Annotated in this window: 97 protein-coding genes and 1 pseudogene (1 of these 98 running past the window's edge); 45 read left to right on the top strand and 53 right to left on the bottom strand. The window is 70.2% G+C overall.

Going from position 1 to position 114,692, the window contains the following annotated elements; genetic code table 11:
- The 3 genes from CFK38_RS01760 to CFK38_RS01750 form a co-directional block, all read left to right on the top strand.
- Positions 1-1,136, top strand: the 3' portion of a protein-coding gene (locus CFK38_RS01760) for an LLM class flavin-dependent oxidoreductase (RefSeq protein ID WP_096801529.1). The gene continues 175 nt to the left of window position 1, outside the view; the window shows 1,136 of its 1,311 coding nt (coding positions 176-1,311); its start codon lies beyond the left edge, outside the window; its stop codon occupies positions 1,134-1,136.
- A gap of 107 nt (positions 1,137-1,243) precedes the next feature.
- Entirely contained in the window at positions 1,244-1,837 is a 594-nt protein-coding gene (locus CFK38_RS01755) for a hypothetical protein (RefSeq protein ID WP_096801528.1), read from the top strand.
- Positions 1,834-2,478 carry an RES family NAD+ phosphorylase gene (locus CFK38_RS01750; protein WP_096801527.1) on the top strand — a complete coding sequence of 215 codons (645 nt, stop codon included), beginning with the start codon at positions 1,834-1,836 and terminating at the stop codon, positions 2,476-2,478. Before CFK38_RS01755 ends, CFK38_RS01750 begins: the two co-directional genes overlap by 4 nt.
- Positions 2,479-2,682: 204 nt before the next feature.
- Here CFK38_RS01750 and CFK38_RS01745 read toward each other — a convergent pair whose 3' ends face one another.
- Positions 2,683-3,615, bottom strand: a complete 933-nt coding sequence (locus CFK38_RS01745) for an ATP-grasp domain-containing protein (RefSeq protein WP_096801526.1) — start codon at positions 3,613-3,615, stop codon at positions 2,683-2,685.
- Positions 3,612-4,640: a Gfo/Idh/MocA family protein gene (locus CFK38_RS01740; protein WP_096801525.1), complete on the bottom strand. Its 1,029-nt coding sequence runs from the start codon at positions 4,638-4,640 to the stop codon at positions 3,612-3,614. The genes CFK38_RS01745 and CFK38_RS01740 overlap by 4 nt, the downstream gene beginning before the upstream one ends.
- A gap of 669 nt (positions 4,641-5,309) precedes the next feature.
- Between CFK38_RS01740 and CFK38_RS01735 the strand changes: the two genes are divergently transcribed.
- The 3 genes from CFK38_RS01735 (at position 5,310) to CFK38_RS01725 (ending at position 7,677) form a co-directional block, all read left to right on the top strand.
- A complete protein-coding gene (locus tag CFK38_RS01735; protein WP_218192357.1) occupies positions 5,310-6,959 on the top strand; it encodes a sodium:solute symporter family protein in 1,650 nt (549 codons plus the stop codon).
- A gap of 29 nt (positions 6,960-6,988) precedes the next feature.
- Entirely contained in the window at positions 6,989-7,117 is a 129-nt protein-coding gene (locus CFK38_RS17395) for a putative transporter small subunit (RefSeq protein ID WP_096801524.1), read from the top strand.
- A 206-nt stretch (positions 7,118-7,323) separates the two neighbouring features.
- Positions 7,324-7,677 (top strand): hypothetical protein, encoded by a 354-nt coding sequence (locus tag CFK38_RS01725; RefSeq protein WP_096801523.1) that lies wholly within the window; start codon positions 7,324-7,326, stop codon positions 7,675-7,677.
- Between the two features lie 6 nt (positions 7,678-7,683).
- Here the strand turns inward: CFK38_RS01725 and CFK38_RS01720 are convergent, their stop codons facing one another.
- Positions 7,684-8,619: an aldo/keto reductase gene (locus CFK38_RS01720; RefSeq protein ID WP_096801522.1), complete on the bottom strand. Its 936-nt coding sequence runs from the start codon at positions 8,617-8,619 to the stop codon at positions 7,684-7,686.
- A 154-nt stretch (positions 8,620-8,773) separates the two neighbouring features.
- On the opposite strand from CFK38_RS01720, the gene CFK38_RS01715 reads away from it, so the two are divergent.
- From CFK38_RS01715 to CFK38_RS01695, 5 genes are all read left to right on the top strand, one after another.
- Positions 8,774-10,048, top strand: a complete 1,275-nt coding sequence (locus tag CFK38_RS01715; protein WP_245851181.1) for an MFS transporter — start codon at positions 8,774-8,776, stop codon at positions 10,046-10,048.
- 93 nt (positions 10,049-10,141) lie between these two features.
- Positions 10,142-10,594, top strand: coding sequence for a DUF2871 domain-containing protein (locus CFK38_RS01710; protein ID WP_096801520.1), 453 nt, complete (start codon positions 10,142-10,144; stop codon positions 10,592-10,594).
- Between the two features lie 198 nt (positions 10,595-10,792).
- Positions 10,793-11,779 (top strand): class II fructose-bisphosphatase, encoded by a 987-nt coding sequence (gene glpX / locus CFK38_RS01705; protein ID WP_096801519.1) that lies wholly within the window; start codon positions 10,793-10,795, stop codon positions 11,777-11,779.
- Positions 11,780-12,003: 224 nt separating this feature from the next.
- Positions 12,004-12,693 carry an NUDIX hydrolase gene (locus CFK38_RS01700; protein ID WP_096801518.1) on the top strand — a complete coding sequence of 230 codons (690 nt, stop codon included), beginning with the start codon at positions 12,004-12,006 and terminating at the stop codon, positions 12,691-12,693.
- A gap of 69 nt (positions 12,694-12,762) precedes the next feature.
- Complete coding sequence (locus tag CFK38_RS01695; RefSeq protein WP_096801517.1) at positions 12,763-13,941, top strand: amidohydrolase; 1,179 nt, start codon at positions 12,763-12,765, stop codon at positions 13,939-13,941.
- A gap of 29 nt (positions 13,942-13,970) precedes the next feature.
- On the opposite strand, the gene CFK38_RS01690 is transcribed toward CFK38_RS01695, so the two are convergent.
- The gene (locus CFK38_RS01690) at positions 13,971-14,174 is read right to left on the bottom strand and encodes a hypothetical protein (RefSeq protein ID WP_096801516.1); all 204 of its coding nucleotides are present in this window, start codon (positions 14,172-14,174) and stop codon (positions 13,971-13,973) included.
- Positions 14,171-14,878: a DsbA family oxidoreductase gene (locus CFK38_RS01685; protein ID WP_096801515.1), complete on the bottom strand. Its 708-nt coding sequence runs from the start codon at positions 14,876-14,878 to the stop codon at positions 14,171-14,173. The genes CFK38_RS01690 and CFK38_RS01685 overlap by 4 nt, the downstream gene beginning before the upstream one ends.
- A 468-nt stretch (positions 14,879-15,346) precedes the next feature.
- Here CFK38_RS01685 and CFK38_RS01680 point away from each other — a divergent pair, with 468 nt between their 5' ends.
- From CFK38_RS01680 to CFK38_RS01655, 6 genes are read left to right on the top strand one after another with little or no spacing between them, the layout of a single operon-like run.
- Positions 15,347-16,573 (top strand): glycosyltransferase family protein, encoded by a 1,227-nt coding sequence (locus CFK38_RS01680; protein ID WP_096801514.1) that lies wholly within the window; start codon positions 15,347-15,349, stop codon positions 16,571-16,573.
- Positions 16,563-17,927: a glycosyltransferase family 4 protein gene (locus tag CFK38_RS01675; RefSeq protein ID WP_096801513.1), complete on the top strand. Its 1,365-nt coding sequence runs from the start codon at positions 16,563-16,565 to the stop codon at positions 17,925-17,927. Before CFK38_RS01680 ends, CFK38_RS01675 begins: the two co-directional genes overlap by 11 nt.
- Positions 17,924-19,099 (top strand): glycosyltransferase family 4 protein, encoded by a 1,176-nt coding sequence (locus CFK38_RS01670; RefSeq protein ID WP_096801512.1) that lies wholly within the window; start codon positions 17,924-17,926, stop codon positions 19,097-19,099. The genes CFK38_RS01675 and CFK38_RS01670 overlap by 4 nt, the downstream gene beginning before the upstream one ends.
- Positions 19,099-21,138, top strand: coding sequence for an ABC transporter ATP-binding protein (locus CFK38_RS01665; RefSeq protein ID WP_096801511.1), 2,040 nt, complete (start codon positions 19,099-19,101; stop codon positions 21,136-21,138). Before CFK38_RS01670 ends, CFK38_RS01665 begins: the two co-directional genes overlap by 1 nt.
- Positions 21,135-23,645, top strand: coding sequence for a phosphotransferase (locus CFK38_RS01660; RefSeq protein WP_096801510.1), 2,511 nt, complete (start codon positions 21,135-21,137; stop codon positions 23,643-23,645). Before CFK38_RS01665 ends, CFK38_RS01660 begins: the two co-directional genes overlap by 4 nt.
- A complete protein-coding gene (locus tag CFK38_RS01655; RefSeq protein ID WP_096801509.1) occupies positions 23,642-25,132 on the top strand; it encodes a UDP-glucose dehydrogenase family protein in 1,491 nt (496 codons plus the stop codon). The genes CFK38_RS01660 and CFK38_RS01655 overlap by 4 nt, the downstream gene beginning before the upstream one ends.
- A gap of 198 nt (positions 25,133-25,330) precedes the next feature.
- Here the strand turns inward: CFK38_RS01655 and CFK38_RS01650 are convergent, their stop codons facing one another.
- The 5 genes from CFK38_RS01650 to CFK38_RS01625 all read right to left on the bottom strand — a co-directional run bounded on the left by CFK38_RS01650 (position 25,331) and on the right by CFK38_RS01625 (position 32,408).
- The gene (locus CFK38_RS01650) at positions 25,331-26,176 is read right to left on the bottom strand and encodes a PDDEXK family nuclease (protein ID WP_245851180.1); all 846 of its coding nucleotides are present in this window, start codon (positions 26,174-26,176) and stop codon (positions 25,331-25,333) included.
- Between the two features lie 457 nt (positions 26,177-26,633).
- Positions 26,634-29,786, bottom strand: coding sequence for a YhgE/Pip domain-containing protein (locus tag CFK38_RS01640; RefSeq protein WP_096801508.1), 3,153 nt, complete (start codon positions 29,784-29,786; stop codon positions 26,634-26,636).
- A 112-nt stretch (positions 29,787-29,898) separates the two neighbouring features.
- Complete coding sequence (gene gluQRS, locus CFK38_RS01635; RefSeq protein ID WP_096801507.1) at positions 29,899-30,819, bottom strand: tRNA glutamyl-Q(34) synthetase GluQRS; 921 nt, start codon at positions 30,817-30,819, stop codon at positions 29,899-29,901.
- 10 nt (positions 30,820-30,829) lie between these two features.
- On the bottom strand, positions 30,830-31,579 hold the full coding sequence (locus tag CFK38_RS01630) for a GNAT family N-acetyltransferase (protein WP_096801506.1): 750 nt from the start codon (positions 31,577-31,579) through the stop codon (positions 30,830-30,832).
- A gap of 31 nt (positions 31,580-31,610) precedes the next feature.
- Positions 31,611-32,408, bottom strand: coding sequence for a hypothetical protein (locus CFK38_RS01625; RefSeq protein ID WP_096801505.1), 798 nt, complete (start codon positions 32,406-32,408; stop codon positions 31,611-31,613).
- A gap of 196 nt (positions 32,409-32,604) precedes the next feature.
- Between CFK38_RS01625 and CFK38_RS01620 the strand changes: the two genes are divergently transcribed.
- Positions 32,605-33,141, top strand: a complete 537-nt coding sequence (locus CFK38_RS01620; RefSeq protein WP_157773311.1) for a peptidylprolyl isomerase — start codon at positions 32,605-32,607, stop codon at positions 33,139-33,141.
- A gap of 166 nt (positions 33,142-33,307) precedes the next feature.
- Here CFK38_RS01620 and CFK38_RS01615 read toward each other — a convergent pair whose 3' ends face one another.
- Both CFK38_RS01615 and CFK38_RS01610 read right to left on the bottom strand, forming a co-directional pair.
- Positions 33,308-34,486, bottom strand: a complete 1,179-nt coding sequence (locus CFK38_RS01615) for a hypothetical protein (protein ID WP_096801504.1) — start codon at positions 34,484-34,486, stop codon at positions 33,308-33,310.
- 130 nt (positions 34,487-34,616) lie between these two features.
- Positions 34,617-36,776: an MMPL family transporter gene (locus tag CFK38_RS01610; RefSeq protein ID WP_245851179.1), complete on the bottom strand. Its 2,160-nt coding sequence runs from the start codon at positions 36,774-36,776 to the stop codon at positions 34,617-34,619.
- Positions 36,777-36,924: 148 nt separating this feature from the next.
- Between CFK38_RS01610 and CFK38_RS01605 the strand changes: the two genes are divergently transcribed.
- Positions 36,925-38,079 (top strand): winged helix DNA-binding domain-containing protein, encoded by a 1,155-nt coding sequence (locus CFK38_RS01605; protein WP_096801503.1) that lies wholly within the window; start codon positions 36,925-36,927, stop codon positions 38,077-38,079.
- A gap of 47 nt (positions 38,080-38,126) precedes the next feature.
- Positions 38,127-39,044, top strand: a complete 918-nt coding sequence (locus CFK38_RS01600) for a rhomboid family intramembrane serine protease (protein ID WP_096801502.1) — start codon at positions 38,127-38,129, stop codon at positions 39,042-39,044.
- A 665-nt stretch (positions 39,045-39,709) separates the two neighbouring features.
- Here CFK38_RS01600 and CFK38_RS01595 read toward each other — a convergent pair.
- The 10 genes from CFK38_RS01595 to CFK38_RS01550 form a co-directional block, all read right to left on the bottom strand.
- Complete coding sequence (locus CFK38_RS01595) at positions 39,710-40,333, bottom strand: pyroglutamyl-peptidase I (RefSeq protein ID WP_096801501.1); 624 nt, start codon at positions 40,331-40,333, stop codon at positions 39,710-39,712.
- Between the two features lie 466 nt (positions 40,334-40,799).
- Complete coding sequence (locus CFK38_RS01590) at positions 40,800-42,626, bottom strand: ABC transporter ATP-binding protein (protein ID WP_096801500.1); 1,827 nt, start codon at positions 42,624-42,626, stop codon at positions 40,800-40,802.
- Positions 42,623-44,449 (bottom strand): ABC transporter ATP-binding protein, encoded by a 1,827-nt coding sequence (locus tag CFK38_RS01585; RefSeq protein WP_096801499.1) that lies wholly within the window; start codon positions 44,447-44,449, stop codon positions 42,623-42,625. The genes CFK38_RS01590 and CFK38_RS01585 overlap by 4 nt, the downstream gene beginning before the upstream one ends.
- 214 nt (positions 44,450-44,663) lie before the next feature.
- Entirely contained in the window at positions 44,664-45,017 is a 354-nt protein-coding gene (locus CFK38_RS01580) for a hypothetical protein (RefSeq protein WP_096801498.1), read from the bottom strand.
- 9 nt (positions 45,018-45,026) lie between these two features.
- Positions 45,027-46,214: a Fic family protein gene (locus CFK38_RS01575; protein ID WP_096801497.1), complete on the bottom strand. Its 1,188-nt coding sequence runs from the start codon at positions 46,212-46,214 to the stop codon at positions 45,027-45,029.
- Between the two features lie 145 nt (positions 46,215-46,359).
- Positions 46,360-47,835 (bottom strand): alpha-amylase family glycosyl hydrolase, encoded by a 1,476-nt coding sequence (locus CFK38_RS01570; RefSeq protein WP_096804161.1) that lies wholly within the window; start codon positions 47,833-47,835, stop codon positions 46,360-46,362.
- A 176-nt stretch (positions 47,836-48,011) separates the two neighbouring features.
- On the bottom strand, positions 48,012-48,602 hold the full coding sequence (locus CFK38_RS01565; RefSeq protein ID WP_245851178.1) for an ABC transporter ATP-binding protein: 591 nt from the start codon (positions 48,600-48,602) through the stop codon (positions 48,012-48,014).
- 34 nt (positions 48,603-48,636) lie between these two features.
- Positions 48,637-50,115, bottom strand: coding sequence for a hypothetical protein (locus tag CFK38_RS01560; RefSeq protein WP_096801495.1), 1,479 nt, complete (start codon positions 50,113-50,115; stop codon positions 48,637-48,639).
- Complete coding sequence (locus CFK38_RS01555) at positions 50,112-50,933, bottom strand: hypothetical protein (RefSeq protein ID WP_157773310.1); 822 nt, start codon at positions 50,931-50,933, stop codon at positions 50,112-50,114. Before CFK38_RS01555 ends, CFK38_RS01560 begins: the two co-directional genes overlap by 4 nt.
- Positions 50,918-51,310, bottom strand: a complete 393-nt coding sequence (locus CFK38_RS01550; RefSeq protein WP_218192331.1) for a hypothetical protein — start codon at positions 51,308-51,310, stop codon at positions 50,918-50,920. The genes CFK38_RS01555 and CFK38_RS01550 overlap by 16 nt, the downstream gene beginning before the upstream one ends.
- 214 nt (positions 51,311-51,524) lie before the next feature.
- Here CFK38_RS01550 and CFK38_RS01545 point away from each other — a divergent pair, with 214 nt between their 5' ends.
- Positions 51,525-52,313: an alpha/beta hydrolase gene (locus CFK38_RS01545; RefSeq protein ID WP_096801493.1), complete on the top strand. Its 789-nt coding sequence runs from the start codon at positions 51,525-51,527 to the stop codon at positions 52,311-52,313.
- A gap of 47 nt (positions 52,314-52,360) precedes the next feature.
- On the opposite strand, the gene CFK38_RS01540 is transcribed toward CFK38_RS01545, so the two are convergent.
- From CFK38_RS01540 to CFK38_RS01530, 3 genes are read right to left on the bottom strand one after another with little or no spacing between them, the layout of a single operon-like run.
- Positions 52,361-52,741: a hypothetical protein gene (locus CFK38_RS01540; protein WP_096801492.1), complete on the bottom strand. Its 381-nt coding sequence runs from the start codon at positions 52,739-52,741 to the stop codon at positions 52,361-52,363.
- On the bottom strand, positions 52,738-53,895 hold the full coding sequence (locus tag CFK38_RS01535; protein ID WP_096801491.1) for a serine hydrolase domain-containing protein: 1,158 nt from the start codon (positions 53,893-53,895) through the stop codon (positions 52,738-52,740). Before CFK38_RS01535 ends, CFK38_RS01540 begins: the two co-directional genes overlap by 4 nt.
- Positions 53,896-53,897: 2 nt before the next feature.
- A complete protein-coding gene (locus CFK38_RS01530; protein ID WP_096801490.1) occupies positions 53,898-54,506 on the bottom strand; it encodes a helix-turn-helix domain-containing protein in 609 nt (202 codons plus the stop codon).
- Between the two features lie 190 nt (positions 54,507-54,696).
- Between CFK38_RS01530 and CFK38_RS01525 the strand changes: the two genes are divergently transcribed.
- On the top strand, positions 54,697-54,981 hold the full coding sequence (locus CFK38_RS01525) for a YciI family protein (RefSeq protein WP_096801489.1): 285 nt from the start codon (positions 54,697-54,699) through the stop codon (positions 54,979-54,981).
- A 13-nt stretch (positions 54,982-54,994) separates the two neighbouring features.
- Here the strand turns inward: CFK38_RS01525 and CFK38_RS01520 are convergent, their stop codons facing one another.
- The 8 genes from CFK38_RS01520 to CFK38_RS01485 all read right to left on the bottom strand — a co-directional run bounded on the left by CFK38_RS01520 (position 54,995) and on the right by CFK38_RS01485 (position 62,143).
- A complete protein-coding gene (locus CFK38_RS01520) occupies positions 54,995-55,399 on the bottom strand; it encodes a hypothetical protein (protein ID WP_096801488.1) in 405 nt (134 codons plus the stop codon).
- 86 nt (positions 55,400-55,485) lie between these two features.
- Positions 55,486-56,400: a LysR family transcriptional regulator gene (locus tag CFK38_RS01515; protein ID WP_096801487.1), complete on the bottom strand. Its 915-nt coding sequence runs from the start codon at positions 56,398-56,400 to the stop codon at positions 55,486-55,488.
- 278 nt (positions 56,401-56,678) lie between these two features.
- Positions 56,679-57,107 (bottom strand): VOC family protein, encoded by a 429-nt coding sequence (locus tag CFK38_RS01510; protein WP_096801486.1) that lies wholly within the window; start codon positions 57,105-57,107, stop codon positions 56,679-56,681.
- Positions 57,108-57,289: 182 nt separating this feature from the next.
- On the bottom strand, positions 57,290-58,540 hold the full coding sequence (locus CFK38_RS01505) for a hypothetical protein (RefSeq protein WP_096801485.1): 1,251 nt from the start codon (positions 58,538-58,540) through the stop codon (positions 57,290-57,292).
- Positions 58,541-58,738: 198 nt separating this feature from the next.
- A complete protein-coding gene (locus CFK38_RS01500; RefSeq protein WP_096804159.1) occupies positions 58,739-60,391 on the bottom strand; it encodes a SulP family inorganic anion transporter in 1,653 nt (550 codons plus the stop codon).
- Positions 60,392-60,459: 68 nt separating this feature from the next.
- The gene (locus CFK38_RS01495; RefSeq protein WP_096801484.1) at positions 60,460-60,828 is read right to left on the bottom strand and encodes an ArsR/SmtB family transcription factor; all 369 of its coding nucleotides are present in this window, start codon (positions 60,826-60,828) and stop codon (positions 60,460-60,462) included.
- A gap of 220 nt (positions 60,829-61,048) precedes the next feature.
- Positions 61,049-61,597 carry a GNAT family N-acetyltransferase gene (locus CFK38_RS01490; protein WP_096801483.1) on the bottom strand — a complete coding sequence of 183 codons (549 nt, stop codon included), beginning with the start codon at positions 61,595-61,597 and terminating at the stop codon, positions 61,049-61,051.
- Positions 61,598-61,654: 57 nt separating this feature from the next.
- On the bottom strand, positions 61,655-62,143 hold the full coding sequence (locus CFK38_RS01485; RefSeq protein ID WP_096801482.1) for a DUF4383 domain-containing protein: 489 nt from the start codon (positions 62,141-62,143) through the stop codon (positions 61,655-61,657).
- A 254-nt stretch (positions 62,144-62,397) separates the two neighbouring features.
- Here CFK38_RS01485 and CFK38_RS01480 point away from each other — a divergent pair, with 254 nt between their 5' ends.
- The gene (locus CFK38_RS01480; RefSeq protein WP_157773309.1) at positions 62,398-62,883 is read left to right on the top strand and encodes a DUF805 domain-containing protein; all 486 of its coding nucleotides are present in this window, start codon (positions 62,398-62,400) and stop codon (positions 62,881-62,883) included.
- 4 nt (positions 62,884-62,887) lie between these two features.
- Here the strand turns inward: CFK38_RS01480 and CFK38_RS01475 are convergent, their stop codons facing one another.
- Positions 62,888-63,376 (bottom strand): DUF2087 domain-containing protein, encoded by a 489-nt coding sequence (locus CFK38_RS01475; protein ID WP_096801480.1) that lies wholly within the window; start codon positions 63,374-63,376, stop codon positions 62,888-62,890.
- Positions 63,377-63,852: 476 nt separating this feature from the next.
- Between CFK38_RS01475 and CFK38_RS01470 the strand changes: the two genes are divergently transcribed.
- On the top strand, positions 63,853-64,734 hold the full coding sequence (locus CFK38_RS01470; protein WP_096801479.1) for a sigma-70 family RNA polymerase sigma factor: 882 nt from the start codon (positions 63,853-63,855) through the stop codon (positions 64,732-64,734).
- A gap of 96 nt (positions 64,735-64,830) precedes the next feature.
- On the top strand, positions 64,831-65,067 hold the full coding sequence (locus CFK38_RS01465; RefSeq protein ID WP_096801478.1) for a hypothetical protein: 237 nt from the start codon (positions 64,831-64,833) through the stop codon (positions 65,065-65,067).
- 88 nt (positions 65,068-65,155) lie between these two features.
- On the opposite strand, the gene CFK38_RS01460 is transcribed toward CFK38_RS01465, so the two are convergent.
- Together CFK38_RS01460 and CFK38_RS01455 are read right to left on the bottom strand one after the other, a co-directional pair.
- Positions 65,156-65,902, bottom strand: a complete 747-nt coding sequence (locus CFK38_RS01460) for a response regulator (protein ID WP_096801477.1) — start codon at positions 65,900-65,902, stop codon at positions 65,156-65,158.
- Positions 65,887-67,167 carry a sensor histidine kinase gene (locus tag CFK38_RS01455; RefSeq protein WP_096801476.1) on the bottom strand — a complete coding sequence of 427 codons (1,281 nt, stop codon included), beginning with the start codon at positions 67,165-67,167 and terminating at the stop codon, positions 65,887-65,889. The genes CFK38_RS01460 and CFK38_RS01455 overlap by 16 nt, the downstream gene beginning before the upstream one ends.
- A 142-nt stretch (positions 67,168-67,309) precedes the next feature.
- Between CFK38_RS01455 and CFK38_RS01450 the strand changes: the two genes are divergently transcribed.
- Complete coding sequence (locus CFK38_RS01450; RefSeq protein WP_096801475.1) at positions 67,310-68,302, top strand: CPBP family intramembrane glutamic endopeptidase; 993 nt, start codon at positions 67,310-67,312, stop codon at positions 68,300-68,302.
- Between the two features lie 78 nt (positions 68,303-68,380).
- On the opposite strand, the gene CFK38_RS01445 is transcribed toward CFK38_RS01450, so the two are convergent.
- Entirely contained in the window at positions 68,381-68,791 is a 411-nt protein-coding gene (locus tag CFK38_RS01445) for a VOC family protein (RefSeq protein WP_096801474.1), read from the bottom strand.
- A gap of 165 nt (positions 68,792-68,956) precedes the next feature.
- On the opposite strand from CFK38_RS01445, the gene CFK38_RS01440 reads away from it, so the two are divergent.
- The gene (locus tag CFK38_RS01440) at positions 68,957-70,021 is read left to right on the top strand and encodes a CAAX protease (protein ID WP_096801473.1); all 1,065 of its coding nucleotides are present in this window, start codon (positions 68,957-68,959) and stop codon (positions 70,019-70,021) included.
- A 171-nt stretch (positions 70,022-70,192) separates the two neighbouring features.
- On the opposite strand, the gene CFK38_RS01435 is transcribed toward CFK38_RS01440, so the two are convergent.
- Genes CFK38_RS01435 through CFK38_RS01425 form a run of 3 tightly spaced genes read right to left on the bottom strand, consistent with a single transcriptional unit; the run spans position 70,193 to position 73,226 of the window.
- On the bottom strand, positions 70,193-71,398 hold the full coding sequence (locus CFK38_RS01435; RefSeq protein WP_096801472.1) for an ABC transporter permease: 1,206 nt from the start codon (positions 71,396-71,398) through the stop codon (positions 70,193-70,195).
- Positions 71,395-72,150 carry an ABC transporter ATP-binding protein gene (locus CFK38_RS01430; protein WP_338025017.1) on the bottom strand — a complete coding sequence of 252 codons (756 nt, stop codon included), beginning with the start codon at positions 72,148-72,150 and terminating at the stop codon, positions 71,395-71,397. The genes CFK38_RS01435 and CFK38_RS01430 overlap by 4 nt, the downstream gene beginning before the upstream one ends.
- Complete coding sequence (locus CFK38_RS01425; RefSeq protein WP_096801470.1) at positions 72,147-73,226, bottom strand: efflux RND transporter periplasmic adaptor subunit; 1,080 nt, start codon at positions 73,224-73,226, stop codon at positions 72,147-72,149. The genes CFK38_RS01430 and CFK38_RS01425 overlap by 4 nt, the downstream gene beginning before the upstream one ends.
- A 376-nt stretch (positions 73,227-73,602) precedes the next feature.
- Here CFK38_RS01425 and CFK38_RS01420 point away from each other — a divergent pair, with 376 nt between their 5' ends.
- From CFK38_RS01420 to manA, 5 genes are all read left to right on the top strand, one after another.
- Positions 73,603-74,541, top strand: coding sequence for a serine hydrolase domain-containing protein (locus CFK38_RS01420; RefSeq protein ID WP_096801469.1), 939 nt, complete (start codon positions 73,603-73,605; stop codon positions 74,539-74,541).
- Between the two features lie 66 nt (positions 74,542-74,607).
- Entirely contained in the window at positions 74,608-75,942 is a 1,335-nt protein-coding gene (locus tag CFK38_RS01415; protein ID WP_096801468.1) for a hemolysin family protein, read from the top strand.
- Positions 75,943-76,042: 100 nt separating this feature from the next.
- Positions 76,043-77,791, top strand: coding sequence for a pyruvate dehydrogenase (locus CFK38_RS01410; RefSeq protein WP_096801467.1), 1,749 nt, complete (start codon positions 76,043-76,045; stop codon positions 77,789-77,791).
- A 97-nt stretch (positions 77,792-77,888) separates the two neighbouring features.
- Positions 77,889-78,920, top strand: coding sequence for a hypothetical protein (locus tag CFK38_RS01405; RefSeq protein WP_096801466.1), 1,032 nt, complete (start codon positions 77,889-77,891; stop codon positions 78,918-78,920).
- A gap of 2 nt (positions 78,921-78,922) precedes the next feature.
- Positions 78,923-80,125 carry a mannose-6-phosphate isomerase, class I gene (gene manA / locus CFK38_RS01400; RefSeq protein WP_096804158.1) on the top strand — a complete coding sequence of 401 codons (1,203 nt, stop codon included), beginning with the start codon at positions 78,923-78,925 and terminating at the stop codon, positions 80,123-80,125.
- A 36-nt stretch (positions 80,126-80,161) separates the two neighbouring features.
- Here the strand turns inward: manA and CFK38_RS01395 are convergent, their stop codons facing one another.
- The gene (locus tag CFK38_RS01395) at positions 80,162-81,235 is read right to left on the bottom strand and encodes a MauE/DoxX family redox-associated membrane protein (RefSeq protein WP_096801465.1); all 1,074 of its coding nucleotides are present in this window, start codon (positions 81,233-81,235) and stop codon (positions 80,162-80,164) included.
- A 114-nt stretch (positions 81,236-81,349) separates the two neighbouring features.
- Between CFK38_RS01395 and CFK38_RS01390 the strand changes: the two genes are divergently transcribed.
- From CFK38_RS01390 to CFK38_RS01375, 4 genes are all read left to right on the top strand, one after another.
- Positions 81,350-82,795 carry an aldehyde dehydrogenase family protein gene (locus tag CFK38_RS01390; RefSeq protein ID WP_096801464.1) on the top strand — a complete coding sequence of 482 codons (1,446 nt, stop codon included), beginning with the start codon at positions 81,350-81,352 and terminating at the stop codon, positions 82,793-82,795.
- A 175-nt stretch (positions 82,796-82,970) separates the two neighbouring features.
- Complete coding sequence (locus CFK38_RS01385; RefSeq protein ID WP_096801463.1) at positions 82,971-84,296, top strand: M48 family metalloprotease; 1,326 nt, start codon at positions 82,971-82,973, stop codon at positions 84,294-84,296.
- 75 nt (positions 84,297-84,371) lie between these two features.
- The gene (locus CFK38_RS01380; RefSeq protein ID WP_096801462.1) at positions 84,372-85,802 is read left to right on the top strand and encodes an MFS transporter; all 1,431 of its coding nucleotides are present in this window, start codon (positions 84,372-84,374) and stop codon (positions 85,800-85,802) included.
- A gap of 164 nt (positions 85,803-85,966) precedes the next feature.
- The gene (locus CFK38_RS01375; protein ID WP_157773308.1) at positions 85,967-87,196 is read left to right on the top strand and encodes a hypothetical protein; all 1,230 of its coding nucleotides are present in this window, start codon (positions 85,967-85,969) and stop codon (positions 87,194-87,196) included.
- A 112-nt stretch (positions 87,197-87,308) separates the two neighbouring features.
- Here the strand turns inward: CFK38_RS01375 and CFK38_RS01370 are convergent, their stop codons facing one another.
- Genes CFK38_RS01370 through CFK38_RS17390 form a run of 3 tightly spaced genes read right to left on the bottom strand, consistent with a single transcriptional unit; the run spans position 87,309 to position 90,066 of the window.
- Positions 87,309-88,223 carry an HTTM domain-containing protein gene (locus CFK38_RS01370; RefSeq protein ID WP_245851177.1) on the bottom strand — a complete coding sequence of 305 codons (915 nt, stop codon included), beginning with the start codon at positions 88,221-88,223 and terminating at the stop codon, positions 87,309-87,311.
- The gene (locus tag CFK38_RS01365) at positions 88,220-88,672 is read right to left on the bottom strand and encodes a hypothetical protein (protein ID WP_096801459.1); all 453 of its coding nucleotides are present in this window, start codon (positions 88,670-88,672) and stop codon (positions 88,220-88,222) included. The genes CFK38_RS01370 and CFK38_RS01365 overlap by 4 nt, the downstream gene beginning before the upstream one ends.
- A 29-nt stretch (positions 88,673-88,701) precedes the next feature.
- The gene (locus tag CFK38_RS17390; RefSeq protein WP_218192330.1) at positions 88,702-90,066 is read right to left on the bottom strand and encodes an alpha/beta hydrolase-fold protein; all 1,365 of its coding nucleotides are present in this window, start codon (positions 90,064-90,066) and stop codon (positions 88,702-88,704) included.
- Positions 90,067-90,236: 170 nt separating this feature from the next.
- On the opposite strand from CFK38_RS17390, the gene CFK38_RS01355 reads away from it, so the two are divergent.
- From CFK38_RS01355 to CFK38_RS01335, 5 genes are all read left to right on the top strand, one after another.
- The gene (locus CFK38_RS01355; protein ID WP_096801458.1) at positions 90,237-91,313 is read left to right on the top strand and encodes a transglycosylase family protein; all 1,077 of its coding nucleotides are present in this window, start codon (positions 90,237-90,239) and stop codon (positions 91,311-91,313) included.
- A gap of 274 nt (positions 91,314-91,587) precedes the next feature.
- A complete protein-coding gene (locus CFK38_RS01350) occupies positions 91,588-93,657 on the top strand; it encodes a nucleoside-diphosphate sugar epimerase/dehydratase (protein ID WP_096801457.1) in 2,070 nt (689 codons plus the stop codon).
- A 34-nt stretch (positions 93,658-93,691) separates the two neighbouring features.
- On the top strand, positions 93,692-94,828 hold the full coding sequence (locus CFK38_RS01345) for a DegT/DnrJ/EryC1/StrS family aminotransferase (protein WP_338025016.1): 1,137 nt from the start codon (positions 93,692-93,694) through the stop codon (positions 94,826-94,828).
- A 322-nt stretch (positions 94,829-95,150) separates the two neighbouring features.
- Positions 95,151-96,092, top strand: a complete 942-nt coding sequence (locus CFK38_RS01340) for an iron-containing redox enzyme family protein (protein ID WP_096801455.1) — start codon at positions 95,151-95,153, stop codon at positions 96,090-96,092.
- The gene (locus CFK38_RS01335) at positions 96,089-96,292 is read left to right on the top strand and encodes a CDGSH iron-sulfur domain-containing protein (protein WP_338025015.1); all 204 of its coding nucleotides are present in this window, start codon (positions 96,089-96,091) and stop codon (positions 96,290-96,292) included. Before CFK38_RS01340 ends, CFK38_RS01335 begins: the two co-directional genes overlap by 4 nt.
- A gap of 366 nt (positions 96,293-96,658) precedes the next feature.
- On the opposite strand, the pseudogene CFK38_RS01330 reads toward CFK38_RS01335, so the two are convergent.
- A pseudogene (locus CFK38_RS01330) lies at positions 96,659-96,841 on the bottom strand (transposase); the annotation flags it as partial.
- A 232-nt stretch (positions 96,842-97,073) separates the two neighbouring features.
- Positions 97,074-98,486 (bottom strand): IS1380 family transposase, encoded by a 1,413-nt coding sequence (locus CFK38_RS01325; RefSeq protein ID WP_096801454.1) that lies wholly within the window; start codon positions 98,484-98,486, stop codon positions 97,074-97,076.
- Positions 98,487-99,958: 1,472 nt separating this feature from the next.
- Here CFK38_RS01325 and CFK38_RS01315 point away from each other — a divergent pair.
- Complete coding sequence (locus CFK38_RS01315; RefSeq protein ID WP_157773306.1) at positions 99,959-101,134, top strand: phenylacetate--CoA ligase family protein; 1,176 nt, start codon at positions 99,959-99,961, stop codon at positions 101,132-101,134.
- A gap of 769 nt (positions 101,135-101,903) precedes the next feature.
- Here CFK38_RS01315 and CFK38_RS01310 read toward each other — a convergent pair.
- Positions 101,904-103,217: a phenylacetate--CoA ligase family protein gene (locus CFK38_RS01310; protein ID WP_096801451.1), complete on the bottom strand. Its 1,314-nt coding sequence runs from the start codon at positions 103,215-103,217 to the stop codon at positions 101,904-101,906.
- A gap of 133 nt (positions 103,218-103,350) precedes the next feature.
- Here CFK38_RS01310 and CFK38_RS17710 point away from each other — a divergent pair, with 133 nt between their 5' ends.
- From CFK38_RS17710 to CFK38_RS01295, 3 genes are read left to right on the top strand one after another with little or no spacing between them, the layout of a single operon-like run.
- Complete coding sequence (locus CFK38_RS17710) at positions 103,351-104,346, top strand: sugar transferase (protein ID WP_096801450.1); 996 nt, start codon at positions 103,351-103,353, stop codon at positions 104,344-104,346.
- Positions 104,339-105,418 (top strand): ATP-grasp domain-containing protein, encoded by a 1,080-nt coding sequence (locus CFK38_RS01300; protein WP_157773305.1) that lies wholly within the window; start codon positions 104,339-104,341, stop codon positions 105,416-105,418. Before CFK38_RS17710 ends, CFK38_RS01300 begins: the two co-directional genes overlap by 8 nt.
- A gap of 14 nt (positions 105,419-105,432) precedes the next feature.
- Positions 105,433-106,617, top strand: coding sequence for a glycosyltransferase (locus tag CFK38_RS01295; protein ID WP_172895756.1), 1,185 nt, complete (start codon positions 105,433-105,435; stop codon positions 106,615-106,617).
- A gap of 802 nt (positions 106,618-107,419) precedes the next feature.
- On the opposite strand, the gene CFK38_RS01290 is transcribed toward CFK38_RS01295, so the two are convergent.
- The 6 genes from CFK38_RS01290 to CFK38_RS01265 all read right to left on the bottom strand — a co-directional run bounded on the left by CFK38_RS01290 (position 107,420) and on the right by CFK38_RS01265 (position 114,525).
- Positions 107,420-108,751 (bottom strand): lipopolysaccharide biosynthesis protein, encoded by a 1,332-nt coding sequence (locus tag CFK38_RS01290; RefSeq protein ID WP_157773304.1) that lies wholly within the window; start codon positions 108,749-108,751, stop codon positions 107,420-107,422.
- Positions 108,748-110,064 (bottom strand): O-antigen ligase family protein, encoded by a 1,317-nt coding sequence (locus tag CFK38_RS01285; RefSeq protein WP_096801446.1) that lies wholly within the window; start codon positions 110,062-110,064, stop codon positions 108,748-108,750. Before CFK38_RS01285 ends, CFK38_RS01290 begins: the two co-directional genes overlap by 4 nt.
- 67 nt (positions 110,065-110,131) lie before the next feature.
- On the bottom strand, positions 110,132-111,061 hold the full coding sequence (locus CFK38_RS01280; protein WP_096801445.1) for an NAD-dependent epimerase/dehydratase family protein: 930 nt from the start codon (positions 111,059-111,061) through the stop codon (positions 110,132-110,134).
- 26 nt (positions 111,062-111,087) lie between these two features.
- Complete coding sequence (locus tag CFK38_RS01275; RefSeq protein WP_096801444.1) at positions 111,088-112,368, bottom strand: nucleotide sugar dehydrogenase; 1,281 nt, start codon at positions 112,366-112,368, stop codon at positions 111,088-111,090.
- 49 nt (positions 112,369-112,417) lie between these two features.
- Positions 112,418-112,981, bottom strand: a complete 564-nt coding sequence (locus CFK38_RS01270) for an arsenate reductase/protein-tyrosine-phosphatase family protein (RefSeq protein ID WP_096801443.1) — start codon at positions 112,979-112,981, stop codon at positions 112,418-112,420.
- Positions 112,978-114,525, bottom strand: a complete 1,548-nt coding sequence (locus CFK38_RS01265) for a tyrosine-protein kinase domain-containing protein (protein ID WP_172895755.1) — start codon at positions 114,523-114,525, stop codon at positions 112,978-112,980. Before CFK38_RS01265 ends, CFK38_RS01270 begins: the two co-directional genes overlap by 4 nt.
- Positions 114,526-114,692: the final 167 nt, after the last annotated feature.

The following is a 114,692-nucleotide window of genomic DNA, read 5'->3' as shown; positions in this document are numbered from 1 at the left end:
CCGACGGCCAGTCGATCGCCCCCGCCGGGGCCGAGCGCGGGCCGACGTGGTTCCTGGAGCCGATCACGGTGCTCACGGCGCTGGCGCGTGCCACCGAGCGGATCGGCCTGGTCACCACGGTCTCGAGCACCTTCTGGGATCCGTTCCATGCGGCCCGCCTGCTCGCCAGCCTCGATCACATCTCCCACGGCCGGGCCGGGATCAACGTGGTCACCTCGATGACCGACGCGGAGGCCCGCAACCACGGCATGGCCGCGCTGCCCGCCCATGAGGAGCGGTACGCCACGGCGGAGGAGTTCCTCCGGGTGCTCCACGGCCTGTGGGACTCGTGGCCGCGCGAGAGCATCCGCGCCGATCCGGGCGGCGTCTACGTCGACCCCTCCATGCTCCGTCCGCTGGAGCATCATGGTGACTCCTTCGCGGTCGACGGCCCGCTGAACGTGCCGACGCCGCCGCAGGGGCGCCCGGTGCTGTTCCAGGCCGGGGCCTCGGAGCCGGGGCGCGACCTCGCCGCCCGCTGGGCCGAGGGGATCTACGCGGTGGCCTGGGACCTCGAATCGGCGCACGCCTACCGCACGGACGTCCGTGCCCGCGCCGCCGCGCTGGGCCGTGATCCGGATCTGATCGCGGTCATGCCGGGGCTGGTCACCTACGTCGGCTCGACCGAGGAGGAGGTCCGGCGCCTGCAGGCGGACCTCCATTCCCGCCTCCCCGTCGAGCACTCCCTCCGCCAGCTCGCGTTCTTCGTGGGCCAGGACACCTCGGGGTGGGAGCTGGATGCTCCCGTCCCGCCGCTGCCGCCGCTGGAGGAGTTCACCGGCCCGAAGGGGCGCTACGCCACGGTGCTGCGGATCATCCGCACCGCACGGCCGACGGTGCGCGAGCTGCTGGGCTTCCTCGCAGCCGGCGGGGGACATGCCACGGTCATCGGCACCCCGGAGACGGTGGCCGACGAGATCGAGCGCTGGGTCGATGCGGGCGCGGCCGACGGCTTCAACCTCATGCCGCCCACCCTCCCGGGAGGGATCGAGGACTTCGTCGACCAGGTCGTGCCGGTGCTGCAGGAGCGCGGCAGGTTCCGGCGCGAGTACGCCGGGAGCACCCTGCGCGAACACCTGGGTCTGCCGCGGCCGTAGGCGGGCGCGGCCGGCGCGGAGCATCCTCGATACGCCAGGAGTCCCACCACGAACCGGACCCCTGACGACCATCGCGTTACGGAACGTTACGGTGTAACGTTATGTGCATGAGCGGCGCGACCCACGAGTACACGGCCCGTCTCGAGGGCGCATTGGAGCGGCGCGGCAACCCGCTGACCGTCGATGCGCTCCTGGACATCCTGCGCGAGGCCAGCGAGTCCACCTCCGAGGCGCTCTCCGCGGGGGAGCGATCCTTCCTGCTGGAGACCACGGACCTCACCGAGGAGGATCTCGCTCCGCAGGCCCGCGCGGCGTCTCAGAACCAGGTGGCCCGGGATCGTGCGGCAGCGGAGGAGCAGGCATGGGCCGCGTCGCTGACGACAGCCGAGGTGGCGGAGCGACTGGGCCGCAAGGATGCGAGCATCCGCCGCTCGAAGGCGGTCGGAGACCTCTATGCCCTGCCCTCGGGCGGCGGGCGCACCACCCGTTTCCCTGCTTGGCAGTTCGAGGGAGAGCAGGTGGTCCCGGGGCTCCGAGAGGTCGTGCCCGCCTTCCCCGGACACCTCCACCCGCTGTCGATCCAGCGCTTCATGACGACACCGCACGACGAACTCGACGCGCGCTCCCCGGCGCAATGGTTGCTCCGGGGAGGCCCCGTGGATGTCGTCGTCGCCCTGGTCGACGAACTCGGTTTTGAATGAGCACAGCGTCGGCGAAGAATCCTCGGCGTCCGGCGGTCCCTCTCGCGCTGTTCCCGGACGCCGTCACCCGATACGACGGACCCCTGTGGCGGATCCATACGGTGGCCGGGAGGCATCCGTCGGCGTGGGACGAGCTGCGGTGGAACGGCCCGCTGCGCAGCAAGGGGTGGGACCCGCAGCCGGGCCCGCTCACTGCTCGCTCCACCGCCGGCGTCTCCTATGCGGCGCCTGAGTACACGACCGCCTTCGCCGAGGTCTTCCAGGGCGACCGGGCGATCACGCTCACCGGGGACAGAGCGCTGTCCGGCTGGCGACCCACCCGTCCCCTGGAGCTGTTGAACCTCACCGGCGGGGACGGGAGCGGCGACTGGGCCGTACGGCACGGCGCTTCCGCCTCCCTCGCGCAGGCCCCGAAGAGCACCTGCCGCGCATGGGCCGCAGCCATCCATGAGCAGCTCGGAGAGCAGGTCGACGGACTCCTCGTCCCCTCCACGATCAGCGGGGATCGGAGGGTCGTCCTCTTCGCCCGCTCCGCCGCTGCGTTCCCGACCGCTCCCGACTTCTCGCGCACTCTCGAGCAGGCCGATGTGCTGACCCTGGCCGTGCGGGTCCGGGGACGCCTCGGATGGCCGATTCGCTGAGCGGGGGCCGGGCGGTGGTCCCATCGTCTCCTTGCCGAACAGCGTGGACGGTCAGAGCTCTTCGCGGAACGCCCGATGCTGGAGGGCGGCGAACAGCTCGTCGTCCGTCTCGAGGGCGCGGGCGACGCGGCCGACGCGGCTCTTCAGTTCTCCAGTGATCCCCTGATCGGGTCCACGTGGGGGTAGAGGCCGGTGACGCCAGGGTCAGGCCCGCGCGAGGATCGCCTCGGCGAACACCTCGGTGACTGCGGGCGCGAGCGGCAGATGGAACAGCGGCTCGAACAGCTCGGCCTCGAGCAGCAGCAGGCCGTCCGTCGCGGACTCGACGATGTCGATCCGTGCGTACAGCGGCATCGCCAGCCCGGTGACCGTCGCGGTGGTCGCCAGCACCTGCTCGGCGAAGGCCCGCTCTGCCGCGCTGGCCTCCACCAGCTGCGGGGTCTCCCGGTAGCTGCCGCCGCGCAGCCCGCCGCCGGGTGCCAGCAGCGCCCCTTTCGCGATCGCGTGGGTGAAGCGGCCGTCCACCAGGTACAGCGCCTTCTCCCGCCCGGCGGAGAGCTCGGGCACCTCGGGCTGCAGCATCACCGTGCCGGGCCCGGCGAGGATCTGGCGGCCCAGCGCCGAGGCGGCGGGATCGTCGGGCCGCAGCAGCCCGGTCAGCCGGGCGCCGGCGCCGACGGTGGGTTTGAGCACGACGTGCGCGGGCGTGCCCGCCCCGTCGGCCGGGCCGCCGGATCCGCCGGTCCCGCGCGCCGCCGCCGCCAGCGCGTCCACCAGCGACGACTCCTCCTCGTGATAGCTCGTGGGCACCCCGGGGATGCCGGCGGTCTCGAGCTGGGCGAGGTAGCGCTTGTCCATGTTCCAGCGCACCAGTGCGGGCTCGTTGAGCACGCGGGTGAGGGAGTCGGCCCGCTCCAGCCAGGCATCGAACTCCCTCGGCCGCACCGCGTAGTCCCACGGGCTGCGCAGCACCACCAGGTCGAAGCCGGCCCAGTCGACCTCCGGATCCGCCCAGTCCACTGCCCGGGCCTCGGCCCCGCGGCGGTGCAGCGCCGCCAGCAGCGGGACCGCGTCCCGCATCGTGTCCGCCGCGTCGAAGCGCTGCGGATCGGTGATGACGATCCCGACCTTTGTCATGCCGCCGGTCCCACCCCGCTGAGCCGGTACGCCTCCTTCAGGATCCCCAGCGAGGCCATCGCCTCGCCGGGCCCGATCCAGAAGGGCTCCGGCTCGTCCAGCCGCGCGTAGAAGTCGCGGATCAGCAGCTCGTGGGAGACGCCCCAGTAGGAGCGGCCGCCGGAGGTCACCGAGCGTTCGGCGAGGGTCTCCACCCGGCCGTCGGCCCAGCGGATCGTGAGCCCGCCGTCGGTGCCGCCGCGCAGCGTCACATACGCCCGCTCGCAGTCCAGCTCGAGCTCCACCGGGCGGTGCTGCGGGGCGGTGAGGGTGGCGAAGAACGAGGTGGTGATGCCGCCGGGATGGTGCAGCAGCAGCTCGGCGGTGTCCTCGACCTCGATGACCTCGCCGTACTTGCGGGTCGCCACGTGCCCGTCGGTGCGCTCCACCCCGCCCAGCAGCCACTGCACCAGGTCCAGGGTGTGGATGGCCTGGTTGATCAGGAGCCCGCCGCCGGAGCCGGCCCAGGTGCCGCGCCAGGGCCTGGCCCGGTAGTAGTCGGCGCTGCGGGTCCACACCACGGAGGCCCAGGCCCCGCGCACCGCGCCGAGCTCGCCGGCGCCCAGCATCTCGTGCAGGCGTCGGCTGGCCAGGTTGTAGCGGTTCTGGAAGCAGATCCCCACCTTCGGCGCACCGGGCCGGGCGCCCGCGCTCTCCAGCGCGTCGACCAGGCGCCGGCCCTCCTCGAGGGTGTGCGCGAGCGGCTTCTCCTGCAGCACGTGCACCCCGGCCTCGAGGGCGGTGAGCGAGGGGCCGATGTGCTGGTCATGAGGGGTGGCCACGTGCACGGCGTCCGGGCCGGCGGCGTCGATCAGCTCCTGGGTGTCGGCGAAGCCGGGCACGCCGGTCGCCGCGGCGGCACGGGCTCGTGCCTGCGGGTCGGTGTCCGCCACGCCGACGAGTTCGAGACCCTCGATGTCCCGGATCGCCTCGACGTGGACGACGGAGACGTCCCCGCAGCCGATCAGCCCGATACGCCTGGTCATCCGCGCCCTCCTGGTTCTCGGCCGCTGCGATGCGGCCCTCTCGACGAGCGTCACTGTACGTGGGGCGCGAGCGCGGGTGCCACGCGTTGCCACGTGATGCGGTCGGTGAGGGCAGCGGGTGAGGAGATCGGGCGACGAGCGCGGGCGGCGAGAGTGAGGTGGAGGAGCGAGCGAAAAGATCTGGTCGAGCAGGGGCACTCGGAGCAGTGCATGTTCATGCATGTGTGTCGTAGGTCTACTCGGATTCGGTTTGTCCGACAATCGATTTGCGCGCCCTGACCTGCAATGGTTACCGGGGCGTTACCCGTCAGGTGGCTATGTCGCAGGCAGTGTGCGAGTATCTATGCGGCTCCATGTGCGACCGAGCCGCGGACCGCCCCGGGAGGGGCGACGGGCCGCGGCCGCCGTCCCGTCCCCGGAGCAGGTGCCAGGCACCGCCCGGGTCGACGACGACCGGACGGCATGCCAGGAGTCGTTTGCCGGTCGGCCCGCTGCAGGGCCCCGCCCAGAGCTCAGCGCGCGCTGCGCCGCTCGCGGAGGACCGGACGCTTGTGATCGGTTTGTCCGCGACGAAAGGAAGTACCAGTGCCGCCCGCGCCTTCAGGGGAGATCGTCCAGCTCGGAATCATCGGAGTCATCCTGCTCCTGCTCCTGTTCTACGGGGGCACGATGTGGATGTCGGTCTCGATCTCCCGCAAGCAGGAGAACGCCGACGACTACATGACCGCCGGCAACAAGATCGGCTTCGGCGTCTCCGCCGCCTCGATGACCGCCACCTGGATCTGGGCGTCCTCGATGTACGCCTCGGTGACCGCCGGGTACACCTACGGCGTCTCCGGCCCCATCCACTACGGGCTCTGGGGCGCGCTGATGATCCTGTTCATCTACCCCTTCGGCAAGCGGATCCGCGCCGTCGCCCCCCGCGCCCACACCCTGGCCGAGGTGATGTACGCCCGCCACGGCCGCTCCTCGCAGCTGATGCTCGCCGGCTCCAACGTGCTCGGCTCGGTCATCTCCCTGACCTCGAACTTCATCGCGGGCGGCGCGATCATCGCGATGCTCTCCCCGCTCAACTTCGGCGCCGGCATCCTGATCATCGCCGCCGGCGTGCTGCTGTACACCCTGTGGTCGGGCTTCCGCGCCTCCGTCCTCACCGACTTCGCGCAGGTCGTGGCGATGCTCGGCGCGGCCGTGATCATCATCCCCGCGGTCTTCTTCCTCGCCGGCGGGCCCTCGATGTTCGCCGAGGGCCTCGCCAGCGGCAACGTCACCCCGCAGCAGGAGAGCTTCTTCTCCTCCGACGCGTTCTTCAACCAGGGCGCCCCGTACATCGCCGCGGTGCTCGCCTACGCGATCGGCAACCAGACCATCGCCCAGCGCCTGTTCGCGGTGCGCGAGGACCTCATCAAGCCCACCTTCATCACCGCCACCGTCGGCTACGGCGCGACCGTGATCGGCGTGGGCATGCTCGGCGTGATGGCGCTGTACCTGGGCATCGAGCCCGCCGGCGGCGACATCAACAACCTGATGCCGCAGATGGTCGGCACCTACCTGCCCGTGGCCCTGGTGGCGCTCGCGTTCATCATGATCATCGGCTCGCTGTCCTCGACGGCGGATTCCGACCTCTCGGCGCTCAGCTCGATCGTCATGACCGACATCTACGGCCAGTCCGTGGGGCGCAAGAACGTGAACCCCAAGCTGATGGTGCTGATCGGCCGGATCACGATGATCGTGGCCACCGGACTCGCCCTGTACTTCGCCACCGCGAAGTTCAACATCCTGGACCTGCTGGTGTTCGTCGGCGCGCTGTGGGGCTGCCTGGTGTTCCCGGTCATCGCCTCCTTCTACTGGAAGAAGGTCACGAACCTGGCGTTCTCCGTCTCCGTGATCGCCGCGCTGGTCGTCTTCCTGCCGGTGCGCTTCCAGCTGATCCCGCTGACCGGCGTCTGGGCGCTGGTGGTGGAGCTGCTGGCCATCGTCGGCGTCGGCGTGGTGCTCGGCATCATGGCCTTCGGCTTCTTCGGGCTGCGCCCGGCCGTGATCGTCGGCATCGTCGCGAGCGCCGCCGTGCTGCCCTTCGGGTTCGGCTTCCTGCGCGACTACGAGACCCTCTCCGGCTCGCTGGTCGCCTACGCGGTCTCGTTCCTGGTCTGCTACCTGCTGAGCTTCCGCTCGACGCAGGACTTCGACTTCTCGGTGATCCGCAAGGTCACCGGTGACTTCGACGAGGAGACCCCCACCGCCGACGAGACCGGCGCCGCGGAGGAGAACGGCGAGGACGACGACCGCGCGACCGTCGCCCCCGGCTCCGACCGCTGACCCACTGACCTCCTGAGAGGAGACGCTCCATGACTGCTGTGCTGACCGCCTACGTGCTGATGTGGCCGGTGATCGTGTTCGGTGTGCTGTTCACGATCGTCCGAGGCTTCGCCAAGGACATCAAGAAGTCCCGCGACCAGGGCCACCCGATCATCTGATCGGGGTTCCTCCCGGCAGCCGGCCTGCCGGGCGCCCGAGCCCGCCTCCCCGTGACCCCCGTGATGCGAGGGGTCACGGGGAGTTCTGCGTCCGGGCCCGGGGGAGTTCTCCCCATCGACGGTCCCGGCACGGGCAGTCAGGCTGGAGGTACGACAGACCCGGAGCGGATGATGCCGGGAGAGAACGAGAGCGACCAGGAGCCCGGATGACGAACGCACGGACCACGACGGACCGATCCACGATGAAGCTCGGTGAGGCCCCGAAGACGCTTTGGATCGGCCTGGTCATCGGGCTGATCGCCTTCGTCGTGAACCTCTCGTTCTCCTCCACCAGCTCGGAGAACGGCGTGATGACATCCTGTTCGTACTTCGACATCGCCGCGCTGGGGGCCGCAGTGGCGTGCGTGGTCTGCGGCATCGCCTCCGCGGTGCAGCGCCTCAGGCGCCCCGAGCGGTATCCGTTCACGGCCTGGGTCGTCTATCTGCTCTCGGCGGTGCTGATCGTGCTGAGCGTCATCCACGCGCTGCGCGCCTTCGGCATCCTCGGCGGGCCCTGCTGAGCCGATTCAGGGCACCATCCACCCCGCGGCCCGGAACAGCTCGTACCACTCGGCGCGCGTCAGCGGCACCTCGGAGCCGGCCGCGGAGTCGCTGACCCGCTGCGGGGTGGTGGTGCCGAGCACCACCTGCATCTGCGCGGGATGGCGGGTGATCCAGGCGGTCGCGATCCCCTCGGGCGTGACGTCGTACTTCGCCGCCAGACGGTCGATCACGGCGTTCAACTCGGTGAACTCGGGATGTCCCAGGAACACGCCGTCGAAGAACCTCGCCTGGAACGGGGACCAGGCCTGGACCGTGATGTCGTGCAGCCGGCAGAAGTCGAGGATCCCGCCGCCGTCGCGGACGATCGCCTGATCGGTGCCCTGCATGTTGGCGGTCACGCCCTGGGCGATGAAGGTCGAGTGCGTGATCGACAGCTGCAGCTGATTCGCCACGATCGGCTGGTCCAGATGCTTCTGCAACAGCTCGATCTGGCGCGGGGTGTGGTTGGAGACCCCGAAGTGCTTCACCTTCCCGGCCGCCTGCAGCTCGTCGAACGCGCGAGCCACCTCCTCGGGCTCCACCAGGGCGTCGGGGCGATGCAGCAGCAGGATGTCGAGGTAGTCGGTGCCCAGCGCGCGCAGCGACCCCTCCACCGAGCGGATCAGGTGGTCGTAGGAGAAGTCGAAGTACGGCCCGTCGGTGACGATCCCCGCCTTGGACTGGATCGTGACCTGCTCCCGCTCGGAGGGGGTCAGCTGCATCGCCTCGGCGAAGCGCTCCTCGCAGCGATGGGTGGCGCCGCCGTAGATGTCGGCGTGGTCGACGAAATCGATGCCCGCGTCGCGCGCGGCACGGACCAGGGAGCGGATCTCCTCGTCGGACTTCTCCGCGATGCGCATCAGGCCGAGCACCACGTTCGGCGCGGTGATCTGGGTGTGCGGCATGGTGAACTGCTTCATGAGGACCTCGGATCGCTCGGGGCGGGGTACCGGTCCCGGGCCGAGGGGCACGGGCCGCGATCGCCGCACCGAGGGGTGCGACGCTCACTGACGAGCCTATGCCCGCGCAGGACGGCGCGTGACGAGGATGCTCCGCCTGCCTACAGTGGAGCAGGTGACCTCCCGCCCGCCCAGCTCCCCGTGCGCGTCCCCCTCGGCGCGCCCGCGACGGGCCGGCGCACGCCTCACGATCACCATCGCCTCCCTGGCGATGATCGGGCCGTTCTCGATCGACTCGATCTTCCCGGCCTTCACCCGCATCGGGGCGGAGTTCAGGGCCGACGAGGTGGCCCTGCAGCAGCTGGTCTCCAGCTACCTCGCCGCCTTCGCCGTGATGTCGATCTTCCACGGACCGCTCTCGGACGCTCTGGGCCGCAAGCGGGTGATGGTCGGCGGCCTGGTCATCTATCTGCTCGGCATGTTCGGCAGCATCCTCGCGCCGAGTCTGGGCTCCCTGGTGCTGCTGCGGGTGCTGCAGGGGATGAGCGCCGGGGCCGCCACCATCGTCTCGCGGGTGGTGATCCGCGACCTGTTCGACGGGGCCGAGGCGCAGCGTCTGATGGCGCGGGTGATGATGATCTTCGCCGTGGCCCCGGCGATCGCCCCGATCATCGGCGGCTGGCTGCTGCTGCTGGGGGACTGGCGCTGGGCGTTCGCGGGCGTGGGGCTCTACGGCGCGGTGGTGCTGGCGCTGACCATGACGCTGCCGGAGACCCTGCCGCCCGAAGACCGCACCCCCTTGCGGGTCCGCTCCCTGCTGGGCTCTCTGCTGCACGTGGGACGGTCCCCGGTGATGCTGCGGATCGCCGCGGCCACCGCGTTCGGCTTCGCCGCCCAGTTCCTGTTCATCGCCGGCGCCTCGCTCTACGTGGTGCAGCTGCTGGGGCTGGGGGAGCAGGACTTCTGGGTGCTGTTCGTCCCGCTGATCGCCGGGCTGATGAGCGGCTCCTGGGTGGTGGGCCGCGTCGCGGAGAGGATGCTGCGCAGCCGGCTGATCACCATCGGGTTCCTCGGCATCGTCGTCTCGACGACGGTGAACCTGCTGCTGGTCTCGTTCATGCCGGGGCCTCCCGGGGAGCTGTCCCTCGCCCTGCTCCCGGCGATGATCGGGCCGGTCCTCATCGCCTTCACCGTCGCGCTGGTGTTCGCCCCCATCCAGCTCGAGGTGCTGGATCTGTTCCCGCACCAGCGCGGAGCCGCGGCGTCCCTGGGCACCTTCTTCGCCCTGGTGCTCAACGCCCTGCTGGCAGGGCTGATCGCACCGCTGGTCAGCAGCTCGCTGGTGAGCTTCGCCCTCACCGCGCTCGGCTTCGGCCTGGCGGGCCTGGGGTTCTGGACCTGGCACCTGCGCAGCCGGGCCCGCGCCCTCCACGAGGCGACCGGCCAGTGATGTCCGCGCCGCCGAGCACCGAACCGGCCGGACAGCCACGGATCAACCTTTCGAAGGATCACACGGGCGAAGCGGCTCTCTACCGTTGAAGGCATGAAACGACTGCTCAGCACCGCCTTCGCCTACATGATCCTCGGCCTCGTCTCGGGCCTCTTCTACCGCGAGTACACCAAGGCCACCGACACCGTCGGCGTCGACTCCCAGCTCAGCACCCTGCACACCCACTTCCTGGCGCTGGGAATGCTGGTGTTCCTGATCGTCCTCGCCCTGGACGCGGTCCTCTCCCTCAGCGGCCGCCGCGCCTTCAGCGTCTTCTACTGGACCTACAACATCGGGCTGCTGGTCACCGTGGCGATGCAGGCCGTGCGCGGCATCCTCACCCTGGACGGGCAGGATCCGACCAGCACCTCGGCCGCGATCCCCGGCATCGCGGGACTGGGGCACATCATCCTCACCGTCGGCCTGGTCGCCCTGTTCGTCGCACTGGGAGCAGCGGTCACCGAGCGCAGCAGGGCGCTCGCCGAGGGGACCTCGGTCCCGGCCTGATCCGCGGCGGCCCCCGGCCCGCCGGCTGCGCTGCCCGGCTCGGCGCCCGGTGCGCTCCCGGGCTCGGCGCCCGGCGGGGCGGGGCGGGCGCGCGGCCGGGTACAGTCACAGGTGCACGTCAGGCAACGATCGGCCTGTCGACTCGGCAGGTCCCGGTCCGCGACTCCATCCATGTCCACGCACCGAGGGAGCCCCCATATGACCACCCCTGCCCCCACCGCCCCCGACCGCAACCTCGCGCTCGAACTGGTCCGCGTCACCGAGGCCGCCGCCATCGCCGGCGGCCGCTGGGTGGGCGCCGGTGACAAGAACCGGGCCGACGGCGCCGCGGTCGACGCGATGCGCTCCTTCATGGACACCGTCCGCATGGACGGCACCGTCGTGATCGGCGAGGGCGAGAAGGACGAGGCCCCGATGCTGTTCAACGGCGAGGCGGTGGGCGACGGCAGCGGTCCCGACGTCGACGTCGCCGTGGACCCGATCGACGGCACCCGCCTCACTGCGCTCGGGTACAACAACGCCCTGGCCGTCCTCGCCGTCGCGGAGAAGGGGAGCATGTACGACCCCTCCGCCGTGTTCTACATGGAGAAGATGGTGGTGGGACCCGAGGCCGCGGAGTACGTGGACCTGCGCCTGCCCGTCGAGCAGAACGTCAAGCTGGTCGCCAAGGCGCTGGACAAGCCCGTCAACCAGGTCACGGTGTGCGTGCTCGAGCGTCCGCGCCACGAGCCGCTGGTGGAGGAGATCCGGGCGGCCGGGGCCCGGGTCAAGTTCATCATGGACGGTGACGTGGCCGGGGCGATCGCGGCGGCCCGCGGCGCCGGGGTGGACATGCTGCTGGGCACCGGCGGCACCCCGGAGGGCATCATCGCCGCCTGCGCGGTCAAGGCCACCGGCGGCATGCTCCAGGGCCGGCTCGCCCCGACCGACGATGCCGAGAAGCAGAAGGCGCTGGACGCCGGTCACGACCTCGACCGGGTGCTGACCACGGACGACCTCGTGACCTCCGACAACTGCTACTTCGCGGCCACCGGCATCACCGACGGAGATCTGCTGAAGGGTGTGCGCTACCAGCGCCACCGCATCTTCACGGAGTCCATCGTCATGCGCTCCACCTCGGGAACCGTCCGCATCGTCGAGGCGGAGCACCGCCCGGAGAAGTGGGGCCGCTGGCTCGAGGACTGAGCGACGTGCTGCGAGCTCGCGAGCGGCAGGAGCTCGGTGGATCGGGCAGAGACTGAGCGACGTGCTGCGAGCTCGCGTGCGGTAGGAGCTCGGTGGATCGGGCGGAGACAGAGCGACGTGCTGCGAGGCTGACCCCTCGGGCACCGGAGGCGCAGTGGATGGTTTCCTGTGAGTCGCCTTGCAGATGGAGTCACGCTGACGAGAACTGTGCCTACTCTGGACACATGGCCACCTCCTCATCAGAGATCCACGTCGCTGTCGACCTCACCGTCCTGACCCTCCGGGACGGCGCGCTGAACGTGCTGCTGATCCAGCGCGAGGACGAGCCCCATCGCGGTGCCTGGGCCCTGCCCGGCGGCTTCGTCCAGCTCGGTGAGGATCTGGACGGGGCCGCCTACCGGGTGCTCGCCGATGAGGCCTCGCTGGGCAGCGGCGCCGTCCACCTCGAGCAGGTGCGGACCTTCGGCACCCCCGGCCGCGACCCGCGCGGCCACGTGGTCTCGGTGGCCTTCATGGCGCTCGGCGCGGATCTGCCCGACCCGCGCCGCGGCGAGGACGTGGCCGACGCCCGCTGGTGGTCGCTCCAGGAGCTCGCCGAGGTGACTCTCGCCTTCGACCATGCCACCGTGCTGGAGTGCGCCGTCGAGCGGGCCCGCAGCAAGCTCGAGTACACCACCCTCGCCGCGACCTTCCTGCCCGAGGAGTTCACCATCTCCCAGCTGCGCGGGGTGTACGAGAGCGTGTGGGGCACCACTCTGGACGCGGGCAATTTCCACCGCAAGGCCACCCGCACCGAGGGCTTCCTGGAGGAGCTGGACCGGCATGCCGCGCCCACCGGCGGTCGCCCCGCCCGCCTGTATCGGGCCGCCGGCGGCACCTCGCTGATGCCGCCGCTGCTGCGCTCCGGCGACTGAGCGGACCCGCGCCCGCCGTGGCGCGCTCGCGGCTGCGCGAGGGCGGGCGCACCATGGCAGGATCATGCCGTGACCGATGACGCCGCCCTCCTCGCCGCCTACGCCTCCCACCGCGAGCAGGTGCACGCCCTCGCCCGCGCGATCCACGCCGACCCCGAGACCGCCTTTCAGGAGCAGCGCGCCCACGACCGCTGCGCCGACCTGCTGGAGGGCGCGGGCTTCACGCTCGAGCGGGGGGTCGCCGATCTGCCCACCGCCTTCCGTGCCACCCTCGGCACCGGTTCCCTGGTCGCCTCGCTGTGCGTCGAGTACGACGCCCTGCCCGACATCGGCCACGGCTGCGGGCACAACCTGATCGCCGGCGCCTCGCTCGGCGCGGCCCTCGCGCTCGCCGAGCAGCTCGCCGACCTCGACGTGACGCTCCAGGTCATCGGCACCCCCGCGGAGGAGCACGGCGCCGGCAAGCAGCTGCTCCTGGATCGCGGCGTCTTCGACGGCGTGCACCTGTCGCTGATGAGCCACCCCACCCCGCACACCGGCACCTACGACGTGCTCGGCTCCACCAGCCAGGCGGTCGGCCGCTGGCGCGCCACCTTCACCGGCCGCGGCGCCCATGCCGCCGCCAATCCCGCCGACGGGATCAACGCCAATGACGCCGCCGTGATCGCCCAGGTGGCCGCCGGCCTGCTGCGCCAGCGGATCCGGGACGGCCAGCGCCTCGCACTGGTGCCCCAGCAGTCCGGGGTCACCAACATCGTCCCCGAGACCGCGGTGATCGACCTCGAGTGCCGCGCGCTGACCATGCCGGAGTTCGAGGAGCTGCGCCGGCAGCTTCTCGCCTGCTTCGAGGGCGCGGCCCTCGCCACCGGCACCACCCTCGAGATCACGAGCAGCGAGCCCGTCTACGAGCCGCTGCTGCAGGACGAGGTGCTCGGCGCCGCCTGGAACGCGGCGATGCGTCGGCGCGGCCGGCCGCTGAACGGCTCGCTCGGCATCATGGCGGCCTCCACCGACATGGGCAACGTGTCCCGGCGGGTGCCCTCGCTCCACCCCTTCGTCGGCATCACCGGTGCCGGCGGGGCCCTGCACACGCGCGAGTTCGCCGCGCATGCCGACTCCGCGGAGGGCTACGGCCTGATGGACGACGCCGCGATCGCGATGGCCGGCGTGATCCGGGACGTCGCCGCGACGCCGCTCTCCCGCACCGCGCTCCTCGCCCGCGCGCAGCAGCTCACCGTCGGCCCGTGAGGTGAGGGCGCGTCACTTCTGCGGCGTGCTCAGTCGCAGGTGCCGTCCGCCGCGCAGGTCGCGCCGCCCTCGAAGGAGCCGCCGAGCAGCGTGCTGAGCGAGGTCAGGGGAGCGGGGGCGTCACCGCGCCCTGCCTCGGCGGGCCCGTCGTCCGGCGCCGCCGTGCTCCGTTCCTCGTCCGGCGTGCTCTGCCCCCCGCCTGGCGTGCTCCACTTCTCGCCCGGCGTGCTCATGCCTGGGCCCGCTCGCCCTGCGCCTCGTCGGCGATCTGGCGCAGCGCCTGACGGAACGCCTCCGTCGGCAATGCACCGGGGGCCGTGTACTTGCCGTTGAACAGGAAGAACGGTACCCCGCGAGCGCCCAGGGAGGCGGCCTCGCGCACCTCGGACTCGACCTGCTCGTCATGTGTCTGCCCCGCATGGGCGGCCCGGGCCACCTGCTCGTCCAGACCCGCCCCGACCGCGCGGGCGATGACGGCCTCGGTCTCGAACGGATTCGCGATGCCGGCGAAGTAGCCTCGCTGCAGCTCCATGAAGAACGTGGTGGCGGCGTCGGGCCCGCGCGCCTCGCCGAGCGCCTGCATCACCCGGTGCACGCCGCGGGTGTTCGCCATCGGGCGTCCGATGACGTACTCGCGACCCATCTCCCGTGCCATCTCCTGGAGCTGCGCCTCCATCTCGTGCACCTTCTCCTCCGGCATCCACCCGGAGTCGACCATGAGCGCGACGTTGTCCTTGACGGAGTCGGTCGCAGCGGTGGGGACGAGCTCGAAGGAACGGGCGCGGAGACGGACCTGGTCGGTCAGGCCCTCGGCCTCGATCGCGTCGTGCAGACGGGACTCGCCGATGTAGCACCAGGGGCACACCACATCGGTCCACACGTCGACGGTGATCAGCGGCGACGTCGAATCGTCCGTCGGGACGGATGCCTGGCTCATCGTGCTCCTCTGTGCGGGATCGGTGCCGGCGGCAGCGCCCCCGGTCTCGGTCAGAACCGTACTGTGCCGGGATGTTCGAGCGGGGCACCTTTCGCTCGCGGCGCAGTGGTCACGGGGCCGTCCGCGAGCATGGATTCGAGCGGCTCCTCCCGAGAGCCTGACCGGGAGCCGGCTCCTTCCGAGAGCCTGGTCGGGAACCGGCTCCAGGGCGACAGGTATGCCGATATCGCCGTACCGGTCGCGGTGACGCCAGTACCCGACCATGCTCCGGCCCGGTCGCTCCGGCCCGGTCGCTCCGGCCCGGTCGCTCCGGCGCGGGCGCGGCGCGGGCTCGGCCCCGCGAGAGCTGCGCGTCGGCGCAGTCCACGCGTGTGAGGAGCCGATGAGAGCGTCCTCATCAGCGGTTCATCCTCACCTCATCGTCACTTGCCAGTCTTCTGCGTGTCACCGAACGACCAGGAGAGCCCGATGGACACCACGATCGCGCTGTATTCCCACGACTCCGTGGGGCTGGGGCATTCCCGGCGCAACCGCGCCCTCGCCCACGCGCTGGCCGAGCAGCTGCCGGCACTGACCGGCGGGAGCGTCGGCGGTCTGCTGATCGCCGGCCACCCCGACGCCGGCCGCGACCCCCTCCCCGAGGGATGGGACTGGCTGGTGCTGCCGGGCATGACCCGCACCCGCGGCGGCTATCGCGCGCGCCGCCTCGGCCTCGGCGGCGATGCCCTGCGGGACCTGCGCAGCGCCACCATCGACGCCGCCCTGGCCGTGCTGGAGCCGGATCTGTTCATCGCCGATCGCCACCCCTTCGGCATCGACGGCGAGCTGCGGCCGGTGCTGGCGAACCTCCGCTCCCGCGGCACCGCCACGGTGCTGGGACTGCGCGAGGTGCTCGACACCCCCCGCGCGGCGGCCGCCGAATGGGACGGACTGGGCGGCGCCGAGCTCGTGGCCTCCTACCTCGACGCGGTCTGGGTCTACGGCGACGCGCAGGTCTACGACCCGCGCCGCACGGGGGAGCTTCCGCCGTCGCTGGCACGGAAAGCCACTCTGACCGGCTATCTCTCCAACGGCCGTCCCGCCGCCCGTCCCCTCAGCCCCGCGCGCAGCTCCCTGGCGCCGACCCCGCCGTACGTGCTGACCGTGCTGGGCGGCGGCTCCGACGGGGCGGAGCCGGCCCGTCTCGCCGTGAGCGCCCGACTCCCCGCCGGCCACCGCCACCTGCTGATCACCGGACCCCAGATGCCCGCACAGGACATCGAGGAGATCCGCGAGCTGGCCGAGATCGCGGACCGGGCCGCGGGCACGGAGGGGGCCACCACCGTGCAGCGCAGCGCCCCCGACGTCCCCGAGCTGATCGCCGAGGCTGCCTCCGTGGTCTGCATGGGCGGCTACAACACGATCGCCGAGGTGATGGCCACCGACACCCCCGCCCTGGTGGTGCCCCGGTACCGCCGCCGCCAGGAGCAGCCTCGCCGCGCCCGGGCCCTCGCCGCCGTCGGCGCCCTCGAGACCTGCGATCCCGAGACCCTCACCGCCGCGGATCTCACCGCCTGGTGGAACCGCTCGGTCACCGACCGCACCGACCGCTCCCACATCGATCTCGACGGGCTGGGCGTCGTCCCCCGGCTCGCCGCCGAGCTGCTGCCCGCATCCGTCCCCGCCCACCCGGAGGTGTCCCGCCATGTCGGCTGACCGCACCCATCGCATCGCCTACGTGCTGAAGATGTATCCCCGCTTCTCGGAGACGTTCATCGTCTCGGAGATCCTGGCCCGTGAGGCCGCCGGCGAGGAGATCGTGATCTTCTCCCTGCGACCCCCGGCCGACGCCCGCTTCCACCCCGAGCTCGCCCGGGTGCAGGCTCCCGTGATCCAGGTGGGCCGCTCCTCGAGCCCGCGTCGCCTGTGGGAGACGTGGGGTGCGGCGATGGCCGAGCCGGAGCTCGCCCGCGGCACGGCCGCTCACCTGGAGGAGCTGGTGGGCGCCGGCGTCGATGACGCCGAGCAGGCGCTCGCCGTGGCGCTGCTCGCCCGCGAGCACGGGGTCACGCACCTGCACGCCCACTTCGCCTCGATGGCCACCACCGTCGCCCGGCTCGCAGGCCTGCTCACCGACCTGCCGTACTCCTTCACCGCCCACGCCAAGGACATCTTCCACCACGACGTCCAGCCCGAAGATCTCGCCCGCAAGCTGCGCGACGCCGACCACGCCGTCACCATCAGCGAGTACAACCGCGAGCACCTGCGCTCCCGGTTCGGCACCCACGACACCGCCCACCTGGAGCTGGTGCGCAACGGCCTCGAGCTCGAGCGCTTCCCCTATCGACGCCGCGGCGCACTGCCCGCGGTGCCGGTGCTGCTGGGGGTGGGCCGCCTGGTCGAGAAGAAGGGCTTCGACCAGCTGATCGACGTGGTCCGCGACCTGCGCGAGGAGGGCCGGGAGGTCCGCGCCGAGATCGTCGGCGACGGCCCGCTGCGCGCCCACCTGGCCGCCCGCATCACCGAGCTCGGCCTCGAGCAGCAGGTGCACCTGCTGGGCCCGCGCACCCAGGAGGAGGTGCGCCGCCTCCTGGAGGAGGCCGACCTGTTCGTCGCGCCCTTCGTGATCGGGGCCGACGGCAACGCCGACGGACTGCCCACGGTGCTGCTGGAGGCGATGGCCACCGGCATCCCCTGCGTCGCCGCCTCCGTCACCGCCGTCGGCGAGGTGATCCTCGAGGGCCGCACCGGCTGGCTGGTCCCGAGCGGGGACACCCCGGCGCTGGTCGAGGCGGTCCGTGAGGCGCTCGACCCCGCCACCGACCGGCTCGCCCGGACCGACGCGGCGCGCGAGCTGGTCGTCGCGCACTACGACTCCCGCTCCCAGGCCCGTCGACTGCGCGAGCTGGTCGCCCGCTCCGCGCACCGCAACATCCTCACCCAGCCGCTCGAGGCGGTGCCCGCCGACCCGGCGGCACCGGGCCCGAGCACCACCCCGCAGCTGCTGTCGCCCGCCTCCTCCCCGTCCCTCGCGGAGCCGGCGGCACCCATCGGAAGGAGCCTGTCATGAGGATCGCCTACGCCCTGCTCGACCCCGGCATCGGGGTCTTCGGCACCAAGGGGGCCTCCGTGCACGTCCAGGAGGTGATCCGGGCACTGCGCGCCGAGGGCCACGAGGTCACCGTGTTCTGCACCCGCACCAACCAGGACGTCCCCGCCGATCTCGCCGACCTCGAGGTGCACCGCCACCGCCTCCCCGCGGGCACTCCCGCCGAGCGGGAGCAGGCCGTCGCCGCGGCCTCGGCCGAGATCGCCCGGGAGATCGCCGCCGGCGGCTTCGACCTGGTCTACGAGCGCTATTCGCTGTTCTCCGACACCGCCGCCCGCCTCTCCGCCCCGACGGATCCCGGCAGCCGCGCGATCCCCTCGATCCTCGAGGTCAACGCGCCGCTGATCGCCGAGCAGCGGGAGCACCGCAGCCTCGCCGACGAGGAGGGTGCGCTCGGGGCCACCCGTCGCCAGCTGCACGGCGCGAGCCTCGTCTCCTGCGTGAGCGAGGCCGTCGCGCAGTGGACCCGTGAGATGGGCGCCGCTCCGGAACGGGTGGTCCTGACCCCCAACGGCGTCAACACCACGCGCATCACCCCCGCGCCGCGACCGCTCGCGGTGTCGGCACCGGACGCCCCGGTGACCGTCGGCTTCGTCGGCACCCTCAAGCCCTGGCACGGCACCGACCTGCTGCTGCGCGCGATCGCCCGCACCGAGGAGCGCCTGCGCCTGGACATCTGCGGGACCGGGCCGCAGCAGGGCGAGCTCGAGCGCCTCGCCGCCGAGCTCGGGATCGCCGACCGGGTCCGCTTCCGCGGCGCCGTCGCGCCCGCACAGGTCCCAGGCATCCTCCACGGCCTCGACATCGCCGCCGCCCCGTACCCGGCGGGCGAGCACTACTTCTCCCCGCTGAAGGTCTACGAGTACCTCGCCGCCGGCCTGCCCACGGTCGCCTCCGCGATCGGGACCATCCCGGCGCTGCTCGGCCACGGCACGCTGGGCGTGCTGGTCGAGCCGGGCGATGTGCAGGACCTCGCGACCGCCCTCGACGAGCTGGCCGCCGATCCCGGCCGCCGCGCCCACCTCGCCGTGCGCGCCCGGGACAGCGCGGTGGCCGAGCACGACTGGCGCAGCCGCTGCCGGGAGCTGCTGGGCCGCCTGCGCAGCGGCGCCCCGACCGAGGCGGTGGCCTGATGGTCACGAACATCCTCCGCCGGCGACGGACCCGCAGAGCCGAGCGCGGGACCGGCGCGGAGGGAGCCCAGCAGCCCCGTCGACGCCTCCTTCCGGGTCGCTCGGCGGTGCCGAGGAAGGAACGGCTGGACCCGTCGGCACTGCGCCGCACCCTGCGCATCATCCGCCCGCACCTGCCGCGCCATCTGCTGCTGTGCCTGGTGGGCATGATCGGGCTGCTGCTCGATGTCGCCTTCCGGGTGCTCGAGCCCTGGCCGCTGAAGTACGCGGTCGACGCTGTGACCTCGGCGCTCGGCGCGGACCTGCCCTCGGACGCCTCACCGTTCGGGCTGAACATCGAGCAGACCGTGATCGCGGCCGCCCTCGGGCTCGCCATCATCATCGGCGGCCGTGCCGCCTCGAACTACCTGGCCACCGTGTCCTTCGCGAAGGTCGGTGCGCGGATCGCCACCGAGCTGCGCACCCGCGTCTTCGACCACGTCCAGGCGCTGTCCCTGCGCTACCACTCCCGCGCCTCCATCGGCGACACCTCCCAGCGCCTGGTGGGGGACGTGGGCCGGCTCCAGGACGTCGCGGTCACCGCCGGTCTGCCGTTGATCGGGAACATCTTCACCCTGGCGGTGCTGCTGGTGGTGATGGTGCTCCTGGATCCGTTCCTGTCCGGCATCGTGCTCCTCACGGGCCTGGCCTACCTGCTGCTCTCGCGCCGCTCCTCCCCGAAGATCGTCCATGCCTCCCGCGGCACCCGCAAGGGGGAGGGCTCCCTGGTCGGCGCCGCCGCTGAAGCGCTCGGCGCGATCCGGGTGGTCCAGTCCTATGGCCTGGAGCAGACCGTCGCCCACGAGTTCGCCGGCGGCAACGAGAAGGCCATGAAGGCCGGGATCCGGGCCAAGAAGCTGGCCGCCGGACTCGAGCGCACGACCGACGTGCTGGTGGGCATCTCCCAGGGCGCGGTGCTGGTGGTGGGCAGCCTGCAGGTGCTGCGCGGCGCGATGAGCCCCGGCGACATGGTGCTGTTCCTGACCTACCTGAAGATCGCCATGAAGCCGCTGCGGGACATGGCCAAGTACACCGGTCGCATCGCCCGCGCCTCCGCCTCCGGGGAGCGCATCGCCGACCTCCTGGACGAGGAGATCGAGATCGTCGATCCCCCGATCCCGGTGCAGATGCGGCACGTGCGCGGCACCGTCGAGTTCTCCTCGATCACCTCACCGGACGGTCACGGCCGCCCGCTGTTCGAGGACCTGTCGCTGCACATCCCCGCCGGTCAGCACGTCGGGATCCTCGGCCCCTCCGGGGGTGGGAAGTCCACCCTGGTCTCCTACCTGCTGCGCCTGAACGAGCCGCAGCAGGGCCGGATCCGCGTGGGCGGCTACGACACCCGGTCGGTGAGCCTGGCGGAGCTGCGCCGCCATGTCGCGATCCTCCCGCAGGAGTCGGTGCTGTTCACCGAGTCGGTGCGCGAGAACATCCGCTTCGGCAGGGGGGATGCGAGCATCGCCGAGATCGAGGAGGCCGCGCGCCGCGCCGGCGCCCATGACTTCATCATGGGACTGCCCGAGGGGTACGACACCGTCCTCGGCAACCGCGGCGACACCCTCTCCGGAGGGCAGCGCCAGCGCATCGCGATCGCCCGTGCGATGATCCGCCGCGCACCCGTGGTCGTGCTCGACGAGGCCACCACGGGCCTCGACCCGGCCGCGAAGGCCCAGGTCAACGAGTCGCTGCGGGAGCTGGCCCGCTCCCGCACCACCATCTCGATCACCCATGACGCCACCACCGTGGCCGGGCTCGACCGGGTGCTGTGGCTGGAGGAGGGCCGGATCCTCGAGGACGGCCCCCCCGCCCAGCTCGCCGCCGACCCGGACTCGCGCTACTCGCGCTGGATGATCGAGCAGCGCAGCGACGAGGAGGACACGGGGCCGGCATCGCCCATCACCCCGTCGCCCGTCTCGTCAGCGCCCACCGCCTCGTCGGCACCCTCGGCGCCCACCACCCCCGTGCCGTCCGCCCCGACCTCCCAGGAGGCTCTCCGATGACCGCGACCGTGCCGTCCGTGCACCCCCTCGGCTCCCCGCTGGGGCTGCTGGTGGACCATGCCCGCCTCCCCGGCGCCGAGCAGGTGCTGGATCCCGCCCGGCTCTCGGCGCTGCTGGGCCGGGAGGTCACCCCGGACCGGGTGCGGATCAAGCCGGGCGCCTCGGTGCTGGTCGCTCACCGCGCCGCAGGATCCGCCGAGGAGACGCCCGGCCGGCCGCTAGAGGACGTCGGCTGGGTGCAGCTGCTCGCCTCCGCCGACAAGCGCCACAACCTCCTCTCCCGCGCCGCCCATCACCGTGTCGAGGTGCTCGAGCATCCTGCTGAGCAGGCCGCGGAGCCCGCTGACGGGAACGGCCCGTTCCTGCTCAGCGGCGGGATCGACAGCGACCCCCGGCTGGGCGGCGAGATCGAGCGCGTGCTCCGCCGCCAGAAGAGCGGCACGGCCCCGCGGGTGCTGAGCTACAACCCCGGCCGCCACGCGGTGCTCCTGCTGCCCGGCACCGGCGAGGTGCTCCGCGTGGCCTCCCGCCCGCTGGACGGACTGCTGCAGGTCGTCGGCCACTGGCGCGAGCTGGGCCTGCCCACCCTCGAGCAGCGCCGCTGGCGCGGCCGCTCCACCGTGCTCGTCGGCGAGCGCTGGGGCCACGGGGACCTCGCCGCCCTCGCCCCCCACCCGCTGTCCATGCCCGCGGCCACCCGGCTCGGCGGGATCATCGCCCGCCTCCACGCGGCCGACGTCTCCGGGCGGCCCCTGCCCGCGGCCCGCATCGGCAGCCCGATCCCCGCGACCAGCGCGGACGTCGCCGACCTGCTGCCGCACCGGGCGCAGCAGATCGAGCACCTCGTCGCCCGCCTGCGCTCCGTGCTGCCGACCGACGGCCCGCAGGTGCTGATCCATGGCGATCTCTCGCCCGATCAGGTGCTGCTGTCCGTCGACGAGACCGCAGTGCCCGGACAGGGCCGCCTTCCGCTGCGGGTCGTGGACCTGGACCGCTCGGGCCTCGGCCCGGCCGGTGTCGACCTCGGCTCCTGGCTCGCCTCCTGCCTGCTCGCCGGGGTCGAGGAGCAGGCCGCCGCCTTCCTCGGCGGATACGCCCGCCGCCGCGCCCTGCCCGCCGCGGAGGAGCTCGCGGCCTGGACCGCGCGCGCCCTGCTCGCCGCCGCCCTGGACCCCCTGCGGCGATACGGCGCGGACTGGCTGCCCGCCGTCGAGCGTCGGCTCGCGCTCGCCGAGGCGGTGCTGGAGCGTCCCGAGCGCCTGCCGCTGCCGGCCCCGGACCGCACCGCCGACGCGCCCGCCCCTACCCCCCGCGAGGCGGGCCGGGCCCCGCTGGTCCCTGCCCGGGTCGAGCACGACGGTGCCGTCCTGACGGTGCGCCGCGCCTGGGCGGACGACGGCCGGGGCCTGCCGCTGGAGCTCGTGGAGGAGCACGCGGACGGCGAGAGCGGGCCGCTGCGCGGGGCCCGTCTGGAGGCCGCCACCGGTCGGATCACCGTGTACGAGGCGGGCAGCGATCCCCGCCTGCCGGGCCTGGCCCGGGTGCTCGCCGCGCATCCCGGCGCCGTCGTCGTCTCCCACCGCCCCGGGAAGCGGGCCGTGGTGCGCCATGGCGAGGAGGGGGACGCGGTGCGGTACGTGAAGATCGTCCGGCCCGGTCGTGCCGCACGGCTGCTGGAGGCCATCGCCCGGGCCGAGGACTTCACCGGACCCTTCCGCACCGCGCGGGTGCTCGCCGCCGACGACGACACCGTCACCTTCGCCGAGCTGCCCGGCCACCTGCTGCACGAGGGGCTGCCCGTCGCCGACGGCAGCTGGCGCCGTGCCTGGCGCGACACCCTGGAGGCCTGGTCCGCTGCGGTCCGCGCCTCCCGCCGCCGCCTCGAGGGAATGGGCGAGGGGGCCGCCGACGGGCATGCCGCGGCTCCGGGGCACGAGACGGTGCACGGGCCCGAGGCCGAGGCCGCGGTGCTGACCGCCTGGTGCGAGCGGGCCGACGCCGTGGATCCCGCCGGTGCGCGGGCCCGCGGCCGGGCCGTCGCCGCGGCCCGCCGCGAGCTCGCCCGCGTCGACGGCGTCGAGCGGCCCGCGCTCATCCACCGCGACCTGCACGACAAGCAGATCCTGTGGCGGCCGGGAGAGCCTCCTGCACTGCTGGACGTCGACACCGCCGCCCTCGGCGACCCCGCCCTGGACGTCGGGAACCTGCGCGCCCACGCCCTCTGGCGCGAGCTGCAGGGCCTGTGGTCCCCGGACCAGGCCGAGGTGGTGCGCGAGGAGATCGACCGGGCGGCCCTGCACAGCGGTATCGGTCCCGAGACGCTCGCCGCCTACGAATCCGGCACCATCGCCCGCCTCGCCTGTGTCTACGCCTTCCGCCCGCAGTGGCGCGACCTGGCCCGGACCCTCGCCGCCACCCTCGACCCCCACCACCTCTCCGCTGCGGCGGACGAATCCCCCTCGCTGGGCGGCACCGCCACCCACCTCGAAAGGAAGATGTCGCGATGACCACCACCACTCTCTCCGTGATCGGTGTCGGATACCTCGGCGCAGTCCATGCCGCCTCCATGGCGGAGCTGGGCCACGAGGTCATCGGCCTGGACATCGACGCCGAGCGCGTCGCCGCGCTCCAGGCCGGGATCCCGCCCTTCCACGAACCCGGCTTCGCGGACATCCTGGCCCGGGGACTGGCCACCGGTCGGCTGCGCTTCACCACCGACTACGCCGACCTCGCCGGCGCCGAGGTGCACTTCCTCGGACTCGGCACCCCGCAGCGGGCTGACGGCTTCGGCGCCGACCTCAGCCACCTCGAGACCGCGGTCGACGCGCTCGCCGAGGTGCTGCCGTCCCGGAGCGGCGCCCCGACCCTGGTGGTCGGCAAGTCCACGGTCCCGGCCGGCACCGCCCGCCTGCTCGGCGAACGGCTCGCGCACCTCGAGGGCGTGCAGCTGGTGTGGAACCCCGAGTTCCTCCGGGAGGGATTCGCGGTCCAGGACACCCTGGACCCGGACCGGCTGGTCTACGGCGTGCACGATCGCGAGGACGCCGCCGCCGAGCAGGCGATCGCAATGCTCGACGGCGTCTACGCCCGGATCCTCGAGAACCAGCCGCCGCGCCTGGTGATGGGGTACGAGGCGGCCGAGCTGGTCAAGACCTCCGCCAACGCCTTCCTCGCCACGAAGATCTCCTTCATCAACGCGGTCTCCGAGATGTGCGAGGTCACCGGGGCGGATGTCACCGATGTGGCCCGCGCGGTCGGCATGGACGACCGCATCGGGGCGAAGTTCCTGCGCGCCGGCGTCGGCTTCGGCGGCGGCTGCCTGCCCAAGGACCTCCGCGCCTTCATCGCCAGCGCCGAGGAGCACGGCGTGGGGGAGGCGCTCGGCTTCCTGCGGGAGGTCGACGCGATCAACGACCGCCGCCGTGGGCGGGTGGTCGAGCTGGCCCGCGAGCTGCTCGGTGACCTGCACGGCCGCCGGGTCACCGTGCTCGGTGCGGCCTTCAAGCCCGACAGCGACGACGTGCGCGACTCCCCGGCCCTCGATGTGGCCACGCGACTGCGCGCCGCCGGCGCCGAGGTCACCGTCACCGATCCCGAGGGCCTCGAGAACGCCCGGCCCCGCATGGACGGACTAGCCGAGCTCGAGCCCGATCTCGACACCGCGCTGCAGGGCGCGGAGCTGACCGTGCTGCTCACCGAGTGGAGCCAGTACCGCGAGCTCGACCCCGCCCGCGCCGGTGCCCTGGTCACGGCCCCGCGCATGATCGACGGCCGCAACGTGCTGGACCCGCAGCAATGGCGGGCCGCGGGCTGGACGCTGCGCTCCCTCGGCCGCGCCGACGCGCTGCCGGCGCCCCGCCCGGGAGCGACCGACCGGCCCGAGACCGGCGAGCCCGAGGCTCGTCAGCCCGGGACCGACGAGCCCGGGACCGGCGAGCCCGGGACCCGCTCGGAGGATGCTCGCCACGTGGAGCCGGTGCCCGCACTGGTCTGAGCCCCGGGGGCGGCACAGCCGCTCCCAGGGCTCGCGCCCCCTCGCTGCCGCATGCCCGTGGGCCCATACCCCTTCATCGCGACATGCCCGCGGGCTCCCTGCCCGCCGGCCCGGCGTGGTGGTGGTCGGGTACTGGCGTCACGGCGATGGGTATGCCGATATGGCCGTACATGTCGCGCCTGGGCCAGCCCGCGACCATCATCCTGCGATCGGGCGGCGGTGGTCGCGGCGGCGGAGAATCGTCAGGAGCTGGGACTTCGTCTCCTCCCAGTCGAGGAAGACCTGCTCCCAGGTGAGCCGGGTGACCATGTAGCGTCGAGCCTGGAGGAGCAGGTCACGGGCGCGGTCCCGGTGGTACTGCTCGGGATTGTCATGAAAGCGCACGCTGTCGCATTCGATGATCCAGCTCGCCCCGAGCTGCAGGTCGACCCGGCCCACCCCGGGGATCTGCACCTGGGGAGCGACCGGTACGTGCAGCGACTCCAGCCACCATCTCACCGCGGTCTCGGTTCCCGACTCGGCGAGCGGGGTGACCCGGTTGAGCTGCGCGCGATGCGCGGCGGGAAGTGCGGCGAGAACCCGTTGCACCCCGTGCAGCGAGATCCTCCGCCGGTTCAGCGCGGACTCGAGGAGGATCGCGGCATCCGGGACGGACAGGCATCGCACGGCATGCTCGAGGGTCAGCGCCAGCTCGGCGACCGGATCCTGGTCCGGCCAGCTCCTCAGCTCCGAGCCGTGTTCCACGAGGTCCTGGCCGTGTTCCACAGGATCCTGGCTGTGCTCCACGAACCGGAGGCCGCGGGGCCGGTACACGTGGCGGCCCGTGTGCAGCGGCACCCAGAGGCCGTGATGCTTCGCCGCGGTCACGCAGCTGGGCCGCACCCCTCGTCGCAGCAGCAGCACGACCTCCTCCGGGGGATCACCGGTGACATACCAGGCGCCGACGCGCGTGATCCGGCCCTGGCGGAGGAGGCGTCGACGAGCGGCATCGGTGATGCCGAGCCCGGCGAGCTCCGAACGGTGCGCGATTCCGGGAATCTTCATCAGAGCAGTACAGGTGACCCGCGGCGGGGACGGGGGCGCTGGATCCTCCCTGTGGACGACGCAGGGCTGGGGAGGAGAGGTCCATATGCTCGGATCCGGGGCCCGGGCACCGGTGCAGGTCCGGGCCTGGGCACAGACCCGGACCCCGGTGCAGTGACCCCGGTGCTGGTGCTGGTGCTGGTGCAGGCGCAGGTCCAGGCCCGGGTGCTGGTGCAGGCGCGGGTCCAGGCACGAGCACAGGTGCGGGCCCGGGCGCGGGCACAGACTCCGGTGCGGGATGAAGGCCTCTGGTCGGGTACTGGCGTCCGGGCGACATGTACGGCGATATCGGCATACTCCTCGCCCTGACGCCGGTCACCGACCACCACCCGTGCAGGAGCGGCCAGAAGTGCGGCGACGGCAGGCCCCCGCGCGGCCAGGTATGAGCGGTGGCAGGCTGCGGGAGCCGCAGGCGGGGTCAGGCCGCGGCCGCGCCGCCCGCCAGGGGGCCGATGGCCAGGGGGCCGGCGGCCAGGGCGCGGCGGTGCTGGGCCACGGCGCCGGCCAGGCCGAGCGCGAGGCCGAGCACGAGCCAGCCGAGCAGCCAGGTCAGGTCACCGGACGGGTCGATCCAGCCCCCGCCGATCGCGCCGCGGAAAGCGTCCACGGCGTGGGTCATCGGCAGGTACGGATGGATCACCTGGAAGAACCGCGGCAGGGTCGCGACCGGGTAGGTGCCCCCGGCACCGGAGATCTGCAGGGCGATCAGCACCAGTGCCACGAACTTCCCGACCGGCCCGAACAGCGCCCCGAAGCCATGGTTCAGCGCCACGAACACCATCGAGGTCAGGGCCGCGAGCCCCATCATCAGCGGCAGGTCGTCCATCGTCACGCCCACCAGCCAGTGCAGAGCGCCCACCGCGATGGCGGTCTGGACCAGGCCCAGCAGCAGGGCGGGCGCCAGGCCGCCGGCCAGCAGTCCCACGGGTCCCGCGCCGTCCGCGGCGGCACGGGAGGAGAACGGCGGCATCATCAGGAAGATCGCCATGCCGCCCACCCACAGGCTGATGGCGAGGAACAGCGGGGCCAGGCCCTCGCCGAAGCGGCCCAGATCATGGGCGCGCTCGAAGCTCATCTGCACCGGCTCCGCGGCGGTCTCCGAGAGCGCGTCGCTCTCGTCATCGCTGTAGGCCGGCACCTCGTCCTGCGACTCCGCGAGCCCCTCGTGCAGCTCCTGGGAGCCGTCGGCGAGCTCGCCCGCCCCGTCATCGAGTGCGACCGCGCCCTCGGCGAGCTCGTGCGCGCCGTCGTCGGCCCGCCTCGCGCCGTCCTCCAGCTGCGTGGCGCCGTCCTCGAGCCGCCCGGCCCCGTCGGCGAGCTGCTGCGCACCGGCGCCGGCCTCCGTGGTCCCCTCGGCCAGCTGCTGGGAGCCGTCCACGAGCCGGCCGGTGCCGTCGGCCAGCTGCTCGGCGCCGTCGCGGGCGGTGCCCACCCCGTCCGTGAAGCGGGTGACGCCGTCGGCGAGCTCGCCCGCCCCCGCGCTCGCGGTGCCGCTCGCCTCGGCGAGCTCGGAGGCCCCCGAGGACACCCGCTGGGCACCGGAGTTCAGGCGGTGGATATCCTGCGCGCCCTGCTCGAGGGTCGAGTAGGCCTCGGGGAGGGCCTCGGCCGCGGTGCGGGCCTGCTCAGCCAGGTCTGCGGCGAGATCCGAGGCGCTGGTGCTCGGCGCGGAGGAGGGAGCGGCCGTGACGGCCTCCTCGCGCAGAGTGGTGAGGTCCTGCTCGAGGGACGAGGCGCCCTCGGCGAGGTCCCCGGTGCTCTGGGCGAGCGAGGAGGTCCCTTCGGCGAGGCCAGAGGTGGCCTCGGAGAGCCCCTCGAGGTAGGTGACCATCGCCTGTGCGGACTCGCTCATGCCTGCGGCGGTGTCGGCGATATCGGTGGACTGCTCGGCCGCGGTGCCCGTGGCCGCCTCGGTCGCGGCCGCATCGGTGGCGGCCTGCTCGGCGTCGCCGCGCACCTGCGAGGAGGAGTCCGAGGTGGTCGCGAGCTCCTCGCAGAAGGAGGCCTCGGCGCCGGAGTCCTCGCAGCGTGCGGCGAGGTCGTCGACCTGCTCGGTATATCCGCGCACGCCGTCCTCGCTGGTGGCGGCGCTCCCGGAGGCGGTGGTGGCGGCCTGGTCCGCGGTCTGCACGTCCGCATCCAGCGCGGTGGCGTCCTCCCCGATCGTGGAGGCGCCGTCGTGCAGGCGGCGGGCATCCTCGGTGCGGTCGGCGGTGTCCCGGTCGAGGTCCTGCGCGGCCTCATCGACCCCGCTCACGGTCTCATCGAGGGTCGCAGCGGTCCCGGAGACGGTGCCGGCGGCGGTGACCGGATCGGCGAGCTGTCCCGGCAGATCGGCGGCGACGCCCTCGAGCCTGTCGATCGCGGTGACGAGGTCCCCGCTGACGCGCTGGACGCTCTCGGAGGTCACGCCGAGCTCCTCGGCGCGCTCCCGCGCGGCGGTGACCGTCTCGTCGAGCTGCTCGGTGCCGTCGGCGACCTGTCCGGCGCCGTCGGCGAGGGTGTCCGCCCCGGTGGCGAGCTGCGAGGTGCCGCTGGCGAGCTGCTGGGCCCCGCTGCGCAGCGGCCGCCCGTTCTCGTCGAGGGTCACCAGCCCGGTGCTGAGCTGCTGGGCGCCGGCATCGAGCCGTGCCGTGCCGTCGCGCAGGGTGACCGCCCCGGTGCTGAGCTGGTCCAGGCCCACCACCAGGTCCAGGCCGCCCGAGCGCAGGGCGGCTGCCCCCTCGGCCAGCTCCGCGCCGCCCTCTGCCAGAGCTCCGGTGCCGTCGGCCAGCTCGGCGCTGCCGTCCACCAGCTCGCCGGTGCCGTCGTGCAGGGCGGTGGCGCCGTCGCTTAGCTCGCCGGCCCCGTCGACGGCGTCCCCGATGCCGTCGTGGATGGTCGTGAAGCCCACGTAGATCTGGTCCAGGTACTGCTCCAGCACGCTCGCGCGCAGCGAGTCGGTCAGCGCCGTCCCCACGGACTTGGTGAAGTTGCCGCCCACATAGTTGACCGAGTCGTTGGTGGTCACGGTGAGCAGGGCGGGTGCCGCCTCCTCGGCGTCCCCGCCGAGGGAGGCGACGTGCGCGGAGAAGTCCGAGGGGATCTCGACGGTCGCTCCGTAGGTGCTGTCGGCGAGGCCGCGCCGCGCCTCGCCGGGGGAGACCTCCACGAAGTGGTAGGCCGAGCCCTTGTCCAGGTCGAGAAGGGTGTCGGTGAACTCCGCGCCGACGTCCAGGGCGGTCTCCTCGCCGTCCGGGGAGGTGGCGGTGGCGCCCTCGTCCTCATTCACCACAGCGGCGGTGACCTGGTCGAGATTGTGGCTCGGGTCGAGGAACGACCAGGTCATGTTGCCGGAGTAGATCAGCGGGACCAGGGCTAGGCCGGTCACGAACAGCGCCGCGATCGGCTTCTTCCACTCTCCGGGCAGCAGGGCGAGCGAGCCACGACCGAGGGTGGAGAGCCCGCGGCCCGTCGCCCCGAGGGCGCGGGCGAGCGCACCGCCCACGGCACGGGCGGCCGAGGCGACGGCGTCGCCTGCCGTGCCGAGGACGGTGGTGAGGGCGGTGAGGAGCGCACGGAGGAGTGACATCACGGCGCACACGATACATCCGTGTATCGAGTGTAGTTACTGATTAGTAATAAATGTGGCGAGAGAGACGTGCGACCCGCCGTGCCCCGTGGCCGGTCCGCCCCCGCAGGCATCAGCCCGGCAGGTCGACCGTCCACGGGTGCCGCGGCAGCGTGGCCGGGTCCCAGCGCTCGAGCACATCGCGTGCGCTGCGGCAGCCCTCGAGTCCCAGCGACCGCCCGATCCTCTCGACGACCGCCGCCGCGCTCTCCCCGCGCTCGAGCCGGTCCCGCAGCGTCACCGCGCCGTCCCGCTTCGCGAGCCGGGCCCCTGCGGTGCTCACCGCGAGCGGCACGTGCGCATACCCGGGCTCGGGCAGGCCCAGCAGGTGGGCGAGGTGCGCCTGGCGCGGGGCGGAGCTGAGCAGATCGTCGGCCCGCACCACCTGATCCACCCCGGCGGCCGCATCGTCGACGACCACGGCGAGGTTGTAGGCGACCACGCCGTCCCCGCGGCGCAGCACCAGGTCATCGACGGTGCCGGTCACCTCCCCGGCCCACCGGTCGCGGACCTGCCAGCTCGGCACCTCGGCGCGCAGCCGCAGCGCCGGCTCGCGGCGCAGCTCCCGCATCCGCCCCCGGCCCTGCTCCCGGGCGGCGGGGGAGAGGTCACGGCAGGTGCCGGGGTAGGCGCCCGGCGGGGCATGCGGGGCGCTGGGCGCCTCGAGGATCTCCCTCCGGGTGCAGTAGCACTCGAAGACCCGGCCCTGTGCCTCCAGCACGCCGATCGCGGCGGTGAAGGCCTCTCCGCGCTCGGACTGGCGGACCACCTCGCCGTCCCAGTCCAGCCCCAGTGCGGCGAGGTCCTCGAGCTGGCGCTGCTCGGCACCCTCGCGCACCCGGTCCAGGTCCTCGACCCGCAGATGGAAGGCGCGTCCGCTGCGCCGGGCCAGCACCCAGGCGAGGAGCGCGGTGCGCAGGTTCCCCAGATGCAGGTCGCCGCTGGGGGAGGGGGCATAGCGGCCGGCACCGCGGAAGGGGGTCGCAGCAGGCATGCGGCTCAGTCTAGGAACCCGCGAGCACCAGCAGCACATCGCCCGCGCGCCCGCCGGGCACCGGGCGCTCCGGCGGCGCCGGGACGAAGCCGAGCCGGGAGGCCAGGGCGCGGGAGGGCCGGTTGTCCGCGGCCGTCACCGCGATGATCTCGGCCCCGCCGTCGCCGCGGTCCCCGTCGCCGCCGCCGCTCCCGCCGGTGCGGCCGCTGCTCCCGCCGGTGCGGCCACCGAGCTGCGGGTGGGTGAGCACCGCCCGCATCGCCTCGCTCGCCACGCCGCGCCCCGTCGCCGCGGGAGACAGCCGCCAATAGGCGCTGAGCACCGTCGGATGCTCCGCACCCAGCGGGGTGAGGCCCACGACGCCGAGCAGCCCCTCCGGCAGCGGCGCACGCTCCCCGGGCGTCGCGGCGCCGGGCAGGGCCGCCTCGGACGGGCCCGCGGCAGTCGGGAATCCGTCGTTCGCGCTCGAGCCGGACGGCCGATGGGCACGGACCGACAGGTAGCCCACTCCGTGCTCGACCCAGCTCTCGCGCCACCTCCCGAGCACCCAGCGCATCTGGGCGCGATCGGTCAGCGGCTCGGTGAGATCCTCGGCGAAGGCGCGCGGATCCGCATGCAGAACCAGCAGCTCCTCGAGCTCGTGCTCCGCGACCGGGCGCAGACGGAGCCGCGGCGTGCAGAGCTCGAGCTGATCGGGTCCGGGCAAGAGGACGGCGCGGCGATCACCGTCCGGGGACGGGATCACCGCGCCGTCGTGCACGGAATGCTCCGTGGTGCGCCGAGGCGAGGGGTCAGGAGTCGCTGCGGTGGTTGCCGCGCTTCTCGTCGTCGTCGTCGGCGGCCTCGGGATCCGAGTCGACCTTGACCTCCTTGGGCTCCACGTCGGAGGAGCGGTCCTCACCCTTCAGGGCTGAGGCCACGTCACCGGCATCGGCCGAGCCGACGGTGTCGGAGACGGTCGAGGAGTCGGACTCGTCCGCGGCGGAGGCGGGGTAGTGCGCCCGGGCGAAGTCCGCGGGCGGAGCCCACGGATCCTCGACCGGACGGGTCTTCTGCCAGGCGACGTAGCCCGCAGCGGCACCGGCGGCGGCCAGGCCCAGGACGAGCAGCACCTTGCCGGCGCGACCCTTCTTCTTCGGCTGCGGCGTCGGCTCGAGGACGGCGGAGCGGATGTCGCCCTGGCCCTTCTCGAGCTCCTTGCGGGCCGCGTCGACGGCGGCCTTCAGCACGGTGCCGGAGGTCTCCACCGTCTTGCGGGCGCGCGGGAGGTAGTCGTCCTGCACGTCGTGGCGGAGCTTGTCGGCGCGCGGGCTGAGGTTCGCGGCGAACTTGTCGGACTGCTCGCGGAGCTTGTCCGACTGCTCACGGAGGCGCTGCTGGGCCTCGGGGGCGTACTGGCCGTACAGCTCGGTGGCCCGGCTGCGCGCCTCGCGGGCACCCTCGGACACCACGGGGCCCACCGTGGCGGCGAGCTTCTGCAGCTCCTCGACGGCCTTCTCGGCCCGCAGCGCGGTCGCGCCGGCGGCGTCGACCGTCTTCTCGGCCTGCTTCTTCGCCTTCTTGGTCTCCCGCTTTGTGGTCAGCGCCATGGGAATCCCCTTTCGATCGAGTCCGTCGGGTCGGGCCGACGGTGGTCCCTGGGCCATGGCAGGTGGACACTGCCACGGACCCGTGTGGTCCAACTCTAACGCGAGCGCGTATCGGGGCTCACAGATGATGAGAAGGAGCCCACGCCCGTTCGGTCGGTCGGGCCGCCCGCGGGGACCGATATGGGAAGATGACCGCATGTTCGCAACTCTTCACACCAACCATGGGGACATCCGCCTCGAGCTGTTCCCGCACCACGCTCCCAAGACCGTCGAGAACTTCGTGGGTCTCGCCGAGGGCTCCAAGGAGTTCTCCGACCCGGAGACCGGCGAGAAGGTCACCCGTCCGTTCTACGACGGCGTCATCTTCCACCGCATCATCTCGGGCTTCATGCTCCAGGGCGGCGACCCGCTGGGCACCGGCACCGGCGGCCCCGGCTTCAACTTCGACGACGAGATCTCCGAGAAGAACTTCAATGAGCCCTACGTGCTCGCGATGGCCAACGCCGGCAAGCGCCGCAACGCGCTCACCGGCCAGCCCTCCGGCACCAACGGATCGCAGTTCTTCATCACCGTGGGCCCCACCCCGCACCTGCAGGGCAAGCACACCGTGTTCGGCGAGGTCGCCGACGAGGACTCCAAGAAGGTCGTCGACGCCATCGAGGCCGTCAAGACCGACATGCGCGACCGTCCCCTCGAGGACGTCGTCATCACCTCGGTGACCATCGAGAAGTGATCTCCTGAGCGCTCGCGGGCGCTCATCGACCTGCTGCGCCGTCGGCGTCCTCGCAGTCCCGGCTCCGGCCGGCTGCGGGGGCACCGGCGGCGCTCCTGCATCTCCCGACGACACCTGTGCCCGAGGTGACGGAGGCGCCCGCACCCGTGCCTCCGCCGGTGGAGGCTCAGGCGAAGGTCAGCGTCGCGGTGACGGGATCCTCGACCTGTTCGAAGTCCTCGTCCAGCACCTGCCCGAAGCGCGGCATGATCTTCACGGTCGCGGTGTCCAGGTCCGCGGGGATGGTGAAGGTGGCGACGAAGGGCTCGCCATAGAACAGCGTGAACTGGTCCTGCGCCGATCGCAGCTCCGTGCCGTCGGGCAGCACCAGCACCATCTCGGTGAGGTCCTCGACGTTCGAGGAGAAGTCGCGGTCCCAGCCCAGCTCGACCACCAGGAAGATCTCGCCCTCCCCTGCCCAGTTCAGGTTCCCGCCGTAGTCCACCCCGGAGTTGATGAAGGGGGTGAGGTAGGCGCTCTCGACGGTGCCGAGCAGGGTCATGTACTCCTGGGCGAAGCCGTCGGGGACCTTGGTGTCCAGCATGGTCGCATCGGAGACCTGCACCTCGAGGCCGCCCGAGTACATCCGAGGCGCCGGGGTGGCGACGATCGTGCCGTCGACCAGGGAGATCTCCTGCACCTCGTCACCGATCTCGGCACGGAGGGTCACGGCATCCGCATCGGGGGAGGCGTCGACGATCGCGAGCACGGTCCCGCGGCGCTCCGCGTCCCCCTCCTCGGCGCTGTCCAGGCGGATGTCGTCGTTCCGCAGATGGGTGATGTGCAGTGCGGTGAGGACGTGCTGGGGTGCGGGAGCCCAGTCCGGGTCGGTCGACTCCCAGGACGTGAGCAGGAACTTCTTCAGCTCGCCGGGCAGCAGGGTGGTGGCCGGCGACTCGTCTCCGAAGGGGTCGGCGCCGTCGGGCAGGGGCGCCTCCTGCCCGGTCAGAGCGGTGAACTGCTCGGCGGTGAGGCTGTCGAGCAGAGTCGTGGCCGTCACGGTGACCTGGGCGTAGGGCTGGATCAGCGTCTCGGAGGTCTCCAGGCGCTGCATCAGCCCGCCGGCGACGATCTCGTCGCTCACCTCGACGGTGGTGAGGTCGAGGGTGGCGGAGGTCGCCGGGTCGACGGCTGGCTCCTCGTCGGCCCCCTCCGCGTCACCGGCGCCGGTGCCCGGTGAGCTCTCGTCCGCGCCGCCGGTGGGGAGCAGACCGCAGCCGGCGAGCAGCAGGGCGGGTCCGGCGAGCAGCACGCCGCGGCGGGCGAGAGCGGCGGACGGGGCGAGGGGCAGGCGTCGGGGCGTCATGGAGTGCTCTCTTCGAGGGAGGGGACGCTGGCCAGGCTAGCTTTTCGACTTCTGTCGGCAAAATTTGATCGGGTGCGGTGCCGGAGAGGTCACTCCGCCACTGCACCCGATCGCGCTCCGGGCGAGCTTCTCAGCGCCGCGCAGGGCGGGAGGGCCACCACATGCGGTCCCCGATCAGCGCGAACAGCGCCGGCACCAGCACGGTGCGCACCAGCAGGGTGTCCAGCAGCACGCCCAGGCCCACGATCAGGCCCAGCTGGCCGAGCACCACCAGGGGCAGCACCCCCAGTGCCGCGAACACTGCGGCGAGCACCACGCCCGCGCTGGTGATGACCACGCCGGTGGAGCCGACGGCCCGCACCATGCCCTGGGTGGTGCCGTGCGTCGCGGCCTCGTGGCGGGCGCGGTGGACCAGGAAGATCGTGTAGTCCACACCGAGGGCGACCAGGAACAGGAAGGCCAGCAGCGGCACCGTCACGTCCAGCGCCGGGATGTCCAGCAGCAGCCGGCCCGCCCACAGCCCCAGCCCGATCGCGGCGACCGAGCTGGCGACGTTCACCGTCAGCAGCACCAGCGGCGCGACGACGGCCCGCAGCAGCACCATCAGCACGATCAGCACCACGCCGAGGATCATCGGGGCCACCACCAGCAGGTCGCGGGTCGAGTCGGCGCGCACGTCCAGGGCGCTCGCGGTGGTGCCGCCCACCAGGGCATCGGCGCCCGCCAGGGAATGCAGGGCCGTGCGCAGTCCTTCGACCTCCTCGAACGCCTCCGGTGATTCCGGCTGGGCGGTGCCCACGGCGGAGAGCACGGCCCAGCCGTCCGGCGTGGTGCCGGAGACGGAGACGCGGTCGATGCCGGGCACCGACTCCGCGATCTCGACCGCGGCATCTGCGGAGTCCTCGCGCACCACGATCTGGTGCGGGGCGCTCTCGCCGGCGCCGTAGTGCTCGGCCATCGCGGCGAAGCCGGTGGAGGACTCGTTGGCGGAGGCGAACTGCTCATCCTGCGCGAGGCCGACCCGGGTGCCGAGCAGACCGGTGGCCAGCACCGCCATCAGCAGCACCGAGACCACAGCGGCCACGACGGGACGGCGGGTGACCGTGCGGGCGACGGCCGCGAACGGCCCGTGCTCGGCGTCGTCGCGACGGGTGGCGGCATCCGCAGCATCCGCAGCCCGCGGCACGAAGGGCCAGAACACCCTCCGGCCGACCACGGCGAGCAGCGCGGTGAGCGGGAACAGCACGGCGATCAGGGCCACCAGCAGGCCGGCTGCGGCGGCGATGCCGAGCCCGCGGGTGGCGGGCATGACCGCCGCCAGCAGGGTCATCAGCGCCAGCACCACGGTGACATTGGAGGCGATGATCGCCGGCGCCGTGCGGATCCAGGCGTGGGCCAGCGCGGCGCGATGGTCGTGGTGGCGGTGCAGCTCCTCGCGGTAGCGGGAGATCAGCAGCAGGGCGTAGTTGGTGCCCGCACCGAACACGAGCACGCTGATCACGCCCGCGTCGAAGGCGAGGGAGAACTGCTCACCGAGCATCGAGGTGAGCGCCCCGGCGGCGCCGTCCGCGAGAGCGACGATCGACAACGGGATCAGCCACAGGATCGGGGAGCGGTAGGTGAGCAGCAGCAGCACGGCCACCACGGCGATGGTCACCGCGAGCAGCGTGAAGTTCGCGCCGGCGAAGGCGCCCCGGATGTCGGAGCCGACGGCGGGGCCGCCGGTGACGGACACGGTGAGGCGCTCGGGCGTGGCGTCGTCGGCGGCGGTCCGCAGATCCGTGATCGCCGCGTCGATCGTGTCGTTGTCCGCCTCGGAGTCGACCGTGGTCATGACCATCATCGCCTCGCCGTCCTCGGCGGGCATGGGGCCGATCGCCTCGCGCCCGGAGACCTCCGCGAGGTCGGAGCGCAGGGTCTCGACGGCCGCCGCGTCGGCCTCGGTGAGGTCAGCGCCGTCGTCGCGGGTGACCACGGCGAACACCGGCTGGTAGCGCGCGCCCTCCATGGTGTCGGCGATCGCCGCGGCGCGGGCGGACTCGGAGCTCTCCGGCAGCGCGTCCATGCCGGCGGCGGGACCGGCGCCGCGCAGGCCCCCGGCCATGGCCAGGAGCAGCGCGATGAACACCGCGAGCATCACCCAGGCGGAGCGGCGGCCGGTGAGGGCCGCGGCGATCCGCTCGCCGATGCGGCCGAGCGCCCCGGTGGGGACGGCGGAGTCGGTCGACGACGCGACGTCGACGGGTTCGCCGGGCCGGGGGCGATGAGTGACGGGCGTGGGTGCAGGCACTGTGGTTCCTTCGCGAGATGACCGCTGGTGGCGGGCGGGTGGCGGGTCCCTGGTGGGGTGCTTCCACGCTATGGAGACCGCCGCCCGAAGGGATCAACCGTTCGATGGATCCCCGGCTCGTCCGGGAGGCCGCCGGTACGCTCGGCCCATGACTCAGCGACACCTCGCCGGCGCCCGGCTCCTCGCCCAGGGCCTGGTCGCAGAGCCCCGCTTCACAGGCCCCGCCGCGGCGGCGCGGGCCTTCGGTGCACACCAGGGACAGGATGTGGCGGGGGTGATGGCCTCCCTCGCCCTGCGCACCGGGGGAGAGCTGGAGGCGGTGCTCGCCGCCTTCGATCGCGGGGAGATCGTGCGCGGCTATCCGATGCGCGGCACCGTCTTCGCGGTGGCCGCCGACTCCCTGGCCTGGCTCACCGAGCTCTGTGCCGCCGGTCCGCTGCGGGCGGCGATCTCCCGGCGCGGGCACCTCGAGCTCGAGGACCATCACCTGCAGCGGGCGCAGCAGGCGCTCGAGGAGATCGCCGCGGAGCAGTCGGTGCCGGGAACCGGTCGCGGGGTGCTGCGCCGGGAGCTGACAGCGGCCTGGGAGGCGGCCGGGATCCGCACCGACCAGGGCCGCGGATACCACCTGCTGGCCGAGCTGATCTCCGCCGGCATCGCCGCCTACGGTCCCTGGCGGGACGGGGAGACCGCGGTGGTGCTCGCGGAGAGCTGGCTGCCTGCGGGCAGCGACCTCGAGGGTGCCTTCAACGGGGAGCGGACCGCCGCCGCGGCCGAGCTCGCCCGGCGGTACGTCACCAGCCACGGTCCGGTGGGGGAGCGGGACCTCGCCTGGTGGTCGAAGCTGCCGCTGGGGATGATCCGGGCCGCGCTGCCGCTGATCGAGTCCGAGCTGGAGAGCGGATTCGCGGACCGGGACGGCCGCCTGCACGCCACTGCCGAGGCGGCCCGGGGAGGCGATGGGGAGCGGCTGTGGTGGCGGCCGGGGCTGGTCCAGGAGTACGCGGCCGCGGAGAAGGAGACGATGCGGGAGCTGCTGCTGCCCGGCTTCGACGAACTGCTGCTGGGCTACCGCGACCGGCTCTACCTGATGGACCCCGAGCGGCACCGCGCCCTGGTCCCCGGCAACAACGGGGTGTTCAAGCGGTCGGCCCTGCGTCGCGGCGAGGTGGTGGGCCTCTGGAGCCGCAAGGGCACGGCGGGGAAGCGGAGGCTGGTGCTCGAGGAGCTGGAAGAGGTGAGCCCGACGCAGCGCCGACGGTTCGAGAAGCTCTTCGCGGCGTTCCCGTACACCGCGGTCTGAGGGGTGCCGCTCGGGGACGGCCCAGGCCCGCGTGGTGGAATGAGGGCATGGAACGACCCAGCTACGGCTACAGCGCCGAGGACAATCCGGACCCCCAGGCCCCGCCGGTGTGTCCGCGGCACCCCGACCGGATGAGCTACGTGCGCTGCAAGCGCTGTGAGCGCCCGGCCTGCCCGGACTGCCAGCGCCCCACCTCGGTGGGGGTGCTCTGCGTGGACTGCGAGCGGGAGATCTCCCGGCAGCAGGCCTCCACGCGGCCGCGGAACGCGATGGGCGCCCGCATCGGCCAGAGCACCCCGTACGTCACCTACGCCCTGATCGGCCTGTGCGTGCTGGGGTACCTCGGGCAGACGGTCGTCCCGCAGATCGTGGTGCAGCTGGGGCTCTTCGTCCCCTTCCGCGCCGTGGCGATGCCGTGGACCTTCTTCACCGCCGGCTTCCTGCACGGCGGGATCCTCCACCTGGCGCTGAACATGTACGCGCTGTGGATCGTGGGGAGGTACCTGGAGCAGGTGCTCGGCCGCGTACGGTTCTCCGCAGTCTACCTGGTCTCGATGCTCGGCGGGCACACCGCCGTGTATCTGATCGCGAACTCGCTCGAGCAGTCCTGGTACACCGGCACGCTCGGGGCCAGCGGCGGCGTGTTCGGCCTGTTCGCCGCCATGTTCATCGTCAACCGGCACCTGGGCGGGCAGACCGCGCAGATCCTCGTCCTGATCGGGCTGAACCTCGTCATCACCTTCACCGTCCCGGGCATCTCCTGGCAGGGGCACCTGGGCGGCCTGGTGCTCGGCGCCGCGGTGACCGCCGGGATGTTCGCCCTGCGCCCCAAGGCCGGTCCCGGCACGGATCGGCAGGCGCTGGCGCGCCGCTCCGCGCTCGTGCACTCCGCAGTGGTCGTGGCAGCGGTGCTGCTGTGCGTGGTGGTGATCGCGGTCAAGACGCTGCTGGTGCTCGGGCAGTGAGCCCCCGCGCCCGGCCGCGGGCGCAGAACGGGCACCGGTCGGGCCGGGGCGGCCAGCAGGCGGCCCCGGCCCGCTCCGCAGTTGGCCCCTCTAGCACGGCCCGGACCCCTCCCGTGGGGTGACCGGGGAACTACATGGCTGTGGTTTTCCCCAGTTGTGGGCAAATTTGGGGATAACTCTGCGGACGGGTGGGGATTTCACGATCTTGCTGTGGATAACCGGGGATCGACTGTGGACGGACGGTGGGGACACGTCGAGGCGCGCTCGGGCGGAGTGCGGATGCTCACCGCGGCGACCCTTGCTGTGCAACCTGCAGGAACGCCGCTCCACCGGGTCGGCGAGCGCTCGACTACCGCTCAGCAACAACTCCGTGACCTGCGGTGATGCAGATCGTGGTCGGCTCGTGCAGAAGGCGCTCGGCAGCGCCGCGTGACAGCGTCCGCCCTCGATGGTCGGGGCTGCGACACGCCCGGGTTCTCCGCTGTACCTGCGGAACTACAGGTCTGTCATTCATCCCCGATTGTGGAAAACCCTGTGGACAACTCTTTCTGCGGGGTCGCCGAACGTCATTTTCCGGCCGACGGAAGCCGTGATGCACCGGCTGTGCACACCGCTCGGAGGGAGACGGTCCCGATCTGGCCGGGGGTGTTGACTCCCGGTGTCGTTCAGTGCTCGGCACCGCCCGTGAGCGAGGCATCGACCTCGGTGCGCTGCGCCACCTCGACCATCCGGGCGAGGGCACGGCCCGTGGCGGCGGTGTCGAGGACATCGGCCGAGGGGACGTGGACGAAGCCGCCGCGGATCCCGGAGAGCTCCTCGTCCGTCGCCAGCAGATGCTGGAGCGCATAGAAGACGTCGTTGCACACGTAGGTGCCGGCGGTCTGGGACACCGAGCCCGGGACCCCGTCGAGCGCGGCGACCATCGCCTTGATCGGGAGGGTGCTGAAGTAGCCCACCGGGCCGCCGGCCACGATCGGCTCGTCCACCGGGCTCGCGCCGGCGTTGTCCGGGATCCGTGCATCACGCACGTTGACCGCGACCCGTTCCGGGCTGATTCCCGTGCGCCCCGCGGCGAGGCCGACGGCGACCACCAGCGAGGGACGGTGCGCGCGCACCGCCGCGGTGAGCAGCTCCCCGGCCCGGCCGAACTCCACCGGCAGCTCGAGGGTCTGGACCGCTAGGCCCTGCGCCTTCAGCTGCGCTGCGGCGCGGCGCACCGCCTCCCAGGACTCGTTCACCGCCGCCCCGGCGAAGGGCGCGAATCCGGTCAGCAGCAGATCGGTCGTCATGGGGACAGCCTAAGGACCCCCGTGGGCGGGAGATCCCTAGAGCATCGAGGGTGGAGCATTCGGAGGCCGGAGCCACCGCGAGCCTCCACCCGACCCCCGGCCGGGGCCACCGCGAGCCTCCACCCGCCCCCCGGCCAGGGCCAGCGCGAGCCTCCGCCCGCCCCTCGGCCTGGTGCGGCGCCCTGCCTCGGGGCCCTCCGCCTGGACGTGTGCATCCCGGTGATCCCGGCGCGCACGACAAGGGGCAGCGGGGTCCTCCCTCGTAGACGTATACATCCACTGGCGCTGTGCCAGCACGCGCGGGCCATATGCGGGGCGTGTGCTGGCTGAGCGCCAGTGGGTGCAGCATGTCGGCGTCGGCGTCGGCGTCGGCGTCGGCGTGGGCGTGGGCGTGGGCGTGGGCGACGGACCGAGCGGGGGCGGCCGGTGGCGGCCGGTGGCTGGCCGTCTCACCCGCCCGCTCACCTCACATCGAGTCCTGCCACGCCTGGTACAGCGCGGCGAAGCGGCCTCCCTGAGCGACCAGCTCGGTGGGGGAGCCGTCCTCGACGACCTCGCCGCCGTGCACCACCAGCACCCGGTCCGCGATCATCACGGTGGTCAGGCGGTGGGCGATGATCAGCGAGGTGCGGTGCCCGAGCAGCTTCGTGAGCCCCTCCTGCACCATCCGCTCGGAGGGGATGTCCAGGGAGCTGGTGGCCTCGTCGAGGATCAGCACCCGCGGATCGGCGAGGAAGGCGCGGGCGAAGGAGATCAGTTGCCGCTGCCCGGCGCTGACCCTCCCGCCGCGCTTGCTCACGTCGGTGTCGTAGCCGTAGGGGAGCTTCTCGATGAACTCGTCGGCCCCGATGGCGCGGGCGGCCTCCTCGATCTCCTCGCGGCTCGCGCCGGGCCTGCCGAGGGCGATGTTGTCCGCCACGGTGCCGGAGAACAGGTACGCCTCCTGGGTGACCATGACGATGTTGCGGGTCAGGTCCTGCATCGAGATGTCGCGCAGGTCCACGCCGTCCAGGGTCACCCGACCCTCGGTGGTGTCGTAGAAGCGGGCGATCAGCTTGGCGACCGTGGACTTCCCGGCGCCGGTCTGGCCCACCAGGGCGATCGTCTGCCCGGCGGGGATGTGCAGATCCATCGGCTGCAGCACCAGCGGACCGTCCTCGGTGTAGCGGAAGGCGACGTGCTCGAAGTCCACCTGCCCGCTCGAGGTGGGCAGCGAGGTGGGGCTCACCGGCTCCTGCACATGCGGCTGCACGGCCAGGAGGCTCGCGATCTTCTCCAGCGCCGAGACGGCGGACTGGAAGGCGTTGTAGAAGTTCGCGATCTCGTCGACCGGCTGGAAGAAGCGCCGCGAGTACAGCACCAGTGCCACCAGCACACCCACCTGCAGATCGCCGCCCAGCACCCGGAAACCGCCGACCACCAGCACCGCGGCGATGGTGATGTTGGCGAGCACACGCAGCGCGGGCTGATAGATGCCGAAGACGTTGATCGAGCGCATCGAGGCGTCGCGGTAGTCCTGGGCGAGGCCGTCGAACTCGGCCTGGTTGCGGTCCTCCTTGCGGAAGGCCTTCACCGCACGGATCCCGGCCATCGCCTCGACGAAGTGCACGATCAGCCGGGCCGAATGGGTGCGGATCGCGCGGTACTCGATGCGGGAGCGCTTCTGGAACCAGATCGTCAGCACCACGCAGGGGACCAGCATCGCCAGCATCACCAGGCCGGTGACCGGATCCATGGTCACGATCAGCACGATCGTGAACACCATCGACAGCGAGGCGCCCACCATGACGTTCACGCCCGAGTCGAGCAGCTCGCGCAGCGCCTCCATGTCGGAGGTCTGGCGGGAGACGATCCGGCCGGAGGTGTAGGACTCGTGGAACTCGAGGTCCTGCTTCTGGGTGAAGCGGAAGACCTTGCGCCGCAGCGCGAGCAGCATCTTCTGGCCGACGACCACCGACTGGCGCACGTACCCGTAGGTCAGCACACCGCCGACCACCGCGGCGCCGACGGCCAGCGCCGCGGCCTGGAACGCGGGGCCGGAGTCCCCGGCCATCAGGGAGGGCAGGCCGTGGTCGATGCCCCAGGCGATGATCGCGGGACCGGCCACGACGGCCAGCTGCGCGATGACGACCATGATCGCCATCAGCACGAACTGTCCCTTGACCGGGGAGATCAGCTCGCCCAGCAGCGCGAAGGAACGCTGGCGAGAGGCCTTGTTCTCGGCATCGCTGTAGCTCTGGTGCTCGGGATCGTTCTGGCCCGGCTGCGGGTTCGTGGTGGTCGGGGTGCTCATCGGCCCTCCTCCTGGATCGCACGGAGTTCGAGCTCGCCGGTGAGGGTCTCGATGTCCTGGTCGCGGCGCCGCTCCTCTTCCTGGTGGGCGATCACCCAGCGGTAGCGGGACGAGCTCGCCATCAGCTCGGTATGGGTGCCGACGTCGACCACGCGCCCGCCGTCCAGCAGGGCGACCCGATCTGCCAGCGCCACCGTCGAGGTGCGATGGGCGACGATCAGGGTGGTGGTGCCCTCGAGCACCTCCCGCAGACGCCCGGTGACGGTCTCCTCCGTCTTGGTGTCCAGGGCCGAGAGCGGATCATCCAGCAGCAGCACCGCGGGCTTCGCCGCGATCGAGCGGGCCAGGGCCAGGCGCTGGCGCTGCCCGCCGGAGAGGCTCATGCCCTCCTCGCCGATGCGGGTGTCGACCCCCTCGGGCAGCTCGTAGGCGAAGGTGGCGTCGGCGGTGTGCAGTGCGACGTCCAGCAGCTCCTCGGCCTGCTCCGGTGACAGGGAGCGATCGGCGCCCAGCAGCACGTTCTCCCGCACGGAGTCGGAGAACAGGGTGGCGTCCTCGAAGGCGACCGCGGTGAGGGTGCGCAGAGCGGTGAGGTCCATGTCGCGGATGTCGACCCCGTCGATGGTGACGGCGCCGGAGGTGACGTCGTACAGCCGCGGCACCAGCTGCAGCAGGGTGGACTTGCCGCTGCCGGTCACGCCCACCAGCGCCATGGTCTCCCCGGGACGGATCTCGAGGCTCGCCCCGTCGATCACGTCCGGGACGTGAGCGGGTGCGTCCTCGTAGCGGAAGTGCACATCCTCCAGCCGCACCGCGCCGATCGCGGCCGACGGGTCGGTGGACGTCGGCGACCCGGGCGTGGCGATGGTGTTCTCGGAGTCCATCACCTCGAAGTGACGGTCCAGGGCGGTGGTGGCGTTCACGGCCTGCCCCAGCAGCATGCCGAGCATCCGCACCGGCCCCACCACCAGGGTGGCGGTGGCGAAGTAGGAGGCGAGCTGGCCGGTGGAGATGTCTCCGGAGGCGGTCAGGTGCAGTCCCACCAGCAGCGCGATGCCGAGTGCGAGCTCGGGGAGCATGAACATGAACATGTCGAAGCGGGCGATCGCGGTGGCCTTGCGCACCTCGGTGCGGCGCAGCTCCTCGGCCTGTTCGGTGAAGCCTTCCAGGGCCGACGGGCCGCGGCCGAAGGCCTTCAGCACCCGGATGCCCTGCACCGACTGCTCGATCGTGGTGGCCAGGTCGCCGTTCTGGTCCTGGGAGAGGCGGGAGAGCACCGAGTAGCCGCGGTGGAAGCGGTAGGCGATGAAGACCACCGGCACCGCGGCGAGGAAGAAGATCAGCGCCAGGGTCGCCGAGGAGCGGATCAGCAGCGCCATGCCCACGGAGATGGTGACCACGTTGGTGACGGCCATGATCATGCCGAAGGCGATCCAGCGGCGGATCTGGCTGATGTCGCTCATCATGCGCGAGAGCAGCTGGCCGGAGCCCCAGCCGTCGTGGAAGGTCACCGGCAGGTGCTGGACCTTCTTGTAGAAGCTCACGCGGATCTGCTTCTCGACGGTGGTCGAGGGCGCGACGGCGAAAGTGCGGCGCAGCCAGATCAGCGAGGCCTCGACGATGCCGAGGCCCAGCACGATCGCCCCGCCGGTCCAGATGGTGGCGGCGGTCGCATCGGTCTCGAGGCGGTTGACGATGAACTCGAGGACCTGCGGAATCATCAGGGCCACGATCGAGGCGATCATGGCGCTGAGAAGACCCAGGTAGAGGCGGAAACGGATCGGGCGAACAGTCGTCCAGAGGCGGCGCATGGTGCCGAGCATGGGGAGAGAGAACCTCAGAGGGTGCGGGAGGCCCCGACGGTCGGGGTCGATGGCTTAGCGTAGTCAACTATCTCGCGCACGGATACCCGCTAAACGCATTCCCGTGGCGTCCGGCGCTGGTGAGCTCGCGCCCGAGCCCTGTTCCGCGCACCTCGAGACTGCGTGGGCTGTCGTCACGTGGGTGCTGTGGCGACAGCTGAGACAGGCTGGGCGCTCAGGCGTCCACGTCGGCGGGGATCCACTCGCCGTAGGCGGCGTCGGAGAGCACGGCGGCGGCGCCGGCGGCCGCGGCGGTCACGGTGAGCACGGCGGGCCATGCGCCGATCTTCTTCGCCAGGGGGTGGGAGAGGCCGAAGCCCACCACGTAGGTCGCGCCGAGCACGGCGGTGGTGGCGGGTCCGCGACGCGCCAGCCAGGTGCGGCCCGCGTACATCCCGGCGGCCGCGAGCACCACGCCGCCGAGGGGGCGGATGCCGGTCTCGCGGGCGGTCAGCCAGCCGCCGACCAGCCCGAGGGCGACGACGGGGGCAGTGTTCACGGAGGCTGCGGGCTTGATCGCGGTGCTCATGCTCCGAGCCTACGCCGGGTCGATGGGCGGTCGCTGAAGTGCTGCGTCGTCCCGGATGATCGTCGGCAGGAGCCCCATGGAGTCCAGCTCGTTGAAGACGAAGGGCGTGAGTGCATTGGGTGAGAGGCGGATCCGGTAGATCCTGCCGCCGGGGTGGAGCCGGGTGATCAGGTTGTGCTCCAGCAGAGCGCCAATCGCTCGCGAGCGGGCAGAGGCATCTGTTCCGAGCGCTGCGGTGAGGTCTCGGGATCTGAAAGGCGTACCTGCCGAGACTGCTGCCAGTGCCGCGGCCTCGGGTTCGCTGAGCTGCGCGGCGCGCTGGGCTCTGCGTATCGACGAGGTGATCAGGCGGCTCAGGGAATCTCCGGAGGCGAGTCGGTGCAGCGCTTCGAAGTCGCGGAGCAGTCCGTCGAGAACGAAGTCTGCCCACCCGATGAGGGCGTCGTCCTCGAGGGAGTCGGCGGCGGAGAGCCAGTCGTAATACTGCTGCCGATCGGCCCCGAAGACAGTCGTCGGGTTCACCGTCTGGTACTCCACATCCGGGGCGAAACCGCCCGTGCGGATCATCGCGTACGAGAACAGTCGAGCGACACGACCGTTTCCGTTTGCGAACGGGTGTATCCAGACGAAGCGATGGTGGGCAATCGCCATGCGCACCAGCTGCATGTGGGGTTCTGCGGGTGTGTTCGCGAAGTCGAGCAGATCGGACATGAGCGCGTGAACGGTCGAGGCGAGTGGAGGGATGTGCTGTGATCCGCTGATCTCCACCCCTCGTGTCCTATATTCGCCGGGCGTTGCGTCCCCCTCGCGTACGAGGTCATGCGTGGCGAGGTGGTGCAACTCCCGAATGAGGCCGTGAGTGAGGGGTGAGTGGGGGTGGATCTCGTGGTCGAGGAACTCTGCGGCGTCTTCGAGTCGGAGGATTTCCTGGACCGAGTCGTCGAGCGGGAGTCGCGGTTGCACCTGGCGCAGGCGGGCACCCTCGATCGCGTCGACCACAGTGGTGTGGTTCCCCTCGATGCGGGCCGAAGCGATGCTCGACATCAGGCGATACAGATCCGCCAGTTCCGAGAGCACGGGGAGATGTTCCGTCGCGCGGGGAAGATCGCCGCGCAGCCGTTCGAGCGCGACGGCCTTCGATGCAAGGGGGGAGTCGAAGGGGAAGCTGGGGACGCGCAATCCTGCGGTGCCATTCATGCAGGAATTGTATGTCCTCCGAGTGTCATTTGTTCGGGAGGATACAAAAGTGCAGGTGAAGAGTGCGTGCTGCCTATCCTGAGTGGCGCAGCATTTGCGGGCGTCCCTCTCAGGACTTGCGTGCGTCGGGGGTGCCGGGCGGCGCTCAGCGCACCACGGCGATGCCGTGTGCCGGCACCTCGCCCGAGCCGGCGGGGCTGACGCCGTCGAGCATGTCCGCACCGCTGACCGCTTCGAGCACCTCACCGGGGGCCGGCCGGGTTTCGGCGCCGAGGTTCAGCACCAGGGTGAGCGGGCCGGGCGCGCTGCCGTCGCTCCCGTCGGCCCCGTCGGCCCCGTCGGCCCCGTCGGCCCCGTCGCGCGGGGCGAGCACGATCTGCGCCCAGGTGTTCTCCAGCGTGCCCTCGTCCACGCGCACCGCGGCGGTGGCGAGCCACGGCTCCCGGCGACGCAGCGAGAACAGACGGCGGTGCACCTCGAGGATCCGCTCGGCGGCCTCGGGCTTGAGCAGGGTGAGGTGGTCGGGGCCGCCCGGGGCGCTGTCGGCGGAGGCGGCGGCGGTGACCACCTGGTCGGGGCTGCCGGGGAACCAGGGCCGGATCGCATCGTCGCCGCCGGAGCGCTCCTCCTTGACTCCGGTCGCACCGAACTCGTCCCCCGCATAGACCGTCGGGATCCCGGGCAGCAGCGAGAGCAGTGCGATCGCGGCGGCGAGGTCGCGGCCGTCGGCCAGTCGGGAGGCGATGCGGGTGGTGTCGTGGTTGCCGACGAAGGTCTGCGGGTGCGCGCCGCCGGCGGCGTCGAGGAAGTCCTGGTGGCGGCCCAGGGCGTGGGCGAGCTCGAAGAGGTTGTGCTCGGTCAGGCCCGACCAGATCGCCTTCCACAGCTCGTACTGGGTGATCGAGTGCGCGCCGGAGGCCTCCGCGAAGCCCGGGTAGTCGCCGTGGATGACCTCGCCGAGGATCCAGGCCTCGGGATGCGCGGCCCGCACGCGCTCGAGGATCGGGGCCCAGGCATCGGCGCCGGCGGCGTACATCGCATCCAGCCGCCAGCCGTCGGCCCCGCGCTCGAGCCAGCGCCCCATGATCTCCACGACGCGGTCCTGGATGACGGCGTCGGCCAGCTCGATCTCGAGGAGGTCGGCGTTGCCCTCGAAGCCGTAGGGGCTGCTGCCGGACCAACGGATCCGGTCCCCGTCGGCCGTGCCGGGACCGGCGGCGAGGGCGCGGCGCGCCACCGGGTGGCGATCCGAGACGTGGTTGAACACCCCGTCGAGCACCACCCGGATCCCGCGTGCGTGGCAGGCCTCGACGAGCGCATCGAAATCGTCGTCGTCGCCGAGGCGCGGGTCCAGCCGACGGTGCTCGAGGGTGTCGTAGCCGTGGGACACGGAGTCGAAGACCGGGTTCAGCAGCAGCACGTTCGCGCCGAGGGACACCAGGTGGTCGAGCCAGCCCTGCAGCCGCGGCAGGCGATGGACGACGTTCTCCCCGTCGGCCCCGCCGTAGCCCTCGCCGCCGAGGTCCTCGCGTTCGCGCGGCGCGCCGCAGAAGCCCAGCGGATAGACCTGCCAGCAGATCGCATCGCGGATCCAGGATGGGGCGGGCGCGGAGATGCTCATGCGGTCATCGTAGGCCGCGCCGGCGGGGACGGCAGGACCGGCCTCGCCCACCCCACCCCGATCGACCCGCAGAGCGTGGTGGAGACCCGCTTCCTGGTCACGAAACTCGGGGAGATCGAGATCGTCGCGCGCCCCATGTTCCGCGCCGGTGACCGCTGCGTGCTGACCTTCGACACCTAGCGGGTATGGATGAGGGTGCCTCGGTCGATCTCGTGGATCTCGTCGGCCAGCACAGCGAAATCTCCTTCGTTGTGACTGGTCATCACGACGGTGCCACCGCTCTCCCGGTGTGTGGCGAGACGCTCTCGCAGCGCTTCACTGCTGGAATGATCCAGGGCATTGAACGGTTCGTCGAGGATCAGGACCCGCTGGCCCTCCATCGTGGCCTGGACCAATGAGAGTTTCTGTTTCATGCCGAGCGAATAGCGGCCCACCTTCGTCGACGAGTCGGGGTCCAGACCGAAGCCCCGCATAGCCTCCCGTACCTCCGCCTCGCCGATGACGCCCCTGATCTGTGCGAGTGAGAGGAGGTTGTCGAGGCCGGTGCGCCCAGCCATGTAACCCGGACGATCGATGACGATCCCGAACTCCTGCGGGAAGGTGTTCCGGGGGTCGCGGTAGCGCGGATCGATGGTGATCGAGCCGGTATCCGGGAGGACGAATCCGGTCATGAGCCGGAAGAGCACCGACTTGCCGGAGCCGTTGGGCCCCCTGAGGCCATAGATCCTGCCGTCCTCGATGGCGAGGTTCACCCCCTGGAACAGCACGTTCGAGCCGTAGGACTTCGAGACATCGGTCAGTTCAACGATGGGCAAGGGATCTCCCGGTGATGAGGCGCTGCGGCGCGGGACGGGTGGAAATCACGTAGGCGGTCATGGAGAGGAGGACTGCGCTGATCACGAGGATGACGGTGCCCTGCCACGGAGACGCGCCGTTCTGGAGCAGGCCGAGCATATGGAGGCCCGAGGGGAAGTACCCGAGGGTGAGCGTTGGGATGCCCAGGACGATGAGGGCGAGAAGGGTCCAGACTCCCGCTATGTCCGACCCGGTCAGGAGGGCGACGAGGACAACTGCCATTCCGGAGACGTAGACCTGCAGGGCGCCGTTGATGAGGAACTGATGCCAGACCGCGCCCGTCGGCCCCAGCGAGAGATCTCGACCGGTGAGTGCGGCGAGGAGAAGTGTGGCGAGCGCCAGGACGAGAACGAGTGTGATGCCGGCCAGCAGGATCCGGACGGTGATGTTCCGCAGCCACGGCCAGACCTTGCCGTAACGCACTGCGAGCTGTGGAAGTCGAGGCAGATCGGAGTCGAAGACGGACAACAGCATGAGGTAAGCGGGGCCCAGAAATATCAGCATCGAGAAGGTGTACGTCGTGATGCGGAACTCCACCTCACCCGACCCGTAGAACAGAGCGATCAGCAGATCCTCGAACGTCGAGGCGCCGCTCCCCAGCGCGGCTGCCGTGAGCAGTGCCGCGACCAGCAGAGCGTAGATGCCGCTCGCTGCCGAGGCCGGCCGGAGCGGGAGCCGGCGCTGCTCGATGAGACCCACGAGCGCAAGCACCACGATGCTCACCGCGGTGAGCAGCAGAATCGGGGTCACAGGCCATCCCGGAAACCCGCGATGAGCGAGTACGACGAGCGACTCCAGGACACCGGCGACAGGCGTTCGTACCAACAGCAGTGGCACCAGGAAGCCGGCGCTCAGCACAAGCAGGAGGCTGAGCGGGCGATGCCGCGAGGTCGCGATAGCAACAGCACTGGCCACCGTCGAGACCGCGAGGAGGCCGGAGATGGTGAGGACGCTCTGGGCGATGACTGCTGCGAGCGGGGGCAACCCGCTAGTCGTCCACGCTGCGAGGAGTGCGTTGTCGATCGCACCCCAGGGAGCCCGTGTCCACTGCGTCGTCAACGGCAGCCCGGGAGCGGTCACAGCAGCGGCCGCCACAGTCGTCCCCACGATGAACACCGCGTCTCGCAAGAACGTGGACCCACGCGCCAGCATCCATCGGAGGCGGGACCCGTGCCGCAGAAGGACCAGAGGGTCGGTCGACTCGGCGAGGTGGGCTGCCACGCTCAGAATCCACGCCATGAGCATCCATGGGATCAGGATGTACGAATCACCTGAGACATTCAGGACGGCCTCGAGGAAGGATGGTCGCGCGCCGAGCTCCGCGGCGCCAGCTGTCAGCGAGCGAGTGTGGAGGAACGCCGAGGCGACGACGATCGCCGCATACACCGGCAGATACCACGTGCGAACGACGGCAGCGGTGCTCACAGGAGCGTCGTCACTTCCCCGCGCCGATGGTGGAGCAACGCTGCCAGCATCACGAGTATCCCGACCCACCACAGCAGCGGCACTGCCGCAGTCCAGATCGGTGACTGGGTCACGGTGAACGGGTTGATGGAGGAGACGGACCGGAAGCTCGCCTGGCCCGCAGCACCGATCACAGCGTTATCCACCCAGTACAGGACGAGCGGGATCGCGAACGCCACTGCTCGGCGCCCGGTGAGCAGGAGCAGTCCGAACGCGACGAGGGAGAAGATGGCAGCCCACAGGCCTTGCCACATCACGACCACGGCCACGTAAAGGATCCCGCTCGCCGCAGTGAGCTGAGTGAACGTCGCGTAGTCGCTCGAACTCGGACCGGGCAGCGCCACACCGAACGGACCGAATCCGAAAGCGTAGAGCGCGGAGAGAAGCGTCGCCGCCATCATGACAGCGGCTGGGATCGCTGTGCTGTGCAGGGTGAGCGCGAGGAGGCGATGGCGAAGGTCCTGGCGGGTGCGTGTGTAGAGGAACCAGCCGTTCGTGAACTGCTCCGAGATCGGGACGACGTACAGCGCAACCACGAGCAGGGGGCCGATGAGTGCCTGGATCTCGAAGCTGAGGGAGAACAGCGTCATCGGGGAGTCGAGGATACTTCCAGCGCCCATGCTCGCCGCGACGAGCGTGGGTGCCACGACAACAGCGAGGACGAGCCCCCACCACATCGGACGTCGGGCTATCGAGAGGCGACTGAACCGCCGCCGCGCCGGCACCACGAGATTCTTGGTGGCGCCGGCGGGCGGCGTCAGGTTCACTGGCTGCGCCACTTACCACTGACCTGGACGTTCTGGAGCGTCGTGAGGTCATTGCTGAAGGAGATGCGGGTGTTGCTCCCGCTATTGATTGTGTTGGTGAGTGAGCGTGCGTCGCCGTCATCGACGTTTCGTGACCATGGCCCGGCGTACGAGGGCCCCTCGGCGCGCGCGTCGACGACGTAGTTCCCGCCCACCATCGTGCTGTTGAACTGGACGTGCGCGTTGGAAATCGCCTTGGTCTGGTATCCGGTCGATCCCAGGCCATTGATGCGCGGCACGGTGGTGCTGAACGAGGAATACGAATTTCCCGCGTACGCGGCGCCCATGCCGCCGAGCAGCAAAGTTCCCAGGACTGCAGCAGCTGCGATTCGTGATCGTACGCTTTTCATGCTTTTCCTCGGATGTGATGTGACAGCGCGATGTCAGTATTGACACCCGGCGAGCACTCTATGTCCGCAAGTGCGTCGATGTGAACCGTTCCAGGAAAATCAGGGGCTCGCACGCGCCGCATCGACGGCCGTCGGTGGCGTGCAGGGATATCGTCTTCCTGCCGGCGGATGGCCTCGCCGTCGGCCCCAACCCGCGACCCAGGAGCGATCACCGATGATCCGCATGCGCACCGACTTCTTCGCCGAATCCCTCGGCATGGGCACCTCGATGGTGGTGCTTCTGCCGCAGGCCGCGGCCGGGATTGGGATGGAAGGAGCCGACGGGCAGGCAGGCGCCGATGCAGTGTCCGCGCGCGGCGTGCCGGTGCTCTACCTGCTGCACGGGCTCAGCGATGACTGCACCATCTGGGAGCGGCGCACCTCGATCGAGCGGTACGCGACCGAGAAGGGCATCGCCGTGGTGATGCCCGAGGTGCGCCGCTCCTTCTGCGCCGACGAGGCGGTGGGGGAGGCGTACTGGACCTTCGTCGCCGAGGAGCTGCCGCAGCTGATCGCCCGCACCTTCCGCGTCTCCACTGCCCGGGAGGACACCTTCGTGGCGGGCCTGTCGATGGGCGGCTTCGGGGCGTTCAAGCTGGCGCTGCACCATCCGGAGCGCTTCGCCGCCGCCGCGAGCCTCTCGGGGGCGCTGGATCCCGCATCGCTGAGCCTGGAGCTGAACACCGGCCATCTCGCCGAGCGGATCTGGGCGGGACGCGATCTCACCGGTACCGAGGACGACCTGTGCGGCCTGCTGGCCGCTGCCGACCCCGCAGCGCTGCCGGCCCTGTTCCTGGACTGCGGCACCGAGGACCAGCTGCTGGGCATGAACCGGGGGTTCCTCGACGCCGCCCGGCAGCACGGCGTGGAGCTCACCTCCCGGCTGCGCCCGGGCGCGCACACCTGGGACTTCTGGGACCAGGGCATCCAGGACGTGCTGGACTGGCTGCCGCTGCGCGGCTGAGCACAGAGCCGCCGCGGCGCGCCGCCGGCACCGACGATCCCCTCCGCTCAGCCCGCGACCAGCGCGATCACCAGCAGCGCGAGATAGAGGACCACCTCGATCCCCAGGTTCAGCCGCCCCGGCGCGGCGAGGTGCGCGGCCTCCCGCCGGGTCGGCTCGGCGGGAGGAGTCCGCACCAGCAGGCGCCGGCACGCGACCACGACGCCCGCGGTCAGCGCGAGGGTGAGCAGCCACGGCAGCCACCACAGCGCGGAGGGCACGACCCCGATCACCCCGAGGATCGCGAGGATGCTGGCACCGCCGAGGCCGCGCTGGAGGATCCGCCACGGATGCTGATGGCGTCGGAAGAGAGCCACGACCGAGCTCAGCAGCACGACCGAGAGCACCAGAGCGGACAGCAGCGGCAGCAGACCCAGCACGGTCGTCACAGGGCCACCTCCCCGGTGAGGATGTCCACCGCGAGCGCATCGACGCTGCGGGCGGTGTCGGTGAGGATCACGATCCCTCGGCCGGTCGCCGGCGTGAAGCCCACGAAGGCGGCGAAGCCGCCGGTCATCCCGTTGTGGAAGGTGTGCCAGGTGCCGTCGCCGAAGTCCTCGTGGAACCAGTTCATGCCGTGGTGCTCCGTCGCGCTGGACTCGACCAGGATCTCGGAGGCGGCGGCCGCGCCCGGGGCCGAGCCGTCGAGGGTCCCGGCCAGGTAGGTGGCCAGATCCGCCGCGGTGGAGCGGATGCCGCCCGCCGGGGCGCTGCCGTTCATGGTCCACGGGGCCTGCGGCAGGCCGCTCCCGCCATGGCCCCGAGTGGCCGTCTCCCGCAGGTTCTCGGCGGTGATCGGGGCGTAGGTGCCACCCAGTCCCAGCGGCTCGAGGATCCGCTGGGTCAGCAGCGGGGCGAAGTCGGTCCCGGCCGCACGGGCCAGCAGCTGACCCTGCAGCGCGACGCCGAGGTTCGAGTAGGCGAAGCTGCCGCGCCCAGAGGGGCTGCACGCGAGCGCGTCGGCGATCACCTGGTCTGCGTCGCGTCCCGCATACGGGTCCTTCCGCAGGAAGCTCGCCAGGAACGAGCCGGCGACGGTGCCGGGTGCCAGGCGCGGCAGTCCGGAGGTGTGGATGGCGAGCTCGGCGAAGGTGACGTCCGCGATCTCGCTGCTCGCCGCGCCGTCGCCGAGCACCTCGGCGACGGTGGTCCGCGTCGTGACCTCGCCGCGGGAGATGGCCTCGGCCAGCAGGGCACCGGTGAAGGTCTTGGAGACCGAGCCGATCTCGAACTCCGTGTTCTCGTCGGCCCCGAAACCGGCGAAGCGCACGCCGCCGCTGCCGTCGAGATGGGCGACGGCCACCCGGCGATGGCCACTGAGGTGCGGGGTGAGAGTACGGGTCAGCTGCCGGTCTCCGCCGGGGTCTCCGAGATCCGCGGGGCGGGGGCTGGTCAGCGCAGACATCCCGAGGAGGCCGACGACGGCCGGGATCCCGGCGGCCAGGACGGTTCGTCGGCCGACCGGAGGCGTCGGGGCCGGAGCGTCCGCCGCGGCTGCGGGGTCGGGGGTGCCGGGGTCGCCGGCGGGTCGATCGGGGAGCATGCTCACCCCGTCTCCAGGGCGGTGATGATGGCCAGCAGGGGCACCACGCGCGGCGCGGCGAGTGCCCAGCTGCCGCGGCGCGGCGTGGTCACCCAGCCCCCGCCCTGCAGCGCGGAGAGATGGTGATAGGCGACGCCCGTCGAGGCCAGCTCCAACTCGTCCACGAGCTGGGCGACGGTGTGCTCGCCGTCCAGCAGCCGGCGCAGCAGCGCCAGGCGCAGGGGATGACCGAGCGCCGCGACCGTCTCCGCGTGCTCGGCCCAGTCCGTCGCCAGCAGGTGCTCGGTGGGGCGCCCCCACTGGTACTCGAGGTGCCCGGCGCCCACGTCCACCGCCCCGGCGAACACCACCGCACCGGGGGTCGGGCAATGCTCCTTCAGGGAGGTCAGCGCCCAGAACGCATCCTCCGCGGGCTCCGAAGAGGACTGCACGGGGGTGCTCGCGGCCGCGCTCGCCGCAGCATCGGGACGAGGAGGGCGCGAGGGTGCGCAGCGGCCGCTCTCGAGGTGCTCCTCCGTGGTGCCGGCGGATTCCAGGGCGGCCACCCGCGCCTCGAGCGCTTCCAGTCGGGCGCGGGAGTCCGGGAGGGACGGATCGGGGTGCGGGACCATGGAACCAGAATATCCGGAAATTCGGAATAATGGAAGAGTGGAGGGGGTGCCGCCCGGGCTGTGCTCCGGAGGCTCGCGCCCGAGCCCTTCCGCGGAACGCTCGACGGGGCGTGGCGCACATGCGGCACGATGGACCTCTCAGCACCGACCGGCGCGACCCCGCCGGCCTCCGATCATCCCGGGAGAGACCGTGGCCATCTTCGCCGTCCAGTACACCTACACCGACGACGCCCAGCGCGTCGCCACCTTCCGGCCCGAGCATCGCGAGCACCTCTCCGAGCTGCGCCGGGAGGGGACTCTGCTGCTCGCCGGTGCGCTGGGCGGCGGTCCGGGCGCCCTGCTGATCGTCGTCGCGGAGTCTGCGGAGGACGCGCTCGCGAAGCTCGACGGCGACCCCTTCAAGCGCGAGCGGGTCATCGTCGACCGTGACGCGCGCGAGTGGACCGTGGCGATCGGGGAGCTGCCCGGCGCCTGAGCGGGCCCCCGGTTCAGGCCCCGCGCCGCTCGGCCTCCTGCAGGTCCATCAGCTCGCCTGCCGTGGCGCGGGGTCGCCTCGCCTCGCCGACCAGCACCAGCGGCAGCGCCTCGGCTCCGCCGTGCTCGGCCAGCAGCTGCTGCGCCTGTACGTCGCGGTGCACGTTCACCCACACCACGTCCTCGCGCGGCGAGCGGAACGCGACCTGGAGCCGCGAGGAGTGTGGATCGCCCGGTGCCCACAGCACGATCGCGGTGCCCACCTCGCGTCGTGCCAGAGCGGTGGCCAGCGGGGTGTGCTCCCCGGCGCGCAGCGGACTGGTCCAGTACGCCATGAACACCGAGAACAGCGCGACCGCCGCGGCGCCGATCCACTGCTCGGCCAGGACCAGCACGACGGCCAGCAGCAGCCCGCCCACCAGCAGCAGGGCAGGTCGCAGCCAGGCCCGCGCCGGGACCCGTGCGGGTCGCGAGCTGTGGTCGCCCGTGCTCAGGTCCTCGGAGCTCAGATCATCACCGCCGTGGCCAGGCGCTCGGTGGTCTCGGCCACCAGCGCGTCGCGCAGGGCCCCCACGGCCGGGATGGCCAGTGCGCCGCGCCGGTTCAGCAGGCCGATCATCCGGTTGTCCAGGTCCGGGATCGCCCGCACCACCACATCGGCCGACGGCGCCGCCTCCAGGGCGGTCTCCGGCATCAGCGCCACCCCGCCGCCATGCATGATCAGCTGCTGGACCACGATCGTGTCGTCGGTCGAGTGGCGCACCTGCGGGGAGAAGCCCGCACGACGCGCGCTGGAGAGCAGGTTCGCGCGGCAGCGCTCGCAGCCTGCGATCCAGGGGTCCTTCGCGAGGTCGCCGAGGGTGAGGTCGGGATCCTCGGCCAACGGGTGGTCGCGCGGCAGCACCGCCATCACGCGGTCCTCCATCAGCGAGGTCCACTCCAGGGTGCCCTCGTCGCCGATGTCGGAGCAGGGGTAGCGGAACACGAGAGCGAGATCGAGCTCCCCCTCGCGCAGCGCGACGACCGCGTCCGGCGGCTCCAGCTCGGAGAAGGTGACGTCCAGCTCCGGCGCCGTCTCCGCCAGCCGGTTCAGCACCGGCGGCAGCAGCATCGCCGCGGCCGAGGGGAAGGTCCCGAACTTCACCGTGCCACGGCGCAGGGCGGTGATGTCGGCGAGCTCCTCCTCGGCGGCGTGCAGCTGGGCGGCGATCGCCTCGGCGTGCGCGGCGAGACGGCTGCCGGCCTCCGTCGGCGTGATCCCGGCGGAGGAGCGCAGCAGCAGCTGCGTGCCCACCTCCTTCTCGAGCGCCGCCAGGTGCTGGGAGACCGCAGGCTGGGTCCAGCCCAGCTCACGGGCACCGGCACCGATCGAGCCGTTGCGCACCACGGTGCGGAAGATGAGCAGACGACGAGGATCCATGCCTCCATGGTAGGCGCAGGTGGCAAGCCAGGCTTATGGGTTCGGGCACACTGTGCAGTATCGGGGTGACGATGACCGCGGTGCACTCAGGGCGGGAGCGCGAACCAGGCGTCGTGTCGGAGGTGTTATGTCGGAGGTGTTCGCGGAATTGCGGATCCGCAACCCCGTGAACGCTCTGGCACCTGGCACCTGGCACCTGGCACCTGGCACCTGGCACCTGGCACTTGGCATCGGTCACCCGGCATCTGGGCTCGGGGCTCTCAGCGCGAGGTTCTGGGTCAGGGGGTCGAGGCCGAAGGTTCGCCCGGATAGGTGCCGATGCTCCACAGGTTCCCCTCGGGGGACGCGATCGTGATGTCCCGGCCTCCGTGCTCCGGTGCACGCAACGGTTGCACGATACGGGCGCCGGCGACCTGCACCCGCTCGACGAGGGCGTCGAGGCCGTCGTCGTCGATCACCAGGTAGGCGCCGAGCGTGCCGGGCTCGCGCTGGTACTCGCCCTCGGGTCTGTGGGTGCCGAGCATGACCGCGCCGCCGCCGGGCCAGTCCAGCTGGGCGTGCGCGATCGAGTCGTCCTCGCCGGGGACCACCAGGGTCTCGACGAATCCGAGCACGTCGCACAGGAAGCGGATCTCGGCGCGGGCGTCGTGGGCCTGGAAGGCGGGGAAGACGCCTACGTGGGCGGTGGGGCTGTTCGTGGTGTCCATGGCTCAATTCTGTGCCGTGCCGTGGCTACTGGCTAGACGTCACCGATACTCTCCCGCACCGAGCACGATCGTTGGTCCGGCCACGATCCATGTGGGCGTGCGCATGGGTCGCGGCCCGACGAATTCCGCTGGCGCGTGCCCCTCGGCGACTCAGCGTGTTGATCTGCCGACGAGCACGGGACTCACGTCTGGTCCCTGGAGATCTCGGACTCTTCCTTGCGGACGGCCTCGCGGAACGCGCGCACCCCGGTGGAGAACCGACCGGCTCCGGAGCGGACACCGCCGACGGCATTCTCGCCGAACTGCTTCGCGGCACCGGCGCCGTCGGCCCCGGTCTCGAGGACCTTGTCCCGCACCTCGCCCGCGGCGGTCCGCCAACGCTTCGCCCCCGTCGACTCGTGACCGTCCTCGATCTCGAGGACGGTCTGGAACTCGAGAACCCGTTCGACGACGACATTGCTCGATGACACGGCGGCGCGAGCAGGGCGCGGAGAGAGGAGGACCTTCGCGTTCGCCCGTCGGATCGCAGTGTTCATGCGTTCCAGGAGCAGCTCGGTAGCGCGGTGGATCGTGGCGAGCCGGTTGTTCCGAGCGCTCTGCAGCCCGCGGCGGTGCTTCTCCAGGTCCTCCGGTTCGCTGTCGAGGACCCGATCGAGCTCGAGCACCGCCAGTGCATCCTGCAGCTGGACACAGCGCGCGATGACCGCGAGCCACTCCCGCACCTTCGGCTCGGCGGTCTTCGCCGCATCGGCGATCTCACTGACGCTCGCCGTGTCGACCTTCTCCGCGAGCGCATCGATCTGTCGCAGGGCGTAGGCCTGGGTACGGGCGATGGTCAGGGCCGTGGACTGGACCTTCGACCAGGTCACGTCCGAGACCCGGCCGACGTCCTCCCGAATGGTCATGGCCTCCTCGATGACCAGGTCGACCCCGATCATGTCTGCCAGGACGGCATCCTTCTGAGCGCGCAGGACATCGTTGACCTTCTCGTCGATGAGGGCGAGATACTCGCCGATCTCCTCGATGGCCTCCTGCATCGCCATCTGGGACATGATCGCGGCGACCGCCGCGAGGGCCGCAGGGCTCACCAAGGCGGCGGTACCGCCGACGAACTGCAGGTTCTTCGCGAACTGGCCGTTGGACGCGCGCAGCGTGGCGTGGAAGTTCCCGGTGGTCGCGTTCTTGACCATCGGGAACAGTTTCATGGCGGCGTGGGACTCGTCCGTGAGCTTCATCCACTTGCCGGAATTGCCCACCGCTGCGGAGCCGGCGTGGAACATGCCCGCCGCGGTCTTGTACCTCGGACTCAGACGGCTCGTGTCGAGTTCGGCGGCGTCGAGGCCGTAGGAGTTCAGGAAGGCATCGACGTCCTGGGGAGCGCCGAGGACGGCGATGCCTTCACCGTCGTTGATCACTTCGATCTGATTGGTCATGCAGCGCTCCGGAGCCTCGGGGGTCGCACGGTGCGGCCTCGTCACCACGATTATCGCGGGGAGGGGAGACATCTCGGGCGAGAAACCGCGGTGAGGGCCAGGAGCGAGCCCAAAGCGTTACCGAGGGAGCGCCCACGACGGCGTCAGTCCCAGGTTCTCCCGCGGTGTCGAGCCGGGCGAACTCCATCAGGTGGCGGGTCAGACCGGATCTTCCACCCGCTCCCGCTCCACGTGCGAGCGGGCATGCTCGAGGGCGCTGTCGAAGTCCACGAAGAGGTGCTTGTGATGGCGCAGCGCGGCCAGCACCCCCACCCGGCGGAACAGCGAACTGTGGCTGTCCTGCACCCCCTTGATCAGCACGGTGATGCCGCGCCGCTCCAGGGCGCGGACGATCTGGGCGAGCACCTGGGCGCCGGTGGCGTCGACCCGCTCCAGCCGGGACAGCCGCAGGATCACCACGCTCACCGACCCCACCTCCATCACCGTCTCGAGCACCCGCTCGGCGGAGACGAAGAACAGCGGACCCTGGAAGCGGATCGCCGTGATCGACGCGTCCAGCTCGCTGTGGTGTGCGACCCGGATCGGCTCGAGGCTCACCCCGGTGGTGCGCGCCGCGCCGCGCAGGGCGACGACCGCCGCCAGCGCCACCCCGATCAGCACGGCGATGATCAGGTCGAAGGAGACCGTCACCAGCGCGGTGATGGTGAAGATCCAGGCGTCGGAGCGGGTCGAGGTCAAGATCGAGCGCACGGTGGCCAGGCGCACCATACGGATCGCGGTCATGAACAGCACGCCCGCGAGCGCGGCCAACGGGATCATCCCCACCGGTCCGGCCGCGACGTAGACCACCGCCAGCAGCACCAGGGCGTGGACGATCGAGGCGGCACGGGTGCGGGCCCCGGCCCGCAGCGAGACGGAGGTGCGGGCGATCGCGCCGGTGGCGGGCATGCCGCCGAACAGGGCGGCGCCGACGGAGGCGATGCCCTGGCCCACCAGCTCGCGGTCCGGGTCGAAGGCGCCGGTGTCGGACATGGAGCCGGCCACCCGCGCCGAGAGCAGCGACTCGATCGCGGCCAGCGCGGCCACGGTCCCCGCGGCCGGCAGCAGCACCCCCAGCAGCGCCGGATCGATCGCGGGCACCGAGGGGGCGGGCAGCGAGGCGGGGATCGCCCCGATCGTGGCCAGCGGCGTCGGTAGCAGCGCGGCGAGCACCGCGACCAGGGCGATGCCGATCAGCGAACCGGGGATCGAGGGGTGGATCCGCGGGGCGATCAGCATCGAGGCGGCCACGATCGCGACCGCACCCAGCGCCCAGGCCAGGTGCGCGAGATCGGCCATGGCCAGCGACTGCGCGGCGGCGATGAGCGCATTCGAGCTCAGCACCCCGGGCGCGGCCGGATCTGCGGAGGCGATCAGCGGGACCTGCTGCATGAAGATGATGCAGGCGATGCCGAGGGTGAACCCTTCGATCACCGGCCAGGGGATGATCGAGACCACCTTCCCCAGCCGCAGCAGGCCGGTGACCATCACCATCAGTCCGGCCAGCAGGGTCACGGCGGCGATCGCCCCCGCGCCGTAGCTGGCGACGATCGGCACCAGCACCACCACCATGGCGCCCGTCGGCCCCGAGACCTGCACGTTCGAGCCGCCGAAGACCGCGGCGAGGAAGCCCGCGACGATTGCGGTGATCAGTCCCTGCTCCGCGGTCAGTCCCGAGCTGACCCCGAAGCCGAGCGCGAGCGGCAGCGCCACGATGCCCACGGTCACCCCGGCCAGCAGATCCTTCCGCCAGGTCTTCGGCAGCAGGCGGTAGTCCTCGCGGACGGGCCACAGATCGCGGGTGCGCGCCATGGCCGTGCGCAGGCGCTGAGGCGTCGAGGGTGCGGCCGACGGGGGAGTGCCCGAGGTGCGGGGTGTGGTCACCGGCTCTCCCCGGCGATCTGGGGGAGGGTCCGTGCGGCGTCCAGGCGGTCGCGGTCCTCGTCGAGCATGGTCAGCAGCAGGGCGCGGGCGACGGCCAGCAGCTCGCGGATGCGCGGATCGGCCAGGCGGTAGTAGACGTGGCTCGCGCGGCGCTCGGAGGCCACCAGGTGGTGGCGGCGCAGCACGGACAGGTGCTGGGAGAGGTGGGAGGCCTCCAGTTCCGTCTCGGCCTGGAGAGAGGCGACGGAGACCTCCTCGGCATCGGCGAGCAGTTCGAGGATCCGGATCCGGTAGGGGTGGGCGAGGCCCTTGAAGAGATTGGCCTTGACCTCGTAGAGGGGGCGCTGACTCCGGGATAGTGGCATGATGAAAACATCATATCGTGGTGATCTGCGGTGCGCACGCGGTGGTGAGCAAGGTGATGGCAGGCTGTCCGGATGAGCGCTTCCCCCATCGGCCGGCTCCTCCCGGATCTCGCCGAGAACGCGGTGCTGGGGCTGTCGCGCCGATCAGGTACTCCTGCGTCGAACTGCTCCGGTGAGAGATCGACTCGCCCGCAGAGGCGCTCACGTCTGGCGGTGCTGGTCAGACGGGCAGATCGTCCCAGTCGAAGGTGGTCGTCTCCCCGGCCTCCCAGTCGTGACGCAGGATGCCGTAGGCCACCGCGGCGAGCGGCGTGCCGCCGTCCACCGGCCAGCCCTCCCGGTAGTGCGCTTCCTTGAGCCAGCCGCAGCGCACGAAGATCCTGCGCATGGCGATGTTGTCCTCGCGGGTCTGCCCCTCGAAGCGCTTCACCGCCGGCATGGTGCCGAAGACGTGGTCGGTGACGGCCCGCAGGACGTCGACCCCGAGGCCACGGCCGCGGAACGGGGTGTCGAGACGGAGGTCGAACAGCGGCGCGTCATCGCTCAGGTCCTCGAGGCGGAGGACGCCGAGGCGGCCGAGATCGTGGTGATCGATCCAGAACGAGTCGTGGTCCTCGTCGCGATAGGCGCCCTTGCCGATCGCGGCGTCGACCTCCGCGGCGCCCCAGCGGGGATGCACATGGAACGGGAACTCGTTGCGCGTCATGAACTCGACGAGGGTGTCATGGTCGTCGCCGGTCGGGTCGAGACGCGCGAAGGAGACGGTCATGGGTCACGAGCGTAGGCCAGCCGCGTCGCAGCATGCGCTGCGACCCGCGGCCGACGTTCAGATGCGACGGGCGCTCCTCGCCGCAGCGGACGTGGCATCGCCGGGCAGGAAAGACAGGCCGACCACGACGAGCGCCAGGACGAAGTACGCCCAGGTGTCGACCGCGTTCAGAGGCACGAAGTTCGCCATCGAGCTCGGGTCGACGAGCAGGCCGAAGAGCCACAGCACCGCGGCGAGGCCGCCGGCGATCCGCAGATACCTCCGCGCAGAGTGGGAGAACCTCGACTGCGCGAACCCGGCCACGCCGAGCAGCAGGTGGATGATGTTGTGCAGCATGGACACCTGGAAGATGCCCAGCACCATCGCTCCGGAGCCGTAGCCCATCTCGATCGCATTGAAATTCGATGTCACACCGGGGACGAATCCTGCGAAGCCGATCGCGAGGAAGAACAACCCGCACACGATCGCGGCCCACCGCACGGGGGCGCGCGCGGGGTCCTCGTTCGCTCGTGTCAGGGGCGGGTCGACGGGGCCATCGATGAACATGACTGTTCCTCCGTTCGTCTGCTCCATGCAGGAGCTTCGACGGGCCTGCCGGCGCGGTGATCGCACCGACCGCACGGCTGCGGAGCGGAGACTCCGCTCGACGCTGTGCATCCCAGATTACGCCCGTGCCGGACGGTGTGGAAGGGGGCGGCTGATCGGACCCGAGGGGACAGGGCGTGAGCAACGTCGAGGATGGGCGCTTGCGTGCGCGGGGGCGAGCCGTGCTCTCGCGTGGGTGCGCCTACCATGAGCGCATGATGAACCGATGGGGGAATGATGATCACGGGCCGGGTGGGGACCCGTCCTGGCTGGGCGGCGGGGACCGCGACGGCGCGGAGCCGCAGGGGGCGGACGGCTCCGGCGGCTGGTCCTCCGATTTCGCCTCCGACGCCCAGGGAGCCGACCCGGACTTCGGCGACAGCAGGGATCCGCAGGCGGCGGAGCGGATGGCACCCCGCTTCGGCGATGTCACCGGGGACGAGGCGCGCAGGAGGGGCGGTGAGTCGGAGTCGTCGTGGATGGCGGGATTCACCGGTCAGGGCACCGAGGAGTCATCGAGCAGCCGCTCCACCCTCGGCACGGTGATCGGCGGGGTCGTCCCGATCCTGGTGGTGGTGGTCTTCGGGGTCATCATCATGCGATTCTTCGATTTCGGTCTCAGCGCGTGGTGGATCTTCGTGTTCGTCATTCCGTTCATCCGCCGGATCACCCGGAAGATCGGCAAGCACTTCGGCGACTGACCCCTCAGCCGGTGGCCAGGCGGTAGGCCGCCCCGTCCGCGGAGCGCACCAGCACCCCCGCGTCCACGGCGTCGCGCCGGACCAGCGCGACATCCTGCGCGAACATCGCGATCGCGGCGTTCAGCTCGGCCTCGCTGAGCGTGCGCCGCGGTCCCACGCGCTCGAACACGATCGTCGCGATCCGCGCGCTGACCGCCTGGGACTCCTCGGTCTTCGCCGGGATGCCGTCGAGCCTGCCCACCTCGAGGATCGCCTGGTCGGAGCGCATCAGGGCGAGCGTCTCGGCGATCTCGCGCACCGCTGCGACGTCGACCTCGCCGTCGGGGCGGAGCCAGTCCACTCGGGAGAGCGGCCCGCGCACGTCTGCGGTCTCGGGCGCTGCCTCGCCGGTGAGGCCCTGGCCGATCCCCGCCCGCAGCTTGGGCGCGGAGAGCATCGAGAACAGCATCCGGGCACGGCCCAGCGGGGTGGCGAGATCACGGGTTGTGGGCATGGTCCGGCCTGCTTTCGTCGTCGGGAGCGGGGTTCAGGATGTCACGGGGGTAGATGACAGCGGAGGGCCGGCGGCGGCCCCTCCCGCCCGGCGGCATCCCACGCTGGGTGGTGTACCTCTTCCTGGCCACGTTGCTGGTGGTGCTCGCGGCCGTGCCGAGCTTCGCCTGATCGTCGACTCCGACGGGTGCTCCGTCCCGTTCAGCAGCCCGGCCGCCACGCGAGCAGAGGCGTTCCCGCGGGAACGCCTCTGAGCCAGAGCCGGAGCCCCGGGCATGAGCTCGGTGCCAGTGCTCGTGGCCGCCGCGACCACCAGCCCCGGGCCGGTGCTGATGGATGATGGGGTGATCGAGGCAGAGAGCCGGTGACCGGAAGCAGGCGTCAGCGCACGCTCGTCACGTTCTGATCGCCGGCTGCGTCGATGGGGCAGGAGCCGTCGGCCGCCCGGGCTCTCGGCGCACCGGGAAGGACGACCCCATGACCGCGAACCCACCCCATGACCCGGCGGACGCACGCCGGCGCAGCGAGGAGCGCGCCCAGCAGCTCCAGCAGGAACGACCGCGACTGGTGGCGCTCGCGACCCGCGTGCTCGCCGATCCGGCCGAGGCCCAGGACATCGTCCAGCAGGCCTGGCTGCGGCTGGACGGCACCGACCAGGACATCGAGAACCTCCCTGCCTGGCTGACCACCGTCACCACCCGGCTGTGCCTGGACCGGCTGCGCCGGGGCACCCCCGTGCCCGAAGCCGAGATCGACGTGGCCGAGACCGCCCCCGATCCGGCGGAGGACGTGGAGCTGGCAGACACCGTCGGCATCGCCCTGCAGCTGGTGCTGGACCGGCTGAGCCCGAACGAGCGCGTGGCCTTCGTGATGCACGACAGCTTCGGCTTCGAGTTCACCACCATCGCCGCCGCCCTCGACACCACCCCGCAGGCCGCTCGGAAGCTCGCCTCCCGCGCCCGAGCGAAGATCGCCCAGCCCCGGCCCGAGGACGCGCTCGCCGACTGGGAGGTGGTCGATGCATTCATGACCGCCGCCCGCGAAGGGGACTTCACCCGCCTGCTGGAGCTGCTCGCTCCCGACGCCGTGATCCGCGCCGACGATCAGGCCATCGGGGCCGGGACCCCGGCCGCGATCGACGGTCGCGAGGAGGTGGTGAGCTTCTTCAACGGTGCGGCGAAGGCCGCCCTGCCCGTCGGCATCGACGGCCGCGCAGCCTCCGCCTGGTTCCACCGCGGCACGGCGAAGGTCCTGTTCGACCTCACCGTGGTGGACGGCCGCGTGGCGCGCATCGACTTCCGCGCCGACCCCGAGGTGATGGCACGCGTGGTGCGCCGGGACGGTCCTCGGCCGCGCTGAGAGCGACGGCGCCACGAGATCGCGCTCCGCTGTCACACTCCCGGCACGGTGCGCGTCAACACAGTGACAGCAACCGCATCACGGAAGGACGACATCATGAAGACCATGACCTGCCAGCAGCTCGGCGGCCCCTGCGACCTCGGCCACCGCGGCGAGACCGCCGACGAGGTCATCCACGCCCAGGACAAGCATCTCCGGGCGGTGGTCAAGGCCGGCGACGAGACCCACCGCGCGGCGCGTCAGGAGATGAGGGCCCGGTGGCTGCACCCCAAGCAGTCCCTGGGCTGGTACAACGATGCGAAGGCGAACTTCGCGGCACTGCCCGAGGACTGATCGCGGCCGGGCGGGGCGCTGCATGTCGATCGCCCCGCCCGTCGCGCTGCAGCCACCGGCCCCCGTCGACGCCCCGGGGACGGACGCGTCAGCTGCCCAGCTCGAGCACCCGGATCGCCAGCTGCACCCGGTTGGTGACCTGCAGCTTGTGATAGAGCCTGCCCAGGTGGGTCTTCACCGTCGCGACCGACATGTACAGCGTCTCGCCGATCTCCGGGTTGGGGAGCCCGCGGGCCACCAGGAGGGCCACCTCCCACTCGCGCCCGGTGATGCCCGCAGGCGCGGGGGAGTCCGCCGGCGGCACCTCGGGCGTCGCCCCGTCGGCACCACCGCTGACCGAGCCGTCGCCGGGACTGCCGGGGGAGTCGGCGGAGGCGAGGCGCACCAGCCGCGAGAGCACCTCGGGGGAGAAGCGCGGCCGCTCTGCGGCGGCATCGAGCACCGCCTGCACCACCTCCTCGGGCGGGGAGTCCTTGAGCAGGAAGGACACGGCACCGGCCCGCAGCGCCTCCAGCAGGAAGTCATCGGTGTCGAAGGCGGTCAGCATGACCACCCGCGCCACAGCGCCCTCGTCCCCCAGAGCCCGCAGGGACTCGAGTCCGGTCATGCGGGGCATGCGGATGTCCATCAGCACCACATCGGGAGCCAGGGAGCGGACCTGCTCGAGCGCCGCAGCGCCGTCGGCCGCCTCGCCGATCACCTCGATGCCGTGCGCGCCGTCGATCATCAGCCGCAGCCCGGCGCGCATCAGCGCCTCGTCGTCCACCAGCAGCACCCGCACCGCGGGGCTCCCGTGCCGGTCCTCGCCCACCGCACTGGTCACCATGGCATCCATGCTTCCACCTCGAAGTCCCCGTCGCTCGCGCCGTGGCGCGCGTCCCCGCCCAGCAGCCGTGCCCGCTCCTGCACCCCGAGCAGACCATGTCCTGACGAGAGGGTCGAAGTCGGTTCCGACGGCAGCGGGTTCCGGGCCCGCAGCCGCACCTGCTCGTCCCACCGCGAGAGGGTCACCTGCAGCGGCAGGCCCGGGGCATGTTTGGCGGCGTTCACCGTCACCTCGGCGAGGATCCGGGCCAGGGCCACCACGGTGCTGCGATCCCGGGCGGTGAGATCCTGTGCGGTCAGGCCCTCCCAGACCAGCTCCACCTCCTGGCCCTCCTCCCGGCAGCGCTCGACGATGCCGGCCAGGGTGGGGGCCGTGGCCAGCGGTGCGTCATCCTCAGCGGTGCGCAGTCCCGACAGCACCGTGCGCAGCTCCCGGTTCGCCTGCTGCGCGTTGTCCCGCACCGTGCCCGCGGTGCGGCGCAGCGCCACCGCTGAGAGGTCCTCGCGGTAGGCCATGGCGCCGGCATGCATCGCGATGGCGGCCAGGTGGTGGGAGATGCTGTCGTGCATGTCCCGGGCCAGCGCGGCGCGTTCCTCGGCGCGCACCCGGGCGGTCTCCGCCTCGCGCTCGCGCACCAGTGCGGCGGCCTCCCGCTCTGCGGCGGCACGCTCCCGCTGGGCGGTCTCCCGCTCGCGCTCCGCGGAGGCGGTCCGCTCCTGCAGCGAGACGAGCAGCTCGTGCCGTGTGCCCACCACATGGCCGAGCAGCAGCGGGATCAGGGCGAGCACCACGATGACCGCCATCGCGACCAGCATCAGGGCCTCGGGCGCCTCTCCCCGGATCCGGGCATCGATGCTCAACGAGACCATTGAGGTCCCCGCGACCAGCAGGATCGCCGCGACATCGAGCGTGATGCGGCGCCGCACCCCGATCCGGTGGAGAGCGAGCGCCGCTGCCGGCAGCGACCACGAGCTGAGCCCGGCGGCGGCCGCGAGCAGCAGATGCGCCGCAGTGTGCAGCCGGCCCGGCCGCAGGAACCGCAGCGGGCCGACGAGCAGGGTCGCGACCGCGCCCACCAGCGCGTCGACGGCGTACAGCCCCACCAGCCCCGCCGGCGGCTCGTCGGAGAACTCCACCAGCAGCGCTCCGAAGCCGATGAGCAGCACCAGCAGGCCCAGTGCCGTGCCCACGAGGCTCTGGGCGAGCGCGATCGCCCACTGGCGCGGGCTGCGCACGGAGGGCGGCGCCGGTGAGCGGGGCGCGGTGACGGTCATGGGACCAGGGTAGGGAGCAGGGCGCGGCCGACGGATCAGCCGCTCGGCCGATGCCCGACCTGCGAGGTCAGCCGATCGGCGGTGGACAGGAGGAGACGAAGAGCGGACGCGGGCGCTCGCGGGTGACCGGCAGGATCGGGGCATGATCGAACCCGACCTGCGTCCTCCTCCTCAGCCACCGGCGACGAGCGCCCCGGGCGGCATCGGCGCGGCGCTGCCCGTGACCCTCCCCGAGCCCCAGCCCTACCATCGCGCTGCCCGCACCGTCGCGCACTGCCGCTACTGGTGGCGGCCGCTGGTCACGCTGGTGGTCACCCTCGCCGTGTTCGTGATGATGAACCTCCAGGTGATGGCGCCGCTGCTGATCGCCGGCGAGATCTGGCCGGCCGCCGCCACCAGCTCCTCCCTGGTCGATCCGCTGAATCCCGCCGATCAGTTCCTGGGCCTCGGCATGCTCGCGCTGCTGGTTCCCGCCGTGGCGGTGGGGACGCTGGCCGGCTACGGCCGGGCCGGGATCGCCCTGTCGGTGCGGGGTCGGTTCCGCTGGGGGCTGATGGGACGGGCGGCGCTGGTCGTGGCACCGGTGTACGTGCTGGTGAACCTGGTGCTGAACCTGATCCTGGAACGCGAGGCGATCGTGGTGCCGCAGCCGGGTGTCGGCGTGGTCCTCGCGTGGCTGCTGGTGCTCGTGCTCGCTCCGCTGCAGTGCGCGGGGGAGGAGCTCGCCTTCCGAGCGCTGCCGATGCAGATGCTGGGCACCTGGCTGCGGTGGCCCCTGATCGGGATCCTGCTCCCGGTGCCGCTGTTCATGCTGGGTCACGGGTACAGCTGGATGGGCCAGATCGACATCGCCCTGTTCGCGATCGTGATGGGCCTGCTGGCCTGGAAGACCGGCGGCCTGGAGATCCCGATCCTGCTGCACACCGCCAACAACTGGACCCTGTTCGCGATCGCCCCGCTGATCCCCGGCTTCACCGAACAGGGTGAGGTGGAGCTGCGCGGGCTGCTGCTCGCGCTGGCACCGATGCTGCTGCTCTCGGCCGGGATCTGGTGGTGGTACTCGCGGCGTGCGGGCCTGGGGCTGTGGGAGCCGCAGCGGGGGAGGGGGACGTCCCTCCCGGAGAGCGGTGAGTAGGTCGGCTCGTCGGCTCGTCGGCGGCGGGCGCGAGGCCTCGGATATCGTCCGGCCTCGCGCCCACCGTCGATGCGGAGCTCAGGCCCCGGAGACGTTCACCTGCCACAGCACGCCGAAGCGGTCGGTGACCTGACCGTAGTGATCTCCCCATGGAGCCTGCTCGAAGGGCATCCCGAGGGTTCCGCCGTCGGCGGCGAGCCGCTCGATCAGCGCCTCCGCCTCCTCGACCGAGCCGGGCATGACCAGCAGCGAGTAGGCGGAGCCGTCGAGCGGCCGCGAGTCCTCGCCGATGTCGTCACCGCCGGCGAGGGTGACCAGGCCGCCCTGCAGCTGAGCATGGGCCACAGCCCCGGGCGGCGGGGTGAAGCCCATGTCCGGCATGCCCTCATAGGTCATCAGATCGAGGGTGCCGCCGAAGACCTCCGCGTAGTACTCGAGGACTTCACGGGCGTTGCCGGGAAATGCGATGTAGGGCGTGGAGCTGAACATGTGACCTCCTGGGAGCGGGGCCCTGTGAGAGACCCGCGGGAGGCCATCCTGGCACCGCCGGCCGACGGACGGAACAGCAGGGGGACCCACCGTCTGACCCCGATCACCGTCATCGCAGGTGGCGCCCGCCGTGCTCCCGGCCGGGCGTCCTACAGTAGGGGCGACATGTCTGCCGACCACTCCCTCCCCACCGCCACCCCCTTCCACCGCATGGCGACGCTGCGGCCCGCCTGGACGGGCCGGATCAGGCCGCTGCTGACCCTGGCCGCCGCCTTCACCGCCTACGTGGTGCTGATCTCGGTGGTGCTGGTCCTGACGATCCTGGTGCTCGCCCTCGCCCCGGGCGTGAACGTCGCCCTCGGGGTCACCAGCGGCGATCCCACCAGTGCGCTGGACGTCGCGCTCGCCCTGGCGATGGGCGTGATGTGGCTGCCCGCCGGAATCATCGGCGTGCGCTTCGGGGGTTGGCGGCCGCTCGGCACCGCCTGGTCGATCGCCGCCCGGCCGCGCCGCGGTCTGCTGCGATCGCTCGGCCCTTGGAGTATCGCGATGGGCGTCGCGGTGGTCGCCGCCGCGGGGCTCGCCGGTGCGGTCACCACCGCGATCGCCGGGGGCGACGGCGGTGGGGCCGGGACGTCCGCAGGTGCGGCCGACGCCACCGGCTCCGTGCCGCAGCTGCTGCTGGTCACCCTGATCGTGCTGGTCCTCGCCCCGCTGCAGGCGGCCGGTCTGGAACTGGCCCTGCGCGGGGTGGTGATGCAGGCCCTCGGCACCTGGCTGCGCAGCCCGCTGCTGCCGCTGCTCGCTGCCGGCGCCGTGATGCTCATCGGCCGTGAGCTCAGCGCCGCGGTGCTGCTGCCCGCCCTGACCCTGGGGCTGGCCTCGGCGATCCTGGCCTGGAAGAGCGGCGGCCTGGAGCTGTCGATCCTCCTCGTCGCGACGATCACCGCCGCCTCCCAGCTGGTCTCCGCCGTGGGCGCGGGCACCGGCGCCGGCGCAGGAGGTGCCGCGCTCAGCGCCGCAGCCGCCGCACCGGGCACCTCCTCGGCCGCACTCGCCACGACTGCGTCCGGCTCCGCCGCCCTGGCAGGGGGCCTCACCGCAGCGGCAGCGCTGCTGCTTCTCACCGCGGTGATGGTGGCTCGAATCAGCGCCCGCCAGGGAGTGCGCCTGCGGGAGCCGGTCCGCCGCCCCGCCGGTGAGCCTGCCCCCGCACCGGTGCCCTACTGATCCGCCTGCCGATCTCGGCCACCACTTTCCTGACCTATATGACGATTGAACGTCTATAGGGCGCTCAACCTTCATATAGGTCAGATTCCTGGTGTCCCGGTCGGCTGCCTGGGCCCGGTGGCGTGGCCAGCTGCCGGATCCGGTGGCGGAGGCCGGCGGTCCGGCCGGCTCTCAGCTCCGGATCGCGTCGATCACCTTGATCCGGGTGGCGATCAGGGCGGGCAGCGCCCCGGCGAGGACGCCCACCGCGGTCGCGGCGCCGAGGCCCACCAGCACCGCCTCGACCGGGAACGGCGGCAGCTCCACGAGGCCGACGTCCCGGAAGAGCTCGCCGACGAACGGCGCCTTCACCAGGGCCACTGCAGCGGTGACCCCCACGGCTCCGGCCAGCACTGTGGCGACCACCGATTCCATCAGCACGCCCACGAAGATCCGGCCCCCGGTGGCGCCGTAGGAGCGGCGGATCCCGATCTCCCGCACCCGGTACCGCACGGTCACCAGGGAGATGTTGACCAGCCCCAGGGCACCCAGCAGCAGGATCACCAGAGCCACACCGATCACCGCGTAGGCGAGCACGTCGAAGCCCAGGTCGTCGGGGGACATCGAGCTGCGGCTCACGTCGAACGCCCCCGCCGGGGTGTCCCGCAGCGAGGTGGAGAGCCGCTCCCAGATCTCGTCGCCCTGCTCGGGCGGCACCCAGAGGATGTACTCGGAGGTCGCCGGGGCTCCGGACCGGCCCGGCAGCGAGGCCATGCCGCCGGCGGCGATGTACGCCGACGGGCCCCAGTCGGTGTTCGGGCGCTCGGGCAGCACACCGACCACGATCGCCTGGTCGGCATCGGAGGCGCCCGTGGCGCCGTAGACGGTCACCGGCTCGGTGCCGAGATCCGGCCGCCCGAGCATCTCGTACAGCGGTGCGTTGACCACCAGCGCGGGGGCGAGCCGGCGGGCGTCGGAGTCCGCGATCCAGCGGCCCTGCTCGACGGTGGTGCGGAAGATGTCGGCGAACGCCGGATCCACGCCGATCAGCTCGGAGGTGCGCACCCCCTGCGGAGTCTGCACCCGCAGCGAGTCGTAGACCCGGCGGCTGCGCTGATCGATGCCGAGCCGGTCGACCTGCTCGAGCACGGCGGCGTCCTGCTCGGCGGGGGTGGCCTGCGAGGCTCCGTCCATCGAGTGGATGGTCAGGGTCATGCTGCGCCCCGACCAGGTCTCGGTGGACTGGGTCAGAGCGCTGGTGAGCATGCCGCCGCCGCCCATCACCGTGGTCAGCGCGAACACGGAGAACGCCACGCCGATCAGGGACAGCAGGATGCGTCCCTTGTTCACGCGCAGCTCCCCGTAGGCCTCGACGATCGAGGCGAGCAGGCCGGTCATGACACCGCCTCCCGTCCGGAGCGCAGCCCCGCCGTCGCCGTCAGCGCGTCCCGGGCGCCGTCGGTGTCGATGTCGTGCAGCGTGCCCTCGTCCAGCAGGAACGCGCGGCGGGACAGCGCCGCGACCTGCAGATCATGGGTGATCGTGACCAGGGCGGCGTCGGAGTCGCGGGCGATCTCGTCCAGCAGCGCCATCACCGCCTCCCCGGTCGAGACGTCGAGGGCGCCGGTGGGTTCGTCGGCCAGGATCAGCCGGGGCCGGCGGACCAGGGCCCGCGCCACCGCCACCCGCTGCTGCTCACCGCCGGAGAGGCGGGCGGACAGCTGCTGGGCCCGGTCGGCCAGCCCCACCCGGTCGAGCATCTCGCGGGCGAGCTTCTCGCGCCGCCAGAACTGGCCCGCGCTGCCGTACATCAGCGGCATCATCACGTTCTCCAGCGCGGTGCGACCGTCCAGCAGGTTGAACTGCTGGAACACGAAGCCGATGGAGGCGCCGCGCAGACGGGCCCGGCGACGCTCCCCGAGCCGGGAGACGTCGACCCCGTCGAACAGCAGCTCTCCGCCGCTCTGGTGATCGATCAGCCCCAGCAGGTTCAGCAGCGTGGTCTTGCCGGATCCGGAACGGCCGACGACGGCGACATGATCGCCGCCGTGCACCGTCAGGTCGATGCCGCGCAGGATGTGCAGCTCCTCCCGGCTGGGCAGGTGCACACTGCGGCGCAGATCGCGCAGCTCGAGCAGGGGAGCGCTCACCACATCCCGCCCTCGACCGTCATGTCCTCCGCGTCGACGCCGGGTGCGAACTCGAGGATCTCCTGACCCTCCTGGAGGCCGTCGGTGACCTCCACCGCGCCGTCCCCGCGCATCCCCAGGGTGACCTCGACGGGGAGAGTCTCGCCGGTGGCCTCGTCCAGGGTGAAGACGGTCCCGGCGGTGCCCTCGCCCACCACGGCGGTGGTGGGGACGGTCAGCACGTCGGTGCGGGCACCGAGATCCACGGTCACCTCCACGCCCAGGCCCGGCACCACGCGGGCCTCGGCGGGGACCGGGCACACCAGCTGCGCCGCGGAGACGCCGCCGCCCTCGGGCGTGAGCATCTCCCCGGAGAAGGGGTCGACCTGGGGAGCCTGCGGGGCGGCCGGCTCCTCGATCTCGGCATCCTCGGTGATGGCGGGGGACGTGCAGGCCACCGGGTCCGCGGTGGTGGGCAGCTCGGCGGTCGCGTCCAGCTCCACCTCCAGCAGGGACAGCTGCTGCTCGGGGGTGAGGTCGGCGATGATCGAGTAGGTGCCCGGCGAGATGGTCGCGACCCCGTCGCCCTCGGTGAGATCGCCCCACTCGACGACCTCCATGCCGCTGATCGTGCCGGCGGCGGTCGCGACCAGGTTCACGTAGCGGTACTCGGTCGCCGCAGGCTGCGGTGCCGTCACCGGCGCGACCTCCTCCCGGTCGATCTCGCCGTCGGGGACGACGGGCATCTCGACCGGCTCGGGCTCGACCGGGTACCGCACCTGCAGGATCCGCTGCCCGAGCTCGACCTGGTCGCCGTTTCCCAGCCAGATCTTCGTGATCTCCCCGGTGCTGGTGGCCGTCAGCGCCGTGCCGGCATCGGGCTGGACCATCGCCGGGAGCACGAGCTCGGAGGACAGGTCCGTGGGCTCGACGGTGACCAGGGCGTACTGGTCGAAGTCCGCGCCGGGGGTGAGCGGGTCCTCGCCCGCGGTCTCATCCCCGGCGGGGAAGAACGCCATCTTCACCAGCGCCAGGGCGATCAGGCCGAAGATCAGCATCCAGATCACGGGGAAGACATAGCGACGCAGGGTGTCCACGGGCGCCTCTCGATCGGGCCGGCGCAGATGCCGACGGGGAAGGGACTGCGGTGCCGTGAGCGTCCCGAGGAGATACGGCGCAGGCAGTGCGCCCATTCTTCCCTGCCCAGAGCCCTTCGACCACCGACTTCGGTGAGAAGGCGCAGATCTTCACCGATCCCGCTCGGACTCCGCCCCTGCTGCCCCGCTCGGATCGCCCTGCCACTGCTCTCCCGTCACCAGACTCCGCCCTGCCACCGCTGCCCGCCACCGGTTTCCTGACGCATATGGGGGTTGAACGGCTCCTGCGCGTTCAATCGTCATATGCGTCGGTTCCCGGTGGCCGCAAGGGCAGATCCCCGGTGGCCAATGGGAAGGGCCGCGGTACGGTCTCGCCATGTACCCCGCCGACCCCGCCAGCACAGCGATCCCCGACGAGCTCCTGCTGCTCCCCCTGCGTCAGCGGATCCTCGAGCAGCGCCTCGGCGTGCGGGCGGTGCACCTGCACCGCGCCGGCCGCACGGAGCTCAGCCACCGCTTCGCCGAGGACACCGCGGAGAACCTCTACTCCGTCTCCAAGAGCGTCACCGCGCTCGCCGTGGGCATCGCCGCGGACGAGGGGCTGCTGCATCCGCAGGACCTGCTGAGCGCTCACCTGCCCCCACCGGTCGGCGGGTACGGCGCCGGCGTCGAGAAGGTGCGGCTGCATCACCTGCTCACCATGACCTCCGGCTCCCCGGTGCTGGGCTTCCTCGACGAACAGCGCGATCACCACGACCTCACCTCCCTGCTGCTGGGCACCGACCTGATCGCCGATCCCGGCCAGCGCTGGGAGTACTCCAACGGCTCGATCTTCCTGCTCTCGCGGGTGATCGGCGAGCGCACCGGCCAGAGCCTGCGGAACTGGCTGCTGCCGCGACTGTTCGAGCCGCTGGGGATCCTGAACCCGCAGTGGCACTCCACCCGTGACGGGCACAGCTGGGGCGCGACGGGACTGCATCTGAAGAGTGCTCAGCTGGCGCGGATCGGCCGCCTGCTGTTGCAGCGCGGTGAGTACGACGGTGCCCAGCTCGTGCCCGCCACCTGGGTCGATGCGCTGCACGCCGAGGACGCCTGGGTACCCACCGGTGATCCCGAACCCGAGACCGCCCACTACGGCCGCGGCATCTGGCGGTGCACGCCCGAGGGCGCCTGGCGGGCCGACGGCGCTCTGGGGCAGCTGCTCATCGTGCTGCCCGCGCAGGATGCCGTCGTCACCGTCACCGCGCGACTGGAGGGTCGGAGCACGGCGGAGATCCTCCATGCCGTGTGGGAGGAGCTGCTGCCGCTGCTGTGAACGGCGGGCCGGGACACCGCCAGCGCGTCCCCAGGTCGCCGGCCTCGCGGCGGGTAGCGTTGCCTCATGGACCTCTCCGTTCTCCTGAACATCGCCCTCGTGCTCGTCTTCGTGCTCATCGGCGGCCTGTTCGCGGGCACCGAGATGGCGATCGTCAACCTCCGCGAGACACAGATCAAGCAGCTCGAGGAGAGCGGTCCCCGCGGTGAGCGCACCGCGACGCTGGTGCGGGACCCCAACCAGTTCCTCTCCGCCGTGCAGATCGGTGTGACCGTCGCCGGGTTCTTCTCCTCGGCCTACGGCGCCTCCACGATCGCCCCCTCCCTGGTGCCGGTGCTCACCGACTTCGGAGTCCCGCAGTCGACCGCCGGAACGGTGGCGCTGGTCGGGATGACCCTGGTCATCGCCTATCTCTCCCTGGTGCTGGGCGAGCTCGTCCCCAAGCGGCTGGCGATGCAGAACGCGATGGGGATGGCCAAGATCGTCGGCCCGCCGCTGAGCGTCTTCGGGCAGCTGATGCGCCCGGTGATCTGGTTGCTGTCCACCTCGACCAACCTCGTGGTGCGGCTGCTGGGAGGGGACCCGGACGCCGATCGCGAGGCGGTCTCCGCCGAGGAGATCAAATCCATGGTCCGCTCCTCCGATGCGCTGGACCAGGCCGAGTCCCGCGTGCTCGCGGACGTCTTCGATGCCTCCGAGCGCACCGTCGTCGAGGTGATGCAGCCCCGCCACCAGGTGCACTTCCTGGACGGCGCCCAGACTGTCACCGAGGTGCGGGTGGAGATCCGCAACTCCGGCTTCTCCCGCTACCCGGTCATCGGGGAGGACGTCGACGACGTGCTCGGCTTCGTCCATGTGCGGGACATGCTGCTGGTCGAGGACCCGTCCGTCACCCGCATGTCCGAGCTGGTGCGTCCCATCGAGCACATCCCCGGCACCGTCCAGGTGCTGATGGCGCTGAACCGGATGCGCGCCCACGCCGATCAGATCGCCGTGGTGGTCGACGAGTACGGCGGCACCGACGGCATCGTCACCCTGGAGGATCTGCTCGAGGAGCTGGTGGGGGAGATCTACGACGAGTTCGACCGCGAGTCCTGGCCCGCTCCCGGCGGGCTCGACAGCATCCTCGAGGCCGACGGCACCTTCGAGGGCGGTCTGATCCTGCAGGAGTTCGAGGCCGCCACCGAGATCGGCCTGCCCGATACGGGCGGGTACGAGACCGTCGGCGGATTCCTCATGGCCCAGCTGGGCCGCATCCCCGAGGCCGGGGACACGGTCGCGGTCGAGGGCGGGCTGCTCGAGGTGGTCGAGGTCGACGACCGCCGGGTGCAGACGGTGCGGTTCACGGCCGTGGAGCCGGTGGTCGACGAGGACGAGAACGAGGACGCCGAGGCGACCTGAGGCCCGGCAGGCCGGCTCGTGCAGGACTAGGGTGAGGGCAGCGGGCACCGTGCCTGGGGCCGGTGCCCCTCCGGACGCACCCACCCCTGGAGGCACCACCATGGCCAGAACCTTCGCCCAGCTCCTCGTCACCCAGCTCCGCGACCTCGGCGTCGAGCGGATCTTCGGAGTGGTCGGCGACTCCCTGAATCCCGTCGTCGATGCCGTGCGCACCACCGAGGGCATCGAGTGGATCCACGTGCGCAACGAGGAGGCGGGAGCCTTCGCCGCAGGTGCCGAGGCCCGGCTGACCGGGAAGCTGGCCGTCTGCGCGGGCTCCTGCGGGCCGGGCAACACCCACCTGATCCAGGGCCTGTACGACGCCCACCGTGACGGCGCCCCGGTGCTCGCGATCGCCTCCCACATCCCCTCGGCCACGATCGGGACCAGCTTCTTCCAGGAGACCCACCCCGAGACCCTCTTCCGCGAGTGCTCCCACTTCTGCGAGCTGGTCAACTCCGGCACGCACGGCGCGACCATGCTGCACATCGCCGTGCAGACCGCGATCGCGAAGCAGGGCGTCTCGGTGCTGGTGCTGCCCGGTGACGTGGCCGACCAGGAGGTCGACGGGCCGCTGACCCGCGACCTCGCCACGGATCTCGGGCGCGTCCAGCCCGCCGCCGAGCCCGTCGGCCGCCTCGCCGAGCTGATCGACGAGGCCGACACCGTCACCCTCTTCACCGGCGCCGGGGTGCGGGACGCCCGCGAGGAGGTGCTCTCGCTCGCCGAGCGGGTCAAGTCCCCGATCGGGCACGCCTTCGGCGGGAAGGAGTTCATGCAGTACGACAACCCCTTCGACGTGGGGATGAGCGGACTGCTGGGCTATGGCGCCTGCTACGAGGCGATGCACGAGGCGGACCTGGTGATCCTGCTGGGCACCGACTTCCCCTACAGCGAGTTCCTTCCGGGGCCCGGCGGGAAGAACCCGCCGAAGATCGTGCAGATCGATGCCGAGGCCGCCCGGCTCGGCCGCCGGGTGCCGCTGGACCTCGCGCTCCACGGCGACGTGGGCCTGACCCTGCAGGCCCTGATGCCGCTGCTGACCCGGGAGAAGAGCGCCCGCTTCCTGCACCGTCAGCTGAAGGCCCACCACAAGGCCCTGACCGGCGCGGTCTCCGCCTATACGAAGAACGTCGAGAGGATGAGGCCGATCCATCCCGAGTTCGTCGCCGCGACCCTCGACGATCTCGCCGACGACGACGCCGTGTTCACCGTGGACACCGGCATGTGCAACGTCTGGGGCGCCCGCTACATCACCCCCAACGGGAAGCGCCGCCTGTTCGGCTCCTGGCACCACGGCAGCATGGCCAATGCCCTCCCGCAGGCGATCGGCGCCTCGCTGGCGTTCCCCGAGCGGCAGGTGATCTCGATGAGCGGCGACGGCGGCCTCGGGATGCTGCTGGGCGAGCTGCTCACCGTGAAGCTGCATGACCTCGGCACCAAGATCGTGGTCTTCAACAACTCCAGCCTCGGCATGGTCAAGCTGGAGATGCTGGTGGAGGGCCTGCCCGACCACGGCACCGACCACGAGGACGTCGACTATGCGGCGATCGCGCAGGGGGTGGGCATCGGCGCGGTGCGCATCACCGACCCGAGGACGCTGAAGAAGCAGCTCGCCGCGGCGCTCGCCACCCCCGGTCCGATGCTGATCGACGTGGTCACCGATCCCGCCGCCCTGTCGATGCCGCCGAAGATCTCCGCGCAGCAGATCCGCGGCTTCGCCCAGGCCTCGACGAGGATCGTGCTCGGCGGCGGCGTGGGGAAGATGCTCGACATGGCCGCCGCGAACCTGCGCAACATGCCTCGCTGATCCGCAGGTCGTCCCACGGATCGCCGTGTCCCCGGGGCCTCCGTGTGGAATGCTGGGCCCACCGGAGCCGATGCACGTCCAAGGAGGGGTACCGCCCGTGGCACTGATCCATCCGCGCAGCCTCGAGCGCTGGCAGGAGTGGCGAGGCTCCCGTCGTCGGGTGCGCGGCATCCACCGTGCCCGCCCCTCCGAGTCCGCACCCGGGTACGTGCTCCACACCCGCGAGGGGGAGGGCTCGGCGCGCATCCTGCTCGGCATCGACACCGCCGACGGCGCCGCCCACGGCGGACTGCCCGCAGTGCTGCCCTACGTGCACGGCAGCGCGGTCGTGGTCACCCCGGCCGGGCTGGCCCTGGACGAGCTGGAGGGCCCCGACTGGCAGCACCGACGCATCAGCGAGCCGTCGGCCGCGCTCGACGGCCTCGGCATCACCTCGCTGCTCACCCTCGGCTGGCACCGCGAGGTGGGGCGCAGCCTCCACGAATGGGCACGGGAGGCGGACGTCCCCGGCGCCGTCGTGCAGCACGACGTGCTCACCCCCTTCGCCCCGCCGCTGCCGCCGGATGTCACGCTGCTGTCCTGGACCGTCGAGGACGGGGAGTTCCACCGCGCCGACCGCGACGACATCGTGGTGCGGGCGGTCGGCTCGCAGCGGCTGTGGCAGGCGCGGCACGAGGCGTCGGGGGAGCCGCCGGCGCTCGATGCGCAGCCGGTGTTCCTGGGCCAGCTCTCCACGATCGAGCTGCCGCGCCGGGTGACCCTGCGGGCGGCCGAGTCGTACTGCCGCTTCGCCGGTGCGCTCTACCAGCCCGGCCCGGCGGAGACCGATCGCCTCGCCCGCGCCGCGCACCTGCTGCTGCGACGCCGGGGCATCGGGTTCCAGGATCCCTCGACCACGCTCTCCGAGCTGGGTGGCCCCCTCGCCGCGGTCTTCTCCGCGGACGTGCTCGATGCCGCCATGCGCGGCATCCCGGCCTGGGTGCACGCCCCCGGTGCACCTTCCTGGCTCGCCGCGCAGTGGGAGCGCTACGGCATGCGCCGGGTCGGCGGGGAGCCGACACCCGCACCGGAGCTCGGGACCGATGAGCCGGCACGCCTGATCGCCCAGATCCTCGAAGGCGGTGCGTGAGCCTGTTCGAGCTCGGCAGCCACCTCCAGCACTACGCCTGGGGATCGGCCACTGCGATCCCCGAGTTCCTGGGCCGTGAGGCCGACGGCGCTCCCTGGGCCGAGGCATGGTTCGGGGCGCATCCGCTCGCCCCGGCGTCGACGCCCGACGGCACCGGCCTGGATACGGTGATCGCGGTGGACCCCGAGCAGATGCTGGGGGCGGACGTCTCCCGGGCCTTCGGCGGGCAGCTGCCGTTCCTGCTCAAGGTGATCGCGGCGGAGCGGCCGCTGTCGCTGCAGGTGCATCCGACCCGGGAGCACGCCGCGGAGTCCTTCGCCGCCGAGAGCGCCGCGGGCATCGACCTGCACTCGCCGCTGCGCAGCTATCGCGATGCGAACCACAAGCCGGAGATGCTGATCGCCCTGACCCCGTTCACCGCGCTGTGCGGGTTCCGGACCCCGCGGCGGGCGGCGGTGATCCTCGACGGGCTCGGCACCGCTCTCACCGATCGGCTGCACACCCTCCTGGTCGACAACCCCACCGCGCACGGCATGCGCGCCGCGTTCCGCACGCTGGTCTCCGCCTCGCTGCGACCCGCATCGGAGGCGGTCGATGCGGTGGTCGAGGCCTGCCGGGCACGCATCGCCGCCGGCTCCTCGCCGTCCCCGCGCATCGACCGCTCCGTCTCCCTGCTCGCCGAGCATCACCCCGGCGACCCGGGCGTGGTCGCGGCGCTGCTGCTGAACCCGGTGTCCCTGCAGCGGGGCGAGGCGATGTACGTGCCCGCCGGCGCCCTGCACGCCTACCTCCACGGCACGGGCCTGGAGGTGATGGCGACCAGCGACAACGTGCTGCGGGCGGGTCTGACGCAGAAACGGGTCGACGCCGACGAGGTGCTGCAGTGCGTCAGCGTCACGGCGGCCCCTCCGCTGCGGGTCGCCCCGGAACGGCAGAACTCCACCTCGATCGCCTACTACGCCCCGGTCGACGACTTCGAGCTCGCGATCACCGAGCTCAGCGATCCGGTCGCTGCGTCGGCCCGGACGCACCCGATCCCGGGCTCCGGGCCGCGGATCGTGCTCGGTCTGGAGGGCACGGCCACGCTGGAGACCACCACCGGCAGCCATGCGCTGCGGGCCGGGCAGGCGGTCTTCGTCCCGGCGGCCGACGGTCCGCTGCGGGCCCGGGGCCACGGCAGCTTCGCGCAGGCCAGCGTGCCCTGAACCGGCCTCGGGTGCGTGCCCGGACCGAGCGCGAGGTCACGGCGCGGACGAGGGCGGCTGGTCCTGGTCCTGGTCCTGTGCGTCGCGCAGCTGCGTCCGGATCTCCTCGACGAACTCGATCACCGTCGAGCCGCCGTCCACCGGCCCCCCGGCGAGCAGCCCGTCGGCCCCGAGCAGCACGGCCGAGGGCGCGGTCCGGCCCCCCAGCGTGGAGCGGGCCGTGAATTGCAGGTCGTGCATCGCCAGCTCCCCGACTCGCTGCAGGGTGCGCTCCCGCAGCTGATCCACGGGACGCGAGAACACGAACCGGACCTGGAGGGAGGGCGAGAGCGAGGCGATCCACTCCGGGGCCCGGTCCAGCACCCTCTCGCAGGGCCCGCACCCCTCCGAGGTGAAGACCAGCAGAGCGGCCCGCTGCGCGGTGAGCTGGGACAGGGTGATCAGCCGGCCGTCCGGCTTCTGCAGCACCGCCGCGGGGGTGGCGGCGCGCTCGTAGTCCAGCAGCTCCTCGTCCTCTGCGCCGTGAGCACCCGCGGCGCCGCTGTCCGCCGACGAGCTCCCGGCACCCGCCGCGGCGGGTGACGGCCGGGCGGCCGGATCCGTGCTGCCCACGGTGAGGATGGTCAGCGCGATCGTCAGCAGCACGGTGATCCCGAGCCCGATCAGCGACAGGGGGGCCTGCACCAGCACGGTCGTCATCGACCCGCCGGCGGCCGCGACCACGCTCAGCAGGCTCAGACCGGTCAGCAGCAGGTTCCGCCCCAGCGTGAGTCGCGAGACGGTGGGCGAGGCGAGGGTGCCGAAGCACGAGCACTCCACCGGCTCCTCGAAGGTCAGCGCCCGGGTGATGATCCCCAGGTAGGCGATCATCAGCAGGGCGATCACCACGGCCACCGCCGTCTGCACCGGCACCGAGGGGACCCACAGCACCAGGGCGAGCACGATCTCCGTCACCGGGAGGACCGTGGCGACCGTGCGGTGCAGGCCTCGCAGCGGCAGCCGCAACGAGGTCATCGCCTCCTCCGTGCCCTGGCGGGCCCCGAGCTTCGCGAGCCCGGACACCAGCAGCGTGAGCGTCAGCAGCAGCGGTGCGGCCAGCAGCACGATCATCGTCGGGCCCTTCCTCCTGGGCCCGGACATCGGGCCCTCGGACCCCCATTCTCGGTGATCGGCGCCGCTCGGTGTGCGCTCGTGCCACAGGAGAACGGGATCTACGCTGGCTCCATGGCCATTGATGAGCACCAGAGCAGCACCCCCACCGGACCGGCGGCCGACGCAGGAGCGCCGCGAGCCCGCATCGGCGCCGACGTCGCCGCCCTGCGCGCCTCCTTCGACGCCGGCACCACCCGACCCGTCGCCGCCCGTCTCGCCCAGCTCGCCGCCCTGCGCCGCGGTCTGCGGACGGAGGAGCCGCGCCTGGCGCGGGCGCTCGCCGAGGACCTCGGCAAGTCCCGCACGGAGAGCGCCCTGACCGAGATCGGGGTGGTCGCCCAGGAGATCACGCACACGATGAAGCATCTGCGCTCCTGGCTGCGGCCCGAGCGGCTCTCGCTGGGCCCGCTGCTGGCCCCGGCCTCCGGGGAGCTGCAGCGGCAGCCGCTGGGCACCACGCTGATCATCGCCCCCTGGAACTATCCGGTGAACCTCACCCTCGCGCCGCTGGTCGCCGCCATCGCCGGCGGCAACATCGCCGTCGTGAAGCCCAGCGAGGTGGCGCCCGCGACCTCCGCCGCCCTCACCCACCTGCTGCGCACCCACCTCGACCCGGCCTGGGTGCGAGTGGTCGAGGGCGCGGTGGCGGAGACCACGATCCTGCTCGAGCAGCGCTTCGACCTGATCTTCTACACCGGCAACGGCGCCGTCGGCCGGATCGTGGCCCGCGCCGCCGCCGAGCACCTCACCCCCACCGTGCTCGAACTGGGCGGGAAGTCTCCGGTGTTCGTCGACGAGGGCGCGGACCTCGCCGTCACGGCCCGCCGGATCATCTGGGGCAAGTTCACCAACGCCGGACAGACCTGCATCGCCCCCGACTACCTGATGGCCACCCCCCGCACCCTCGAGCGGCTGCGCCCCCACCTGCGCAGGGCCGTCCGCCGGCTGTACGGCTCCCGGCCCGAGCGCAGCCTGGACTTCGGCCGGATGGTCAGCGACAAGCACTTCGAGCGGGTGCTCGCCCTCATCGACGACGAGAAGACGATCCTCGGCGGCACCGCCGAGGCCGACCCCGCCACCCGCTACCTGCCGCCGACGATCATGACGGGCGTGGAGGGGGACGACGCGGTGATGGGGGAGGAGATCTTCGGCCCCGTCCTGCCGCTGCTCGCGGTCTCCGGACCCGACGAGGCGATCGCCCGCATCCGGGCGGGGGAGAAGCCGCTGACCGCCTACGTGTTCTCGCCCCGCCGGGACGTCGAACGGCGCTTCGCGGCCGAGACCTCCTCCGGCTCCCTCGCCCTGGGCCTGACCCTCGCCCACGTGGGCAGCACCGGGATGCCCTTCGGCGGGGTGGGCGCCTCCGGCATGGGCGCCTACCACGGCCGTGCCGGGGTCGAGGTGTTCACCCATGCCAAGCCGGTGGTGCGAAAGCCGCTCACTCCCGACACCCTGAAGCTCGTCTACCCGCCGTACCGCGGCCTCAAGCGCCGGGTGCTGCGCCGACTGATGCGCTGAGCCCGGCACACCGCCCTGCGTCCCCGACGCGGTCGGGACGCTCCTGTCCGGACCAGCGGCCCATTCCCGGCAGACGGACGTCCACCGCGGGGCGTTCCGTCCACCCCGGACCCGCCGTCGGGGTTATCGTCGGCCGGGAGACCGAGCGCACCGTCGGTCGAAAGGAGCGTTCGCGATGACCCAGCAGCCCCCCGGCCCGCCGCCGCCCACGGCCACCGCGCCCTCCGGCGGGTCCGGGCCCGACGGCCCCGCGCCCCGCGGGAGCACGCGCCCCGGCGACCCGAACCTTCTCAACGGCGCGACCTCGCACGGCGTCCTGGGCAAGAAGAGGATCCGCCACCCCTGGGAGCTGCCCCTGCTCGGGGTGGGCATCGCCCTGACGACCCTGGCCTACATCGCGTGGTGGACCCTCATCATCTCGACCCTGGTGCTGCAGGTGACCGAGGGCGAGGCGAGCGTCGCGAGCCTCTGGCAGTACGTCGGGTTCCTGCCGATCCTCCTCCAGCTGGCGTTCGTCCTGCCGCTGGCCCCGGTGCTGATCTGGTGGGCACGCGCGATCATGTACGCACGGATGCGCACCAGGGCCGTGCGCATGAGCCCCACCCAGTTCCCCGAGGGATACCGGATGGTGGCGGAGGCCGCACAGCAGTTCGGGATGCGACGCGTCCCCGACGCCTATGTGCTGCTGGGCAACGGCGTCATCAACGCCTTCGCCTCCGGCCACGGGTTCCGTCGCTTCGTCGTGGTCCATTCCGACCTGTTCGAGGTGGGCGGGCGCACCCGTGACCCGGAGGCGCTGCGCTTCGTGATCGCGCACGAGGTGGGTCACCTCGCCGCAGGCCACGTCTCCTACTTCCGCCTCGTCTTCACCACCGTGATCCGCATGATCCCGATCCTGGGCCCGGCCCTCTCCCGCGCCCAGGAGTACACCGCCGACAACTTCGGGTACTCCCACTGCCCCGCCGGAGCACCCGGCGTGATGGGCGTGCTCTCCGGCGGGAAGTACTTGAACGCCGAGGTCAACGTCAATGAACTGGCCGATCGTGCCGCGACCGACCCGAGCTTCTTCGTGCACTGGGTCAACTGGGGCTCCTCCCACCCGGTGACCACCTGGCGGGCCCACGCCCTGCGCGACCGCTCGGCGCCCGGCTCGCTGTGGATCCGCCCCGGCGGGTCGCTGTTCACCTCTCCGCTGCCGCCGGGGCACGTGTGGTCCTCCCGCTACCCGGCCCCGGGTGATGCACTGGCGATGCTCGCCGCGGCCGACGTGCGCCGGCCGGCCGGCGCCGACGGCCAGTTCGGACGCTTCTCCGGCATCGACTACTCGGATCGGCCCGCGATGCGCACGATCCAGACCTCCGCCCCGCTGCTCTCGGACCGCACCGCCTATGTGATCCCGCCCGGCCCCTATCGTGACGACGCCCGCGGTCCGCTCATCGGCGGCGCACAGAACCCCTTCGGGCCCCCACCGGACCGGCAGGGACCGCAGATGCCGTCCTGACCGCTCCGGCGCCGGTGCTGTCCCGCCGGTCACCACACCCTCCTCAAACCTGCATCGAATGCATAAGGTGAGCCGGTGATCCCCGACCCCAGCGCGCTGACCCCACCGGTGCGTCGCAAGCCCCTCCTCGCCGTCCTCCTCGCCCCGCTGTTCATGGCCCTGATCGCCGTGAGCGTCATCAACGTGGGCCTCACCGCGATCGGGGAGGGCCTCGAGGCGGATACCGGCGAGCTGCAGTGGGTGATCTCCGGGTACGCGCTCGCCTTCGGCATGCTGCTGGTCCCTGCGGGCCGGGCCGGTGATGCCACCGGGCGGCGACGCATGTTCATCGTCGGCGTCGGGGTCTTCACCGCCGGCTCCCTGCTGTCCGGCTTCGCACCGAGCGTCGAGACGCTCAACCTCGCCCGCATCCTGCAGGGCCTGGGCTCGGGGCTGCTGAACCCGCAGACCGTCGCGCTGATCCAGCAGCACTTCCGCGGCCACGACCGGGCCCGGGCCTTCGCGCTGCTGGCCACCACGGTCGCGGTGGCCACCGCCATCGGCCCCGTCGTGGGCGGGGCGCTGATCCAGATCCTCGGACCCCAGTGGGGCTGGCGCTGGATGTTCCTGATGAACGCCCCGATCGGGGTGATCGCGATCCTCGGCGCCCTGAAGTACATCCCCGACGACCGGGCGCGGGGGACGGCCCGGCCGGACCTCGACCCCCTCGGCGCGATCCTGCTGTGCCTGGCGATCCTGGGCATCATGCTGCCCTTCCTCGAACGCGGCGTGAGCGTGCTGGTGTGGCTGTCCTTCCCCGCCGGGCTGCTGATCCTCGGCGTGTGGTGGGTGTGGGAGCGGCGCTACAAGCGCCGCGGACGCAGCCCGATGGTCGACACCGCGATCTTCGCGAACCAGGCCTTCCGCAACGGCATCCTCATCGTCGCGGTGTACTTCCTGGGCGCCACCAGCGTGTGGATCATCGTGCCGCTGTACCTGCAGATGCATCTGGGCCACACCGCCTTCGAGGCCTCCCTGATGGGCGTGCCCTCCTCGTTCGCCGCCGCGATCAGCTCCCAGGCCCTCGGCAAACGGGTGCTCACCTACGGGCGCCGCATGGTGATCGTCGGCTTCGGCGTCGCCTTCCTGGGACTGGCCGGCACCGCAGTGATGACCGGCTTCGTCGAGAGCGGCGCGGTCGCCTTCTGGTGGCTGGCGGTGCCGCTGACCCTGATGGGCCTCAGCCAGGGCATGACCATCTCCCCGAACCAGACCCTCACCCTGAACTCCGTGGATCCCCGCTTCGGCGGAGTCGCCGGCGGCATCCTGCAGCTGGGCCAGCGCACCGGCGCCGCGATCGGCACCGCGATGATCCCCGGCATCATCTTCTCCCTCACCGAGGGCGGCACCGCCTGGCTCGAGGCGTTCATCATCGCGCTGACCATCATCATGGCGCTCACCCTGGCCGCGATGGGCGTCAGCTTCGCCGACCGCGCCCGGGAGAAGGCGGGCAAGGGCGCGCTCTGACGGGCACCTCCCGGCGACCGACGATCCCCTCATCGCTCGCACCCGAGACGCGGGGGACCGTACCCTGGCAGCAGGTGAGGACGCCGGCCGGGAGCACTGCGGACGAGACCGGAGGGGAGCACCGCATGGGGGCGCGAGGACGGGATCGCACGAGAGGACGAGCCGTGCCGCTGGGCTGGGACCAGGAGCGTCCTCCCACCGGCCCCGGCGCTGCGAGCGGAGGGCTCGGGCCGCATTCCGACCCTGCAGGGGACAGCGGTGCGGAGCCCGTTCCCGCGCCGCGACGCGGCTCCCGCCTGTCCCGCCGGAGCCGACGGGTGATCGCCGCCTGCGCAGTGCTGGTCCTGGTGGGCGCTCTGCTCATCGCGCTCCCGCGCCTGCTCGGCGCCACCACCGGCCCGGAGCAGGTCACCCGAGAGTTCCTCCAGGCCGTGGTCGACGGCGACCTGGAGACCGTGCGCGCGCACGCCCGGGCGGCTCCCAGCGTCGCCGCGCTGACCCCGCAGATGCTCGACGGCGCCGAGGACCGCCTGGACACCTTCGAGATCCGCCAGGTCACGGTCGAGGCCGGCACCGCCGCGGTCACCGCCGCGCTCCGCGCCGGGACGGCACGCGGGGAGGCCACGTTCACCCTGACCTCGACCGACACCGGCGCCTTCTCCCCGGCGGTGTGGGAGCTCGTGCCCGTGGAGCTGCCCCGGCTGCGGCTCGATCTGCCTCTCGGAGTGCAGGAGATCGCGATCGAAGGCGTCAGTCTCCCGGTCGCCGAGCTGCGGACCGCGGCGGAGACCTTCGAATCGGCGGTCGTGCTGCAGCTGCTCCCCGGCACCTACGAGGTCACCCTGCCCGAGCTGCCTGGCTGGCTGGAGGCGCCGCGGGTCACGCTCGAGGTGCCGCCCGTCCTCGGGGACACGGCGATCCCCCTCCACGATGCGCACGTCGTGCTCGACGAGAGGAGCCAGGCCGAGGTGCAGCACCAGATCGACGCCGCGCTGGAGGACTGCGTGGTGAGCACCGCGAGCGCCCCCGAGGGATGTCCCTTCGCGGCACGCGTCCCCGCGACCCAGGGCACCTGGACGCTCACCCGGCCGCCCCGCGTCGCTGCGGTCCCCGCGAACCTCTACGTCTGGCTGGCGGTCGGCGACGGGACCGCAGAGTTCACTCCCACCGGTGACGCCGTCGCCGGTTCCGCCGCCGACGGCCCCGCGCCGATCGAGGTGCCCTTCACGGTCGAGGCCACCGCTGCCATCGACCGCGAGGGCGTGTTCGACGTGCACCTGCGCAGCGCCGGAGCGATCACCGTCAGCTACTGCACCGATGCCGAGACCGGGGCCGTCGTCGGGGCCGTCATCCTCACGACGGCCGGACAGCCCCGCGGGCGCGAGTGCGACTGAGCACCACCGCCAGTGCGCACGCGCGCCGGCCGCAGGATCCTGGGAACGGGCGAGGGCGGGACATGATCCCGATGCCGACCACCATGGCGGACCGGCCCGGCACCTGACATCGTCAGGAGCGCGGCGTCACGTGAGGCCGAGGCCGGCCGAGCCGTGGCAGGCGCAGCCGTTCCAGCGGCAGGAATGCCGCCCAGCACAGCGCGGTGGGCAGGAAGTGGATGCCCAGCAGCACCAGGGTGGAGACGTGGAAGCCGAGGTACAGCGCGACCACGACGTACAGGGCCTTCCCGCGCAGGAACAGCACCACGGGGGAGAGGGTCTCCAGCGCGATCCCCGCCCACTGCGCGGGCACGAACACCCAGGGCGTGTGCGCGACCAGCCAGTGCGCGAGGCCGGTGCCGCGGCGTATCGACGCCCAGGTGAGGATCGCGCTGTTGCCCCAGTTCGCGAGCGATCCCGAGTACAGGATCTTCGGGATCACGGAGAAGAAGTAGGTGGCGACCACCGCGATCTGGATCGCGCGCAGCGCCCAGCCGGCCGCCTCGCTGCGGGCGGGTCCGCTGGTCACGGGTCGGTCATGCACGGAGACGGCGCCGTCGGGTCCGGGGCCCTCCTGCCCCGCCACCGTGGGCAGCACTGCGACCGCCACCATCAGCGCCATGTGATCGTGGGCGATGTAGCCGTAGGAGTTGCTGTACAGCATCCACAGCCAGAACGCGATCGCGAGCACCGACCCGGACAGCCGCGGCCGCCACCCCACGATCCCCGCCGCGCAGCCGGCCAGGATCAGGGCCAGCAGGGTGTACGCGATCGGGGCGGTCACCGGCGGCAGCTGCAGCAGACGGGCCAGCGCGACCGGCGTGAAGAACCCCGCGTTCCCCACATGGGAGAGCACGTCCCGCGAGAAGGTCAGCACGTCGATCACCACGAAGGCGCAGATCAGCACCCGCAGCACCCGGACGCGGGCCAGCGGCAGCGCCGGGAACAGCACCGATCGGAGCCGGCGTGCGGGGCTGGTGGCGCTCACGGCGCCTCCCACCGGGTGACCTCGATCAGCTCGTCCTCACCGTGGGCGGTGCCGTTCTGCAGCTGCGTGACCCGCTGGCACAGCACCAGGGCGTCGAGAGGCGGCTCCTCGGGGTGGCGACGGTCGTACTCCGCCGCCAGCGGTGCCAGCAGCTGCGAATCCGCCTCGATCGCGGCGAGGTTGTTCTCGACATCGGCCCGCTCGATCCCCACGCTGCGCTGCCCGAAGGAGATGTCGAACGGCTCCCCGTCCGCCCGGATCCCCAGCAGGCAGGTGTTGACCACCTCGCCATCGGGATCGATGCCCGCGGAGAACTGGTCCAGCGCCCCGAAGGGGAACAGATCGTTGGACCGGGTCAGGCCGCCCACGGCCAGCACCCCCACGCACGCCAGCACCACCAGCACCCGCCAGGTCATCGAGACCGCGGAGAGACGAGAGGGGGAGGACACGCGCCGAGCGTAGCGGGTCCTCATCCCGTTCAGCGCAGCAGCGACGACAGTTCGCGGAGCATCAGCGGCTGCCACCAGGCCCAGTCGTGCCCACCGCTGTGCGTCGTGAGGGACATGTCCAAGGACGTGCCGCAGCGTGCAGCGCCGGCCGTGAGCGCATCGTGCAGCTCCCTGGACCGCTCGGCCATGTCCCCCTCGTACCGGCCCACCTGGAGGCGCAGTCGCAGCGGCTGCGCAGCGGCGCGCAGCAGCGGCGGCACGAGGGCACCCGGGGGATAGCGCCACAGCGAGACCGATTGCGCGATCACGGCTCCGATCAGCAGCGGGGCGCGCGCCCCCGCGAAGAGCGCGGTGAGACCTCCGAAACTGGAGCCGGCGACGATGGTGCGGGCCGCCGCGGTGTTCACGCGCACGCGACCGGGCCCCGTCCCGAGACCGTGCGTGCGCAGGGCGGGCAGCAGCTGCTCCGCGATCCACCGGGCATGTCCACCGGGGACACCGAGCACCTCGCTGCGCCGGGGACCCGAATCGAGGAACACCGCCGTCATCGGAGGCAGCACCCCGCAGGCGACCCCCCGAGCGAGGAGCGCCGGCGTGCGCAGGTGATCGACGTGCTGCTCGCCGTCGGTGAGGACGAGCAGCGGCAGCGCGGCCCCGGGGTCGAGGCCCTCGCAGCCGGCGTCCCCCGGCCGCGAGGTCCACCAGCGGGTGCGCGGGCCGTGAGGCGGCGCGGTGACCGGGAGGACCTGAGGATCCGGCCCGGCCGCGTCGCCCGGGGCGAAGGGTCCGTCATCCGGGAGCGCGATGAGGGAGCGTGTCGCGCCACCGCGTCCGGCGCGGTGACGGCGTGGATTCCCGGGATCGGGCATCACCTCTGCCCCGGGCGTCTTCATCCCTGCGGTCCGCCACGGAGGTTCCGCAGGCCCGTGGTGCACGGCGAAGCCGTAGCTGGCACGCCAGTCCGCAGGGACCTCGAACACGCCTTCCCAGCGGCCGTCGGCCTGCGGCCGCAGCTCGCAGGCATCCGACGGAACGGGACGCCACCAGCCGTTCGCCTGCAGCGCCACCGCGCTCGCCGTCCGCGCGGTGTGGCGGAAGCGGACCAGCGCGCGATCTCCGTCCTGGTGGAGCAGCTGCGGGCCGACGCCCCCGCGACCGCCGGGTGAGATGGCGTCATCGCGCCGCCGGACCGGGGTGGTCGCGTCGTCGCCGGCGCGGCGCATCGACGGTTCCCAGAGCGCGGCGGGGAACATCGGGCCCTCGGTGGGGCAGGTCATGGGCACCTCTCGGTCCGGGGCCGCCGGTGCTCGCCCCTCACGGTGCGGACCGTCACGGCCTGCCGACGGCGAGGTCTGCTTGTACTCAGTAATTCCGTCATTGTCATTCTTCTTCATGGCAAATTGAGTAAAAGTTCCCTCAAGAATTGGCGCGGACTTGGCATCGGGAGCACTGAACGCGCTGGTGGGACGGGCATCGTGGAGCTGTGGGCCGACGTCTCGACGTCGGCCGTCCTCCACAGTTCATCCCGCATGCTTCCCCCGCGCCCCGTCCCAGGAGTTCCTCGATGTCCGCACCCTCACGAGTCCCCACCCATCGCGCCGACGGCTCCGCGATCTACTTCCGCGGCGCACGCGTCGCCCCGAAGATGGCCGCAGCCACCGGCGGCGCCGTGATCGCTGCGGGCCTGGGCATCACCGGGGCCGGGGTCGCCCAGGCGGACACCACCGTCTGGGACGAGGTCGCCCAGTGCGAGTCCACCGGGAACTGGTCGATCAACACCGGCAACGGCTACTACGGCGGGCTCCAATTCTACCAGCCCACCTGGAAGTCGTTCGGCGGGCAGGAGTTCGCCTCCTACGCGCACCAGGCCACCAAGGCCGAGCAGATCGCCGTCGCCCAGCGGGTGCTGGATCGCCAGGGCCCCGGCGCCTGGCCCGTCTGCGGCAAGCGCGCGGGCCTGACCCGCACCAACGGTGGCGCGGATGCGAACGCGCAGCCCGGCGAGCGCGAGAGCGCCCCCTCCCGCGACCACGATCGAGTCTCCACCGGCGCACTCGCGGTGGACGGCAAGTCCGGGCCGGCCACCACCCGGGCCCTGCAGGGCTGGGTGGGCACGAGCCAGGACGGCTCGCTCTCCCGCAGCGACATCACGGCGCTGCAGGGCAAGGTCGGCGCCGCCCAGGACGGCAAGATCGGGGCGGAGACCACCCGCAGGCTGCGCGCCCAGATGGGCCTGGGCAGCAACGGGGTGTGGGACTTCCGGTCCAACTACTCCACCGTGAAGGCGCTGCAGGTCTTCCTCAACGAGGGTGCACCGGCGAGCTCCCCGGCACCCGCCCCGTCGGCCCCCTCCGCCCCCGCAGCCCCGAGCTCCGGGGGCCTGGTCGTGGACGGGAAGTTCGGGCCGGCCACCACCCGGGCCCTGCAGGGCTGGGTGGGCACCAGCCAGGACGGCTCGCTCTCGAGCAGCGACATCACGGCGCTGCAGAGCAAGGTCGGCGCCGTCCAGGACGGCAAGATCGGCGCGGAGACCACCCGCAAGCTGCGCGCTGCGATCGGCCACGGCGACAACGGCGTGTGGGACTTCCGCACCAGCTACTCCACCGTGAAGGCGCTGCAGCAGTACCTCAACGCCCACTGATCCTCGGCGGGCCAGCGCCCGCTCCGCAGCACCACCGACGACGCGTCGGCCCCGTTCGGGGTCGGCGCGTCGTTCTCGTTGTGTGCCGCTCCCCTCGTGTGGGGCGCTGTCGGGGAACGGCGCGACCCCGCGCCCACCCATCTCAAATATGTGGAGATATAGTGCAAAACGGACATCGAGAGGGTAGAGTCGCGCTCGAAAGGGCGGACAAAACGGACATACCGGCACAGAGTGCCGAGTCTTCCGTTCCGCGCACCGCTGTGGAAGGAACATCATGTCCATCTTTACTCTGCGCGATGACGCTCGTCCTGCGCGTCGCACCGGAGAGTCGAAGCGAGCCTCCGCGGCTCGGCGCTGGGGCGTCCGCCCTCGTCTCATCCGGCGGGACCCGGCGGAACTGCACGTGGCCCCCGAGCAGGTGGCGGACAAGCCTGCGGAGACTGTGGAGGCCGGACCTGCTGTGCCTGTGCCCAGGGCGGCACCGCGGCCGCGGGCCAGGCGCGCGCGTCGTGAGCTGCAGCCCGCAGCCCTTCCTTTCGCCCTGGTCGACGCGATGGTGTGGTTCCTCGGCCTGTGGATCGCCTCCGGACTCCGGCTGGAGACTCCCGCCATCTCGGCCGGGATCGGAATCGACGGGCGGGCCACCCCCTTCTTCGGCCTGCTGATCTGTGCCGGGGTCGCGGTCCTCGCCTACACGCTCCTGGCACGCACGCTCCACCTGCATCAGGGACGACACCTGGTGGGCAGCTTCGACGAACTGATGCCGCTCGCCGTCACCGTGGGCGCCGTCTCCGCCGTCGTGACCCTCCTGAACCTGGCGGCTCCGGTCCGGATGGTCCCCTTGACTGCTCCACTCATCGCGGCCCCCGTGGTGCTGGTGCTCGCCGGCATGGTCCGCTACCTCGTGCGACGGGCCGTGCTCCGGGCCACCCGGCATCTGCGAGCCGACACCACCGGCCGGGCGCTCATCGTGGGTGCCGGTGAGGTGGGCCGCAATCTCACCGACTCCATGCGCCGCGACACCAGCTCGCCCTGGGAGCCGGTCGCCTTCCTCGATGACGATCCCCGGAAGCGGCACCTCCGCCATGCCGGCGCCGCGGTGCTGGGGACCACGAAGGAGCTGACGCGGGTTGCGACGAGCTCCCGCGCCGATGTGCTTGTGATCGCCACCCCGTACATCAGCGCCATGACGATCGGAAAGCTCACCGCAGAGGCCACGGCGATCGGCCTGCCGGTGAAGATCGTTCCGCCCCTCGGGGAGATGCTCGGCGGGGTACGGCATGCCGACCTGCGCGAGATCCAGCCTCAGGACCTGCTGGGGCGCCGCCCGGTCGAGACCGACCTCAGCACCATCTCCGGCATGCTCGCCGGGAAGACGGTGCTGGTGACCGGCGCAGGTGGGTCCATAGGCTCGGAGCTGTGCCGACAGATCTCGACCTTCGGCCCGAGCGAACTGGTGATGCTCGACCGTGATGAGTCCGCCCTGCACGCGCTGCTGCTGTCGATGGACGGCACCGCCGATCTGGAGAAGGACAACATGGAGCTCGCGGACATCCGCGATGCGGAACGGCTGGACGCCGTCTTCGCCCGTCACCTTCCCGACGTCGTCTTCCATGCCGCCGCTCTCAAGCACGTCAACATGCTCGAGAAGTCGCCGGACGAGGCGTACAAGACGAACGTGCTGGGCACCCACAACGTGCTCGAGGCCGCCGAGCGCCATGGCGTCGAGCGATTCGTGAACGTCTCCACGGACAAAGCCGCCGATCCGACCAATGTGCTGGGGCTGAGCAAGCGGGTCGCGGAGGGTCTGACCGCGCAGAAGGCGCTGACGGCCGCGCACGGCTCCTGGGTCAGCGTGCGGTTCGGGAACGTCTTGGGCACTCGTGGTTCGGTGCTCCACACCTTCATCGCGCAGATCGAGCGCGGTGGACCGGTCACGGTCACCGACCCCGAGGTGACCAGGTTCTTCATGACCGTCTCCGAGGCCGTGCAGCTCGTGCTCCAGGCGGCCGTGGTCGGTGACAGCGGCAAGGCGCTCGTCCTCGACATGGGGGAACCGGTGCGGATCGAACATCTGGCGCGGCAGCTCATCGAGGCCTCGGGGCGGGACGTGGACATCGTCTACTCCGGACTGCGACCGGGCGAGAAGATGCACGAGGTGCTGTTCTCAGCGGTCGACGCCTCACAGCCCACCGCCCATGCCCTGGTCACCGGCGTCCCGGTGGCACCGGTGGACATGCGGGACATCCCGACCTCGAGGTCCATGCATGACGCCGCTCAGTTCATGGGCGTCATGTCCGGTGTGTGCAGCTCGATGAGCGCGCCCATGGCTGTGGGGTTCTGACGATATGACACCTGTGCTCCTCTCCGGTCCGGACATGTCCTACGCCGAACGTGCCGCCGTGATCGAGGCCTTCGACTCAGGGTGGATCGCTCCGCTCGGTCCGGCGGTCGACGACTTCGAGCAGCGGATGGCGGACCGCCTCGGGCGCCGCCACGCCGTCGCCCTCAGCTCCGGGACCGCAGCCCTCCACCTCGGGCTCCTCGCCTGGGGCGTGGGGCCGGGTGATGTCATCCCGACCTCGACCATGACCTTCGCCGCGACCGCCAACGCGATCTCCTACACCGGGGCGACCCCGTACTTCGTCGATGCGGACCCGCAGACCGGGCAGATGGACCCGGGACTGCTCGAGGAGGTGCTGTCCACGCTGCAGCGGGACGGGAGGTCGGTCCCTGCAGTCGTCCCCGTGGACCTGCTCGGCAGCTGCGCCGACTACACCCGGATCGGCGCCATCGCCTGGCGGTACGGTGCCCGGGTGCTCGCCGACTCGGCCGAGTCCCTCGGCGCCCACCATGCCGGCCGCCCCGCCGGGAAGCTCGGGGATGCCGCGATCCTGTCCTTCAACGGCAACAAGGTCATGACCACCTCGGGCGGGGGCATGTACCTCACCGACGACGAGGCCACCGCCTCACGAGTCAGGTTCCTGGCCACGCAGGCCCGGGAGCCGGTCGCGCACTACGAGCATCGGGAGATCGGGTACAACTACCGACTCTCGAACCTGCTCGCGGGGGTGGGCATCGCCCAACTCGGTCGACTCGACGACATGATCGCGCGCCGCCGGGCGCGTCGCGAAGCCTATGCAGCCCTGGTCGCGGACTCGCCCGGGGTCGAGATCTTCCAGCGAAGCGGTGACCTGGACGACAACTGCTGGCTCACCGCAGCGGTCGTCGATCCCGACGTGGCGGGCTTCTCCGCCGCGGATCTCGGGGCAGTGCTGACAGCGGCCCGGATCGAGAGCCGGCCGCTGTGGAAGCCCATGCACCTGCAGCCGATCTTCGCCTCCTCCCCGGCCAGGATCACGGGGGCCGCGGAGCGGCTGTTCAGCACCGGGCTCGCACTCCCCAGCGGGTCGGCACTGACCGAGGCCGAGTGTCGTCAGGTCGACGGGGTGCTGCACGAGTTCCTCGCGTCGCGAATGCGATGCTCGACCTCGAGATCGACGACCGTATTGTGAGCATCGGCAACGATATGGCAGACTAGTGTGCACAATGTGGCTTTCACGAATGGTTTCGCGGCGGTGCTGGCAAGGAGTTGCGTTGCGCGCGGGCCGAGTCGTTTTCAAGCAATAGTGATGGTCGGCCCCGGGCTCGTCGCCACAAATTCTAGTCGAAGACACACGTGCTACATGCTCCCCTGTGCGTTAGACTGGAATCGTGCCCAGGGGTGGCCTGGTGCCCGCAATACTGTGAGCATGAAACGAGGGATAGAATGCATTCCCAGTCGCCCAGTCCAGCCGCCGCAGTTCGATGTCTCGTGGCCGACGCGAAAATCTTTCTATGCTGACCCCCGCACCCCGCGGTGCTCTCAGCGATAGTCTCCTAGAGACATTGCGTTCGGGCGACACTGCGGCGCTCTCACACACCTCTACTCCGGACAGCCCCGACGATGCTCAAATCGCCTTGTGGTCCCTCTTCGAGTTGCACTATCGCGGTTTCGACGACGTGGCCGAAGAGCTTGAATGGGACCCACACCTCATCGCACTGCGCCGTCGGCTTGAGAACGGGTTCGAGCGGCTATTGCGCGAGCGCGCCCCGGCGCCGCCTGCCCCTGGGAAATTCGCGGAGGACTTCTTCGAGTTCGTCGCTGCGCACGACGGTCCCTCGGTAACTACGCATTTGCAACGTGTTGCCAGTAAGGAGCAAGCGCTCCAATTTTTGCGGCACAAGTCGATCTACACCCTCAAGGAGTCGGACCACACCACGTGGACGATACCGAGACTGCCTTACCGGGTGAAAGCGGCTGTGATGGAGTTACAGTACGACGAATATGGCGGCGGTAACCCGCACCGCCTCCACGCGAACCTTTTCGCGAAAGGGCTCGCAGCAAGTGGCCTTTCTGCCGAGTATGGCCACTACATCAACGAAGCACCACTTGAAGTGCTAATGCAGAACAACGTGATGAGCTTGTTCGGGTTGAATCGGCGACTGCGTGCGGCCTCACTCGGTTTCCTTGCAGCCTTCGAGGCAACCAGCTCCGCGCCCTCGCGCAAAATTGCCCGCGGCCTAAAGCGACTCGGCTTCCCTGGGGAAATGGTTGAGTACTATACCGAGCACGTCGAAGCCGATGCCGTGCACGAGCAATTAGCGGTACGGAACATCTGTGGTGCCCTGCTGGAAGAAGAACCGGAACAGTACGAAAATGTCTACTTTGGTGCATGGGCCTCCCTGCATGTGGACGACCTCTATGCGGAAAAGCTCCTGGAGGAGTGGTCTGAATGAAGAAGGACATGGATGTCGATCATCCGGATGTGGTCCTCTGCCCCCGCGGACCGATGTTGTTGCGAGGCGAGCACGTGGTCGAGGACGAAGACGGGAACGAGCACCAGACGTGGAGGCCAGTAAGTGCCGTCTGCCGGTGTGGTGCTTCGGGAATCAAACCGTGGTGCGACGGAAATCACAAATTGATACGCAAGCGCTGAATATTTGGGCGCATGCGCTCGACAATTCCGTATATCTTTCGCTTATCTGTTCCCGGCGGATTCCCTCTTGATGAAGAGATTATGGGCTGCGTGCTGCCAGTCGTTTCTGTCAACAGGCGAGATGTTGATATCCGAAGCATCACCCACCTCTTAATTGCTCTCCCATTTGCAACTGCATGTAGTTGCCGTAACCAGCATTCGCTTGGTTTGAGTTCACGGGAACAAAGTGATGCGATATCTGGATCCCGCAGAAAATTCGTCACCTTATGCGGCCGATCGAAAGTGCTCGATTGAAGCGCGCCATGCTCGATGGAACCAATTCTTGAGCGACGGGGGCATCGCATCTGAGGGAGTAGCTGGTTTATTTCTGAAATCTTCTGATTCGAGAAGACAGCAGGCGATGTAGTTGGTGAAGTCGCGGAAGCCGAGGGCGGAGCCGCGGGGGTGCTCGAGGCGGCCGTTGAGCGCCTCGCTTGGTCCGTTGTTGGTGCCGGGGCGGTCGAAGTGGGCCAGCACGTCCTGAGCCCAATGGTGCAGGGTCCCGCTTAGCTCGGGCAGTAGGTTCGGACGTTCCTTGTCAAAGCTCTGATCACCTGGCTCCCTCTCACTAGCCTCGATGTTTCATCGGGTTGGTGAGCGGGGGCGGTCGGCGTCGTTGCCGATGCTCAGCTGCTGATTCTGGCATCTGGGTGTGACAGATTGTCGCAGTGTCCGTTGCGGGCGGTCGGGTTCCACTCCCGAGAAGGTGCTGGGGGCCGTAGGGACAGGTGGAGCCGCCTGGTCAGGTCTGCGCGACGGCGGTGCGGAGCCGGTTGACGCCGGTCAGGACCTTAATGGCTTCGGGAGCGTGCTGGGCGAGGTGGAGGATCTTGCGCCGGGCACGGCGCACGAGGATCGCGGGGACCTCGAACAGCCGCGCGCGAAGTCGTTTGGGCTCCCACTTCCTCGCATCAGTACTGGTCAGCGCGATGGTCTGCATCCAGGCGACCAGCTCGGAGGCGAGCTGGATGATCTGGCACCAGATCTGGTTCTGCGCGAATCCCTGCAGCGGGAACTTCTCAAGGCCCATGTCCTTGGCGTTACGGATCCGATCTTCGCAGCGCGCTCGGCGACGGTGTCTCAGCTCCAGGGTCGGCAGCTGGCCGCGCGGGGTGTTGGTCGCGAACGCGGTGATCCGCATTCCTTCGTGGTCGGTGATCCGCAGCTGCGCTCCGGGGTGGGGGCGCTCCTTCCGCACGATCACCCGCATCCCCGCAGGCCAGCCGGTCAGGTCCAGCAGTCCGGTCAGCTCCGCCACGAATGCCCCATCGCGGACGCCATCGTCGTCACTGTCATAGGCGGGGGTCCACGCCGCGGCCTCGTCGATGCGTTTCAGCAGGTCAGGCGTGTTTGCGGGGAGGGTGAACCCGACGGAGTAAGCCAGCCGCCGTCTGGTCAGCCACTGGAGGAAGTCCTTGGTGCCGCCGGCTCCATCGGTGCGGATCAGGACCTTCTTCGATCCCTGCCCACCCCGGACAAGCGGGCCCGCAGGCAGCTGAGCGAGAGCCTGACGGGTGACGGTGATGTGATCGGCAGCCGTGTTGGACCCGGCGTTGCCGGGACGGAGCTGGATCGCCAACGGCTCCCCGGTCCCGTCGCTGCCGTGGTCCAGGAACGCGCACAGGGGGTGAAAGCCGTAGCCACGTTTGAAGTTGGGTGCGGCCTGCTCCTTCTCGCTGTGGGCGGTGATCAAGGTGGCGTCGAGGTCGATGACCAGCGGCTTCTTTGCGCTGGCCGCCGCAGCCGGGGAATGGTCGCCGGCCAGGACCCATGCCCGCTCTCGCGCAACCCGGCGGGCCTGGGAGATCGCTTCGATCACGGCAGGAGCGTCCTGGGCGAGCGCGGTGAGTATGCGGGAGATCGTCGGAGCCGAGGCGACGTCACCGAACACTCCCGGCTCGCACCGCAGCAGATCGGTATCCGAGGCGACCTCCCCGCCCACCGCGAGAGTCATCGCCAGGTCCAGCAAGACCTTCGCCGCGTGGTGCTCTGCCAGCGGTTTCGTCCACGGATCCAGTGCTTCGCGCAGCGAGCGGGCGAGGCCGGTGGCACCGATCGTGTCGGTCAGTAGCACCGCGCCGGCATGCGACACCGCCGGGACCTCGGCGATGTCCACTCGCGGTCGGGGGTAGAAGAACAAGGTAGGGTGGGACACCTGAAAGGTGCTCCTTCCGCCAGATCGATACGAGCTTCAACACCCCGTATCATTCCAGGTCAGGAGCACCTTTCTCTATGCCGTCCGCCGGTCGGGACCACACCACCATGAAATACCGAGGCTAGTGCGTGACGGGCCTTGTAGAGCGGGCCATCCTTGCGGCCGCGACGTTGTGGATCTACTGCAGGACGCGGCGGTGGCAGTTTCCAGGGTGTCCCCGGCCAGTCAGACGACATGGATTAGGGGTCCATAACCGCGACCGATTCAGGTAGGACCTCGCTGGTGGCGGACTTGAACCCCGCGAACCCGTCCATCGCCACTACCCCGTGCCATCCTTCCAGGCCTGGGGACGGGTTGCGAGCCCGGCCTTGAACGCTGCCCTGGAGTGACCCGCAACCATGTCCGGCAGCTACGCGTGCCGTTCCTGTCGCGCGCCGGCGTGAGGGCGATGATCACGGTGGCGTACATGTTGCCGCAGCGGGTGTGGCGCCAGACGTGCTCGTCGAGCCCGATCATCTTCACGCCGTCGATGCAGCCTGGGTCGTCGATCAGCTGCCGTTTGCCCTCGGCGACGACGGCGCCATTGGCGGTGTGCCAGGCTATGCCCAACCCGGCGGCAACCCTCGCGTTCGCGAGGTGGTCGATGAAGAGTTCCCAGTTCCCACCCACCGCATCCCCCTTCGGGAGAGTTTCGCTCGTTCGTCCGCGACGGACGTGGAGTCCTCGCGCGAGTGGCTTTGGCGGTGGACCGGTACCGGCGGATCCGCACGAGCAGCGTCGTGGCGCGGTGGCCGAATGGCTCATGAGCCACGAATCGGGAGATGGAGCCCCACGGCCTCGACCGTGATCCGCAAGCCCGGCACCAGGGATCCTGCTCGGCGAGTCGGAATTCGAGCACCGCGCGGCCTATCATCAGCCGCTGGCCTACCACCACCACCAACCCCAACTCCTCCAGGCGAGCGAAGGACGCCAGGTCAGGGCTGTCGAAGGTTGCGGTGGGCATGTCGAAATCTTCCTGATGGCGAGCGTGAGAACTTCCATCCTCGGGAGACCTCGACGTCCATCCCGGTACCAATGCGTCCACCCTTCGCCGCGCAGCTACCCCCTCATCTCCCAAGTGCCGGGAAGAATAACGTGAAAGTGGACATTTATGGCATACCCGACATTAGGGGTGTAAGATGACTAAGTCAGTTGTCGGCCGACGAATCGAGTTGCCCCATGACCCCATCGAGACGACCCCGTATCGCCATCATGGCTCGTAGCGGGACTACGGCCTCTGCCACCTCTGGAGCTCGAGGGCACAGAGTCCGTGGGAGCCAGGCGTGATCGCCTCAGCCGTACGCCTGCGGCTCGCGCGAGCAGTCCCTCGTGGCCTCTCGGAGGCCACAGCTCGGCAGGTCCAACAAACTCTTGAGAGTGAGGCGACCAGCGCGGACCCCTTGGACATTGCAAGAATTCTCTCGCATGCGAAAGTGAGTGTCCCCTTCTATCGCGAACTCGACGCGAAGTGTCTCGCTGATGTTCCCGTGGTATCGAAGGCAATGATGCTGGCCAATCGTCAGGCGTTCTGCTCCGATAGTGCCCGCCTCGAGCAGCTCACTCCCCATTTCTCCTCCGGTAGCTCAGGCATTCCTTTCACCTCCTACTTCGACGACGGGCGACTGGCCCGCCATCGATCCGAACTTGTGGCCGCATACCGTTACCTCGGTTCGGATCCTTTCGGACCGATCGTTCATTGCCGCTCATGGATTCGCGCCACCCGTCGGGATCGCGTCTCCTTAAGGCTGCGCGGGCAGTATCTCTACGGCGGAGAGGAGGACGAGGGATCCATCCGCGAGGTGGCTCGATGGATCGCCCGCCATCCGGGTGTCACCCTCATGGGAATGAGCTCGCTCCTAGAGCGCCTCCTGCGAAGTTTTGAGGAATTCGATATCCAGGTGCCGCATGGCACGGTCGCGGTTGCACTGGCCGTCGGCGAGCCCGCCTCCACCTACCTCATAGCCGCCGCGCCACGTCACCTCGGCGTCGACCTGTCACTCCGCTACTCCAATACAGAGAACGGACTTATCGGGTTCGCGAGGAGAGCTACGCAGCCTTACCACCTCAATACCAGCACGCACCATGTTGAGTGCCTGGACCTGGAATCCGACGAACCCGCAACCCCCGGGAGCGTGGGTAGGATAGTGCTCACCGATCTATACAATCGTGCGACGCCGTTTATCCGGTACGACACTGGCGATCTCGGTCGATTTGTCACGGATCAACGTGGCACGCCGATCCCAAACCTCCTCGCTGAGCTCGTCGGCCGGCGCAGCGACTTCCCGATTGCGGGAACCGAACAGTTTCCTACCCGAGGCAATCTCTACAAGCTTCTCATGGCGATCGATTCGCACCCGGCGATCAAGCAGATACAGTTGAGGCAGAACTCCATCGGGCGCTTCAAGTATATTCTAAATGCCGAGAGGTCGGAGGAGCTGGAGGCTGGACTGAGGTTCCATCTAGATGAGCAGATCGGAAACATCCTCGAATGCAATTTCGAGTACGTCAGCGATGTTCCGTTGGAACCTTCCGGCAAACGGAGATTCTTTTTTTGCGAGATTCCTGATCCGGAAGGAGTACTAGCATCAGGAAACCGGGCTGCTCGATAGGACATCGATGATTCGATTGATGCGGACGACGAGGCCTATTCCCAGCCTCTCGCCAGGAGAGCGGGTCATTGCGGAACACCCGGCGAAAATCTCGGCAAGTGCCGAGCAGCCGCATCGCTCCTTGTGCCAGTCTAGAATGCGTGTGCGGCCTTGCGCAGATCCGTTCCAATCATGTCAATTTCGACCCATTGGGCGGCGGCAACGACATCCAGCTGATGGTCTGCTTCGGCAGAGGGTCTGCAACGCCATGCCGATGCCGCACATCATCGCTTGCAGATTCAGGGCGTGATGCCGGGGCGCCGCATCGGAAGCGGTGCTCACGAGCCAGTGACTGCGAGATTCAATTTCTTCCTCGCCTTCGATCACAACTCCTCCTCGCAAGCGCATCGGCACTGCGGGCCGGGGAACGCAAGGGTGCTCTCCTCGAGCTTGAGCGCTCCTGTGGACCACTTCCCCAGCCCGCCTTCGGTGTGCAGGTCGTCTACATGGAAAGGCTCACGTACCGCAGTGGATGTCCTCATAGTGCTTGGACTCCTCGGCGGATTCTCGGCTGCTGAGGCCGGGCTTGACGGCTCTTCGCGGTTCGTGGTGAATACCCGCCACAGCAGGGTCATTCACCACGAACCGCGAAGAGCCTCTTTGGGACTGCTGCTGGGCCTCGAGGTCGATGGACTCGGGCAATCCATGGGGCATCACCAAGGCGCAGAGGCGCCGGACACGCGGGGCGATCATGGATTCTCTTCCGACCGTCTTTCGCATTGTGTCGCGCTCAAGGGCGCGCGGCCCTGAACAGCTCGTCCGGCTCAGGGATCTCATTGACGAAGGTCTGACGCTTCCCTGCCCCTACATGCAGTGCGCCGTCGGCATACACGAACTCGCAGCTGATTATGTCGCCGAGCTCGTCGTCGAGGATCCGGCGCAGCTCGGCGTCGAGCCCGGGCGAACGCTCGGCATTGAGGATCCAGGTGAACCTCCCAACATCGTGCTGGCGCAACTGGAACTGCCGGACCGACTGGATCTGCTCGAGCAGTTTGAGAATCTTGAAGTGGGTGGCGCGGCGCGGTGCGTCGCGAGTGCCGGCGATCGGAAAATCCCCACCGCGCCCGCCCAACTCTGCCAGGACATTGGGCATCACGTGACCTGAAACGTCGACAGAGAATCTCCCGAGGTCACCGGTGTCGTAGCGCAGGAACGGCATGGCACGGTTGTAGAGGTCGGTCACGACGATCCGCCCTACTGCCCCGACCGGGGCGGGGGTGTCGGAATCGTGACGGAGGATCTCGACGTGGAAGGTGCTCGTGTCCAATTTGTACGTCGAAGACACCGTCGAGGAGAAGCCGAACAGTCCGTTCTCGGCGTTCGAGTACCGCATTCGCAGGTCAATGCCGAACTGTCGGCGCACCATGCTGGCCAGATACGCGGTGGCGGGTTCTCCTGCTCCGAGGACGACGGAGACGGTTCCGGGCGGGAGCACGATGCCGAGGGCGTCGAAGCGTTCGAGAAGGATCTCGATGTACGAGCAAATCCCGATGATCACCACCCCACGCCGGTGGCGCAGCCATTGTGCAACGTCGCGGACCGATTCCTCGTCCTGCTCGGCGGCGTAGAGCTTCTGCCCGCGCAGTGCGTAGGACGCTCGCGCACGTCGGGAGATCAGATGCCACGCGCGGCAGTGCAGAAAATTTCCGAAGGGGTCAGCGCCTAGGTATTGGTAGGCCCCGACGAGCTCAGCCCTGTGGCGGGCGATGCGCTCGTCGTCGAAGTAAGACCGAAAGGTGATCCCGGAGGTACCGGTGGATTGCCGCGAGGCGAGGCGATCAGGCTGCACGTTGGTCGCGAAGAACTTCTGCGGTTGGGTCACCATCATCGGCTTGGCCACGACCGGCAGGTCATCGAAGGAGGCTCCGGCAAATTTTTGGTAGAAGGGGACCTCCGCCGTGGCGTGTCGGACAATGCGCTGGATGTCGTGTTCATCGCTCCGGGCGACAGGGGTCTCAAGGGTGTGTCGGACCTCGTCGGCGACGCGCGGGGAGGACCCGTTCGGCATCATGCGTGCCGCAATGCTGCGTGCAGAGGAGAACATGGTGGCATACCTGTCCGGTAGTGGTTCAGCTGATCTGCTTGTAGGATATACCTAGATAGACCGATATGCCCGAATTTTCGAGCTTTGGTGGTCCCGGGCCCTGCCCGTGGGTAGGCTGAGGAAGAGGAGTGCAATGACGTTGCGGTGGCCCCTGTCCACGCCCTCGTATGCCCAGGTCAAGCGGATCGCGGACGCGCTGGCCGCAGGAGGAGCGCTCTTAGTACTTTCGCCGGTGATGCTGGGCACCGCGCTCCTGGTGAGGGTGAAGCTCGGGCGGAACGTGCTCTTCCGTCAGGATCGTCCCGGCGCAGACGGTCAGATTTTCGAGATCCTGAAGTTCCGCACGATGCTTGATGCGGATCCGGCGAACGGGCTGGTGACGGACGCCGATCGCACGACGCCCTTTGGCGACCGGCTGCGCGCCACCAGCCTCGATGAGCTGCCGAGCCTGTTCAACGTGCTCCGCGGTGAGATGAGCCTGGTCGGTCCGCGCCCATTGCGGACCCGGTACCTCGATCGGTACTCGCTCGAGCAAGCGCGGCGGCACGAGGTGCGGCCGGGGCTGACAGGGCTCGCGCAGATCTCGGGACGGAATTCGTTGTCGTGGGATGACCGCTTCGATCTGGATCTGGAGTACGTCGAGACCCGCAGCGCGATGGTGGACCTGATGATCCTGCTCGGCACGATCCCGAAGGTTTTCCGTCGGGAAGGCATCGTGGAAGATGGCCAAGCCACCTGTAGCGACTTCTTCGGACCGCGGCGCCTCGGAGCGTACGAGATCCGACCGGGCGACGAGCACTCGGACGGCCGCCACTGGGACGTACTGAACCGCAGCACCGGGTCGGTCTTGGCTCGGTGCGAGATCGACCATGCCGAGGGCGGTGCCGCCGACGCTGAGATCACCGTCGATCCGGAGGCGGAGGACCAGGAGCTGCTCCACCACCGCACCGTCGAGATGCTCGCGGGGATCGGTCGCGAGCTCGGGCTCGGGGAGCTCCGGTTGGCGATGCCACCGGACGGCTCAGTCCACTCCGTCTGCCTGTCGAGTTCCGTGGCCTTGGGCACGGTCGTGGCGGACGATCCCTCAACAGTCCGAACGTACTCCATGGAAAGGAGGGGGGATGCCTGAGCATGCCACTGTCGTGATCGGTTCGGCCGGCCGGCGTCTGTACCTCGTCGACTGGTTCCGCGAGGCGTTCACCGCACTTGGTCTCGACGGGCGGGTGGTCGTCACCGAGAATGATCCGACCAGCTCTGCGGCGTCCTACGGGGACATCGCACGTTATCTGCCGAGGTACACCGATCCTGCCTACGGCCCCGCGCTCCTCGACGTTGTCGAGGAGCTGCGACCGTTGCTGTACGTCTCCGTGAACGATTACGAGCTCATGCACCTCCACGTGCACACCGATCTCGCGCAGCAGCTCCGCGGCCGCGGGGTGCTCGTGCCCGGGGTGTCCCCGGAGTGGCAGCGCGGTTGTGCCGACAAGCTGCAGATGGCGAGGCTGCTGGACAAGATCGGGGTCCCGACCCCGCTCACCCTCCTTGGGGGGAACCGGGACGGCATCGCAGATCTCGCCCGACGCGTCGACGAGGTCGTCGTGAAGCACCGTTTCGGCAGCGGGTCTTCGGGGCTGGCCCTGGTCCCAACCCATGCCGTGAGGGGCGCTGTGGACGATGCCGTCCGCACCGCTCCCGTCGCGAGGGGCCGTGCGCCGACCGCGGACGACGTCGTGGTCCAGCCGCGACTGACCGGAGTGGAGCACGGTGTTGACATCGTGGGCGACCTGCACACACCGGGCGAACTCAGTGCCGTCCTCGCCCGCAGCAAGCTGCGGATGCGCGCCGGGGAGACCGACAAGGCCGTGACCGTCGACCCCGGGCCATTCCACCGCAATGCCGCGCTCATCGCACGGGCGGCGGGGCTCACGGGCCTCATCGACGTCGACATGTTCCTCGACGCCGCCGGCGAGGCCTCGGTCATCGACATCAACCCGCGCTTCGGCGGCGGCTACCCGTTCGTGCACCTTGCCGGCGCCGATGTCCCCCTGTTCTACCTGGCCCGTGCATTCGGCTTGGAGGCGGGGGAGGCATGGCGCGATTACGGGCTCGGGGTCCTGTCGGCGAAGTACGAGAGTGTTCGCGTCACCGTCGGTTCCGAGAGGAACCTGCCGGACGGTCTTCCCGTCAAGCACAGAAGATGAGTGGAGGTTCGAGAGTGAAAGCACTGTACGGAATCACGGTCGGCGGGAGTGCCAACAGTCTGCTGCGCGGCCAGTTGGCATGGCTCAGGGCGAGGGGCTGGGAGATCGTGCTCGTGACAAATCGCGATGAGCGGGCGAAGAAGGCGGCCCATAGGGAGCAGGTGACGCTGCGAGAGATCCCGATGCGGCGGAACATGTCGCCCCTCCGCGATCTCACGGCCTTGGCCCGATGGGTTCGCACCCTGCGAATCGAGGCTCCCGACGTGGTGAACGCCAGTACCCCGAAGGCAGGGCTGCTGGGGATGGTCGCCTCCTGGATCATGCGGGTTCCCCGACGCGTGTACGTTGTCCGGGGTCTTCGGCTGGAGGGCGCAGAGGGACTCGGCGCGCTGGTGCTGTGGGTCGTCGAGTGGCTGACCATGCGGGCAGCCACAGACATCGTCTTTGTCAGCAGATCCCTCGCCGAGGCCACCTTCGCCAGGGGGCTCGGTCGCCGCTCACGGGCGTGGCTCATCGGTGCCGGAAGCAGCAACGGAGTCGACGCTGCCTCGATCGCACGACGGGCGCAGGAGAGCGATGGGGTAGCGATCCGTCGGCAGCTCGGCGTGGCCCCGGAGGCCTTTGTAGCGGGCTTCATCGGGCGAGTCACCTCCGACAAGGGGGCCGACACCATAGCCGAAGCCGCGGTGGATCCGACGCTCGACCCCCGGTGGCACTTCCTCGTCGTCGGATCGGTCGAGGATGAAGGCATCGCGGCGCGGCTGGATGGAGCTTCGTCCGTGACTCGTCTCGACTCCATGGACGCCGTGTGGAGTCTTCTGTCTGCCATGGATGTCCTCGTCCTGCCGACGCGTCGCGAGGGATTCCCGAACGTCGTCCTGGAGGCGGCGTCCGCGCGGACCCCGGCGATTACGACGAGAGCTACAGGTGCTGTGGACTCTATCGTCGACGGAGAGACCGGACTGCTCTTCCCGTTCGGTGATGTGGGCGCCCTGGTCGCCATCCTCGATGATCTGGCGGGCGATCCAGATCGGATGGAGACCATGGGTAGGGCCGCCGAAGCCCGTGCATTCCGCGACTTCGTGCCAGAGGACATCTGGGAAGGGGTGCACCAGATCATGTCTGGAAACGTAACCTCCTCCCGGGTCAGCAGACTCGACCGGCCGCTAACAGCGGCACCGATCGGTGATCACAGGTGACTCTCGTTCCGGTCGCCGGACGGTGATGAACGACGAACCCTGCCGCCAAAACAGGGGAAAAGGGATGACGGACACATCGGTGGAGAGCAGGCGCACGCTTGAACGCACTCCGCCCTCGGACGAGCTGCACATGGATAGTTGCCTACGGATCGTCCGCAGGCAGTGCTAGTGTTCCTCGGCACGACTTGGTCGCGGATCCGGGCATCCCGCACGCGGCGCATGGGTGTCACGGGCGTGTGAGCACCTCGCTGCACGGCATCAAGTGCTCACCGGACCGCGTGGTACAGGCGGAGGCGTCGACACGACGGCTTCCTGGCTCGATCTACGGGGGAGTCGCTTTCTCGCACAGCTGTTCCCACTCAGGAACGAGCATCCGTCTGGAGTGCCGCAACCGCGGACATCTTCGTCGCCGGTGACGCGCATCTCAGTGATCGCGCGGCCGACATGCCGACGACGCAGGGATCTTCTCCTCCCACGTCGAGCCCATGCACTGCGCTTCGGCGGAGGGCCCCAAGCCGGACTGGGTGTTTCGCGTCGACTGGATCGACTCACCCTCCGCTCCCTCCGACCTTGGCTACCGTAGCCTCATCAGCCGTATCCCCCGCAACCTGCTGAAGCCAGGAGGTGGCAGCTGGGTGAACAGCTCGCGGAGCTAGGTCTCGTCCGGCGGGAGCGGGTTGTCGAACAGCGTGATTCCGGCGGGGTCGGGTCAGCTCAGAACCCGTTGCTGATCGACCTCGGAGACGCCGGCATCGTCCGCCCCGCCACGGGACCGGAGTGGCGTAGTGCCACCCGCCGAGGCTCACCGCCCTCGTAGTTCTCGAACTCTGCCGACGACGGCGAGCGATGCGAGAAGTCGCGCCGTGGTCAGTACGGCCAGAATCAATCCTGCGGCGGCGACTGTCGGTGAGGAAAGCAGGATCGCGCAGATTGCGACGGCGGCCAACAGCGCCACGACGGCAATGCCGAGCTCAGCACCGTACTTATTCAATGCCATCAGCAGCGGGCTTACGGACGTGATCGCGGCGAGGAGGAGGATCGTGACCCCGATAGGCAACATTTCCAAACTGCTCACACGGAAGGCTTCGCCGTAGAGAAGGCGAATGAATAGGGGGCCAATGAAAATGATCCCAAGGCAGCCGGTCATCCCGACGCTGCACATGATGGCTAAAGCGCGTTTAAATGTGGCGCTCAGTCCCAATATTCCTTTGCGGCGGTATATGTCGGCGTAATCAGTGACTGCCACCTGCGCCACAGAGTTGTACAGGAGATTCATTGCCGTTATAAAATAGTAGATGACCGCAAACCGGCCGACAGTCTCGCTAGATCCGAACACGGTCAAAAATAGAATAGGTAGGTATGTCGAGAGAGAGATCAGCGATTGTGCGAAACCTAGAGGCCAAGCCTTGCGTACTATGTAACCGTAGTCCCCCTTGGACCCTCCAAGCCCTTTTCGAAGCTCCTCGCGGAAGGTTGCAGGCGCCAGACCGATGCACACCGCAAGCGATGTCGCTGCAACGATCCATGCCATGTGCGCTGGAGTTATGTCCAGAAGAACGGAAATCATCACTGCAGCGACGATTCCGAGTCCCTTCAGGATCATTCCTGCGGCGATGACGTACATTGCGTTGCGCGCCTGGAGGCTCGCCATCTCGATGTCGATCACGAGCTCGAGGACTCGGATCGTCAAAATTGCCCAGACAAGTCCTTGCTCGACATCCGGGAGGATGATCGCTATCAGAAGCAAGGCTATGGCTGTGGCGGCCAGTGAACTGATCGCGCGAAGCGTGATGTAGGGGCCGAAGGCTATCCGTCGATGTGCCGTGATGTACAGGCTGCGCATTCCGAATTGGGCCAGGATGAAGACCGGCCCGGTGACGGCAAGCAGGCTGGCAAACTCTCCGGCGCCCGCTGGACCCGCAAGGCGCGCAAAAGCCCACATCAGTACCCACTGGCTGAGTGCCCGTGAGATCAGACCGGCTAGAAGCGCAGGCTGCCGGAACCTCTTCTTCCACTTCGGCGCACTGCGACTTCGTCCGCCCTCCGTGGAACGGGAGGGCGTCGAGTCTTGCGCATCGTCGATCATTGGCGTCGCACCAGGTGAAGGTTCTAGGGAGGAATTGATCGTGTTCATCGCGGGCCGCCTGAATGGTGCGGTCGCACGTGGGTACCACGTCGCACCCCTTGCTCGCCCCCGGCTTGGGGAGTTCCGCGCACGGCGCGAAGAGGGGGAGCTGGGGACGGTTGCGGTCTGTGGGGATCGGCGTGGTCGGAAGCCGGGTCATGGTGGTGCTGGCGGTCGCTGGCAGAGGACAGTAGACCCGACGCCAGGAAGCCGACGAGGATCCATAGGAACGTGTTGCGGACGCCGTTGTGCGTCATGCCGTAAGCCAGCATGCTCGCCGTGATGTACATCCCGGCAAGACCGCTTCTCTTCACCGTGAACGCCAGGATCCCCAAGAACAGCAGGATGCCGATCGCGCCGTACGACATCATCAGATTGCCGAGCGTCGAATGGATCTCAATCTCCGAGCCGAATCTGTCGAATCCGCCTTCGCCAGCTCCAAAAATCCAATGTTCTGGGTGCAGCAAGATTCTGCTGTAGCCACGAGACCCAAGGGAGCCGTCGTCCTCGGACGCATTAAATCGGTCGGTGACAGTTTGTACGAGCGGGTGATTCTTGAGCCAGGCCAGGCGAGGGCCGACGGCGATGGCACACGCGCCGAACAGCAAGGTGCCGGTGCGTAGGCGGTTGTGCGGCCGTCCGGATCCGGCGGGGCCAGCGACAGCGAGTCCGAGCAGCAGGATGCAGGTGGCCAGGATGGCAGCCTTGGAGAGAGAGGCCACTACGGTCAATGCGCTAAGAACGAGGCCCACTCCGATCGCGAAATTCGATACGGCTGCAATTCGGGGGGCCGCAAGCAGGAGCGCGGCGCAGAGGAGCGCGTAGTACCCCAGCTGATTGGGGTTGTTGAAGCTTCCTGTCGCGCGAGCCCCGCTTAACCCGCCTGCGGCAAGGATTATGACTACTTGGATGGCGAGGCCAGCGAGGATGCCGGCGACCATGGAGTACGTGACGGTCGTTGCATACTGCCTGAGGGCCAGCAAGATCCAGACCAGTGCGACGACGTTGTATGTCAGGTAGGCGCTGCTGAACAGGAATCCGGTATCGCCATTTGTTAGCAGCATCGCAATCAGGTTTATAACTGTCGCGTAGTATGCTAAAAGAATTGCCAGTCGAGAGACGTCTGCGTCTGGGAGCAGGTGCCTGCGGTCATGGAGTGCTGAGACGAATGTTTGCATGATGGTGGCCATCAGGATGATATCAGAGACCTGAGGGAGCCCACTATCCCAGAAGTAGAACGGCTTGAGCGTAAAGAACAGAAAAATCCCTACAGGAAGGAACGCGGGAGTGGTGGCATTCCGCAATTCGCACGAAATGTTCATTCGATATCCTTCCTGGAGGTGTGCAGAGTGTCGGTCGTCGATTGACGCGTTATGAACCGCCGGAGTGCTACTCGGAGCGCGTGCGAATCCACTCCCAAGTACGGCTGATCCCAGTACGCAGACCAATCGGCTCCACTGATGGGAAGGCTGCCTGCAGGGCGGAGTTCGCAGCCTGGGAGTGCGGCACGTCCCCGGTCCGCGAGGCACTATGAGTCACCTCGGGTCGGATCCCGGTGATTTCCTCGATGACGTCTACAAGGGCGAGCAACGAGATGTTCGTGCCAAACGCAAGGTTGATCGGCTCGGGGTGGCTGGCACGTCCTTCTACGCTCTGCATCAGCACGGAGCACACTGTGTCCACGAAGGTGAAGTCCCGGGATTGAGTGCCGTCGCCGTGCATCGGTAGAGGTTCACCCTTCGCCAGCGCGTCCAGGAATATTGGAATGACTGCAGCGTATGCGTGATCTGCGCGCTGTCCGGGCCCGTAGACGTTGAAAAAGCGGAAGGCAGTGGTTGAAAATCCAAAGGATTCCTGGTAGGCGAGGACATACTGCTCGCTGGCGAGCTTCGTTACGGCGTAGGGGCTCAAGGGCCTCACCCATTCCCTTTCGGACTTCGGGAGGGCGGGGTTCTTCCCGTAGACCGAGCTGGAGGAGGAATAGGTCAGCTGAGTGACGCCGCGGCGGCGCATCACTTCGAGCAGATTCAGCGTGCCGTTGATGTTCGCCTCGTGGCTGGCGAGCGGGTTCTGGACGCTGCGCGGCACACTGCCGAGGGCTGCGAGGTGAACCACGGTGTCGACCTCCCCTAACGCCTCGTCGACCGCGTCAGCATCAGTGATCGATCCGTGTATGAATCGAGTGCGGAATGGATCGACGTTGTCCTCATGGCCGGTGGACAAGTCGTCAATAATGGTGACGTCGTGCCCGGCATCCAGTGCGTGCCGAGTCAAGTTCGATCCGATGAAGCCGGCGCCGCCGGTGATGAGAATGCGCATGTTGTTCCTCGTACGGGTGCGGAGTGTCAGAGGGAGAGATCGGCATCGCCAGCCGGAAGGACCTGCTTCAGGTCATAGACGATCCCGCCCGGCTTCACGAACGAGCGCACCCAGGTGCTGCCCTGCTCGAGGAACTCTCGATGCGCCACGGCGAGCACCACCGCGTCGTACTCGCCGGCTCCCGGTGTTTCCTCGACTTCTACGTTGAGGTGTGCTCGGGCCTCAGCAGGGTCGCACCACGGGTCGTGGACGATCACCTCGGCGCCGTACTCGGTGAGTTCCTTCGTGATGTCCACGACTCGAGTGTTGCGCAGGTCGGGCGTATTCTCCTTGAAGGTCAGGCCGAGCACCAGTACTCGCGAGCCGCAGACCACGGTCCGGGTCTTGGTCATCGCCTTGATCAGTTCACTAGCCACGTACGGTCCCATCGAGTCGTTGATCCGACGACCGGCGAGAATCATCTCCGGGTGGTAGTCGATCTCCTTCGCCTTGTGCGTGAGGTAGTAAGGGTCGATCCCTATGCAGTGGCCTCCCACCAGCCCAGGCCGAAACTTCAGAAAGTTCCACTTCGTCCCGGCCGCCTCGAGAACCGCACGGTTGTCGATGCCTAGTTTGTTGAAGAGCATGGACAGTTCATTGATCAAGGCGATGTTCACGTCGCGCTGGATGTTCTCGATCACTTTCGCCGCTTCGGCTACTCGGATCGAGGGCGCGCGGTGGGTGCCGGCTTCGACGACAAGCTGGTAAAGCTGATCGACGAACTCCGCGGCCTCGGGGGTGGACCCCGAGGTGACCTTCATGATTGTGGTGAAGCGGTGCTCAGCATCCCCTGGATTGATCCGCTCGGGGCTGTACCCGAGGTAGAAATCCTGGTTCAGCGTGAGGCCGCTGGTGCTCTCGAGGATCGGGGAGCATTCATCTTCCGTTGCGCCCGGATAGACTGTGGATTCGAAGATGACCACGTCGCCGCGATTCAATGTCGGCCCGATCGCCGCCGAGGCCGCGAGTATGGGGAGTAGATCGGGAACCTTGTGGCGATCGACTGGAGTCGGGGTGGTGACGACGTAGACGTTGCAGTCGCGCAGATCGTCCGCAGAGCTGGTGAAGCTCAGGCGGGTGGAATCGCGGAGCTCTTGGTCGCTGACCTCGAGGTTGGAGTCGTTCCCGGCGGAGAGCTCGGAGACACGACCTTCATTGATGTCGTAGCCGACCACATCGATCTTCTGGGCGAAGCCGACAGCCAAGGGCAGCCCGACGTATCCAAGGCCGACGACGGCCATCCGCGTAGTGGCGGAATTGTGAAGCATGGAGATCCTTTCAGAGTTGCGCCGAGCGCGGTGGCGAGTGCCGCTGGGGTCAGCGGGAACTTGTCGGGAGACGGTGTCGGAGGGCGGGGATGATCTCGCCGCATGCACGATGCACCTGAGCGAAGCTTTCGGCGTATGCCTCAGGGGAGAGCCCGTAGGGGTCTGGGATGCTGTTTCGGGCGCCGGGGCGGAGGCATTTCCGGCGTAATGGGGTACATGCCTGGACCAGATCCTGCAGCGACGAGAAGGTGGCGTTCTGCGGGAGAGATTGCGCGATGCGAGCGAATTCCAGGAGAGTGAACGTTCTTCTGATCGCCCGAGGAGCAGTGCGCAGGACCCAGGAGCGCTGCTGCTCGGTCATCGTGAGCAGAAGGGTGGCCTGCTGCGCGACGGATCTGTCGAGCTGCTGCCCGAGCCGGTGCGGAAAATCACCGATCGTCCCCCTGACGTAGGCGATTGCCTCGGGAGCCGGGGGGTGGCCCAGCATCGCGTGAGTTCCGGCGCTTCGGATCATGAGTCCGTTGCTCTCGAGGCCATCGGAGAGCAGCGCTTCTGCGACAGGAGATCGACAAATGTTTCCCGTACAGATGACGAGGACGGACTCCGAGGTCATCCCCGGGATCCTGTCGATTCGGTCTCCCTGGACAGAGTCTTGGCGAGCGGCTCCGACGTCTCGGCACGACGGTCCCCCAGGGAAGAGGATTCTCGGGATGACGAGGTGTCTGCAGGCTGGAGCTCCTGGCGCGGAGACGTTGCTTCCCGCAGGAGGGCCAGGGTCTCCGCGCGCGCGGCCATCGCGACGCTGCTCTCCGAGTCGATGGCGTACTGATAACGCTGGGTGTATACGTCGTGGGCACGGCGAGGGACGCGGTTCAGCAGAACGCCGAGGACGTCGGAGTCGATCGTCGTGAGCTTCTCGAGAGCGGCGCGGAGCTGCGGCTTCCGGACCAGCCCGCTGCGAGCCACGATCAGAGTCCCGCCCACGATGCGCGAGAGGACCGCGGTGTCGGTGACGGACAGGAGCGGTGGGGAATCGATGACCACGTAGTCGTATGCGGCCATCGCAGTGTCAAGCGTCCTTTGCATGGCGATGCTTCCGAGCATTTCGCTGGGATTCGGGGGGATCGGTCCCGCGGTAAGGACCTCCAGGCCTGGAGTCTCGAGCGGCTGAGTGACCTCGGAGAGATCGGCCTCCCCGATCAGTACTGTGGTCAGGCCGACGGTGGCTTCGAGTCCGAGGTACCGAGAAAGCGACGGACGCCGCAGGTCCGCCTCGATGAGGAGGACGCAGTTCCCTGCCTGGGCCAGTACATGAGCCAGATTGATCGCAGAGCTCGACTTTCCCTCATTTGCCAATGACGAGGTGACGAGAATGCTGTTCGATGCTGCGTTGAGTCCCGTGAATCGGAGATTCGTTCGCAGCTCGCGATAGGCCTCCGCTTCGACGCTGTGCGGTCGGTCGCTCATGACGAGCGGTGCTTGCTCTGAATCTCGAACTGCCTGTACGGAACCGATCACCGGCATTGCGACGCTCTTCTCGACGTCTTCCGTAGTCCGTACTCGGTTGTCCGAGAGCTCCTGGGCCACCGCAACGGCGAAGCCTGCCATGATTCCGAGCAGGAGGCCAAGAGCGATGTTCCGGGGAACGCTCGGGCTCGCCGGCGCTGAGGGCGCATCTGCCGTCGATACAACCGTCAGCTTGACCGTCGACCCGCTGGTGGTTGTCGACAGCTCAGCGACGACGGCACGCAGGCTCGCGGCTGTGGAGTTCGCGATGTCCGCAGCGAGGTCCGGGGTCGTCGAGGTCACTGTGATCTCGAGGATGAGTGTGTCTGGCGGTATCGAGGTGTTGATGTCCTCGGCGAGCTCGCGCGATGTCTTGTCGAGTGCAAGCTCTTCGATGACCGGATCGAGGACCATCGGACTGGTCGCAAGATCGGCGTACGTGGTGATCTGCTGACTCGCGAAGTCGACGCCGCCATTGAGCTCGGCGATGCTGCTCTCCGTCAGAGTCTGTATGAACAGTCTGTTTGTGGCTTCATATCGAGGAGTCTGCAGCAACGTCACCAAGGCTGCTGCGAGCAGGATCAGCAACGCGGTGAGGAGCGCGGAGAGCCAGCGCTTCCGAAGTACGGCCAAGTACTGCTGAATCTCCACGAGCGCCCCTTCGATCTGCGGTGTTGCAGCTGTTCCCCCGGGCCGTGTACCACCAGTCAACTGTGCTGTCCGTGGAGCGACGGGCCCGGCTTGCGTCTACCGGAGCGAGCATAGCGTACAAATCACCCTTCTGGGGCAATTCGGACATTACGGGTACAGTCGGCACG

It is taken from the genome of Brachybacterium vulturis (assembly GCF_002407185.1).
In the GTDB taxonomy this organism is placed as follows: domain Bacteria; phylum Actinomycetota; class Actinomycetes; order Actinomycetales; family Dermabacteraceae; genus Brachybacterium; species Brachybacterium vulturis.
This window is presented reverse-complemented; position numbering and strand designations above follow the sequence as displayed.

Excerpts from the sequence above, each read along its gene's own strand:
- CFK38_RS01725 (WP_096801523.1), top strand. The coding sequence starts at position 7,324 with ATGACGAACGCACGGACCACGACGGACCGATCCACGATGAAGCTCGGT.
- CFK38_RS01675 (WP_096801513.1), top strand. The coding sequence starts at position 16,563 with ATGTCGGCTGACCGCACCCATCGCATCGCCTACGTGCTGAAGATGTAT.
- CFK38_RS01750 (WP_096801527.1), top strand. The coding sequence starts at position 1,834 with ATGAGCACAGCGTCGGCGAAGAATCCTCGGCGTCCGGCGGTCCCTCTC.
- CFK38_RS01615 (WP_096801504.1), bottom strand. The coding sequence starts at position 34,486 with ATGACGCCCCGACGCCTGCCCCTCGCCCCGTCCGCCGCTCTCGCCCGC.
- CFK38_RS01480 (WP_157773309.1), top strand. The coding sequence starts at position 62,398 with ATGATGAACCGATGGGGGAATGATGATCACGGGCCGGGTGGGGACCCG.
- CFK38_RS01640 (WP_096801508.1), bottom strand. The coding sequence starts at position 29,786 with ATGTCACTCCTCCGTGCGCTCCTCACCGCCCTCACCACCGTCCTCGGC.
- CFK38_RS01670 (WP_096801512.1), top strand. The coding sequence starts at position 17,924 with ATGAGGATCGCCTACGCCCTGCTCGACCCCGGCATCGGGGTCTTCGGC.
- CFK38_RS01745 (WP_096801526.1), bottom strand. The coding sequence starts at position 3,615 with ATGACAAAGGTCGGGATCGTCATCACCGATCCGCAGCGCTTCGACGCG.
- CFK38_RS01680 (WP_096801514.1), top strand. The coding sequence starts at position 15,347 with ATGGACACCACGATCGCGCTGTATTCCCACGACTCCGTGGGGCTGGGG.
- CFK38_RS01420 (WP_096801469.1), top strand. The coding sequence starts at position 73,603 with ATGTACCCCGCCGACCCCGCCAGCACAGCGATCCCCGACGAGCTCCTG.
- CFK38_RS01595 (WP_096801501.1), bottom strand. The coding sequence starts at position 40,333 with ATGACGACCGATCTGCTGCTGACCGGATTCGCGCCCTTCGCCGGGGCG.
- CFK38_RS01465 (WP_096801478.1), top strand. The coding sequence starts at position 64,831 with ATGAAGACCATGACCTGCCAGCAGCTCGGCGGCCCCTGCGACCTCGGC.
- CFK38_RS17390 (WP_218192330.1), bottom strand. The coding sequence starts at position 90,066 with ATGAAGAAGAATGACAATGACGGAATTACTGAGTACAAGCAGACCTCG.
- CFK38_RS01485 (WP_096801482.1), bottom strand. The coding sequence starts at position 62,143 with ATGTTCATCGATGGCCCCGTCGACCCGCCCCTGACACGAGCGAACGAG.
- CFK38_RS01685 (WP_096801515.1), bottom strand. The coding sequence starts at position 14,878 with ATGAGCCAGGCATCCGTCCCGACGGACGATTCGACGTCGCCGCTGATC.
- CFK38_RS01505 (WP_096801485.1), bottom strand. The coding sequence starts at position 58,540 with ATGACCAATCAGATCGAAGTGATCAACGACGGTGAAGGCATCGCCGTC.
- CFK38_RS01310 (WP_096801451.1), bottom strand. The coding sequence starts at position 103,217 with ATGTTCTCCTCTGCACGCAGCATTGCGGCACGCATGATGCCGAACGGG.
- CFK38_RS01495 (WP_096801484.1), bottom strand. The coding sequence starts at position 60,828 with ATGCCACTATCCCGGAGTCAGCGCCCCCTCTACGAGGTCAAGGCCAAT.
- CFK38_RS01285 (WP_096801446.1), bottom strand. The coding sequence starts at position 110,064 with ATGAACATTTCGTGCGAATTGCGGAATGCCACCACTCCCGCGTTCCTT.
- CFK38_RS01570 (WP_096804161.1), bottom strand. The coding sequence starts at position 47,835 with ATGAGCATCTCCGCGCCCGCCCCATCCTGGATCCGCGATGCGATCTGC.
- CFK38_RS01335 (WP_338025015.1), top strand. The coding sequence starts at position 96,089 with ATGAAGAAGGACATGGATGTCGATCATCCGGATGTGGTCCTCTGCCCC.
- CFK38_RS01650 (WP_245851180.1), bottom strand. The coding sequence starts at position 26,176 with ATGAAGATTCCCGGAATCGCGCACCGTTCGGAGCTCGCCGGGCTCGGC.
- CFK38_RS01580 (WP_096801498.1), bottom strand. The coding sequence starts at position 45,017 with ATGAGCACCGCGATCAAGCCCGCAGCCTCCGTGAACACTGCCCCCGTC.
- CFK38_RS01510 (WP_096801486.1), bottom strand. The coding sequence starts at position 57,107 with ATGGACACCACGAACAGCCCCACCGCCCACGTAGGCGTCTTCCCCGCC.
- CFK38_RS01300 (WP_157773305.1), top strand. The coding sequence starts at position 104,339 with ATGCCTGAGCATGCCACTGTCGTGATCGGTTCGGCCGGCCGGCGTCTG.
- CFK38_RS01440 (WP_096801473.1), top strand. The coding sequence starts at position 68,957 with ATGTCTGCCGACCACTCCCTCCCCACCGCCACCCCCTTCCACCGCATG.
- CFK38_RS01625 (WP_096801505.1), bottom strand. The coding sequence starts at position 32,408 with ATGGCGCTGACCACAAAGCGGGAGACCAAGAAGGCGAAGAAGCAGGCC.
- CFK38_RS01445 (WP_096801474.1), bottom strand. The coding sequence starts at position 68,791 with ATGTTCAGCTCCACGCCCTACATCGCATTTCCCGGCAACGCCCGTGAA.
- glpX (WP_096801519.1), top strand. The coding sequence starts at position 10,793 with ATGACCACCCCTGCCCCCACCGCCCCCGACCGCAACCTCGCGCTCGAA.
- CFK38_RS01395 (WP_096801465.1), bottom strand. The coding sequence starts at position 81,235 with ATGATCGTGCTGCTGGCCGCACCGCTGCTGCTGACGCTCACGCTGCTG.
- CFK38_RS01455 (WP_096801476.1), bottom strand. The coding sequence starts at position 67,167 with ATGACCGTCACCGCGCCCCGCTCACCGGCGCCGCCCTCCGTGCGCAGC.
- CFK38_RS01605 (WP_096801503.1), top strand. The coding sequence starts at position 36,925 with ATGACTCAGCGACACCTCGCCGGCGCCCGGCTCCTCGCCCAGGGCCTG.
- CFK38_RS01545 (WP_096801493.1), top strand. The coding sequence starts at position 51,525 with ATGATCCGCATGCGCACCGACTTCTTCGCCGAATCCCTCGGCATGGGC.
- CFK38_RS01450 (WP_096801475.1), top strand. The coding sequence starts at position 67,310 with ATGATCGAACCCGACCTGCGTCCTCCTCCTCAGCCACCGGCGACGAGC.
- CFK38_RS01390 (WP_096801464.1), top strand. The coding sequence starts at position 81,350 with ATGGCCATTGATGAGCACCAGAGCAGCACCCCCACCGGACCGGCGGCC.
- gluQRS (WP_096801507.1), bottom strand. The coding sequence starts at position 30,819 with ATGCCTGCTGCGACCCCCTTCCGCGGTGCCGGCCGCTATGCCCCCTCC.
- CFK38_RS01530 (WP_096801490.1), bottom strand. The coding sequence starts at position 54,506 with ATGGTCCCGCACCCCGATCCGTCCCTCCCGGACTCCCGCGCCCGACTG.
- CFK38_RS01600 (WP_096801502.1), top strand. The coding sequence starts at position 38,127 with ATGGAACGACCCAGCTACGGCTACAGCGCCGAGGACAATCCGGACCCC.
- CFK38_RS01655 (WP_096801509.1), top strand. The coding sequence starts at position 23,642 with ATGACCACCACCACTCTCTCCGTGATCGGTGTCGGATACCTCGGCGCA.
- CFK38_RS01755 (WP_096801528.1), top strand. The coding sequence starts at position 1,244 with ATGAGCGGCGCGACCCACGAGTACACGGCCCGTCTCGAGGGCGCATTG.
- CFK38_RS17395 (WP_096801524.1), top strand. The coding sequence starts at position 6,989 with ATGACTGCTGTGCTGACCGCCTACGTGCTGATGTGGCCGGTGATCGTG.
- CFK38_RS01550 (WP_218192331.1), bottom strand. The coding sequence starts at position 51,310 with ATGAAAAGCGTACGATCACGAATCGCAGCTGCTGCAGTCCTGGGAACT.
- CFK38_RS01410 (WP_096801467.1), top strand. The coding sequence starts at position 76,043 with ATGGCCAGAACCTTCGCCCAGCTCCTCGTCACCCAGCTCCGCGACCTC.
- CFK38_RS01575 (WP_096801497.1), bottom strand. The coding sequence starts at position 46,214 with ATGAATGGCACCGCAGGATTGCGCGTCCCCAGCTTCCCCTTCGACTCC.
- CFK38_RS01290 (WP_157773304.1), bottom strand. The coding sequence starts at position 108,751 with ATGAACACGATCAATTCCTCCCTAGAACCTTCACCTGGTGCGACGCCA.
- CFK38_RS17710 (WP_096801450.1), top strand. The coding sequence starts at position 103,351 with ATGACGTTGCGGTGGCCCCTGTCCACGCCCTCGTATGCCCAGGTCAAG.
- CFK38_RS01500 (WP_096804159.1), bottom strand. The coding sequence starts at position 60,391 with ATGGCGCGCACCCGCGATCTGTGGCCCGTCCGCGAGGACTACCGCCTG.
- CFK38_RS01490 (WP_096801483.1), bottom strand. The coding sequence starts at position 61,597 with ATGACCGTCTCCTTCGCGCGTCTCGACCCGACCGGCGACGACCATGAC.
- CFK38_RS01470 (WP_096801479.1), top strand. The coding sequence starts at position 63,853 with ATGACCGCGAACCCACCCCATGACCCGGCGGACGCACGCCGGCGCAGC.
- CFK38_RS01475 (WP_096801480.1), bottom strand. The coding sequence starts at position 63,376 with ATGCCCACAACCCGTGATCTCGCCACCCCGCTGGGCCGTGCCCGGATG.
- CFK38_RS01720 (WP_096801522.1), bottom strand. The coding sequence starts at position 8,619 with ATGAAGCAGTTCACCATGCCGCACACCCAGATCACCGCGCCGAACGTG.
- CFK38_RS01435 (WP_096801472.1), bottom strand. The coding sequence starts at position 71,398 with ATGACCGGCCTGCTCGCCTCGATCGTCGAGGCCTACGGGGAGCTGCGC.
- CFK38_RS01415 (WP_096801468.1), top strand. The coding sequence starts at position 74,608 with ATGGACCTCTCCGTTCTCCTGAACATCGCCCTCGTGCTCGTCTTCGTG.
- CFK38_RS01585 (WP_096801499.1), bottom strand. The coding sequence starts at position 44,449 with ATGCTCGGCACCATGCGCCGCCTCTGGACGACTGTTCGCCCGATCCGT.
- CFK38_RS01270 (WP_096801443.1), bottom strand. The coding sequence starts at position 112,981 with ATGACCTCGGAGTCCGTCCTCGTCATCTGTACGGGAAACATTTGTCGA.
- CFK38_RS01355 (WP_096801458.1), top strand. The coding sequence starts at position 90,237 with ATGTCCGCACCCTCACGAGTCCCCACCCATCGCGCCGACGGCTCCGCG.
- CFK38_RS01385 (WP_096801463.1), top strand. The coding sequence starts at position 82,971 with ATGACCCAGCAGCCCCCCGGCCCGCCGCCGCCCACGGCCACCGCGCCC.
- CFK38_RS01535 (WP_096801491.1), bottom strand. The coding sequence starts at position 53,895 with ATGCTCCCCGATCGACCCGCCGGCGACCCCGGCACCCCCGACCCCGCA.
- CFK38_RS01660 (WP_096801510.1), top strand. The coding sequence starts at position 21,135 with ATGACCGCGACCGTGCCGTCCGTGCACCCCCTCGGCTCCCCGCTGGGG.
- CFK38_RS01275 (WP_096801444.1), bottom strand. The coding sequence starts at position 112,368 with ATGCTTCACAATTCCGCCACTACGCGGATGGCCGTCGTCGGCCTTGGA.
- CFK38_RS01690 (WP_096801516.1), bottom strand. The coding sequence starts at position 14,174 with ATGAGCACGCCGGGCGAGAAGTGGAGCACGCCAGGCGGGGGGCAGAGC.
- CFK38_RS01740 (WP_096801525.1), bottom strand. The coding sequence starts at position 4,640 with ATGACCAGGCGTATCGGGCTGATCGGCTGCGGGGACGTCTCCGTCGTC.
- CFK38_RS01735 (WP_218192357.1), top strand. The coding sequence starts at position 5,310 with ATGTGGATGTCGGTCTCGATCTCCCGCAAGCAGGAGAACGCCGACGAC.
- CFK38_RS01340 (WP_096801455.1), top strand. The coding sequence starts at position 95,151 with ATGCTGACCCCCGCACCCCGCGGTGCTCTCAGCGATAGTCTCCTAGAG.
- CFK38_RS01515 (WP_096801487.1), bottom strand. The coding sequence starts at position 56,400 with ATGGATCCTCGTCGTCTGCTCATCTTCCGCACCGTGGTGCGCAACGGC.
- CFK38_RS01590 (WP_096801500.1), bottom strand. The coding sequence starts at position 42,626 with ATGAGCACCCCGACCACCACGAACCCGCAGCCGGGCCAGAACGATCCC.
- CFK38_RS01620 (WP_157773311.1), top strand. The coding sequence starts at position 32,605 with ATGTTCGCAACTCTTCACACCAACCATGGGGACATCCGCCTCGAGCTG.
- CFK38_RS01665 (WP_096801511.1), top strand. The coding sequence starts at position 19,099 with ATGGTCACGAACATCCTCCGCCGGCGACGGACCCGCAGAGCCGAGCGC.
- CFK38_RS01710 (WP_096801520.1), top strand. The coding sequence starts at position 10,142 with ATGAAACGACTGCTCAGCACCGCCTTCGCCTACATGATCCTCGGCCTC.
- CFK38_RS01460 (WP_096801477.1), bottom strand. The coding sequence starts at position 65,902 with ATGGATGCCATGGTGACCAGTGCGGTGGGCGAGGACCGGCACGGGAGC.
- CFK38_RS01345 (WP_338025016.1), top strand. The coding sequence starts at position 93,692 with ATGTCCTACGCCGAACGTGCCGCCGTGATCGAGGCCTTCGACTCAGGG.
- CFK38_RS01280 (WP_096801445.1), bottom strand. The coding sequence starts at position 111,061 with ATGCGCATTCTCATCACCGGCGGCGCCGGCTTCATCGGATCGAACTTG.
- CFK38_RS01350 (WP_096801457.1), top strand. The coding sequence starts at position 91,588 with ATGTCCATCTTTACTCTGCGCGATGACGCTCGTCCTGCGCGTCGCACC.
- CFK38_RS01700 (WP_096801518.1), top strand. The coding sequence starts at position 12,004 with ATGGCCACCTCCTCATCAGAGATCCACGTCGCTGTCGACCTCACCGTC.